Annotated in this window: 84 protein-coding genes, 6 tRNA genes and 2 pseudogenes (2 of these 92 running past the window's edge); 48 read left to right on the top strand and 44 right to left on the bottom strand. The window is 68.8% G+C overall.

From position 1 onward, the window contains the following. The 3 genes in view from A6745_RS02535 to A6745_RS02525 are tightly spaced (at most 10 nt apart) and all read right to left on the bottom strand, a layout consistent with a single transcriptional unit that may run on beyond the window. On the bottom strand, positions 1 to 650 hold the 5' portion of the coding sequence (locus A6745_RS02535; RefSeq protein WP_066123108.1) for a siderophore-interacting protein. Its footprint begins 469 nt before the window's first position; 650 of the gene's 1119 nt are visible here — the first part of the coding sequence; its start codon is at positions 648 to 650; its stop codon lies off the left edge, out of view. A 3-nt stretch (positions 651 to 653) separates the two neighbouring features. Next, a complete protein-coding gene (locus tag A6745_RS02530; RefSeq protein ID WP_231885888.1) occupies positions 654 to 1790 on the bottom strand; it encodes an ABC transporter substrate-binding protein in 1137 nt (378 codons plus the stop codon). 10 nt (positions 1791 to 1800) lie between these two features. After that, the gene (locus tag A6745_RS02525; protein WP_231885887.1) at positions 1801 to 3930 is read right to left on the bottom strand and encodes a TonB-dependent siderophore receptor; all 2130 of its coding nucleotides are present in this window, start codon (positions 3928 to 3930) and stop codon (positions 1801 to 1803) included. A 321-nt stretch (positions 3931 to 4251) separates the two neighbouring features. Here A6745_RS02525 and A6745_RS02520 point away from each other — a divergent pair, with 321 nt between their 5' ends. Beyond that, the gene (locus A6745_RS02520) at positions 4252 to 4845 is read left to right on the top strand and encodes a TetR/AcrR family transcriptional regulator (RefSeq protein ID WP_156513254.1); all 594 of its coding nucleotides are present in this window, start codon (positions 4252 to 4254) and stop codon (positions 4843 to 4845) included. Here A6745_RS02520 and A6745_RS29185 read toward each other — a convergent pair. The 5 genes and pseudogenes from A6745_RS29185 to uvrA all read right to left on the bottom strand — a co-directional run. Next, positions 4838 to 5251: pseudogene (locus A6745_RS29185) on the bottom strand (zinc-binding dehydrogenase); the annotation flags it as partial. The gene A6745_RS02520 and the pseudogene A6745_RS29185 sit on opposite strands and share 8 nt — an antisense overlap. After that, positions 5224 to 5349, bottom strand: a complete 126-nt coding sequence (locus A6745_RS29505; RefSeq protein WP_269148881.1) for a hypothetical protein — start codon at positions 5347 to 5349, stop codon at positions 5224 to 5226. The pseudogene A6745_RS29185 and the gene A6745_RS29505, both read right to left, overlap by 28 nt. Positions 5350 to 5407: 58 nt before the next feature. Beyond that, a complete protein-coding gene (locus tag A6745_RS02510; protein WP_066123100.1) occupies positions 5408 to 6055 on the bottom strand; it encodes an aminotransferase class IV family protein in 648 nt (215 codons plus the stop codon). Between the two features lie 139 nt (positions 6056 to 6194). After that, positions 6195 to 7406 carry an aminodeoxychorismate synthase component I gene (locus A6745_RS02505; RefSeq protein WP_066123094.1) on the bottom strand — a complete coding sequence of 404 codons (1212 nt, stop codon included), beginning with the start codon at positions 7404 to 7406 and terminating at the stop codon, positions 6195 to 6197. Between the two features lie 128 nt (positions 7407 to 7534). After that, positions 7535 to 13339, bottom strand: a complete 5805-nt coding sequence (gene uvrA, locus A6745_RS02500) for an excinuclease ABC subunit UvrA (protein ID WP_066123090.1) — start codon at positions 13337 to 13339, stop codon at positions 7535 to 7537. A gap of 223 nt (positions 13340 to 13562) precedes the next feature. On the opposite strand from uvrA, the gene A6745_RS02495 reads away from it, so the two are divergent. From A6745_RS02495 to A6745_RS02465, 8 genes are all read left to right on the top strand, one after another. Continuing rightward, entirely contained in the window at positions 13563 to 14207 is a 645-nt protein-coding gene (locus A6745_RS02495; RefSeq protein WP_066123086.1) for a bifunctional 4-hydroxy-2-oxoglutarate aldolase/2-dehydro-3-deoxy-phosphogluconate aldolase, read from the top strand. Then, positions 14200 to 15126, top strand: a complete 927-nt coding sequence (locus tag A6745_RS02490) for a sugar kinase (protein WP_066123083.1) — start codon at positions 14200 to 14202, stop codon at positions 15124 to 15126. The genes A6745_RS02495 and A6745_RS02490 overlap by 8 nt, the downstream gene beginning before the upstream one ends. Positions 15127 to 15317: 191 nt before the next feature. Next, entirely contained in the window at positions 15318 to 15446 is a 129-nt protein-coding gene (locus tag A6745_RS29500) for a hypothetical protein (protein WP_019936597.1), read from the top strand. Between the two features lie 257 nt (positions 15447 to 15703). Further along, entirely contained in the window at positions 15704 to 16702 is a 999-nt protein-coding gene (locus tag A6745_RS02485; RefSeq protein ID WP_066123082.1) for a GlxA family transcriptional regulator, read from the top strand. Between the two features lie 221 nt (positions 16703 to 16923). Beyond that, positions 16924 to 17682 carry an SDR family oxidoreductase gene (locus tag A6745_RS02480; RefSeq protein WP_066123079.1) on the top strand — a complete coding sequence of 253 codons (759 nt, stop codon included), beginning with the start codon at positions 16924 to 16926 and terminating at the stop codon, positions 17680 to 17682. Positions 17683 to 17904: 222 nt separating this feature from the next. Beyond that, complete coding sequence (locus tag A6745_RS02475) at positions 17905 to 18444, top strand: carboxymuconolactone decarboxylase family protein (protein WP_066123077.1); 540 nt, start codon at positions 17905 to 17907, stop codon at positions 18442 to 18444. A 121-nt stretch (positions 18445 to 18565) separates the two neighbouring features. Beyond that, on the top strand, positions 18566 to 19219 hold the full coding sequence (locus tag A6745_RS02470; RefSeq protein WP_066123076.1) for a DUF2239 family protein: 654 nt from the start codon (positions 18566 to 18568) through the stop codon (positions 19217 to 19219). An 18-nt stretch (positions 19220 to 19237) separates the two neighbouring features. Then, positions 19238 to 19669, top strand: coding sequence for a DUF1330 domain-containing protein (locus A6745_RS02465; protein ID WP_197488077.1), 432 nt, complete (start codon positions 19238 to 19240; stop codon positions 19667 to 19669). Between the two features lie 12 nt (positions 19670 to 19681). Here A6745_RS02465 and A6745_RS02460 read toward each other — a convergent pair whose 3' ends face one another. Further along, positions 19682 to 20647 (bottom strand): LysR family transcriptional regulator, encoded by a 966-nt coding sequence (locus A6745_RS02460; RefSeq protein WP_066123072.1) that lies wholly within the window; start codon positions 20645 to 20647, stop codon positions 19682 to 19684. A 104-nt stretch (positions 20648 to 20751) separates the two neighbouring features. On the opposite strand from A6745_RS02460, the gene A6745_RS02455 reads away from it, so the two are divergent. Continuing rightward, positions 20752 to 21678 carry a glycosyltransferase family 2 protein gene (locus A6745_RS02455; protein ID WP_066123070.1) on the top strand — a complete coding sequence of 309 codons (927 nt, stop codon included), beginning with the start codon at positions 20752 to 20754 and terminating at the stop codon, positions 21676 to 21678. A 98-nt stretch (positions 21679 to 21776) separates the two neighbouring features. Here the strand turns inward: A6745_RS02455 and A6745_RS02450 are convergent, their stop codons facing one another. Both A6745_RS02450 and A6745_RS02445 read right to left on the bottom strand, forming a co-directional pair. Then, positions 21777 to 22370 (bottom strand): M23 family metallopeptidase, encoded by a 594-nt coding sequence (locus A6745_RS02450; RefSeq protein WP_082852857.1) that lies wholly within the window; start codon positions 22368 to 22370, stop codon positions 21777 to 21779. A gap of 67 nt (positions 22371 to 22437) precedes the next feature. After that, entirely contained in the window at positions 22438 to 22941 is a 504-nt protein-coding gene (locus A6745_RS02445; RefSeq protein WP_066123069.1) for a hypothetical protein, read from the bottom strand. 160 nt (positions 22942 to 23101) lie between these two features. On the opposite strand from A6745_RS02445, the gene ettA reads away from it, so the two are divergent. The 3 genes from ettA to A6745_RS02430 all read left to right on the top strand — a co-directional run bounded on the left by ettA (position 23102) and on the right by A6745_RS02430 (position 25810). Then, entirely contained in the window at positions 23102 to 24775 is a 1674-nt protein-coding gene (ettA, locus tag A6745_RS02440; protein ID WP_066123067.1) for an energy-dependent translational throttle protein EttA, read from the top strand. A gap of 101 nt (positions 24776 to 24876) precedes the next feature. Then, positions 24877 to 25410 (top strand): isochorismatase family protein, encoded by a 534-nt coding sequence (locus A6745_RS02435; RefSeq protein WP_407922716.1) that lies wholly within the window; start codon positions 24877 to 24879, stop codon positions 25408 to 25410. 178 nt (positions 25411 to 25588) lie between these two features. Further along, a complete protein-coding gene (locus A6745_RS02430) occupies positions 25589 to 25810 on the top strand; it encodes a glycine zipper 2TM domain-containing protein (protein WP_066123063.1) in 222 nt (73 codons plus the stop codon). Between the two features lie 179 nt (positions 25811 to 25989). Here A6745_RS02430 and minE read toward each other — a convergent pair whose 3' ends face one another. The 4 genes from minE to A6745_RS02410 all read right to left on the bottom strand — a co-directional run bounded on the left by minE (position 25990) and on the right by A6745_RS02410 (position 29794). Next, positions 25990 to 26250 carry a cell division topological specificity factor MinE gene (gene minE, locus A6745_RS02425; RefSeq protein WP_066123062.1) on the bottom strand — a complete coding sequence of 87 codons (261 nt, stop codon included), beginning with the start codon at positions 26248 to 26250 and terminating at the stop codon, positions 25990 to 25992. Positions 26251 to 26253: 3 nt separating this feature from the next. Then, positions 26254 to 27069 (bottom strand): septum site-determining protein MinD, encoded by an 816-nt coding sequence (minD, locus tag A6745_RS02420; protein ID WP_066123060.1) that lies wholly within the window; start codon positions 27067 to 27069, stop codon positions 26254 to 26256. A gap of 107 nt (positions 27070 to 27176) precedes the next feature. Beyond that, positions 27177 to 28025 carry a septum site-determining protein MinC gene (gene minC, locus A6745_RS02415; RefSeq protein ID WP_066123059.1) on the bottom strand — a complete coding sequence of 283 codons (849 nt, stop codon included), beginning with the start codon at positions 28023 to 28025 and terminating at the stop codon, positions 27177 to 27179. A gap of 8 nt (positions 28026 to 28033) precedes the next feature. Beyond that, positions 28034 to 29794, bottom strand: coding sequence for a glutamine--tRNA ligase/YqeY domain fusion protein (locus A6745_RS02410; RefSeq protein ID WP_066123057.1), 1761 nt, complete (start codon positions 29792 to 29794; stop codon positions 28034 to 28036). A 143-nt stretch (positions 29795 to 29937) separates the two neighbouring features. On the opposite strand from A6745_RS02410, the gene A6745_RS02405 reads away from it, so the two are divergent. Both A6745_RS02405 and A6745_RS02400 read left to right on the top strand, forming a co-directional pair. Further along, on the top strand, positions 29938 to 31278 hold the full coding sequence (locus A6745_RS02405; protein ID WP_066123055.1) for a cytochrome ubiquinol oxidase subunit I: 1341 nt from the start codon (positions 29938 to 29940) through the stop codon (positions 31276 to 31278). Next, on the top strand, positions 31275 to 32330 hold the full coding sequence (locus tag A6745_RS02400; protein ID WP_066123053.1) for a cytochrome d ubiquinol oxidase subunit II: 1056 nt from the start codon (positions 31275 to 31277) through the stop codon (positions 32328 to 32330). Before A6745_RS02405 ends, A6745_RS02400 begins: the two co-directional genes overlap by 4 nt. Before the next feature lie 78 nt (positions 32331 to 32408). On the opposite strand, the gene risK is transcribed toward A6745_RS02400, so the two are convergent. Together risK and A6745_RS02390 are read right to left on the bottom strand one after the other, a co-directional pair. Next, positions 32409 to 33794, bottom strand: coding sequence for a sensor histidine kinase RisK (gene risK, locus A6745_RS02395; protein WP_066123051.1), 1386 nt, complete (start codon positions 33792 to 33794; stop codon positions 32409 to 32411). 12 nt (positions 33795 to 33806) lie between these two features. Further along, entirely contained in the window at positions 33807 to 34508 is a 702-nt protein-coding gene (locus A6745_RS02390) for a response regulator (RefSeq protein ID WP_066123754.1), read from the bottom strand. Positions 34509 to 34750: 242 nt separating this feature from the next. Here A6745_RS02390 and A6745_RS02385 point away from each other — a divergent pair, with 242 nt between their 5' ends. Then, positions 34751 to 36028: a fimbrial protein gene (locus A6745_RS02385; protein ID WP_231885886.1), complete on the top strand. Its 1278-nt coding sequence runs from the start codon at positions 34751 to 34753 to the stop codon at positions 36026 to 36028. An 81-nt stretch (positions 36029 to 36109) separates the two neighbouring features. After that, positions 36110 to 37924 (top strand): DNA helicase RecQ, encoded by a 1815-nt coding sequence (recQ, locus tag A6745_RS02380; RefSeq protein WP_066123047.1) that lies wholly within the window; start codon positions 36110 to 36112, stop codon positions 37922 to 37924. Between the two features lie 126 nt (positions 37925 to 38050). On the opposite strand, the gene A6745_RS02375 is transcribed toward recQ, so the two are convergent. The 3 genes from A6745_RS02375 to A6745_RS02365 form a co-directional block, all read right to left on the bottom strand. Continuing rightward, a complete protein-coding gene (locus A6745_RS02375) occupies positions 38051 to 38914 on the bottom strand; it encodes a DMT family transporter (RefSeq protein ID WP_066123045.1) in 864 nt (287 codons plus the stop codon). Then, positions 38911 to 39930, bottom strand: a complete 1020-nt coding sequence (bioB, locus tag A6745_RS02370) for a biotin synthase BioB (protein ID WP_066123043.1) — start codon at positions 39928 to 39930, stop codon at positions 38911 to 38913. The genes A6745_RS02375 and bioB overlap by 4 nt, the downstream gene beginning before the upstream one ends. Positions 39931 to 40382: 452 nt before the next feature. Then, on the bottom strand, positions 40383 to 42362 hold the full coding sequence (locus A6745_RS02365) for a bifunctional metallophosphatase/5'-nucleotidase (RefSeq protein WP_066123041.1): 1980 nt from the start codon (positions 42360 to 42362) through the stop codon (positions 40383 to 40385). A gap of 253 nt (positions 42363 to 42615) precedes the next feature. Between A6745_RS02365 and A6745_RS02360 the strand changes: the two genes are divergently transcribed. Further along, positions 42616 to 42885, top strand: a complete 270-nt coding sequence (locus A6745_RS02360) for a hypothetical protein (protein ID WP_066123037.1) — start codon at positions 42616 to 42618, stop codon at positions 42883 to 42885. A 77-nt stretch (positions 42886 to 42962) separates the two neighbouring features. Here A6745_RS02360 and A6745_RS02355 read toward each other — a convergent pair. The 4 genes from A6745_RS02355 to A6745_RS02340 form a co-directional block, all read right to left on the bottom strand. Beyond that, a tRNA-Asp gene (locus A6745_RS02355) sits at positions 42963 to 43039 on the bottom strand. Between the two features lie 45 nt (positions 43040 to 43084). Next, a tRNA-Glu gene (locus A6745_RS02350) sits at positions 43085 to 43160 on the bottom strand. A gap of 29 nt (positions 43161 to 43189) precedes the next feature. Next, positions 43190 to 43265 (bottom strand) — tRNA-Ala (locus tag A6745_RS02345). 189 nt (positions 43266 to 43454) lie between these two features. Further along, a complete protein-coding gene (locus A6745_RS02340) occupies positions 43455 to 44465 on the bottom strand; it encodes an aldo/keto reductase (RefSeq protein ID WP_082852856.1) in 1011 nt (336 codons plus the stop codon). A 322-nt stretch (positions 44466 to 44787) separates the two neighbouring features. Here A6745_RS02340 and A6745_RS02335 point away from each other — a divergent pair. The 3 genes from A6745_RS02335 (at position 44788) to A6745_RS02325 (ending at position 45088) form a co-directional block, all read left to right on the top strand. After that, positions 44788 to 44863: transfer RNA gene (locus A6745_RS02335), tRNA-Ala, on the top strand. A gap of 27 nt (positions 44864 to 44890) precedes the next feature. Next, positions 44891 to 44966 (top strand) — tRNA-Glu (locus A6745_RS02330). 45 nt (positions 44967 to 45011) lie between these two features. Continuing rightward, positions 45012 to 45088, top strand: a tRNA-Asp gene (locus A6745_RS02325). A 131-nt stretch (positions 45089 to 45219) separates the two neighbouring features. Here the strand turns inward: A6745_RS02325 and lnt are convergent. The 5 genes from lnt to miaB all read right to left on the bottom strand — a co-directional run bounded on the left by lnt (position 45220) and on the right by miaB (position 50835). Further along, positions 45220 to 46827, bottom strand: coding sequence for an apolipoprotein N-acyltransferase (gene lnt, locus A6745_RS02320; RefSeq protein WP_066123032.1), 1608 nt, complete (start codon positions 46825 to 46827; stop codon positions 45220 to 45222). 75 nt (positions 46828 to 46902) lie between these two features. Further along, positions 46903 to 47793 (bottom strand): HlyC/CorC family transporter, encoded by an 891-nt coding sequence (locus tag A6745_RS02315; RefSeq protein WP_066123030.1) that lies wholly within the window; start codon positions 47791 to 47793, stop codon positions 46903 to 46905. 66 nt (positions 47794 to 47859) lie between these two features. Further along, complete coding sequence (ybeY, locus tag A6745_RS02310; protein ID WP_066123029.1) at positions 47860 to 48342, bottom strand: rRNA maturation RNase YbeY; 483 nt, start codon at positions 48340 to 48342, stop codon at positions 47860 to 47862. Further along, entirely contained in the window at positions 48329 to 49366 is a 1038-nt protein-coding gene (locus tag A6745_RS02305) for a PhoH family protein (protein ID WP_066123027.1), read from the bottom strand. The genes ybeY and A6745_RS02305 overlap by 14 nt, the downstream gene beginning before the upstream one ends. Further along, positions 49363 to 50835 carry a tRNA (N6-isopentenyl adenosine(37)-C2)-methylthiotransferase MiaB gene (gene miaB / locus A6745_RS02300; protein ID WP_066123026.1) on the bottom strand — a complete coding sequence of 491 codons (1473 nt, stop codon included), beginning with the start codon at positions 50833 to 50835 and terminating at the stop codon, positions 49363 to 49365. The genes A6745_RS02305 and miaB overlap by 4 nt, the downstream gene beginning before the upstream one ends. A 224-nt stretch (positions 50836 to 51059) precedes the next feature. Between miaB and A6745_RS02295 the strand changes: the two genes are divergently transcribed. From A6745_RS02295 to A6745_RS02275, 5 genes are all read left to right on the top strand, one after another. Then, positions 51060 to 51773 (top strand): secretin and TonB N-terminal domain-containing protein, encoded by a 714-nt coding sequence (locus tag A6745_RS02295; protein WP_066123023.1) that lies wholly within the window; start codon positions 51060 to 51062, stop codon positions 51771 to 51773. A gap of 46 nt (positions 51774 to 51819) precedes the next feature. Then, positions 51820 to 52323 (top strand): RNA polymerase sigma factor, encoded by a 504-nt coding sequence (locus tag A6745_RS02290; RefSeq protein ID WP_066123021.1) that lies wholly within the window; start codon positions 51820 to 51822, stop codon positions 52321 to 52323. 49 nt (positions 52324 to 52372) lie between these two features. Then, complete coding sequence (locus A6745_RS02285; protein WP_066123020.1) at positions 52373 to 53380, top strand: FecR family protein; 1008 nt, start codon at positions 52373 to 52375, stop codon at positions 53378 to 53380. 238 nt (positions 53381 to 53618) lie between these two features. After that, on the top strand, positions 53619 to 66989 hold the full coding sequence (locus A6745_RS02280; protein ID WP_066123016.1) for a filamentous haemagglutinin family protein: 13371 nt from the start codon (positions 53619 to 53621) through the stop codon (positions 66987 to 66989). Positions 66990 to 67123: 134 nt separating this feature from the next. After that, complete coding sequence (locus A6745_RS02275; RefSeq protein ID WP_066123014.1) at positions 67124 to 67693, top strand: RNA polymerase sigma factor; 570 nt, start codon at positions 67124 to 67126, stop codon at positions 67691 to 67693. Positions 67694 to 67742: 49 nt separating this feature from the next. On the opposite strand, the gene secF is transcribed toward A6745_RS02275, so the two are convergent. The 5 genes from secF to queA all read right to left on the bottom strand — a co-directional run bounded on the left by secF (position 67743) and on the right by queA (position 73570). Continuing rightward, on the bottom strand, positions 67743 to 68675 hold the full coding sequence (gene secF, locus A6745_RS02270; protein ID WP_066123012.1) for a protein translocase subunit SecF: 933 nt from the start codon (positions 68673 to 68675) through the stop codon (positions 67743 to 67745). Positions 68676 to 68689: 14 nt separating this feature from the next. Beyond that, positions 68690 to 70606 carry a protein translocase subunit SecD gene (gene secD, locus A6745_RS02265; protein ID WP_066123010.1) on the bottom strand — a complete coding sequence of 639 codons (1917 nt, stop codon included), beginning with the start codon at positions 70604 to 70606 and terminating at the stop codon, positions 68690 to 68692. A gap of 60 nt (positions 70607 to 70666) precedes the next feature. Continuing rightward, a complete protein-coding gene (yajC, locus tag A6745_RS02260; RefSeq protein ID WP_066123008.1) occupies positions 70667 to 71011 on the bottom strand; it encodes a preprotein translocase subunit YajC in 345 nt (114 codons plus the stop codon). A gap of 304 nt (positions 71012 to 71315) precedes the next feature. Next, positions 71316 to 72452 (bottom strand): tRNA guanosine(34) transglycosylase Tgt, encoded by a 1137-nt coding sequence (gene tgt, locus A6745_RS02255; RefSeq protein WP_066123006.1) that lies wholly within the window; start codon positions 72450 to 72452, stop codon positions 71316 to 71318. Then, positions 72449 to 73570: a tRNA preQ1(34) S-adenosylmethionine ribosyltransferase-isomerase QueA gene (gene queA / locus A6745_RS02250; RefSeq protein ID WP_066123005.1), complete on the bottom strand. Its 1122-nt coding sequence runs from the start codon at positions 73568 to 73570 to the stop codon at positions 72449 to 72451. Before queA ends, tgt begins: the two co-directional genes overlap by 4 nt. 184 nt (positions 73571 to 73754) lie before the next feature. Here queA and dacB point away from each other — a divergent pair, with 184 nt between their 5' ends. The 4 genes from dacB (at position 73755) to A6745_RS02230 (ending at position 78919) form a co-directional block, all read left to right on the top strand. Continuing rightward, complete coding sequence (gene dacB, locus A6745_RS02245; RefSeq protein WP_066123003.1) at positions 73755 to 75191, top strand: D-alanyl-D-alanine carboxypeptidase/D-alanyl-D-alanine endopeptidase; 1437 nt, start codon at positions 73755 to 73757, stop codon at positions 75189 to 75191. Between the two features lie 513 nt (positions 75192 to 75704). After that, entirely contained in the window at positions 75705 to 76343 is a 639-nt protein-coding gene (gene upp, locus A6745_RS02240; RefSeq protein ID WP_066123002.1) for a uracil phosphoribosyltransferase, read from the top strand. A 293-nt stretch (positions 76344 to 76636) separates the two neighbouring features. Further along, positions 76637 to 77842, top strand: a complete 1206-nt coding sequence (locus A6745_RS02235; RefSeq protein ID WP_066123000.1) for an ABC transporter substrate-binding protein — start codon at positions 76637 to 76639, stop codon at positions 77840 to 77842. A gap of 15 nt (positions 77843 to 77857) precedes the next feature. After that, positions 77858 to 78919 carry an alcohol dehydrogenase gene (locus A6745_RS02230; protein WP_066122999.1) on the top strand — a complete coding sequence of 354 codons (1062 nt, stop codon included), beginning with the start codon at positions 77858 to 77860 and terminating at the stop codon, positions 78917 to 78919. 29 nt (positions 78920 to 78948) lie between these two features. Here A6745_RS02230 and cysG read toward each other — a convergent pair whose 3' ends face one another. Then, positions 78949 to 80352 (bottom strand): siroheme synthase CysG, encoded by a 1404-nt coding sequence (gene cysG, locus A6745_RS02225; protein ID WP_066123747.1) that lies wholly within the window; start codon positions 80350 to 80352, stop codon positions 78949 to 78951. A 523-nt stretch (positions 80353 to 80875) separates the two neighbouring features. Here cysG and A6745_RS02220 point away from each other — a divergent pair. The 5 genes and pseudogenes from A6745_RS02220 (at position 80876) to A6745_RS02200 (ending at position 87797) form a co-directional block, all read left to right on the top strand. Next, positions 80876 to 82162 carry a CmpA/NrtA family ABC transporter substrate-binding protein gene (locus A6745_RS02220; protein ID WP_066122998.1) on the top strand — a complete coding sequence of 429 codons (1287 nt, stop codon included), beginning with the start codon at positions 80876 to 80878 and terminating at the stop codon, positions 82160 to 82162. A gap of 1 nt (position 82163) precedes the next feature. Further along, positions 82164 to 83018 carry a nitrate ABC transporter permease gene (ntrB, locus tag A6745_RS02215; RefSeq protein ID WP_156513253.1) on the top strand — a complete coding sequence of 285 codons (855 nt, stop codon included), beginning with the start codon at positions 82164 to 82166 and terminating at the stop codon, positions 83016 to 83018. A 4-nt stretch (positions 83019 to 83022) separates the two neighbouring features. Beyond that, a complete protein-coding gene (locus A6745_RS02210) occupies positions 83023 to 83817 on the top strand; it encodes an ABC transporter ATP-binding protein (RefSeq protein WP_066122997.1) in 795 nt (264 codons plus the stop codon). Between the two features lie 21 nt (positions 83818 to 83838). Beyond that, positions 83839 to 85035, top strand: a pseudogene (locus tag A6745_RS02205) (NAD(P)/FAD-dependent oxidoreductase); the annotation flags it as partial. Positions 85036 to 85061: 26 nt separating this feature from the next. After that, complete coding sequence (locus tag A6745_RS02200; protein ID WP_066122995.1) at positions 85062 to 87797, top strand: nitrate reductase; 2736 nt, start codon at positions 85062 to 85064, stop codon at positions 87795 to 87797. Here the strand turns inward: A6745_RS02200 and A6745_RS02195 are convergent. From A6745_RS02195 to A6745_RS02185, 3 genes are all read right to left on the bottom strand, one after another. Then, complete coding sequence (locus A6745_RS02195) at positions 87790 to 89457, bottom strand: TRAP transporter large permease (protein ID WP_066122994.1); 1668 nt, start codon at positions 89455 to 89457, stop codon at positions 87790 to 87792. The genes A6745_RS02200 and A6745_RS02195 overlap by 8 nt on opposite strands. Positions 89458 to 89459: 2 nt before the next feature. After that, positions 89460 to 90089: a TRAP transporter small permease subunit gene (locus A6745_RS02190; protein ID WP_066122992.1), complete on the bottom strand. Its 630-nt coding sequence runs from the start codon at positions 90087 to 90089 to the stop codon at positions 89460 to 89462. Positions 90090 to 90185: 96 nt separating this feature from the next. Next, positions 90186 to 91280 (bottom strand): TRAP transporter substrate-binding protein, encoded by a 1095-nt coding sequence (locus A6745_RS02185; RefSeq protein ID WP_066122990.1) that lies wholly within the window; start codon positions 91278 to 91280, stop codon positions 90186 to 90188. A 265-nt stretch (positions 91281 to 91545) separates the two neighbouring features. On the opposite strand from A6745_RS02185, the gene A6745_RS02180 reads away from it, so the two are divergent. The 4 genes from A6745_RS02180 to A6745_RS02165 all read left to right on the top strand — a co-directional run bounded on the left by A6745_RS02180 (position 91546) and on the right by A6745_RS02165 (position 93599). Continuing rightward, entirely contained in the window at positions 91546 to 92277 is a 732-nt protein-coding gene (locus A6745_RS02180) for a hypothetical protein (protein ID WP_066122988.1), read from the top strand. 90 nt (positions 92278 to 92367) lie between these two features. Further along, a complete protein-coding gene (locus A6745_RS02175; protein ID WP_066122986.1) occupies positions 92368 to 92691 on the top strand; it encodes a DUF883 family protein in 324 nt (107 codons plus the stop codon). 56 nt (positions 92692 to 92747) lie between these two features. After that, on the top strand, positions 92748 to 93167 hold the full coding sequence (locus A6745_RS02170) for a phage holin family protein (protein WP_066122984.1): 420 nt from the start codon (positions 92748 to 92750) through the stop codon (positions 93165 to 93167). 3 nt (positions 93168 to 93170) lie between these two features. Continuing rightward, on the top strand, positions 93171 to 93599 hold the full coding sequence (locus A6745_RS02165; protein ID WP_066122982.1) for a hypothetical protein: 429 nt from the start codon (positions 93171 to 93173) through the stop codon (positions 93597 to 93599). Positions 93600 to 93701: 102 nt separating this feature from the next. Here A6745_RS02165 and A6745_RS02160 read toward each other — a convergent pair whose 3' ends face one another. Next, the gene (locus tag A6745_RS02160; RefSeq protein WP_066122980.1) at positions 93702 to 95246 is read right to left on the bottom strand and encodes a UbiD family decarboxylase; all 1545 of its coding nucleotides are present in this window, start codon (positions 95244 to 95246) and stop codon (positions 93702 to 93704) included. Positions 95247 to 95333: 87 nt separating this feature from the next. On the opposite strand from A6745_RS02160, the gene A6745_RS02155 reads away from it, so the two are divergent. Continuing rightward, a complete protein-coding gene (locus A6745_RS02155) occupies positions 95334 to 96185 on the top strand; it encodes a lytic transglycosylase domain-containing protein (RefSeq protein ID WP_066122977.1) in 852 nt (283 codons plus the stop codon). 53 nt (positions 96186 to 96238) lie between these two features. Here A6745_RS02155 and A6745_RS02150 read toward each other — a convergent pair whose 3' ends face one another. After that, positions 96239 to 97393 carry a pyridoxal phosphate-dependent aminotransferase gene (locus A6745_RS02150; protein ID WP_066122974.1) on the bottom strand — a complete coding sequence of 385 codons (1155 nt, stop codon included), beginning with the start codon at positions 97391 to 97393 and terminating at the stop codon, positions 96239 to 96241. A 33-nt stretch (positions 97394 to 97426) separates the two neighbouring features. On the opposite strand from A6745_RS02150, the gene A6745_RS02145 reads away from it, so the two are divergent. The 4 genes from A6745_RS02145 to A6745_RS02130 all read left to right on the top strand — a co-directional run bounded on the left by A6745_RS02145 (position 97427) and on the right by A6745_RS02130 (position 102618). Then, positions 97427 to 98350, top strand: coding sequence for a hypothetical protein (locus A6745_RS02145; protein WP_066122972.1), 924 nt, complete (start codon positions 97427 to 97429; stop codon positions 98348 to 98350). 299 nt (positions 98351 to 98649) lie between these two features. Continuing rightward, positions 98650 to 100938 carry an NADP-dependent malic enzyme gene (locus tag A6745_RS02140; RefSeq protein ID WP_066122969.1) on the top strand — a complete coding sequence of 763 codons (2289 nt, stop codon included), beginning with the start codon at positions 98650 to 98652 and terminating at the stop codon, positions 100936 to 100938. A 61-nt stretch (positions 100939 to 100999) separates the two neighbouring features. After that, positions 101000 to 102157 (top strand): patatin-like phospholipase family protein, encoded by a 1158-nt coding sequence (locus tag A6745_RS02135; RefSeq protein ID WP_156513275.1) that lies wholly within the window; start codon positions 101000 to 101002, stop codon positions 102155 to 102157. Beyond that, the gene (locus A6745_RS02130) at positions 102154 to 102618 is read left to right on the top strand and encodes a barstar family protein (protein WP_066122965.1); all 465 of its coding nucleotides are present in this window, start codon (positions 102154 to 102156) and stop codon (positions 102616 to 102618) included. The genes A6745_RS02135 and A6745_RS02130 overlap by 4 nt, the downstream gene beginning before the upstream one ends. A gap of 146 nt (positions 102619 to 102764) precedes the next feature. Here A6745_RS02130 and A6745_RS02125 read toward each other — a convergent pair whose 3' ends face one another. Continuing rightward, positions 102765 to 103496: a 16S rRNA (uracil(1498)-N(3))-methyltransferase gene (locus A6745_RS02125; RefSeq protein WP_066122964.1), complete on the bottom strand. Its 732-nt coding sequence runs from the start codon at positions 103494 to 103496 to the stop codon at positions 102765 to 102767. 288 nt (positions 103497 to 103784) lie between these two features. On the opposite strand from A6745_RS02125, the gene tkt reads away from it, so the two are divergent. The 3 genes from tkt (at position 103785) to A6745_RS02110 (ending at position 108729) form a co-directional block, all read left to right on the top strand. Next, positions 103785 to 105818 carry a transketolase gene (tkt, locus tag A6745_RS02120; RefSeq protein WP_066122962.1) on the top strand — a complete coding sequence of 678 codons (2034 nt, stop codon included), beginning with the start codon at positions 103785 to 103787 and terminating at the stop codon, positions 105816 to 105818. Between the two features lie 19 nt (positions 105819 to 105837). Continuing rightward, positions 105838 to 106848 (top strand): type I glyceraldehyde-3-phosphate dehydrogenase, encoded by a 1011-nt coding sequence (gene gap, locus A6745_RS02115; RefSeq protein WP_066122960.1) that lies wholly within the window; start codon positions 105838 to 105840, stop codon positions 106846 to 106848. A gap of 687 nt (positions 106849 to 107535) precedes the next feature. Further along, positions 107536 to 108729, top strand: a complete 1194-nt coding sequence (locus A6745_RS02110; RefSeq protein WP_066122958.1) for a phosphoglycerate kinase — start codon at positions 107536 to 107538, stop codon at positions 108727 to 108729. Positions 108730 to 108843: 114 nt separating this feature from the next. Here the strand turns inward: A6745_RS02110 and A6745_RS02105 are convergent, their stop codons facing one another. The 3 genes from A6745_RS02105 to A6745_RS02095 form a co-directional block, all read right to left on the bottom strand. Beyond that, positions 108844 to 109971, bottom strand: a complete 1128-nt coding sequence (locus A6745_RS02105; RefSeq protein ID WP_066122957.1) for a glycosyltransferase family 9 protein — start codon at positions 109969 to 109971, stop codon at positions 108844 to 108846. Between the two features lie 343 nt (positions 109972 to 110314). Beyond that, positions 110315 to 110686 (bottom strand): DUF4148 domain-containing protein, encoded by a 372-nt coding sequence (locus A6745_RS02100; RefSeq protein WP_082852852.1) that lies wholly within the window; start codon positions 110684 to 110686, stop codon positions 110315 to 110317. A gap of 265 nt (positions 110687 to 110951) precedes the next feature. Further along, the gene (locus A6745_RS02095; RefSeq protein ID WP_066122955.1) at positions 110952 to 113567 is read right to left on the bottom strand and encodes a DUF3141 domain-containing protein; all 2616 of its coding nucleotides are present in this window, start codon (positions 113565 to 113567) and stop codon (positions 110952 to 110954) included. A gap of 347 nt (positions 113568 to 113914) precedes the next feature. Here A6745_RS02095 and A6745_RS02090 point away from each other — a divergent pair, with 347 nt between their 5' ends. Beyond that, positions 113915 to 115343, top strand: the 5' portion of a protein-coding gene (locus A6745_RS02090; protein WP_082852851.1) for an MHYT domain-containing protein. It continues 1547 nt past the right edge of the window; the window shows 1429 of its 2976 coding nt (coding positions 1-1429); the start codon lies at positions 113915 to 113917; its stop codon lies beyond the right edge, outside the window.

The raw sequence follows: 115343 nt of genomic DNA, 5'->3' as shown, positions 1-115343 counted from the left end.
GGCCCGGCGGCCAGCGCCCAGCGCGTGGCGGGGCCGGCGGCGGCGTGCAACGCGAAGTCGATGGTCAGTACGCCGCGTTGCGCATCGATGGCCCGGATGGTGTAGACGCGCGTCGGCATCTTCCGGCCGGGCCACACCACGTGGCCCCGGTCGTCCAGCATCGGCCAGAGGGGATTGGCCTCGTCCCGGGGGCCGAAGATCAGCCGGCAATGCATCTGGTCCGCGCGGTCCAGGTGCGCCAGGTTCTCGCCCTGGAATTCGATCCGTCTCATGCCTGGCGTCAATGAATGGACCCGCGCCACGCGCACCACGCGGAAATCGTCCAGCGGCACCAGCCCGGCCTGGTCACCGGTCCAGGCGATGTCCAGGCGTTCGCGCGCCGCGATGAATCCGATGGGGCCCGCCAGCGCGTGCTTCATGCGGTTCAGGGCATGCCGGTGTGCCGTGACGATGGCGATATGCAACTGGCCGGGCAAGATTTCCAGCATGGCCTGCCCGAAGACGGACCGTACCTGGTAGCCGCCGTTGACTTGCGTCACGGTCATGTCGTGCGTGGCGATGGCATCGAGAATGGCCGGCAGGTAGTCGGCCAGCCTGGGAAAGTCGATCAGGGCCTGCGCCCTACAGGACGCGGATGGCGTGTCGGACAATGTTCACTCCTGGATCGAGGCCCATAGCGGCCCATCGATCGGCGTGCCGAGAAAGCGGCGGTTGATGTCGGCCAGGGTCTGCGCGGGATCGAGGTCGCGGCAGCGCTCCGGATGCAGCCACTTGGCCGCGACCTCGACGAAAAGCAGGTTCAGCGGTACGACGGCGATCAGGCCGGTCCAGATGCCGTGCACGCGGTGATGCCGGGTGCTGGCCAGGCCCGCGAAGCCCTGGCGGGCCACCAGGCGCTGCAATCCCGCGCGGCCTTCGGCGGGGTCCAGGCCGGGTCCGATGGCCGGCCGTCCCCCCGACGCCCAGCCGCCGCCCGAGGCGATGTAGACGTCGTGCGGCGTGCTCAGCAGGTACTCCAACTGCAGCTTCTGGAACCAGGGCGCGGTCACCCCCGGCAGGGTTCGGCCGCCGGCCAGGGCCAGCAGTTCGCCCCAGACCTGCGTGCCCGCGGCCCAGCAGCAGTCGTTCAGGGTGGATTGCACTTCCAGATAGGTGGTCACGCGCGGCGCGTCCGCCAGCCGTTGCGCCACGCCAGCCAGGCGCTCATCGACGTAGGCGGCGTAGGCCGCCGCGCGGCCGGGAGCGCCGAGAATCCCGCCCCACATGCGCATCTGGCGATGCAGGGTTTCCCCAGGGCCGGCCCGTGAGGCCTCGGCGGCATTGCTGGACACGTCGCTGAACACGACGGGGATGCCCAGCCCCTGCAGCCGTTGGACCACGCCGCCGCCATCGGCCTGCGAGGCCATGAAGGAACTGGCCACCACGAGGTCGGGCTTCAGTTGCAGGATGCCTTCCAGCGACACCGTGCCCGGCGCCTGCTTGCCGACCTCGGCGATGGGGCGCCCGTCTGGACGGCGCCTGCCTGCAAAGCGGGCCTGCAAGGCCGCGCTGTCGATGCGGTCGGCTGCGGCCCAGCCCACCACCAGCGAGGCCGGATCGGGGTGCAGGAAGGACATGGTGACGATGTCGCGCGCCTCCAGCAGCACGATGCGGCGCGGCACGCCGTTCAGCGTGACGGCACGGCCCGCCATGTCGGTCACGGTGCGAGCCTGCGCGCGGGCGGGTGCGCCGGGCAGCATGCCCGCCATCGCGCCCGACAGCGCGGCCGCGCAGAAACGGCGTCTGTTCATCGTCCCGGCCTCACCAGCGGTATCGGACGCCCGCGATGATCTGGCGGCCGTTGCCGTACTGGCAGTAGAAGTTCGAACTGCAACTGCTGTAGTACGTCTTGTCGAACAGGTTGTTGACGTTCAAGCGGCCTTCCAGGCCCTTCAGGCTGGGGATGCTGGCGCCGAAGTCGTAGCGCAAGGCGGCGTCGATCAGCGTGTAGCCGTCCGCCTTCACCTGGTTGGCGTTGTCGGCGTAGCTCGACCCCACCACGCGCACGCCCGCACCCAGTTTCACGCCGGGCAACACGTCAGGCGCGAAACTATAGTTCGCCCATAGCGAACCATAGTAATCGGGCACGGCCTGGGGATGCTTGCCGCTGTTGCCGGGCACGGCGGCCTGGGTCACCTTCGTGTCCAGCAGCGTCAGGGCCGCCACCAGTTCCAGGGCGGACGTCACCTGTCCGCGCGCCTCGAATTCCAGGCCACGCGAGCGGATGCGGCCTTCCTGGGTGTTGAAGCCCAGCGTATCGGGCACCAGCGCGTCGCGCTGGCGGATGTCGAAGGCCGACACGGTGAACAGCGCGTCCAGGCCGTTCGGCTGGAACTTCAGGCCCACTTCATACTGGCTGGCCTTGCTCGGCACGAAGGGCTTGCCGGTGGCGTCGACGCCCACGTTCGGTTCGAACGAGGTCGAGTAGCTGGCGTAGGGCGCCAGGCCGTTGTCGAACTGGTAGAGCAGGCCCGCGCGGTAGCTGGTGGCCTCGCTGTTCTGTTCGGTCGAGGCGCCGGCCAGCCGGTTCTCGGTGTCCTGCGAGGTCCAGTCGTGGCGCACGCCCAGCATGCCGCGCCAGCCGCCGAATTTCAGCTGGTCCTGCACGTAGGCGCCCGTCTGCCGCAGGGTCTGTCCGCTGTCGATGAGGGTGGTCAGCGCGCCGATGGACTGGCCGTACTGCGGGTCCAGTACGTTCAGCGCCGGCGCGGGGCCCCAGTCGTAGGCCCAGTCGCTGCGGGCGTGCTGGTAATCCAGCCCCGTCAGCAAGGTGTGCCGCACGCTGCCCGTGGCGAAATCGAACTGGGCCTGGTTGTCCATCGAGACGCCTTTCACGCTTTCGATGGAACGCAGGGCCTGCCGTGCGATGGTGCCGTCGGCGGCCAGCGGCGCGGCCATCTGCAGCGAGCGGAAGTCGCTGTCCACGTCGGAATAGCGCAGGCGCGAGCGCAGTGTCAGCAGCGCATTGGCCCGGTGCTCGAACTGGTAGCCGATGCCGTGCTGTTCGCGCTCGAACGAATCGAAGTCCGGATCGCCGATGTTGAGCTTGCGGCCCAGCGCGTGCTTGTACTCGGCGGGAGCCAGGAAGCGCGGGTACAACGAATTGAAGTAGCCGCCGTACGGGTCCTTCTGATAGTAGGCCGACAGCGTCAACGAAGTATCGGCGTCCGGTTGCCAGGTGATGGACGGCGCCACGGCGTAGCGGCCTTCCTTCACGCCGTCGTAGCGGGTGTCGGCGCGGCGGCCGATGGCGTTCAGGCTGTATTGCAGCGTGCCGCTTTCATTGAGCGCGCCGCGCGTGCCGAAGCCGGCCTGCGCACGGCCGTCCGTGCCCGTTTCCAGCAGGATCTCGCGGGCGGGTTGCGCGGAGGGCGCGCGGCTGACCTGGTTGACCAGGCCGCCCGGGCTGACCTGGCCATAGAGCAGGGCGGACGGCCCCTTCAGCACGTCGATGCGGTCCAGCAGATACGGATCGATGGACGCCTGCGCGAAAGCCTGGCCGCGCGGCAGCTTGAGTCCGTCCAGGAAGTTGACGTAGCTGGTCGCGGTGCCGAACGCGCCGAAGCCGCGCAGGAAGATGGAGTCGTAGCGGGTATTGGAATCGCGGTCGGACAGCACGCCGGAGGTGTACCGCAGCGCTTCGCCAACGGTCTGCGCGGCCTGGTCGTCCATCTGCTTGCGGGTAATGGTGCTGACGGATTGCGCGGTCTCGGCCACCGGCGTGCCGCTCTTGGTGGCCGATGCCGCGGCGGGGACGAACAGCCGGTCGCTGGTGTCCGTGGGGTCGGGGGCCTCGCCCTTCACGATCACCGGACTGAGCTGGACCGTGTTCTGTTGCTGGGCCTGGGCCGTACCCGCCAGCGCCAGGCAGCCGGAAACCGTCCCGAGCATGACGGCTTCCCGCACATCAATCGCCATTTCCACACCTCATTGCAAATGATAAAAAATCTCAGTTGCAGTTATCTTCCCATAAACGGGACGGGAGCGTCCAGTTATTTTGAGAAGAGGCAAACCCGCATTCATTGGGTGACAACGGGATGTTTGCGTATGGTTGTTTGCCGTGCAGGGGGGCATGCGGGACAATACGGCGCTTGATCACCCACGAGATACCAGGATCGGATGCTCACCAGACCTCCCCGGACGGCCTCGGCTGACGCTCATTCCCCTTCGCCTTCGCGCGGTGGACGGCCGACTCGCGAGGCGGCCGCGCAGATGGAACGCCGCATCCTCGATGCCGCCGCCGGGCTGTTCGCGTCGCAAGGGTACGCGGCCACGTCGATGGAACAGGTGGCCGAGGCCTGCCAGGCCGGCAAGGACACCATCTATCGGCGCTACGCCTCAAAGGGGGCGCTGTTCACGGCCATGATGGATCGGTTCCGCATCCAGGTGCAGGACGAACTGGCCGCCTGTACGCCGGATGGCGGCGAACCGCTGCAGCGCCTGCAACGCTATGCGCGCACCCTGCTGGACATCAATCTGCGGGTGCAGATGGTGGCGCTGAACCGGGTGGCGCTGGCCGAGGCGGTGCCGTCGAAAGGGGTGCGGCTCGCGCCGTCCGAGCAGGATCCGCTGATGCGCCGCATGGCCGAACTGGTCGGGCAGGCGCAGGCGGCGGGCAGCCTGGGCGAGGGGGATGCCTTCTTCATGGCCGAGCAATTGCTGTACGCCACGTCGATCAGGCCGCTGGTCGCCGCCATGCTGGGCGATGCCCGGTTTTCGGGGCAGGCGGCGCAACAGGATTATTTCGACCAGGCCTGGGCCTTGTTCTTGCAAGGCGCGGCCTGCAAAGGCGCGGGACGGCGCTAACCTCGTCGGCGCGCCGTTGCACGGTGGCGGCATCGGCCATATGGTCGGCCAGGCGTGGCCGGGTCAGGAACAATGAACCCGCCTCGCCGAGTTCGTAGGGGTCGAGGTCCTTCACGGACCCCGACACGTTGCCGTAGTTGACGATCAGCCCACGAGTGCGGGCGGCGCGCAGGCTGTCGCGCAAGGTCGCCTTGCCCAGCGAATCGAACACCACGTCCACGCCTTGCCCGTCCGTCAGGGTGCGTATCCGGTCGGCGAATCCGCCGTTGTCGTACAGCAGGGCCGACGCCGCGCCCAGGCGGCGCGCGACGCTGCATTTCTCCTCGGTGCTGGCCGTGGCGTAGACCGTGACGCCCAGCGTGCGCGCCATCTGGATGATCAATTGGCCGATGCTGCCGGCGCCGGCACGGGCGCGTCGTCGCGGCGTTGCACGACGTCAGGCCCGCCGTACCGGTCGATGGCCAGGGCGCGCATGGAATTGGGAAGATATGCATCGACAGGCATGGCAGGGGCTCGCGGTCAGGGTTGAACTGCGGTGAAGGCCGTGCCGGGCGCGGGAAGCTCAGTTGACGTCGGCCGGTGCCGCCAGGACCACGTCGAACCATCCGCGCAAGGCGTTCGACAATCTTATTCCTTCCGCCTGCCGCAGCAGGCCCGCGGTCAGCACCCGCTCTTGCACGGCGCCCTGTTCCAGCAGTTCGGCGCGCTGCACCCCGGGCAGGCAGCCCGAGGTCACCGAGGGCGTGAACCACTGCCCGCCCAGCTTCAGGTAGACGTTGCTGCGGGTGCCTTCGCACAGCTCGCCGCGGGTATTCAGGTAAAGCAGGTCGAACACCTTCTCGGGATGCTCGGCCAGCCATGCCGTCGACGCCTGGTACCAGGGACGGTGGGTGGTCTTGTGGCGCAGCAGCGGCTCGGCCGCGTCCAGCGGTTCGGTGGCCAGCATGACCCGTTGCACCGGGCCCAGCGCGGGCAGCTGCGAGGCCTGCACCGTGCGGTCGCCGGCGCCGTTTAGCAGCAGGCGCAGGCGGTGCGGCCCCTGCGCCAGCGCCATGCCGGCGGCGGCGCGCACGTCGGCCTCGATGGCGGGCAGGTCGCACGGGTAGCCCAGCGCCCGCGCCGACGCGCTCAGCCGCGCGAGATGGCGCTGCAGCAAGGGAATGCGCCGGCCCGACGTGACCAGCATGGTTTCAATCAGTTCGGGCCGCATGCACGCTCCTCTGTGCGGTTCAGTGGGATCGCGTGCGGTCTTGCGCGCGCCTTGTCTTGCAGGCCGCGGCCGCCAGGGGCGGTGTCGCGGCGGGAAAACAAAAGGGCGGCCGAAAATTGCCGGGCCGCCGCGGTGGGCATCAGCCCAGGATCCGGGCCTTCCAGTGACACTCCTGCCATTCCCGTTCGGGATCGGAGTCGTGCACGATACCGCCGCCCACATGGTACACGCCGCGCCGGGCCGTGGCGCCGTCCGACGGCAACACCAGGGTGCGGATCGCCACGTTCAGCGAGAAGTCGCCGTTGGGCGCCAGCCAGCCGATGCTGCCGCAGTACAGGCCGCGCGGCGCGGCTTCCATGCGGCGGATGCGGCGCATGGCGGTGATCTTGGGGGCGCCGGTGATGGAGCCGCACGGGAACAGCGCGGCCAGCACCTGCGCCAGGGGGGCATCGGGCGCGTCGGCCGAGATGGTCGAGGTCAGCGTCCAGACGCTGGGATACTGCTCCAGCGAGAACAGCGCGTCCACCCGCACCGAGCCAGGCCGGGCCAGCCGGCCAAGGTCGTTGCGCAGCAGGTCGACGATCATCAGGTTCTCGGCGCGGTCCTTCGGGCTGGTCCGCAGCGCCTGGCCGAGCCGCCGGTCTTCATCCGGGTCGGCATGGCGCGGGGCAGTGCCCTTCATGGGGCGCGTCACCAGCCGGGGGCCCTGCCGCGCCACGAAAAGCTCGGGCGAGAAGGACAGCACGGTGCGCGCGCCGTCTTCCACATAGGCCGCGTGGCCGACCGGATGGCGCGCGGCGATCCGGCGGTACAGCGCCTGGGGATCGCCCCCGACGTCCACGTCCAGGGGCATGGTGTAGTTGACCTGGTACAGCTCGCCCCGCGCGATCAGTTCGCGGATCTGGGCGATGCGCCGCACGTAGTCGCCGTGGGCCATGCGCGGCGTGACGCCAAGAATGCTGGCCGGGCCGGCGCCGGATTCCCGCGGCACGGGGCGGCCGGCCGCCGCCGCGCCGTGGCCGTCGAGGGCATCGGGCGCCGGCCACGGCGTTTCCTGCCGTGCGCGGTCGAACACCAGCGCGGTCAGGCGGGGGCTGCCATCGTCGGGGCGCTGGCCGGATACGGGCCCGGGGCCTGTCTCGTCGGGTGGGGGCCGCGTTGCCTCGGGCAGCAGCCATTCGCCCAGTTCATAGTCCAGCAGCAGGCCCACCCAGCGGCCCGCCGCGCGCGCGGCCTCGATGGCCCGCAGTGCCGCGGGGACTTCGCCGCGGTGGCATGCGACGATGCGCTCGCGGAAATCGAGCAATTCCAGCGCCTGGCCCGCCAGGCGATCTTCGAAACGGCACTTCATATCAGTCTTGCCGGGCTGTCCCAGGGAAAATCGGCGCAGCGATCCGGGACAGGAAAGGGATGGCGCCGCACGCGTGCCGCATGCCCCGGCGAGCCGAGACATGCGGCGGGCGTGAGCGTAGCGCCATTTCAGGCCTGCTGCCGCGCCTGGTCCATGAATTCGCGCAGGATGCGCCCGGTATGCGAGGCATCCTGCGCGGCCATCACGTCCTCGGGCGAGCCCTGGGCCACCAGTTGGCCACCGCCCGTGCCGCCTTCGGGGCCCAGGTCCAGCAGCCAGTCGGCTTCGGCGATCACGTCCAGATTGTGCTCGATCACGACCACCGTGTTGCCGGCCTCGACCAGGCGGTGCAGCACGTGCACCAGCTTCTCGACGTCGGCCATGGACAGGCCCACCGTGGGCTCGTCCAGCACGTACAGCGTGTGCGGCGCGCGCGAGGCGCGGCCGGTCTTGAACACGCCTTCGGTCATGCGCGCCTTGGACAATTCGGTGACCAGCTTGATGCGCTGCGCCTCGCCGCCGGACAGGGTCGGCGAGGGCTGGCCCAGCGTCAGGTAGCCCAGGCCCACGTCCTGCATCAGTTGCAGGGGCCGCAGGATCTTGGGATGCGAGGCGAAGTAGCCGATGGCGTCGTCCACTTCCATGGACAGCACCTCGCCGGCATTCTTGTCGCGCATCTTCACGCTGAGCGTGTCGCTGTTGAAGCGCGCGCCGTTGCACGCATCGCACGGCACCTTCACGTCGGGCAGGAAGCTCATCTCGATGGTGCGCATGCCCTGGCCCTCGCAGACCGGGCAGCGGCCGTCGCCGGTATTGAACGAGAAGCGCGCGGCGGTCCAGCCGCGCACGCGCGATTCGCGCATCTCGGCGAACAGCTTGCGCACGTCGTCCCAGAAACCCACGTAGGTGGCCGGGCACGAACGCGGCGTCTTGCCAATGGGGGTCTGGTCCACTTCCAGCACGCGGTCCAGCACCTCCCAGCCGCTGATGCGCTCGCAGCCGCCCCACCCCGGCGCCTTGCGCTGCGACACGGCCTGGGTCAGGTTGTCCAGCAGCACCTCACGCGCCAGCGTGGACTTGCCCGAGCCGGACACGCCGGTGACCACCGTGAGGCGGCCCACCGGAATGCGCGCGTCGACGCTGCGCAGGTTGTGCAGGCGCGCGCCCTTGATCTCGATCATGGGCGTGTCGGCCTCGATGGGCCGGCGGCCGTTCAGCGGGTGCGCCAGCGGTGCCGCCAGGTAGCGTCCCGTGACGGATTCGGGCGAGGCCACCAGGTCTTCGGCCGTGCCCTGCGCCACCACGCGGCCGCCGCGGATGCCCGCGCCCGGTCCGATGTCGATGATGTGCGAGGCGCGGCGGATGGTGTCGTCGTCGTGCTCGACCACCACCAGCGTGTTGCCGTTGCCTTCCAGGCGCGCCAGCGCGTCCAGCAGAATGCGGTTGTCGCGCGGATGCAGGCCGATGGTGGGCTCGTCCAGCACGTAGCACACGCCCTGCAGGTTGGAGCCCAGTTGCGCCGCCAGGCGGATGCGCTGCGCCTCGCCGCCCGACAGCGTGGGCGCGGCGCGATCAAGCGCCAGGTAGCCCAGGCCGACCTCTTGCATGAAGGTCAGGCGGCCGCGGATCTCGGCCAGGATGTCGCGCGCGATCTCGCCTTCGCGCCCGCGCGCCACCAGGCCGGTGAAGAAGGTGTGCGCGTCGCTGACCGGCAGCGAGGCCAGTTCGGCGATGGAACGGCCGCGCCATTGCACGGCCAGCGCCACGCGGTTCAGGCGTTGGCCGTGGCATACGCCGCAAGGCTTGGCCTCGCCTTCGTACCAGGCGTTCCAGGCGGTTTCCTCGCCGGTCTGTTCGGCATCGAAGCCCTGCAATTGCAGGCCCGTGCCGAAGCAGCCCGTGCACCAGCCGTGCTTGGAGTTGTACGAGAACAGGCGCGGATCGGGTTCGGGGAAGCTGGTGCCGCACGAGGGGCAGGCGCGTTTCACCGAGAAATGCTGGTGCTGCAGATCGCTGTCCAGCGCCTCGTGCAGCTTGTCCACCGGCCATACGACGTTGAGGATGCCCTGGCCGTGTTCCAGCGCGCTCTTGACCGCGGCGCGCAGTTCATCCTCGCGCGCCGGATCGACCACCACGTCGGCCACCGGCAGTTCGATGGTGTGTTCCTTGTAGCGGTCCAGGCGCGGCCACGGCGACACCGGGATGAAGGCGCCGTCCACGCGCAGGTGCGTGTGACCCTTGCCCGCGGCCCACTTGGCCAGGTCGGTGTAGTAGCCTTTGCGCGCGGTGACCAGCGGCGCCAGGATGCCGATGTGCTGGCCCTTGTGTTCGCGCAGCAGGCGGGCCACGATCTGGTCGGTGTTCTGCGGCTCGACGGCCACGTGGCAGTCGGGGCAGAACTGCGTGCCCAGCTTCATGTACAGCAGGCGCAGGAAGTGGTGGATCTCGGTCATCGTGGCCACGGTCGACTTGCGGCCGCCGCGGCTGGTGCGCTGCTCGATGGCCACCGTGGGCGGGATGCCGAAGATGGCGTCCACGTCCGGCTTGCCGGCCGGCTGCACGATGGCGCGCGCGTAGGCGTTCAGCGATTCCAGGTAGCGGCGCTGGCCCTCGTTGAACAGGATGTCGAAGGCCAGGGTCGATTTGCCCGAGCCCGACACGCCGGTGATCACCGTGAACTTGTCGCGCGGGATCTCGACGCTGACGTTCTTCAGGTTGTGCTCGCGCGCGTTCAGGATCTCGATGGCCTGGCTGGCCTTGCGCCGGCGCCGCATCAGCGATTGCAGCGGCGTGCCGGCCACCGTCGTCGCGGCTTCGGCGTCCGGGCCATAGGCCGCGCCCGGTTCGGCCAGCGCCGGCACCAGTCCGGCCTGCTCGGCCTCCTGCGCTTCCATGTCGGAGGACACCACCACGTCGGCGGGCACGGGCGAGGCCGGCAGCACCGAGCCTTCGTATTCGCGCAGCGCGTGGCCGGTGTACGAACGCGGGTTGTCCATCAGGTCTTGCGGCGTGCCCACGCCGACCAGTTCGCCGCCGGCGTCGCCGCCATCGGGGCCCAGGTCGATCAGCCAGTCGGCCGCGCGGATCACGTCCAGGTTGTGCTCGATGACCAGCAGCGTGTGGCCAGCGGCCAGCAGCTTGCGGAACGCGCGCATCAGCCGCGCCACGTCGTCGAAGTGCAGGCCGGTGGTGGGTTCGTCGAACAGGAACAGGCTGCCCTTCTTGGCGACCTTGGCGGTGGAGATGCCGCTGCGCGCCGCCTCGGCCAGGTGGCCGGCCAGCTTCAGGCGCTGGGCCTCGCCGCCCGACAGCGTGGGCACGGGCTGGCCCAGGCGCACGTATTCCAGGCCCACGTCGGCCAGCGGCGCCAGCCCGGTCTGCACGTCGCGCAGGCCCTTGAAGAATTCGAGCGCCTCGTTGACGGTCATGTCCAGGACTTCGTCGATGGACGCACTCTTGCCCAGGTGCTCGACGCGGACTTCCAGCACCTCGGGGCGGAACCGCTTGCCGTCGCAATCGGGGCAGCGCAGGTACACGTCGGACAGGAACTGCATCTCGACGTGCTCGAAGCCGGTGCCGCCGCAGGTGGGGCAGCGGCCATCGCCGCTGTTGAAGCTGAAGGTGCCGGCGGTGTAGCCGCGCTCGCGCGACAGCGGCGCCTGCGCGTACAGCTTGCGGATGGCGTCGAACGCGCCGACGTAGCTGGCCGGGTTGGACCGCGCGGTCTTGCCGATGGGCGTCTGGTCCACCATGACGACCTCGGCGATCTGCTCGGCGCCCAGCAGGCGGCCGAACTCGCCCGGGGACTCGGTGGGCTTGCCCTGGTGCTTCAGCAGCGCGGGATACAGCACGTCCTGCACCAGCGTGGACTTGCCCGAGCCGGACACGCCGGTGACGCACACCAGGCGGCCCAGCGGCAGTTCGATCGAGACGTCGCGCAGGTTGTGGGCGCGCGCGCCTTCCAGGATGAGTTTGGGCGTGTTGGCCGCCACCGGCATGGGCCGCGGCGCCTCGACGCGCTGGCGCCCGCCCAGGTAGTCGCCCGTCAGCGTCGCGGACGCGCGCAACTGTTCGGGCGTGCCGTCGAACACGATGCGGCCGCCGCGTTCGCCGGGGCCGGGACCGATGTCGATGATGCGGTCGGCCGCCACCATGACCTGCGGATCGTGCTCGACCACCACCAGCGTGTTGCCGGCATCGCGCAGGCGATGCATGACCTCGACCACGCGGTGCATGTCGCGCGGATGCAGGCCGATCGAGGGCTCGTCCAGCACGAACAGCGTATTGACCAGCGAGGTGCCCAGGGCGGTGGTCAGGTTGATGCGCTGGACCTCGCCGCCGGACAGCGTGCGGCTCTGGCGGTCCAGCGTCAGGTAGCCCAGGCCCACGTCGCACAGGAAGCGCAGCCGCGCGCGGGCCTCGGTCAGCAGCAGGTCGGAGGCCGCGTCCATCGCGCCTTCCAGGCGCAGGCCGTCGAAGAACCTGCGCACGCGTTCGATGGGCAGCAGCATCATGTCGTGCACCGACAGGCCGTCCAGCGAATTCAGTTGCTCGCGGCTCCAACTGACGCCGACGGGCAGGAAGCGCTGGTAGCGCTCGTCGTCAGGGGGAAGAACGGCATCGGCGTCCGCCTTCGATCCCAGGCGCCACAGCAGCGCATCCGATTTCAACCGCGCGCCCCGGCAGGTGGGGCAGGGCGTGTAGCTGCGGTACTTCGACAGCAGCACGCGCACGTGCATCTTGTAGGCCTTGCTTTCCAGCCATTCGAAGAAGCGGTGCACGCCGTACCATTGCGTCTTCCAGGCTTGGCTGCCACCCTTGAAGTCGGGGTCGCCGTTCAGCACCCAGTCGCGCTGCGCCTGCGTCATGTTCTTCCATGGCACCCCCAGCGGGATGCCGGCGCGCGGCGCGTACTTCGCCAGCTCGACCTGGCATTCCTTGAACGACGGGGTCTGCCAGGGCTTGATGGCGCCTTCGAGCAGGGTCTTGCCCTCGTCAGGGATGACCAGGCCCAGGTCGATGCCGATGACGCGGCCGAAGCCCCGGCAGCTTTCGCACGCGCCCAGGGGCGAGTTGAACGAGAAGCTGCTGGGCAGCGGGTCGTTGTATTCGATGTCGCAATCGGCGCAGTGCAGCCGGTCGCTGTATTTCCAGACGGCGCTGTCCTGGCCGTCGTCGTCGACGACGTGCACGGCCAGGTGGCCGGCACCCATGCGCAGCGCGGTGTCCAGCGCTTCCATCACGCGCTCGCGCTCGGCCCCCGCGAAACGGAAGCGGTCCTGCACCACGTGCAGGATGCGGCGCGCCGTGACGGGCTCGGCCGTCTTGCCCTTGCCCTTGCCGCGCGACACCTGCTTGACCGCGCCCTCTTTGGGCTCGGACTCGGCATGCACGCGGGTATAGCCCTGTTGCTCGAGAAAGCCTCGCACTTCGTCTTCGGTGAAGTTGGCGGGCACGGGCAGCGGAAAGGTGATGACCAGGCGGGGGTCGCCCGCGGCCTGCGCCTGCTCGGCCACCGCGCGGTGGATGGAGTCGGGCGAGTCGCGCCGCACCCGCTTGCCGCAGCAGCGGCAGAACAGCGTGGCGCCGCGCGCGTAAAGCAGCTTCAGGTGGTCGTTCAGCTCGGTCATCGTGCCGACCGTGCTGCGCGAACTGCGCACGGGATTGGTCTGGTCGATGGCGATGGCGGGCAGGATGCCCTCGATGCGGTCGACCTGCGGCTTGTCCATGCGGTCCAGGAACTGGCGCGCATAGGGCGAGAAGGTTTCCACGTAGCGGCGCTGGCCTTCGGCGTACAGCGTGTCGAAGGCCAGCGAACTCTTGCCCGACCCCGAGACGCCGGTGACGACGACCAGTTCGCCGGTGGCGATGGTCACGTCCAGGTTCTTCAGGTTGTTCTGGCGGGCGCCAACAATGCGGATTTCGGAGCTCATGGGGTGATCGTAGCCTGTGTCCGGCGGGGCGCCGGCGATGAGGGGCGGGCAGGGGAGGGGCACTTGGATATCTGTATATATGAACAGTATCTCAGATTCACATGGTCTTACGCCATAGCTGGGGACGGACGCGCATAATCAAAGCAGAAACGAGGCCGGCACGCCGTGTTAGGGCGTGCCGGGCGCTGCGTCCACCGGGACGCTCCCCCGAGAAAGAGGTGCCATGACCGATCCTGATTCCCTGCGTGCCCGCCTGCTGGCCGCGCGCGTCGTGCCGGTGCTGCGCTATACCGATCCCGCACTGGCCGCCTACGCCGTCGAGGTGGCCGTCGCCGCCGGTTGCGATGCCCTGGAACTGACCTGCACCATCCCCGGCGTGGCGGACCTGGTGCGGGTACTGCGCGAGAAACATGGCAACGCATTGTTGCTGGGGGTGGGCACGGTGCTGCACGAAGACCAGGCGCGCGACGCCCTAGTGGCCGGCGCCGACTTCCTGGTGTCGCCGGGCCTTGCGCCCGGCCTGGTCGAGTCGGCCCATGCCGCCGGCGCCTTGTGCCTGCTGGGCGCCTTCACGCCGACCGAAGTGCTGGCCGCGCGCGACGCGGGCGCCGATCTGGTGAAGATATTTCCCGCCGAGACGGGCGGCCCCGGCCACGTGGCGGCGCTGGCATCCGTGTTTCCCGGCATCGCCTTCTGCCCCACGGGCGGCATCACGCGGCAGAACATGGGCGCGTATTTCGCGGCGGGCGCGGCGCTGGTGGGCATGGGCGGCAACCTGTACGACAAGGCCGCGTTCGCGGCGCGCGACACCGCCGCGCTGGTCAGGCAGGTCGGGCAGATCCGGGAAGAGGCGATGCATCATGGCTGAGTTCGACGTCGTGGGATTGGGGGAGGCCCTGGTCGAGTTCAACCAGACGCGGCCCGGGCAGCCCGAGTATCGGCAGGGTTTCGGCGGCGATACCTCCAATGCGGTGATCGCCGCGGCCCGCCAGGGCGCGCGCTGCGCCTACCTGACCCGCGTGGGCGACGACGCCTTCGGACAGCAATTGCTGGACCTGTGGAAGGCCGAAGGGGTGGACACCTGCGGCGTGCAGCGCGATGCCGATGCCCATACCGGCGTGTACTTCGTGCAGCATGGCCCCGACGGGCATGCCTTCAGCTATCTGCGGCGCGACTCCGCCGCCGCGCGCATGCGGCCCGGACACCTCGCCGCAGGCTTGGTCGAGCGTGCCCGTTTTTTGCACGTTTCCGGCATCAGCCTGGGCATCAGCGACAGCGCCTGCGACACCGTGTTCGCCGCCATCGCGCGGGCGCGCGCGGCAGGCGTGCAGGTCAGCCTGGATTCCAATCTGCGCCTGGGCCTGTGGCCGCTGGACCGGGCGCGGGCCATCCTGCGCGAGGCGCTGCGGCATGCCGACCTGTTCCTGCCCAGCATGGGCGACCTGCGGCATTTCACGGGGCATGAAGATCCGGGCCGCACGCTGGACTGGATCCGCGAGGCCGGCGCGCCCGGCGCCGTGGTGCTGAAGCTGGGCAAGGATGGGGCGATGCTGGACGAGGGTGGCCAGCGCACGGCCGTCGCCAGCCAGCGCGTGCAGGCCGTCGATGCAACGGGCGCGGGGGATTGCTTTGCGGGCAACCTCCTGGCGCGGCGCTGCGATGGCGATGCCTGGATCGATGCGGTGCGCTATGCGAATGCGGCGGCGGCGTTGTCGACGCTGGGCTATGGCGCGGTCGATCCCCTGCCGCACCCCGGGCAGGTGCGGCAACTTCTGCAGCAGGGTTGATCCCGTCTTCGCTGGGCCGCCAGGGCGTTGCGCCGTTTTAACGTCCCCGTTTTCCATGGAGAGGGCTATTTGCCAGATCGCCGACTCCAAGGCTAGAATCCCGAGTTATCCTTGATTTCGCCGTCCGCCTTTTCGGCCTGATCCGAGCAGACCCGAAACAAACCGAATAGAACCTCTACCGGAGAATAGTCATGGCCGAACGTAAACGCGTCCGTCGTAACACCCTGGAACGCCGCTGCCTGGGCAAGGCCTTCAAGCGCCTGTTCGTCAAGTCGCCCAAGGGCGTGTTCAAGATGCTGGAGAAGGTCAAGCGCGTGTAATACACGTGTACTGCGGGCGCCGTGCACGGCAGCAACGCCCTCTGACCTTTATCGTCCCCCGGGACGAGTCGCAAAACCCCTCGTCAGAGGGGTTTTTTGTTTCTGGGCGACGCAAAGGGCGGCTCGATCCCGGACCCGGGCATGCGGTCAGGCCCGACCGGTGCCCGTCGTCGTTGCGCGGCGCGGCCGGCGCGCTACACAGTCATGCACTTTGATGGCAGGATGACGCTGATCCGGCATTTCAGGAAGGAAGCGTGATGCGACAGGTCGGCCTGATTCTCGAAGATGGTTTTCAACTCATGGGGCTGGCCGCGCTGGCGGCCTTCGAATTCGCCAATGCGGAATTGGGCGCCGATGGCTACCGCCTGACGGTGCTGTCAGAGCGCGGCGGCACCGTGCGGTCTTCGATGAACGCCGGCATCGAAACCCTGCCGCTCGGGGTCATGCCCGACACGCTCATGGTGGCAGGCGAACTGTTGCCCCAGGATGTGTCGCCAGGCCTCGGCGATTACGTCGCCCGCGCGGGCAGCGAAGCACGGCGGGTGGCGGGCGTATGCACAGGCGCATTCGTCCTGGCCCAGGCCGGCCTGCTGGACGGGCGCCTGGCCACCACGCACTGGGCGCACGCCCGCACGCTGCAGATGCGTTTTCCCAGAGTGCGCGTGGACGAGGACCGCATCTTCGTGCGCGACGGCAACATCTGGACCTCGGCCGGGATGTCCTCGGCCATCGACCTGACGCTGGCCCTGTTGGAAGAGGATCATGGCCCGGCGCTGGCCCGCGCGATTGCTCGCAAACTGGTCGTTTACCACCGCCGGCCCGGCGGCCAATCCCAGTTTTCGGCGATGCTGGAAATGGAGCCGCGCTCGGACCGGGTCAGGAGCGCCCTGGCCTACGCGCGCGAGAACCTGCGCAACCCGCTTTCGGTCGAGGAACTGGCCGAGGCCGCCAGCCTGTCGCCGCGTCAATTCAGCCGGTTGTTTCGGCAAGAGACAGGACAGTCCCCAGCCAAGGCCGTGGAGATGCTGCGCCTGGAGGTCGCCCGCTTCATGCTGGAGGACGGCAGCCATCCGCTGGACGTTGTGGCGCGCGATTCCGGATTCGCCGACCGGGATCGCATGCGCAGAGCTTTCTTGCGCAGCTACGGGCAACCACCCGCGAGCCTCAAGCGCCACTTGAAACTGATGGAGGGCAGTGAAGCCGCATCACCCGACAGGGTGCCGGTGCGCCATTCAGACCTTGACGCTCAGGCATGACGGGGGCCATCGCCGCCTCCTGCCCTGCGCGGGTCGGGCCCCCGGCAACTGGACATCTCGGCACCCTTCGCCAGCCCGGCCGCCAGCCGGGCTTTTTGTTGAGTGCCATCCCAGTGCATGTCTGTTATTGCCGTTTATATGTCATTTAAGACTTTCGGTTGTGCGTGCATAGTTCGTCCATCGACAAAGCGCCAGGGTGGCGCAATCAAAGGAAGACAACCATGCAGATGACCGGCAACACCATTTTCATCACGGGCGGCACCTCCGGCATCGGCCGCGCGCTGGCCGAACAGTTCCATGCGCTGGGCAACAAGGTGATCATCGCCGGACGCCGGCAGGCCTTGCTGGACGAGGTCGCGGCCGCCCACCCGGGCATCGAAGGCGTGGCACTGGACATCTCGGATGCGGCCGACATTGACCGCGTCGCCGCACAACTGATTCGCGACTACCCGGCCCTGAACGTGCTGGTCAACAACGCCGGCATCATGCCATTCGACGATCCATCGGGCCGGATCGACGATGCCGTCTCGCGCCGCATCCTCGACACCAACCTGCTCGGCCCCATCCGCTTGACCTCGGCGCTGGTGGAGCACCTCAAGGCGCAGCCGCGCGCGACCATCATTCACAACACCTCCGTGCTGGCTTACGTGCCGATTGCCACCAACGCGGTCTATTCGGCGTCGAAGGCGGCGCTGCACTCTTACGCGCTGTCGCAGCGCTTCATGCTCAAAGGCACGAGCGTATCGGTGCAGGAAATCGCACCGCCCTGGGTCGATACCGATCTCATCAAGAAGAGCGGCGATCCACGTGCCATGCCGCTGGATGCCTTCATCGCCGAGACGATGCAGGGTTTGGCCACCGATGCGCCGGAGGTCTTCGTCGAGGCGATCCGCGTCCTGCGCGACAACCCCGGCCTGGGCGAGCACGCATTGGTCGATGGCTTCAACGCCGAGATCGCCGCTCACCCCATCCCGGTCTGACGCCGCCCGTGCGAGCCCGAGGGTCCGCAGCCGGTCATGGCCCGGGATGTCGCCCTGCCGGTCCCGACAGTGGCTTTGCTGGTCGCCGGCGCAAGCCCCGCGCTGCGAAAACGGGTCCATTCGGATGCGGCGACCGGCCTGGGCGATGGAACCCCTCTGATTTCCAACCCCTTCGCGACGTGCCGGCTGCGCCTGCGAAGACCTTCCGAAGGAGTAGCCGATATGACTTCCCGTATCCAGACCCCCGCCGCGGCTGACGCCCAAGGCAACACCGCCGACGTCTTCGCCGCGATCCGCAAGGCCGTCGGCATGGTCCCGAATGCCTATGCGGCCATCGGTGCCTTGAACACGCCCGCGCTGCAGGCCATGCTTTCCGCCGACACGGTGCTGTCCGGTGGAACGCTGTCCGCGCAGGAGCGCGAAACCGTCAAACTGGTGGCCAGCGCCATCGCCGGGTGCGACTACTGTGTGGCGGCGCATAGTCTGGCCGCCAAGGCGTCCGGAATCCCGGTCGACACCGTGCGCGCGATCAGGGGCCTGGAACCCACCGGTGACGCGCGCCGCGATGCATTGGTCCGGTTCGTCCGTGTGCTGCAGGACAGCCGGGGAACCCTCTCGCCCGAGGCGTTCGAGGCATTCCGGGCAGCGGGATTCGAGGACGCGGCCGTGGTCGATGTTGCATTGGCCATCGCGATCATTACGTTCACGAACGTATTCAATCGTGCCAACGACACGGCGGTGGACTTCCCGGCGCTGAAGTAAGGGCCGCGGCTCGTGGCCCGGGCGGCGGCAGGACGAAAGAGCGGTGGTTTTTTACCAGGGTATATTTGAGTATTTGATTATATATGGGTAAAATTAAGGCTCTACTGTCCAGGAGTCTTCCATGCCCGATCCACTTGCCAAACCCGTCACCGCCTTCGATGGCCACCGCCTGCTGTGCGCCGGCGAACTGGTCGAGGTCGCCCTGGCCGTGAAGACCGCGACGGACGCCCGGCCGGCCAGCCCCGTCCTGGTGTTCGACGATGCCACGGGCCGCGTCATCGACCTGGACCTGCGCGGCACCAAGGCCGACGTGGTGAAGCGGCTGTCGCAACCGGTCGAACTGCCGCGTGGCCGTTACGCCCCCAGGGAAGAGGAGGCCGAAGGCGCGCCGCACGACGGCGCCCAGCCCGCGCCGCGTGGCCGTGGGCGTCCCAGGCTGGGCGTGGTGTCGCGCGAGGTGACCTTGCTGCCGCGCCAATGGGAATGGCTGTCCGCGCAACCCGGCGGGGCGTCGGCCGTCCTGCGCCGCCTGGTCGATGGCGCGCGCCGCAGCGGCACCGCGCAGCAACGCCAGCAGCGCCGCGCCGCGCAGGAGGCGGCGTACCACGTCATGCTGGCCGTCGGCGGCAATCTGCCGGGCTATGAAGAGGCGACGCGTGCGCTGTTCGCGGATGACCGCGAGGGCCTGGAAGCGCGCATCGCGCAGTGGCCCGAGGACGTACGCGCCTACGTACTGCGCCTGGCGTTCGCGCCCGCCGCGCCGGTGTCTGCCTGAATGCGCCAGGAGACCGGCTTGGACACGCTTCGCCATCTCGACCCGACCCAACGCGCCGGCTGGCAATTCATGCAGCGCGGCATCGAGGGGCCGGTCATCATGCTGAATCTGCTGCGCTTGCGGGTGCAGGCCGACTATTCGGCCCATCCGGAACTGGCGCCGGCCCAGCCCGTCAGCGGGGCCGAAGCCTTCGACCGCTACATCCGCCACACCCTGCCGTTCCTGCGCGAAAGCGGCGGCGACCTGACGCTGCTGGCCACCGGCGGCCCCTGGCTGATCGGCCCCGAGGACGAACGCTGGGACCTGGCCATGCTGGTGCGGCAGGCCAGCGTGGCCTCGTTCCTGGCCTTCGCCGGCCACCGCGAATACCTGGCCGGCATCGGCCATCGCACCGCCGCGCTGGAGGATTCGCGCCTGCTGCCGCTGGCGGAACTGCCGCGGCTGCCTTGAGCGCGCGCAGGGTCAGGCCGCGGCCAGGTTCTCTTGCGCCGGCCTGAGCATCGGCATGATGAACTCCATGAACGCGCGCGTCTTGGCCGGCAGCAGGTTCGATGGAAACAGCGCATAGACCGAGATCGGATCGACCGTCCAGTCGGGCAGCACGCGGTGCAGCGAGTTGCGCTGGATCACCGGGTCCAGCGCCGGACAGTAGGGCAGGCGCGTGATGCCCATGCCCAGTCCGGCCAGCGTGCCCATCACGCTGATGTTGTTGCCCGCCACGTGGCCGTCCACGTGCACCCGCATGCTGCTGACGCCGTTGTGCAGGTTCCAGTGCGAATAGGCCTCGTCGATGGCCGTGCGCAGGCACTGGTGCTGCGCCAGGTCGGCGGGCGAGCGCGGTTCGCCGTGGCGTTCCAGGTACTCGGTGGAAGCGTACAGGTAGCTGTCCAGCGTCTGCACTTCCTGCACGACCGCGTTCACGTCCGCGCCGGCATCGACCTGGTCGCGGCCGAAGCGCAGGATCACGTCGTAGGGAGTGCCGTGCGAGTCGGAGCTGGAGCGCATGCTCAGGTCGAACTCGCAGTCCAGGTCGGGATACTGGTCGGTGAAGCCGCGCAGCGCCTCGGGCAGCAGCCAGATGGCCAGGCTGTACGGCATGGAGATGCTAAGCCGCCCCTTGGGCCGGTCGGACAGGGCCAGCAACTGCTCATGCGCCAGCCGGGCTTCGTCGATCAACCCCTGGCAGCGCTGCAGATACACCGAACCCGCGTCGGTCAGTTCCAGGCGGCGCGTATTGCGGTTGATCAGCCGCATGCCGATGGCCTGTTCCAACTGGTTGATGCGCCGTGACAGGGTCGACGTGGGCATGTCCAGCGCACGGGCAGCCAGGCTGAAACTCTTGCGCCGCGCCACTTCGACGAACAGGGCAATGTCGTTCAACTGCACGTTGTGCGCTTCCTGCTCGGGGGCGCTGGCTAGCGGTGTCATATTCGATTGCAAAATCCGGAAGTTCCGATACTTGCGCGGCGCGCGTATCCCATAAACTGAAGTTCTCTACCGCCCGACCGCCTGCTTACCCACATGGCTTGCGCATGACGGATCACCCCTGTTCCATCTCGGTGGTCACTCCCACCTACAACCGCGCGGATACGTTGCCGCGCGTCTTCGCGTCATTGAATCGGCAGACGTACCGCGATTTCGAGTGGGTGATCGTGGACGACGGCTCCACGGACGGCACGCACCCGATCGTGCAGGCCTGGCAGGCCCGGGCGGATTTTCGCATACGGTACGTCTGGCAGCGCAATCAGCACAAGAAGGCCGCCATCAATCGTGGCGTGCGCGAGGCGCACGGGCAGTGGCTGGTGGCGCTGGACAGCGACGATGAAATGCCGCCCGACGCCCTGCAGATATTCCGGGACGAATGGGAGGCCATCCCGCCCGGCCAGCGCGAGCGCTACGTCTCCGTCACGGGCCTGTGCGCCCGCCCGGACGGCGCCATCGTCGGCGACCGATACCCGGACAGCCTGCACGACGGCACCGCGCTGGACATGTACTTCCAGCACAAGGTGCGCGGCGAGAAATTCAGCTGCATGCGCACCGACGTGCTGCGCCGTTTTCCGTACCCCGAGGACGTGGCCGGTTTCGTGCCGGAAAGCCTGGTCTGGTGGGCGGTGGCGCGCGCCGGCTACCGGCAGCGCTTCATCAACCGGGTGGTGCGCATCTATCACGATTCGGCCGAGAGCCTGACGCGCGGCGGCGTGTCCGGCAGCAACGTGCAGGGCCTGTACCTGCTGGCCTGGGACACCTTGCAGCACCACATGGCGATGTTCCGCCGCCGGCCCAAGGTGTTCCTGATGGCGGCGGCGCGGTATACGCGATTCCGCCTGTACCTCGAGCGCTCCGGCTTGCCCAGCGCGGTCAGCAAATACCGCCTGACCAATCCCTCGGCGCTGGCCCTGGTGTGGCTGCTATGGCCGATGGGGTACGCGTTGTACAGACGCGACGTGCGGCGGCAGTAGGCCGGCGGTTACGCGCAAGGCCGGGCGTCGCCGGCGATGGGGCAACCGCGCCATTGCTGCATGCACGGCGCCTGGCGCGGCCGCGGGGCGCTGGCTCGTCACCCTGGCGGGCGCACGTGCGAGGTCAGCAGCGGATACGGATTGATCGCGCCGCCCGTCTGGTAGATGCCGTAATGCAGGTGCGGCGGCGTGCCGCGCGCATTGCCGGTATTGCCCACGTAGCCCACGGTGTCTCCCGCCGCGAGCAGGTCGCCGCGCGCGATGTCGGCATAGTCGTCCAGGTGCGCGTAATAGTGCATCTGCCGCCCCGGCCCCACGACCCACACCACCTTGCCGCCCAGGTTGTTGGTGCCGACCCGCGTGACCACGCCCTCGGTGCTGCTGACGACGGGCGTGCCGCGCTTGGCGAAGATGTCGATGCCCTGGTGCGTGCGGCCGTGGCTGCGCGCGGCGCCCCAGGTGTCGGCCAGTTGGCGCGGCGAGACGCCGGCCACGGGTACGGGCAAGGAAACGGGAATGGGTTTCAGGGCCAGCCGCATCACGTGCCAGGGCGCGCGCCAGGCCGGCGGGATGCGGGGCCAGCTCCACCAGCCAGCGGCGCCGAGCAGGGCCAGCACGACCAGCCAGGTCAGCAGTCCGCGCAGGCGGCTGCCGAAGGTGCGGGGTGGAACGGGAGGGGCGGCATCGGTCATGGTCGGGGTCCTGTCCGTCTGCAAGCAGGTTGGACCCCGGCAGGGCGGGCGGGTTCCCGCCTCGCGGTCAGTCGCGCGGAGCGGGCGGCAGGTGGTCGCGCATGTCCGCGTCGTCGTCACCGTCCTCGTCGTCGTAGTCTTCTTCGTCCTCCAGCGCTGCTTCCTGGAGCGAGAACGGCAGCACGTCGACCAGCTCGTCGGACCAGGCGGCTTCCTCGCCATCCTGGTCGATCTTGACGAAGCGTTCGCCCTCGTTGGTCGAGATCTGGATGGCCCACAGGAACAGGCAGTCGTAGGGTTCGACGCTTTCCGGCAGGCCGCCGCGCTGGCCCAGCAGGCGCGTACCCGCGCCACCCAGCTGCACGTGCAACGGCTGCTCTTTTTCGTCGTCGTCCTCGGCCAGCGTCATGCCGAAGCTGACCCATTCGAGGCCGGCTTCGTCAGTGCCCACTTCGGCCAGCACGGGCTGGCCCAGGTAGGCGCTCATGGCGTCGGCTGTCTTGGACAGCATGTCGATTTCGGGTTGGCTGAAGCGGGCGACGGAGGCGGGCGGCGTGGCGGAGGCGGACATGGCGGCGGCCTGAGGAAGAATCGGAGAGACCGCTATTGTCTCCCGATCCGGATACGGCTGCATGACGCCATCTCCGATACTGCCCGCCCGCGGCGGCGGCGCAACGGCGAAGGGCCTACAATCGGGGCTTCTGCAACCCGCATCCCCCTTTCACGCATCCATGGCCCAATACGTCTACACCATGAATCGCGTCGGCAAGATCGTGCCGCCCAAGCGTCAGATCCTGCGCGACATCTCGCTATCCTTCTTCCCCGGCGCCAAGATCGGCGTGCTGGGCCTGAACGGCTCGGGCAAGTCCACGCTGCTCAAGATCATGGCGGGCGTCGACAAGGAGATCGAGGGCGAAGCCATTCCCATGCCCGGCCTGAACATCGGTTACCTGCCGCAAGAGCCGCAGCTGAACCCCGAGCACACCGTGCGCCAGGCCGTCGAGGAAGGCCTGGGCGCCGCCATGGCCGCCAAGAAGCGCCTGGACGAGGTCTACGCGGCCTATGCCGAGCCGGATGCCGATTTCGACGCGCTGGCCGCCGAACAGGCCGAGCTCGAAGCCATCATCGCCGCCGCCGCCTCCAGCGGCGCCGACGACATCGAACACCAGATGGAAATCGCCGCCGACGCGTTGCGCCTGCCGCCCTGGGACGCCAACGTGGGCAAGCTGTCCGGCGGCGAAAAGCGCCGCGTGGCGCTGTGCCGCCTGCTGCTGTCCAAGCCCGACATGCTGCTGCTGGACGAACCCACCAACCACCTGGACGCCGAGTCGGTCGAGTGGCTGGAGCAGTTCCTGCACAAGTTCCCGGGCACCGTGGTCGGCGTCACCCATGATCGCTACTTCCTGGACAACGCCGCCGAATGGATCCTCGAACTGGACCGCGGCCACGGCATCCCCTGGAAGGGCAACTACAGCACCTGGCTCGAACAGAAGGATGCCCGCCTGAAGCAGGAAGAGGCTTCCGAGTCCGCCCGCCAGAAGACCATCAAGAAAGAACTCGAATGGGTGCGCCAGAACCCGAAGGGCCGCCAGGCCAAGGCCAAGGCCCGCCTGGCCCGCTTCGAGGAACTGTCGTCCTACGAATACCAGAAGCGCAACGAAACCCAGGAAATCTTCATTCCGGTGGGCGAGCGCCTGGGCAACGAGGTCATCGAGTTCAACAACGTCAGCAAGGCCTACGGCGACCGCCTGCTGATCGACAACCTCAGCTTCAAGGTCCCGCCGGGCGCCATCGTCGGCATCATCGGCCCCAACGGCGCCGGCAAGTCCACCCTGTTCCGCATGATCGCCGGCCGCGAGCAGCCCGATTCGGGCGAAGTGGTCATCGGCCAGACCGTCAAGCTGGCCTACGTCGACCAGTCGCGCGACGCGCTGGAAGACAAGAAGACCGTGTTCGACGCCGTGTCCGACGGCGCCGACATGCTCACCATCGGCAAGTTCGAGATGTCGTCGCGCGCCTACCTGGGCCGCTTCAACTTCAAGGGCGGCGACCAGAACAAGGTGGTCGGCCAGTTGTCCGGCGGTGAACGCGGCCGCCTGCACATGGCCAAGACCCTGATCGCCGGCGGCAACGTGCTGCTGCTGGACGAACCGTCCAACGACCTCGACGTGGAAACCCTGCGCGCGCTGGAAGATGCGCTGCTGGAGTACCCCGGCAGCGTCATGGTCATCAGCCACGATCGCTGGTTCCTGGACCGTATCGCCACGCACATCCTGGCCTTCGAGGGCGATTCGCAGGTGGTGTTCTTCGACGGCAACTATCAAGAGTACGAAGCCGACAAGAAGGCGCGCCTGGGCGAAGAGGGCGCCAAGCCCCGCCGCCTGCGCTACAAGGCGCTGAAATAAGCCTGCTTGCACTGCGCGGATCGCGTCTGGCGGTCCGTTTCACGATGGTCACGGGCCGCTCACGCGGCCCGTGCCACACTGGAAGCCTCGCCATGCCCGCCATTTCGCTGAAAGCCTCCGATTGCACCCTGCTGGTCATCGACATGCAGGCCAGGCTGCTGCCCGCCATCCACGATGGCGAGGCCGTGCTGGCGGCCACGCTGAAGCTGGCCCGCGCCGCGCGCCTGCTCGACATTCCCGTGGTGGGCACCGAGCAGCAGCCCGGCAAGCTGGGCGCCACCGTGCCCGAATTGGCGGGAGCGTTGCAGGCGGTCCTGGCCAAGACGCATTTTTCGGCGGCGCGCGAGCCAGGCTTCGAAGCCTGGTTGCCGCCGGGGCGGCGCACGGTGCTGGTGGCCGGCGTCGAGGCCCACGTGTGCGTGCTGCAAACCCTGCTGGACCTGCGCCAGCGCGGCTGGCAGGTCGCGTTGGTGTCCGATGCCGTGGGCTCGCGCAGGCCGTCCGACCACCATGCTGCTTCGCGGCGAGCCCGCGCGGGCGGCGCCGACATCGTCAGCGCCGAGATGGCCATTTTCGAGTGGATGGAGACCTGCGAGCACCCCCGCTTCCGCGAGGTGTTACGACTGGTCAAATAAGATGCACCCTCGGGGGAAGCGGCAGGCAGATGTCAAACGATTGACACAAATCCTGGGCAACCCTCACACCTGCCGGGCGTCCATTCTGCGAACCTGAAGGCTCCGGAAAAGAGCGCGCACCGTTCCGGTTGTCCCGGTTGCGTTGCGGGCTCACCGTACGAGAATCAGGAGTCTCGCCATGAAAATCCAGACACTAACCAAGGTTTGTGCCGCTGCCGCGCTCATCGCCACGATGGCCGGCTGCTCCACCTGGGACGGCATGAGCCACCGCCAGAAGGGCGCGGTGGGCGGTGCGGCCCTGGGCGGCGTAGCGGGCGCGGTCATCACCAATGGCGGCGTGCTGGGCACGGTGGGCGGCGCGGCCCTGGGCGGCATCATCGGCGACCAGGTCAGCAAGTAACTCCCGCGTGCCCGCGCACCTTGCGCTATCCGAAAGGCCCGGCGGGGGATCGCCGGGCCTTCGTCATTCCGGCAGGCCCGAAACGGGCGGGGAAGGCGTGGTCGGGCCATTGCCGCGGACCACGATATGAAGAGCGCCCGGACGTGCCGGGCGCATTTTTCAACGGAACCGGGCGGCCCTCAGGCGTCCGGCTGCGGAATCTCGATCTTCACCTCCAGCACTTCCAGGGTGTCCTGGCGTTCGAGGTTGACCTTGATGTCTTCGGGATTGATCCGCACGTACTTGGAGATGACGGCGACCAGCTCCTGCTGCAACTGCGGCAGGTAGTCGGGCGAGTCGCCACGCCCCGAGCGTTCATGCGCGAGGATGATTTGCAGGCGCTCTTTGGCCACCGCGGCCGTCTTCTTCTTTTCGCCGAGCAGGAACGACAAGAACGACATCGTTTACTTCCCTCCGAAAAGCCGCTTGAGGAAACCGGGCTTGGTGTAGTCGACGAAGCGCAGGGAGCGTTCTTCGCCCAGGTAGCGGGCGACCACGTCCTTGTAGGCCTCGGACACGTCCGTGTCCTTCAGGTGGATGGCGGGCAGGCCCTGGTTGGAGGCTTGCAGCACCGCTTCGGATTCGGGGACGACGCCGATCAGCTTGATGCGCAGGATGTCCTCGATGTCGGTCAGCGACAGCATTTCGCCGTCGTTGACGCGCTTGGGGTTGTAGCGCGTCAGCAGCAGGTATTCCTTGACCGGATCCTCGCCCTCGATGGCGCGGCGCGACTTGGCGGCCAGGATGCCCAGGATGCGGTCGGAGTCGCGCACGGATGAGACTTCGGGATTGGTGACCACCAGCGCATCGTCGGCGTAGTAGGCCGCCAGCAGCGCGCCCGTTTCGATACCGGCCGGCGAATCGCAGATGATGTAGTCGAAGCCCATGGCCTTGAGCTCTTCGATCACCTTGCCCACGCCTTCCTGCGTCAGGGCGTCCTTGTCGCGCGTTTGCGAGGCGGGCAGCACGAACAGGTTCTCGAGCTGCTTGTCCTTGATCAGCGCCTGCTTCAGGGTGGCTTCACCCTGGATGACGTTGACGAAGTCGTATACGACGCGCCGTTCGCAACCCATGATCAGGTCGAGATTGCGCAGGCCGACGTCGAAGTCGATGACTGCCGTCTTGTGCCCCCGCATCGCCAATCCGGACGAGAAGCTCGCGCTGGTGGTCGTCTTGCCCACGCCGCCCTTGCCGGAAGTCACCACAACGATACGTGTCATGACTGTGAAACCCTTATCAAATAAACCGCGTTATCGTAAAGCAAAAAGCCCGTGTAAGGCTTATTGCAAGATGTATGGCGAACGCCTGTCCGCCAGTGTGTTTGCACTCAGCTTTTCAGTGCCTCGACCCGCAGCGCTTCGCCGTCCAGCCAGACCAGCGCGGGCTGATTGTGCAGCTTTGCATCGAGCTTGGCTTCCACCACCCGATACACGCCCGCCACGGCCAGCAGTTCGGCATCGAGCTGCGTGGTGAAGATGCGTGCATTGGTGTCGCCGCGCGCGCCGGCCATGGCCTTGCCGCGCAGCGGACCGTAGACGTGCACGTTGCCGTCGGCAATGACTTCCGCGCCCTGGCTGACCATGCCGATCACCACCAGGTCGGTCTGGCGCGCATACACGCGCTGGCCCGAACGCAGCGGCCGGTTGATCACCATGGCCGAGGACGACGGGGGCGGCGTGGGCGCGGCAGCGGCGGCGGGATCGGGTTGGGGTTCCGGTCTGGGGTCGGGCCTGGCCGCGGCGGGCACAGGCGCGGCGGGGGCCGGCGCGGCAGAGGGGGCCGATGGCGCGGCCGGCACGGGCACTTCGGCGAATTCGGCGGCGCGCACGGCGGCGGCCGCATCGGCCGGCATCGTCGGGCGCGCGTTGGCCGTGGACAGGTCCACCGGCGTCAGGCCGGCTTCGCGCGCGGCGGCCAGGTTGGCGCCCTCGGCGACCACGCCGATGGGCGGCAGGTTGTGCTCGCGCAGGGCCTGCAGCAGGCGTGGCCAGTCGATGGTTTCCTCCACACGGCTGGCGTCGATGACGACCGGCTCGTGTTCGAAGAAGCTGCCCGCGTCGGCCATGCGCTGCGCGAGCGCATCGGCCAGCCGGCCGGTGTCCGCGCTTTGCAGCACCACCCGCACGGCATACAGCGTGGCGCTCTTGAAATCCAGGGCGAGCGATTCGGTGTTCATGGCGATGCTCAGGCGGCCCAGGAGTCGCGCAGCGTGACCACGCGGTTCAGCACGGGGGCCTCGGCGGTGGACTCGACGCGGTCGGCGGTGAAGTAACCCAGGCGTTCGAACTGCCAGGTGGCGCCGGGTTCGGCGATGGTGCCCGGCTCGAGCCAGGCCCGCACCGTCTGCTTCGAGTTCGGGTTCAGGCAGGTCAGGAAGTCTTTCTCGCCGGCGTCGGGATGCGGATCGGCGAACAGGCGGTCGTACAGATGCACCTGCGCCGGCACGGCATGCGCCGCGCTGATCCAGGTGATGGTGCCCTTGACCTTGACGCTGTCGGCGCCCGGCGTGCCGCTGCGGGTCTCGGGCAGGTATTCGGCGTGCACCTCGATGACGTTGCCGGCCTCGTCCTTGCGCAAGCCCGTGCATTGGACGACGTAGCCGTACTTCAGGCGCACCTGGTTGCCCGGGAACAGGCGGAAGTACTTCTTGGGCGGCTCTTCGCGGAAGTCGTCGCGCTCGATCCACAGTTCGCGCGAAAACGGGAATTCGCGGTGGCCGGCCGCGGGGTCGTGCGGGTTGCGGGGGGCGGTGCAGATGTCCGCCTGCCCCTCGGGGTAGTTGGTGATGATCAGCTTGAGCGGATCCAGCACCGCGACGGCGCGCGGCGCGATCGGATCGAGGTCGTCGCGCGCGGCCTGCTCCAGCAGGCTGTAGTCGATGCGCGAATCGGACTTGGACACGGCGGTGCGGTCGCAGAACAGGCGGATGGCGGCCGGCGTGTAGCCCCGGCGGCGCAGGCCGAACAGCGTGGGCAGGCGCGGGTCGTCCCAGCCCGCCACGTGGCCTTCGCGCACCAGTTGCAGCAGCTTGCGCTTGCTGGTGACGATGTAAGTGAGGTTCAGGCGCGCGAATTCGTACTGGTGCGGCAGCGGCGCGGCCAGCTTGCCCAGCTCGGCCAGACGGGCCAGGATCCAGTCGTAGAACGGGCGCTGGTCTTCGAACTCCAGCGTGCAGATGCTGTGCGTGATGCCTTCCAGCGCGTCCTCGACCGGGTGGGCCCAGCTGTACATCGGATAGATGCACCAGGCGTCGCCCGTGCGGTGGTGCGTGGCGTGACGCACGCGGTACATGACCGGATCGCGCAGGTTGATGTTGGGCGAGGCCATGTCGATGCGGGCGCGCAGCACCAGGCTGCCGTCGGGATGCTTGCCGTCGCGCATCTCGCGCAACAGCGTCAGCGACTCGGCCGCGGGTCGGTCGCGCCAGGGCGAATCGGTGCCGGGTTCGGTCAGCGTGCCGCGGTTGGCGCGGATCTGATCGGCGTTCTGTTCGTCGACGTAGGCGTGGCCGGCCTCGATCAGCGCCTCGGCGAACTCGTACATGTAGCCGAAGTAGTCGCTGGCGAAGTACTTGTTGTCGTTGCCGTCGGCGCGCCAGTCGAAGCCCAGCCATTGCACGGCCTCGGCGATGGCATCGACGTACTCCTGCTCTTCCTTCTCGGGATTGGTGTCGTCGAAGCGCAGGTGGCAGACGCCGCCGTACTCGCGCGCCATGCCGAAGTTGACGCAGATGCTCTTGGCGTGGCCGATGTGCAGGTAGCCGTTGGGCTCCGGCGGGAACCGGGTGCGGATGCGCGCCGGATCGGGATCGCCCTGCCGCTGCACGGCCGCCGGCCCGGGCCGGCCGGCCCAGCGCTTGCCCTGGAAGCGGCCCGACTCCAGGTCGTCTTCGATGATGTTGCGCAGGTAATTGCTGGCGGCAGGCGGCGTCGGTGCGGTGGTCATTCTGGACAGAATCGAAATGGCAGCGGTAAAGCGTCAATTTTGCCACGTTCGCGGCGGTGGCCCACGCAGTACGCCACGCTGGTCCGGTTTTTCACCGCCGGCACGTCAGACACGGCTCCCAACCGACTACACTACCGGCCATCATGGAAATCCCCTCGCTTTTGCTGGCCCGCGCGCAGTTCCTGGTCAGCTTCAGTTTCCTTGCGCTGTTCATGGCCGTGGCGCTCGCGCTGGCCTGGTTGCTGCTTTTCTTCAAGATCCGCGCGCGCGTCACCGGGCAGGCCGGCTGGACGGCCGCCTACCGCTTCTGGGTCCGCATCTTTGCCCTCAGTTTCGTGCTGGCCCTGGGAGCGGCGCTGCCGGTGCTGGTGCAGATGGGCAGCCTGTGGGGCGGCGTGATGGACCGGATCGGCAACGTGGCCGGTCCGCTGGTGGGCTACGGCGTGCTGTCCGTCTTCGTGCTCAAGTCCTGTTTCCTGGGCGTCATGCTGTTCGGGCAGCGCCGCGTGTCCGACGCGGCCCACACCCTGGCGGTATTCATGGTGGCCATCGGCCAACTGGTGGCCGTGGGCTGGCTGGTGGCCCTGCATTCCTGGATGCAGACGCCCGATGGCGCCGCGCTCATCGAGGGGCGCTATCAGGTCTACGACTGGCCTGCCGTCGTGTTCAACCCCTCGTTCGGCTGGAGCATGGCCCTGACCGTGCTGGGCGCCCTGCTCGCCGCCGCATTTCTCATCATGGGCGTGATCGCGCTGCAGACGCTGCGCCGTCCGCCCGGTGACGGCGAACGCAACGCGTTCAAGGCCGCGGCGGTGGTCGCCGCCTTCGCCGCCCTGCTGCAGGCGCCGGCCGCGCTGGGCCTGGCCGAACTGGTCGCGGTGCACCAGCCCGCCAAGGCGGCGGCGGTGGCGGGCTATTGGCATACCGGCGCTCAACCCGAGCTGGCCCTGGTCGGCTGGCCCGACGCCGAGACCCAGACCAACCTGTATTCCTGGACGGTCCATTCCGGCTCGCGCCTGCTCGGGCGCACCGCGCAGGGCGAGTTCGTGGGGTTGGACCGCTTCGCGGGCATGCAGCCACCCGTGGCGCTGGTGTTCTGGTCGGCGCGCGTGGCCGTGCTGCTGGGCCTGGCCATGCTGGGCGCGGCCTGCCTGACGCTGCTGCTGGGCTGGCGCCGCCATCTCGATCCCTCCGCGCTGCCCGCCTGGTGGCTGCGCACGCTGATCGGCATGACCTTCGCCGGCGGCATTGCCGCGGTGGCCGGATGGTGGGTGTCCCTGGTCGGCCTGTTGCCTTACACCGTCAACCGCACGGTCACGCAATCCGAGGTGCTGAGCAGCGCCTCGCATACTTCGCTCGGCTACGGCCTGCTGGCCTACGTGCTGCTTTACCTGGCGCTGGGACTGGCGTTCGTCGGCATGCTGCTGCATGCCGCGCGCTATGGCGTGGTGCCGGTACGCAAGGCCATCGGAGGCGCCGCATGATCGATACCCTTGCCGCCTCGCTGGGACTGACGCCGGGCGATCCCGCCTTCTGGATGCCGCTGGTGTTCATGGGCCTGCTGTTGCTGTTGATCGTGGCCGGCATCGTGCTGGACGGTTTCGACATCGGCGTGGGCGTGCTGCTGCAGCTCGCGCCGTCCGAGATGCGCGGCCGCATGATGGGCCTGCTCAGCCCCTGGCGCGACGCCAACGAATTCTGGCCCTTGCTGGGCATCGGGCTGTTCTGCGCGGCGTTTCCCTTTGCCTGGGGCTCGGTGTTCAGCAAGCTCTACGGGCCGTTGGCCTGCATGGGGTTCGGCATGCTGCTGCGCAGCGTGTCGTTCGAGTTCCGCATCCGCGCCCGCAACGAGCACAAGCCGCGCTGGATCGTGGGCTTCTGGCTGGGCTCGGTGCTGACCGCGGTCGGGCAGGGCGCCGTGCTGGGCCGGGTGGCCACGGGCTACCAGAGCGACGCCGGCTACGGCTGGTTCTCGATCTTCACCGGCGTGTGCGCCATCGCTGCCTACGCCTTGCTGGGCGCCTGCTGGCTGGTCATGCGCGTCGATGGCGACCTGCAGCGCCGCGCGGTGGCCTGGGCGCGCCATGCCACGCGCTGGACCTCGGTCGGCATGGTGGCGGTGGCCGTGGCGCTGGGCCTGGCCAACTCGGGCGTGTTCTACCGCTGGAGCGACGATTCCCACCTGGGCCTGGCCGTGGCCGTATGGGTGGCGATGCTGCTGTGCTTCGTGGGCATCGAGATGCTGCTGGCCCGCCTGCCGGGCCGCGCGGACCGCTTCGACTGGCTGCCTTTCCTGCTGTGCGTGCTGCTGTATGTGCTGATGCTGGCGGGGCTGACCTACAGCTTCTTCCCCTACCTGATCCTGGACGACCTCACCATCTGGGACGGTTCCGGCGCGGTGGCGTCGATGCGCCTGGTGCTGGCCGGGGCGGTGATCGGGGGGCCGGTGGTGCTGATCTTCAACGTGCTGGCGTACCGAACGGTGTTTGGCCGCGAGCGCCGCGCGGCGGCGCAGCCGGTATTGCCGCAGCCCTGATTTTCCAAGGCTTCGCGGGCAGGGCCGGCGGGACGGCGCCGGATCGATGCCGTCGGCCGTGGCCCATGTGTGGCGGGGCTACGCCGCCAGCGGCAGCGAGATCCGCACCAGCAATCCGCCTTCCGGCGCATCCAGCAGTTCCAGCGTCCCGCCGTGCACGCGCGCGATCGAATCGGCCAGGGCCAGCCCCAGGCCGACATTGCCGGTGCGGGTGCGCGCGTCGTCCAGACGGGCGAACGGACGCAGGGCTTCCTGGCGCCGTTCGCAGGCGATGCCCGGGCCGTGGTCGGCCACGTCCAGGATGGCCAGATCGCCTTCGCGGCGCAGGGCGATGTCCAGGGGCAGGGCGCCGTGGTGCAGGGCATTGCCGATCAGGTTGTCCAGCAGCCGGCCCAGCGCGACCGCGTCGCCGTTGACCACCAGGTCGGGATCGTCCGGCGATTGCAGCCTGACGTCGGTGCCCGCGCCTTGCCAGGCGCCCACGCGGTCCTCGATCCATTCGGTCAGGGACAGCGGGGTGCGATGATAGGCCGCCGGGTCGGTGCCGCGCACGAAGCCGATGAACTGGTCGACCATGTGCTGCATGTCCTGCAGGTCTTTGCGCAGGCCGTCCTTCAGCGCCGAATCATCGGCCATCTCGATGCGCAGCCACATGCGCGACAACGGACCTTTCAGGTCGTGGGGCAGGCCGGACAGCAGGGTGCGCCGCACCGAGTCGGATTCGGCCAGCGCGTCCAGCATGGCGTTGAAGCGTTCGCCCAGCACGCGCGTCTCGTGCGGGCCGGAGGGCTCGACGCGCTGCGGCTGGCCCGCGGCCAGCCGGTCGGCGGCGTCGGCCAGCCGGGTGATGGGCCGGGTGATGTGCCACGAAAAGCCCGCGGCCAGCAGCAGCACGACCCCCAGTCCGCCCAGCCAGATGGCCAGCAGCGGCGTGGACACGGGGGGATCCAGCCGTTCCAGCGGGATGACCAGCCATTCGCGCAGCAGCGGCGCGTCTTCCGTCGCCGGATTGGGCGCCAGCGAGATGTACAGCTCGGGATCGGGGCCGCGCGACAGGGCCACCCGGGTGCCGTCGTTCAGCCGGTCGTTCAGCTCGCGCACGAGGCCGCGCAGGTTGCGCCGCACGTCGTCGGTGTCGGGCGGGTCGCGGCGCGGCGGCAGGTGCTCGCGGCGTTGCAGCCGGGCCTCGGCGGGCAGCACCCGCGACCACAGCCGCCACTGGTTCTGCGAGGCCACCCGCACGAAATCGGGGCGGTCCTCGGCGGGCACCTGGGACAGCGCCGCGCGCAGCGTGCGGATGGTGGTGGTGAGATAGTCGATGCCGACGTTCTCGATGAACTTGTCGCGGAAGTACGCCGCGCTGGTCAGCGTGGCGGCCTGCGCCAGCAGCACGGCGCCCAATACCAGCAGGATCAGGCGGGCGCGCAGCGAACGCGGCAGCAACAGGCGGGGATGCAGGCGCATGACAGCGCCGCCTCAGGGGGAGAACCGGTAGCCGATGCCCCAGACCGTCTGGATCCAGCGCGGCTGCTTGGGGTCTTCCTCGATGGCGCGGCGCAGCCGCAGGACGGCGATGTCGATGGCCCGGTCGTTGCGCTCGCCGCTGTCGTCGTCGCGGGCCAGCGACAGCAGGCGTTCGCGCGACAGCGGCTTGCCGGCGTTGCGCACCAGGGCTTCGAGCAGGTTGATCTCGCCGCCGGTGAGCTTGACGGCCGTGCCGTCGCGCAGCAACTGGCGCGTGGCCGGGTCGAAGACGAACGGGCCGAACGTGACGGGCGAATCCTTGGTGAGCGCCGACGGGCCGCGCTTGCGGCGCAGCACCGCCTCGATGCGGGCCAGCAATTCGCGGGGATCGAAGGGCTTGCCCAGGTAGTCGTCGGCGCCGGCTTCCAGGCCGATGATGCGGTCGACGGCCTCGTCGCGCGCGGTCAGCAGGATGACGGGCAGGTCTTCGCCCTGTTCGCGCAGCTTGCGGCAGGCATCGGCGCCATCGCCGCCGGGCAGCATGCGGTCCAGCACCAGCAGGTCGGGCGCGTAGCGGGTGATGCGCGCGGCCAGATCGTTGGCGTCGGGCGCCAGCAGGGTGTCGTAGCCGTGCCGGTTGAGATAGTCGGCCAACAATTGCCGCAGCGCGGGATCGTCGTCGACGACCAACAGCTTGGTGTGGGGCTGATCCATGGGCGGCATAGTGACTCGGCGCAGGGCGCGCGGCAAGGGGTGGAAATCAATTGAAATATGCAGCGGCACTATTTTGCTATGTCCCCGCTTTGAAGGGAACCTGCGGCTGGCCTTAAAATCGAATCTGTCCGTCGCGCCTGGACGCGGCAGTACTCAGGACGCCCTTCCCTATGCCGTGCCCCCGTTTCCTCTTCTGGATGCCTGCGTTCGTCCGCGCGCGTCAGCGGATGGCGGCGCGCGCCATGCTCCTGGGCCTGGCCAGCACCTGCACGCTGGGCGCCTGCGCCACGCTGGACGATAGCCACGTCCCGACGGCCGAGGCGACGCCCGCCGCCAGGCCGCAGCCGGTCAAAGTGGCGCAGGCCAGTCCGCGCCGCGCGCCCTCGTCCATCGATGGCTGGGCTTCCGATGGCGACGTCGCCCGCTACGGCATCGGGGTGCTCGCGCCGGCCTTGCCGATGCGGGTGGCGCCCGCGGCCGAACTCGAGGCGCACGAACTGCCCACCGATCCGTGTCCGGATGACGACGACGTCGGCCTCTTGTGCGCGACCGCGCTGGCCGATCCGAATGCCGGGCCGCCCGAACCCGATCCCGCCTATGCCCTGGGACTGGAGGCCGTCGATCTCGGCCCCGGCACCAAGGTGCAAGTGGTCTACGGCATCGCCAAGCCCCGCAAGCGATGGTTCGCGTCGGTCGGGTCGCAGACCGGCATGGTCTATGGCGACCGCAGCTGGACCTACCGCGAGGTCGACGGCCCCTCCGTGGCGGTGGGCAACCTGAGCACGACGGCGCTGACCTGGGGGAGTTCCGCCTTCGCCATCGGCGGCCTGCAATTGTCGAGCCCGGCGCCCTCCACGACGCCGGCCGGCACCTTGCAGCCAGGCCAGTTCGGCTACTCCTCTTCGATCGGTCGCCTGAACCACACCGACATGACGGCCACCTCCGGCGCGGTGGCCTACGGTCCGTCGGTGGGCACCGGCAGTTTCCGTTACGGCCTGACCTCCGACGTGACCCTCGAAGGGCAGGTGCAGAGCGCGCCATCGCTGGCCGCGCACGGCCTGGGCACCACTTATTCGGCGGGCGAGTATGGCAGCATGCAGGCCGGCATCACGCAGAGCTCCTACGATGCCGTGGGAGCCCGCCGTTACCGGCTGGGCTACAGCGTCGACGTCATCGAGGACCTGAAGGTCGGACTGATCACCGAGCGCACGCAGAACGGCTTCAGCGACCTGGCCACCTATCAATCGGGGGGCGCGCAGCCCTACAGCCGCAACATCTACAGCGCCGGCGTACCGGTGTCGGGCATCGGCACGCTCAGCGGCACCTATACGCTGGGCAATGGCCTGACCCCGGCGGACGACGAGCGGCGCATCGGCCTGGTGCAAAGCGTGCAACTGGCGCCGACCGTGCAGTTCGCGCTGGGCGCCGACCGCGACATCGTCACCGGCGACTACGACGTGCGCGCCAACCTGAGCATGCCGGTCGATACCTTCATGCGCGGGCGCTGGTGGCGCCGCTAGCGCGCCGATTCGTCACGCCGCAGCGGCCGGTCCGCAAAATGCGGCTTAAAATCCCCCGCATGATGCTTTCGGCTGCTCTCCATGTCTGACCCGCGCGCCCTGTCCGTACTGCAGCGCGTATTCGGCTACGAATCCTTCCGCGGTGACCAGCAGGACATCGTCCAGCACGTCATCGACGGCGGCGATGCCCTGGTGCTGATGCCCACCGGCGGCGGCAAATCCCTCTGCTACCAGGTGCCCGCGCTGGTGCGCGAAGGCACCGGCGTGGTCGTGTCGCCGCTCATCGCGCTGATGCAGGACCAGGTCGACGCGCTGACCGAACTGGGCGTGCGCGCGGCCTTCCTGAATTCCACGCAGGAGTGGCGCGTGGCCCGCGAGGTCGAGCAGGCCTTCCTGGCCGGCGAGCTCGACCTGCTGTACGTGGCGCCCGAGCGCCTGATGACCGACCGCTGCCTCGAACTGCTGGAACGCGGCCGCGTGGCGCTGTTCGCCATCGACGAGGCGCACTGCGTGTCGCAGTGGGGCCATGATTTCCGGCCGGAATACCTCGCGCTGTCGATGCTGCACGAGCGCTGGCCCGACGTGCCGCGCATCGCGCTGACGGCCACGGCCACCGCCGCCACGCGCGACGAGATCGCGCAGCGCCTGGCGCTGGATACGGCCCGCCATTTCGTGGCCAGTTTCGACCGGCCGAACATCCGCTATCGCATCGTCGAGAAAAACGAGGTGCGGCGCCAGTTGCTGGACCTGATCCGCACCGAGCACGCGGGCGATTCGGGCGTCGTCTACTGCCTGTCGCGCGCCCGGGTGGAAGAAACCGCCGAATTCCTGTGCAACAACGGCATCAATGCCTTGCCTTATCACGCGGGGCTGGGGGCGCAGGTGCGCGCGGGCAACCAGTCGCGCTTCCTGCGCGAGGACGGCATCGTCATGGTGGCCACCATCGCGTTCGGCATGGGCATCGACAAGCCCGACGTGCGTTTCGTGGCGCACATCGACCTGCCCAAATCGGTCGAGGGCTACTACCAGGAAACCGGCCGTGCCGGCCGCGACGGCCTGCCGGCCTCGGCCTGGCTGGCCTATGGCCTGCAGGACGTGGTGCAGCAGCGCCGCATGATCGACGAATCGCCGGGCGACGAGGCCTACCGCCGCCGCCTGGGGCAGCAACTGGACGCCATGCTGGGCCTGTGCGAGACGGTCGAGTGCCGCCGCGTGCGCCTGCTGGCCTATTTCGGCCAGACCATCACCGCCTGCGGCAACTGCGACGTCTGCCTGGATCCGCCCCAGGCCTGGGACGGCACGGTGGCCGCGCAGAAGGTGCTGTCCGCGGTCTATCGCCTGCAGCAGCGCGGCCAGCGCTATGGCGCGGGCCACATCATCGACATCCTGCGCGGCAAGAGCACCGAGCGCACGCGCCAGCACGATCACGAATCGCTGACCGTGTTCGGCATCGGGGCCGACCTGTCCGACCAGGCGTGGCGCGGCGTGCTGCGCCAGTTGCTGGCGCAGGGGCTGCTGATGGTGGACCACGAAGGCTACGGCACCCTGGCGTTGACGCAGGACAGCCGCGCGGTGCTCAAGGGCGAGCGCCAGCTGATGCTGCGCCGCGAGTCCGAGAAGAAGGAACGTTCCCGGGGCACGCAGCGCACGCGCGCCGAGGCGGTGGATCTGCCGCCCGAGGCCAAGCCGCTGTTCGATGCCTTGCGCGCCTGGCGCGGCGAAGTCGCCAAGAACCACGGCGTGCCGGCCTATGTGATCTTCCACGACGCCACGCTGCGCGAGATCGCCACCGCGAAGCCCGAGACGCTGGAAGACCTGGGACACATCAGCGGGGTGGGCGCGCGCAAGCTGGATGCCTACGGCGAGGACATCCTGCGGCACGTGGCGCAGGGCTGACCTGGCGCCAGGTTCACATGGCGCGGGACCGGCCTGTTCGGTGCGGACGGCATTCGCCGGCGACTTTGGCCAGCCCTGGCGCGTCGGCGTCCTTCCGGCGTGGCGCCCGCCATCGCGCCGACCGCGTCAACGCGGCATCATCACCACGATGGCGCCGATCGCCAGTACCAGGCCCGCCAGGTTCAGCGGGCTCAGGCGCTCGCGGAACACCAACGCGCCCACCAGGGCGCCGACCGTGATCACACCCATGTTCATCGAGGCGAACACCAGCGCCGGATTGCCCGGCAGGCTCTGGTGCGCCTTGATGTAGGTGATGATGTTGCCGAAGTTGAACAGGCCCAGGATGACGCCCGCGCCCAGGCTGCGCCATTGCCACCGCACGCGGCGCGCCACCAGGTACAGCGTGGTCACCAGGCCGGCCAGGATGAACACCACCAGCATCGTGCCCGGAAAGGCCGAGCCGGCGCGCGCCATCTGCTTGTACAGCACGTCGATCACGCCATAGCCCACCATGACCGCCACCGGCCACAGCCAGGCGCCGCGCGTGGCGTCGGGATCGGTGGCCTCGTTGCGCGGCCGGCGCAGCAGGCAGGCCAGGGCGCCGAAGGCCAGGGCGATGCCCATCAGCTTGTGGCCCGTCAGTGGTTCGCCGAACAGGGCGAAGGCCGCCAACAGGGGGATGAACAGGGCCAGGCGCTGCGCGGCGTCGCTGCGCACGATGCCTGCGTGGCGCACCGACTGCGCCATCGCCATGAAGACCGAGGGCATCAGCACCGCCAGCGGCGCCAGCAGCATCCAGGCGCCGGGCGTGGACAGTGCCTGCACCGGCTGGGGCGACAGCGTGAGCCAGCACAGGATGGCCGCGATGGCGTAGTTGGCCGCGAAGGACTGGCGCACGTCGATGTCGTGGCGGCGGGCCAGTTTCAGCAGCACGGAAACCGTGACGCTGCACGTCACGCTGATGGCCAGCAACAGAAGGCCGGGGGTCATAGGCATACAGCCTCCATGGGGGGAAGGGCATCGCCGGCGCGCATGCCCAGGCGCGCCAGAAGGCGGCGGTCGGCTTCTGCCTGCGGGTTGGCGGCGGTCAGCAGCGTGTCGCCGTAGAAAATCGAGTTCGCGCCGGCCAGGAAGCATAGCGCCTGTTCGGCGTCCGCCAGCGACTCGCGGCCCGCGGACAGGCGCACCATGGCGCCCGGCATGGCGATGCGGGCCACCGCGATGGTGCGCACCAGTTCGAAGGGGTCCAGCGGTTCGGCGTCGGCCAAAGGGGTACCGGGCACGGCGATCAGGTTGTTGATCGGCACCGATTCGGGATACGGGCGCAGGTCGGCCAATTGTGCGATCAGCGCGGCGCGCTCGCGCCGCGATTCGCCCATGCCGATGATGCCGCCGCAGCACACCGACAGTCCGGCGCCGCGTACGCGCTGCAGCGTGTCCAGGCGGTCCTGGTAGGTGCGCGTCGAGATGACGCCGCCATAGAAGGCCGGCGAGGTGTCCAGGTTGTGGTTGTAGTAGTCCAGCCCGGCGTCTTTCAACTGTTCGGCCTGGCCCGCGCGCAGCATGCCCAGCGTCACGCAGGTCTCCAGGCCCAGCGCCTTCACCGCGGCCACCATCTCGGCCACGGCCTCCAGCTGATGCGGCTTGGGGCTGCGCCAGGCCGCGCCCATGCAGAAGCGGCGGGCGCCGCTGTCGCGGGCCGCGCGGGCGGCCCGCAGCACGTCTTCCAGCGGCAGCAGGGCCTGCGAGGCCACGCCGGTGTCGTAGCGGGCCGATTGCGGGCAGTACCCGCAGTCCTCCGGACAGCCGCCGGTCTTGATCGACAGCAGCGTGGAGAGCTGCACCGTGTCGGCGGCGAAATGCTTGCGATGCACCGATTGCGCGCGGTGCAGCAGGTCGGGCAGCGGCAGGTCGTACAGCGTCATCAAGTCGTCGACTTGCCAGGCGGCGTCCGCCGAGAGGGCGGATGGCTGGCGCGCGGGGGCAGCCACGGGCTGGGTGTGCATGGGGGCTCCTTCTTCACGGCCGAGGCGGGGGCCAGCGGCTGGCGCATCGTAAGAAGGGTGGGGCGAGAAAGGCAATTCCGTCAAAAATCGCGAAATTGGCGTTATTTTGGCTGATGTTAAAAGAGGTAGCCTGAAAATTGCGTGCTGGTTGCTGGTAACGCGCAGGCATCTTGCGGACCGACCAGGCGTCTTAATTGTTGTATCTGAAAGTAAATTTAAGATGCGCCTTGTGCCCGAGGCCTGGAAGAGCGGCGTTTCGCCAAGCGGGCCTTGTCTTTCAGAGATCCGGCCTGGCGCGAATGCAAGCCGGTCACGGTCGCCGTGCCGCGGGGGCCGCCAGACCGTCCGTCCAAAAGTTCGCCCGCCACGCCTGGCGGCCATTTCTGGCCACCCGGCAGGCGGGCGTATCGGACACCGAGGCTCAGCCTTTTACAGGCCGAGCGGCGTGCCTATCAGGGGTTGAACGACTTCGTGCTGTACAGCGCGTCGTCCACGCGCTCGATCACCGGCAGGTTCGTCGACGAATCGACGGTCTGGCGATCGATGTAGGTCTGGAAGGCGTCAGCGTCGAGCACGCCGATGTCTTCGCGGCGCTCGGCCGGGATCGTGGCCAGGACCTTGTAGCCGTCGCCACCCTGGGCCGCGAAGCTCAGCGTGAACAGCTTGTAGGTCTTGGCAGGGTCGATGGCTTCCCACACGCCGGTGTCGCGGTTGCGCACTTCCAGGTTGCTGGCGCGGCTGCCGTAGGCTTGGGCGTAGTTCACGTCGAAGCGCAGGCCGCCCGTGTAGGGGTAGGGGCCGGTCGAGCCGCCCGTGCCGAACACGGCGTTCAGGCCATCTTCCACCATGGTCTTGACCTCGGCGCCGGTCAGCTCCAGGCGCCACAGCATGTTGCTGAAGGGCAGGACGGTCAGCACATCGGCAGCCGTCACGCGGCCCGTGACGGTGTCGATGGGCAGGGCCACGCGCACGCCGCCGCCGTTCTGCAGCGAGATGTCGGCGCCACCGTAGTCGCTGTTGGCGATTTCCAGGAAGGCCTGAGCGACATACTGCTGGATGTCGCCGCCGCGCAGGGCGACGTTGCCTTCGGTGTTGCAAGTGTCGCTGCTGTTGCTGACGTCGGCGATGGCGGGGTTGGGCGGCGTGCCGGGAACGCGGCGACGGCACAGTTCCTGCATCGTGATGGCGACTTCCTTGGCGCGGAACTCATCCACGAAGGCCTTGAAGGGCTTCAGCAGTTCGGCGGCGGCGGTGTCGGGGTGCGTGATGCGCAGGAAGCCGCTGGCGGCGATGTCGTCACGCATGGCGCGCAGATCGGCCGCGCTGGGCGTGGCGCCGCTGACGCTGATGTTCTCGTCGATCAGCACGTGAGGCGTACCGCCGCAGTTGGTGACCTTGCCGTCCTTGTCGAACGAGACGTTCAGCTCGCCCACGACCTGCGAGTATTCCCAGGCGTGCACCAGGCACACGGGGCTGCCGTCCTTGTCGGCCAACTGCTCGGCATACTTGCCGGCGGGGGTGCCCACGCCGTAGTCGGTCAGCCAGTCCGGGCCCAGCAGGGTGTGCGAGTCGCCACCGACCACGACGTCCACGCCGCTCAGGTTGGCCAGCACCTGCTTGTCGTACTCGTAGCCGATGTGGCTCATGACGACGATCTTGTTGATGCCCTGTGCCTTCAGTTCGTCGATCGAACGCTGCGCGGCAACGGTTTCGTCTTCGAACGTGGTGTCGGCGTCGGGGCTGGACGAGTTCTTGGTCTTGGTGGCGATCGTCAGGCCGACGATACCGATCTTCTGGTCGCTGCGCTCGACGATGGTGTACGGGTTGACGTAGCCCGGGGCGCGCGACGGGTTCAGTTGGGAGTTCTCGCCGAAGTGCACGTTGGCGCTGATAACCGGGGTCTGGCAATCGTCGGCGTGCAGGCGGTCGATGAAGCCCTTGAGTTCGGTGTCGCCCTTGTCGAATTCGTGGTTGCCCAGCGTGAAGGCGTCGAAGCACACGGTGTTCATCATCGTGGCATCGGCTTCGCCCAGCGCGCCGGCGCGGTTGTAATACAGCGTGCCGGTCAGGGCGTCGCCAGCGTGCAGCTTCAGCACGTTGGTCTTGCCAACGGACAGCTCTTTCATGGCCGCGGTGACGCGCGGGAAGCCGGCGGCCTCGACGCTGACCGCCGTGCGGGTGCCGGCGGCATTCTTCAGGTTCAGCGTACGGTTCTTGGCATCCAGGTTCGAATGGTGATCGTCGATGTGCAGGATGGTCAGGTCCATCGGCTCGCCAGCGACCGGCGGCGTGGTGGCCTGGTCGTCGTCGTGGTCGCTGCCGCCGCAAGCGGCGACCAGACCTGCGGCGGCCAGGGCCGCGGCGATGACTTTCAGGCGATGGTTCCAACGGGACTCGGACCCGTTGCGGCCAAAGGACGGCTCAGCGTGCATGACTCTCTCCTCGATACAAAAGAGGCGTCATGGTTGCCTGAGGTAATGACGTAGCTGTTACGTAGCTGAATGAAGAAGGGTTTCTGTCGTTTCCCTGAAACGGTGTGTATTAATGTGTCGATCAGTCATGCTGACGTAATTTGAATATGAGGGACGCATGTTCCTTCTGCTCACATCGGTCATGGATCGTGACCGCGCGCCGCCGGCAACAGGCCTACCATTGGATCACCACGTTAAAAAACCGGAGACCACGATGGCCCAGAAAGAAGAACGTACCGCCGATGAGATCCGCCTGTATGTCCAGCAGGCGGTGGATGGGCTGACCTCGCCGGCGGGCGACGTGAAGATCGTCATCCCGCCGCCGCAACTGCTGCGGGACGACCAGGGCGCCGGCAACTGGAACATGCCGCCCTATGCCGGCGACAAGACGTATGCCGAGGTGGTCGCGCGCGTCGTGAGCGAGGCGCAGGCCAAGTACCGGTTGAGGGTGGTGGTGGCGGAGGATGACGACGACGAGGACTGACGTCGCCGCGCCGGCTGCGCGCAGGCGGAAATGAAAAAGGGTTGGCTCGATCTGCATCGAGCCAACCCTTCGAATTTTGGCGGAGCGGACGGGGCTCGAACCCGCGACCCCCGGCGTGACAGGCCGGTATTCTAACCAACTGAACTACCGCTCCGCAGCGGTTTGCGTCACCGTACTACCTGTGCAGATGCCAGCAAGCTGGCGTCCCCTAGGGGATTCGAACCCCTGTACTCACCGTGAAAGGGTGATGTCCTAGGCCTCTAGACGAAGGGGACTTGGACCCGCACATTCTGTTCGCGTGGACTGGTGGAGGTAAGCGGGATCGAACCGCTGACCTCTTGCATGCCATGCAAGCGCTCTCCCAGCTGAGCTATACCCCCGATGTGCTTCACTGCGCTTGGCGATGGCCTGGGAAGGTATCGCTTTGCCTTTGCCGTAAAGCCGTTTCGGCGAACAGGGCGCGAATTATGCACTATTTTTTTACCGCTGTCAGATGCCCAGGCAAATTCGCCGAAATTTTTTCGGACCGCCACGCAACGTCGCCAGGGCAGGGGGAGCGATGTGCCGTGTCAGCGGCGCAGGCGCTCGGTCAACGGCACGTCGTCGGCGTGCGGCCAGGCCGGCCCCGCGCCCGCGCCGCTGCGCTCGATGGCCCGGGCGATATCGTCCAGGTCGTCCCCATCCAGTTCCAGCGTGGCGGCCGCCAGCCAGCCGTCGACCTGCGCGGCGCTGCGCGCGCCGACGATGGCGCCGGTGACGCCCGGCCACGCCAGCGTCCAGGCGATCGCGACCGCGCCTGCCGTGGTGCCGTGGCGGTCCGCGATCGGTTCCAGGGCATCGGCCAGCGCCAGATTGCGCGCCAGCAGTGGCGCGGTGAATTCGGCGTGCCGCGAACGCCAGTCGTTGTTTGGCAGGGCGCGAGCGCGGGCTTCGGAGAACTTGCCCGACAGCAGGCCCGATTGCATGGGGCTGTAGACGATCACGCCGACGTCGTGTTCGGCGCACCAGGGCAGCAGGTCCGCCGCCGCTTCGCGCCGTACCGCGGAGAAAGGCGGCTGCAGCGTATCGACGCGGCCCAGCGCGTGGGCGGCCTGCAACTGGGCCAGGTTGTGGTTGGACAGGCCGATGGCGCGCAGCTTGCCGGCCTGCTTCAGTTCCAGCAGCGTGCCCCAGTATTCGGAAAGCGGCGTGCCGTCGCCCGCCGGCCAGTGCATCTGGTAGAGGTCGATGCATTCGACGCCCAGGCGCCGCAGCGAGGCGTCGACTTCGCGCCGCAGGCTGTCGGGCGAACCGTTGCGGCGGGGCATGGCGCGCGGATCGTCGTCCTGCGTCCAGGTCAGTCCGCCCTTGGTGAATACATAGGGGCGCTGCGAGGACGGCATGCCGGACAGCGCCCGGCGCACGATGTCCTCCGAATGACCCAGGCCATAGACGGCCGCCGTGTCGATCCAGTTGATGCCGCGATCGACCGCATGGCGGATCGCGGCGATGGACTCGCCGTCATCCTGCGACCCCCAGCCCACCGCCCAGTCGCCGCCGCCAGCGGCCCATGCGCCGAAGCCGACGCGGGTGATGTGCATGTCGGTGCGCCCCAGGCGCCGGGTAGGGAAGGAGGTTCGGGTCATGATGTGTCGTCGTTCTGGATGCGGCGTCCGTGATCGTCATTGCACCGACGATGCACCTAAAGCGCCTGCCGCGCAAGTCGTTGATTTGATTCGAGCTATGTCCCTGGATCTGCGATGGCCACACGGCGGGCGCCGGGTTCGTGGCAGAAGGATGACAAAAAAAGCGGATTTTTTCCGCAGTCGACTTGCACGAAGCCAAAAACTTCTGCATAATCTCGTTTCTTCGCCGACACAACGAAGCAAGCAGCAAAAAAGCAAGGCGCTGTTTGAATCTCGGGGGGGTATAGCTCAGCTGGGAGAGCGCTTGCATGGCATGCAAGAGGTCAGCGGTTCGATCCCGCTTACCTCCACCAGTCAAAGCGAAGAAATGTGCAGTCCAGGTCCCCTTCGTCTAGAGGCCTAGGACATCACCCTTTCACGGTGAGTACAGGGGTTCGAATCCCCTAGGGGACGCCAGCTTGCTGGCATCTGCACAGGTAGTACGGTGACACAAACCGCTGCGGAGCGGTAGTTCAGTTGGTTAGAATACCGGCCTGTCACGCCGGGGGTCGCGGGTTCGAGCCCCGTCCGCTCCGCCACTAGATTCAAGCTGAAGGGTTGGCACGCAACGTGTCGACCCTTTTTGCTTTATGCGGTCGGTTCGCGACCGCGAAGGGGCGGCCTCGCAAGCCGCCGCCACCACCACCACCATCGGCGGTGCGTCCTTTCATCAACGTGTCTTGCGCCCGCGCCGAGCGGCCGCGACGATCAGCAATACGCCCGACAGCAGCAGCAACGGGGCATCGCCATAGCGTGTATACGGCGTCAGGCCCGTCATGCCTTGCACCGTCACGGGCAGGATGCCCGCCGTGTGCGGCGGCAGTATCGCGTCGACGCGGCCATGCGCGTCGATCGACGCGGTGATGCCGGTATTGGTCACCGTCACCATGGGCCGGGCGGTTTCCACGCTGCGCAGGCGGCCGATCTGCAAATGCTGGCGCAGCGCCCAGCTGTTGCCGAACCACCCCAGATTGCTCAGGTTGACCAGGATGGTCGCGCCCGGCTCGCCATTGGGGCCGGGCAATATCGCCGGCAGCAGCTCGGGCCCGAACAGGTCTTCATAGCAGATGTTGAACGCCAGGTGCCGGCCACGGATGTCGAATGGCTGCTGGCGCACCGGGCCGCGGTCGAATTCGCCCAGCGGGATGTTCAGCATCTGCACGAACCAGCCGAAGCCCGGCGGCACGTATTCGCCCCAGGGCACCAGATGGCGCTTGTCGTAGCGCTGCGGCATGGTGCCGGCGGCGATCTGCTCGAAAGGCGTATTGGCGTCGAAGCCGATGGCGCTGTTGGTGTAGCGCTGCGAGCCGTCGGCCTCGATGGTGTGCAGCGGCACGCCCATGGCGATGGCGCTGTTCTGGCGTTCCGCCAGCTTGCGCCAGGTTTCCCACACCTGCGGATCGAGTTGGTCCTGGAACAGCGGCAGCACGGTCTCGGGCAGGATGATCAGGTCGGGCGCGGGCTCGCCGGCGGCGGGCGCCTGCACGGCCAGCCGCATGTGGCTGATGATGCCCTCTTCCAGCAGGGCCGGATCGAACTTCTGCGACTGGCCGATATTGCCTTGCACCAGCCGCATGTTCATGGGCCTGCCCTCGGGGGTGGACCATTCGACGCGGGCCAGGGGCCAGCCCGCCGCGACCAGCGCCAATGCGGTTCCCAGCACGGGCAGCGAGGGCCGCAGGCGTCCGGCCGAGGACAGGGGAATGGAAGCCAGTGCGGCGGCGGCCAGCGCGGCCAGCAGGGCCATGCCGTGCACGCCCAGCAGGGGCGCCCAGCCGGCCAGGGGGCCGTCCACGTGCGCGTAGCCGATGTTCAGCCACGGGAAGCCGGAGAACAGCACGCTGCGCAGCCATTCCAGGGCGGCCCAGGCGGCGGCCCAGGTCAGGGCATGGGCCAGCGGCGATACGGGTCTGCCGGTGGGGCGCAGCCACACGGACAGCATGCCGGCGAACCCCGCGAACAGGGCCAGGAAAGCGGATAGCGCCACCACGCCGGCCACGGCCAGCGGGGCCGACAGGCCGCCGAAGTGGTTCATGCTGATGAACAGCCAATACAGCCCGATGCCGAAGCTGACCAGGCCGAACCACCAGCCGCGCGCGAAGGCGTGCCAGCCGCGCCGGGCGTCCCGGGTGCTGCGGGCCAGTACGGCCAGCGCCAGCACCTGTACGATGGACAGGGACCACGCCGGCAGGGGGCCGGGAGCGAAGGCCAGGGCATGCACGCCGCCGGCCAGGGCTAGCGTGGCGGCGGTGCGCCACCGCGGGGGTGTGGTGTTCACGGGCTTACCCTTCTTGTTGCTGCGTGGCCGAGGCCCGGATGTGACGTCCGCCCGGCCAAGGCCGGGCGGCAATGCTTACGCTTCGGCGGGCGTGGCGGATTCGGCGGCCGGACGCTGCGGCAGGCGGCGCACCCGCAGCCACAGCGCGCGGCGCGCGTCGGCCCGGATGACTTCGATGCGCAGATCGCCCCGCACGGCGATGTCGCCACGCTTGGGGATACGGCCGAGTTCACCGCCCATCCAGCCGCCGACGCTGTCGTAGTCGTCGTCGGGCAGGTCGGTCTGGAACGTGTCGTTGAAGTGGCTGATCTCGGTGGCGGCCAGCAGGCGCCACTGGTTCTCGGCCTCGGGAATGATCGAGGCGGTGTCGTCCTCGTCGTACTCGTCCTCGATGTCGCCGACGATTTCCTCCAGCACGTCTTCCATCGTGACCAGGCCCGAGATGCCGCCGTGCTCGTCGATGACGATGGCCTGGTGGTTGCGGCTGGCGCGGAAGTCGCGCAGCAGCACGTTCAGGCGCTTGGCTTCGGGAATGAACACGGCGGGACGGACCAGCGCGCGCAGTTCGATGCCGGGCTCCAGCATGCAGCGCAGCAGGTCCTTGGCCAGCAGGATGCCGATGATGTTGTCGCGATCGTCTTCATAGACCGGGAAGCGCGAATGGGCCGTCTCGATGACGATGGCCAGCAGCTGCGGCAGCGGCTGGGAGATGTCCAGCAAGTCCATGCGCGCCCGCGGCACCATGATGTCGGCCACGGTGAGCTCGGACACGGCCAGCGCGCCCTTGATCATGGAATAGGATTCGGCGTCGATCAGCTGGCGTTCGTGCGCGGCGTCGAGTACGGCCTTGATGCCTTCGCGGTCTTCGGGCTCACGGCGTACGAGGCCCAGGACACGGTCGAGGAGGGACTTGGAGGATTTTGCGTTGCGCGCGGGCGCATCGGTGGCAGGATAAGGGTCGGACATCGTCCAAGCGGACAAGTTGGGGAGAGGCCAGCATAACCGAATCCTGGCTGCAGGTTTGTTACGCGGTTACCCGGCTGGCGCGATATAAGGGTCATCGATACCCATGCGGGCGAGCACGGCCGTTTCCAGGCTTTCCATCCGCTTGGCGTCGCGCGCGCGGATGTGGTCGTAGCCCAGCGCGTGCAGCACGCCATGGATGGTGAGGTGGGCGGCGTGGTGCAGCAGGGTCTTGCCCTGCTCGCGGGCCTCGCGCGCCAGCACCGGCACGCAGATGATGACGTCGCCGCGCGCCACGCCGTCCGGGCCGATGCCGTACTCGAAGGTCAGCACGTTGGTGGCGTAGTCGCGCTCGCGGAATTCGCGGTTCAGGCGCCGTCCCTCGGCCTGCCCGACCAGGCGCAGGCTGAGTTCGGCGGCGTCGAAGCCGGCCATGCCGTCCTGCGCGGCGCCCGCCAGGGCGTACTGCGCCCAGCGGCGCAGGCGCCAGCGCGGCAGGCGCGGCTCGGCCACGGCGTATTGCACCGCCAGGGACAGGTCAGGACTCTTCATTCTGGGCGGCCAGGTCGTAGGCGTCGACGATGCGGGCCACCAGGGGGTGGCGCACCACGTCGCGGCTGGTGAAGCGCGTGGTGGCGATGCCCTGCACGTCTTCCAGCACCTGCACGGCATGCGCCAGGCCGCTGCGCTGGCCGCGCGGCAGGTCGACCTGCGAGGGGTCGCCGGTGATGACCGCCTTGCTGCCGAACCCGATGCGGGTCAGGAACATCTTCATCTGCTCGGGCGTCGTGTTCTGCGCCTCGTCCAGGATGACGAAGGCGTGGTTCAGCGTGCGGCCGCGCATGTAGGCCAGCGGCGCGATCTCGATGGTCTGCTTCTCGAACAGGCGCTGCACGCGGTCGAAACCCATCAGGTCGTACAGGGCGTCGTACAGCGGGCGCAGATAGGGGTCGACCTTCTGGGCCAGGTCGCCGGGCAGGAAGCCCAGGCGCTCGCCGGCCTCGACGGCCGGACGCGTCAGCACCAGGCGCTGCACCGTCTCGCGCTCCATGGCGTCGATGGCGCAGGCCACCGCCAGCCAGGTCTTGCCCGTGCCGGCCGGGCCCACGCCGAAGGTGATGTCGTGCTTGAGGATGTTTTCCAGGTAGTCGCGCTGGCGCGGCGTGCGGGGGCGCAGGTCGGAGCGGCGGGTGCGCAGGATCGGCGTGCCGTCCTCGCTTTCCAGGCCGGGCAGGCCGTTGGCGCCCTGTTCGCGCGGGTCGATCTCCTGGGATTCTTCCTCGGCCTGGCGGCCGACGCCGATCTCGACCAGGCCCAACTGGATGTCGTCGATCGACAGTTCGCGGTGCGTGGCCTGGTCATGGAAACGGCGCAGGGCGCGGCCGGCCAGTTCTGCCTGCTCGCCCTCGATGGTGACGCGCGAGCCGCGCCGCGACAGGCGCACGCCCATGCCGTCGGCCAGTTGGCGCAGGTTCTCGTCCAGGGGGCCGCACAGGTTGGCCAGGTGGGTGTTGTCGCCGTCCAGCGTGATGATGACGGGCATCAGCCGCTTGCGGCCGCGGGGGGCTGTACTCATTCGGTGTCCTGGCCCGCAGTGATGCGGGCGCTTGCCTGCTGCGTGGCGCAGTGGCTGCCGGAGCCATCCGGCGAGCCGGTGGCCACCCGGCCGCGCAGCGTGTTGGTGTTCGCGTGCGTGATTTCGACGTCGACCATCTGGCCGATCAGGCGGGCCGGCGCGGCGAAGTTGACGATGCGGTTGTTCTCGGTGCGGCCCATCAGTTCGCGGGCGTCGCGGCGCGACTCGCCCTCGACCAGCACGCGCTGGCGCGTGCCTACCATGCCGTTGGCGATGGCGGCGGCCTGTTCGTTGATCAGGGCCTGCAGGCGTTGCAGCCGGCGCAGCTTGACGTCCTGCGGCGTGTCGTCGTGCAGGTCGGCGGCGGGCGTGCCGGGGCGGCGCGAGTAGACGAAGGAGAACGAGGTGTCGAAGCCGACGTCCGCGATCAGTTTCATGGTCTTCTCGAAGTCTTCCTCGGTTTCGCCAGGGAAGCCCACGATGAAGTCGGACGACAGCGTCAGCCCGGGGCGCGCGGCGCGCAGCTTGCGCACCACGGATTTGAATTCCAGCGCCGTGTAGCCGCGCTTCATGGCGGCCAGCACGCGGTCGCTGCCTGCCTGCACCGGCAGGTGCAGGAAGGACACCAGCTTGGGCAGGTGCGCATAGGCGTCGACCATGCGCTGGGTCATTTCCTTGGGATGCGAGGTGGTGTAGCGGATGCGCTCGATGCCGGGGATCTCGTGCACGTATTCCAGCAGCGTGGCGAAGTCGGCGATCTCGCCGGAATCGCCCATCGCGCCGCGGTAGGCGTTGACGTTCTGGCCCAGCAGCGTGACTTCCTTCACCCCCTGGTCGGCCAGGTCGGCCACCTCGACCAGCACGTCGTCGAACGGACGCGAGACTTCGTCGCCGCGCGTGTAGGGCACGACGCAGAAGCTGCAGTATTTGCTACAGCCTTCCATGATGGACACGAAGGCGGTGGCGCCATCCACGCGCGGCGGCGGCATGGCGTCGAATTTCTCGATCTCGGGGAAGCTGATGTCGACCTGCGAACGGCCCTGCGCGCGGCGGCGCGCGATGAGCTCGGGCAGGCGGTGCAGGGTCTGCGGGCCGAACACCACGTCGACATAGGGCGCGCGCTTGACGATGGCCTCGCCTTCCTGGCTGGCCACGCAGCCGCCCACGCCGATGACCAGGCGCGGATTGAGCTTTTTCAGGTGCTGCACGCGGCCCAGGTCGGAGAAGACCTTCTCCTGGGCCTTCTCGCGTACCGAACAGGTATTGAAGAGAATGACGTCGGCCTCTTCGGGCGAGTCGGTCAGTTCCAGGCCCTGGTCGTCGCGCAGCACGTCGGCCATCTTGTCCGAGTCGTACTCGTTCATCTGGCAGCCGAAGGTGCGGATATACAGTTTGCGGGGAGCGCCGTCCGGTGAGGCGGCGCGCGCGCCGGCCGGGGCCGGCGCACGCTTGAGGGTGGTTTCTTGCATCGAAGTTCGCCGTGACGGGTGTAGATCCCGGGGGCGCCTTGGCTGGGGAAACCGGTATTCTAGCCCGTCCCCCCGCCGCAGCCCGGCGCCATGATCGCCGCTGCGTAACGGAGTAGTCATATATGGTTGGCATCATCGCCCGGTTCACAGGGGGCCGATCTTGCCGGACTGTTCACTTGCCTGCGCGCCTGCCCGCGCGGCCGGACGCGGAGCACGCGGCTTCGATGCATCCGCATGACCCCGGCCTGACCCGCTCGATGCTGCGCGTGTTGTGCGGACTGGCGGTGGCCGCCGCGCCGCCGCCGGCCGCGCCGGCCCCCGATGCCTCGGCGGACGCAGCCGTCATGGCGGATACCCTCGTCGATTTCGACATCCCGGCCCAGCCGCTGGAGGACGCGTTGTACCAGTACGGCGACATTTCCCGACAGCCCGCGCTGTTCTCCAGCAGCCTGCTGGCCGGACTGACTTCGTCGCCCGTGCGGGGCCGCCTGACCGCGGACGCCGCCTTGCGCCAGTTGCTGGCCGGCACCGGACTGGTGGCCGAACCGGTCGTCACCCCGCATGGCCGGACGTTCATGCTGCGCCGGCCATCCGGCCGCGCCGCGCCCGATCCTGTGCCGTCCGCCGCACTGGATGGCTACCCGGGCCTGGTCCAGGCCCGCATCTGGCAAGCCCTGTGCGACGACCCGCGTACGGCGCCCGGCGCGTACCAGGCACTGTTCCGCGTCCGGGTGGACGGCGGCGGCCGCGTGCGCGATGCGCGCCTGCTGCAGTCTTCCGGAGACGCCTATCGCGACGTGGCGCTGCTGGCCACGCTGGGCCGCGTCAGCATCGGGGCGCCGCCGCCGCGGCCCGAGCTGCGCCGGCCGTTCGTGATGAGCCTGCAGCCCGCCGCGGCCGGCGTCTCCCCCTGCCGGCCCGCCGGAGCGAGCCGATGACGGGCCGGCTCCGCCGCGCCGCCGCCAAGCGCACCGGGACGCCGCGATGAGCGAGACCCTGCTCGACTATCTGAACAAGCGCTATGCCAACCTGAAGGGGCGGCTGACGCATCTGCTGGGCAACGCCGACCTGGCGGGCGATGCGCTGCACGACACCTGGGTGCGCCTGAAGGCGCGCCGCGACGAGCGATCCATGGACAGCCCGGGCGCCTACCTGGTGCGGATGGCGGTCAACATCGCCGTGGACATCCAGCGCCGCCAGCGCCGCTCGGTGTCCGGCGAGCAGGCCGACGCCTGGCTGGACGACGCCGCCGACCCGCGGCCCGGCCCCGAGCAGACCGCCGCCGCGCGTTCCGACCTCGACGCGCTGAGCCGCATCATGGAAGGCATGCCCGAGCGGCGCCGGATGATCGTGGTGCTGGTGCACTGGGACGGCCTCACCCAGAAGGAAGTGGCCAGCCGCCTGGGCGTGTCGCTGCGTACCGTCGAATACGAGCTGAAGCGCGCCCACGATGCGCTGGACGCCCACTTCGACCCCCAGGACCGATGAATGCGACGATTGCGGGTTGCGCGCCCGCCATTCGTTTATAGAACAGACCATGACCTCACCGACCGCCGACGAATCTCCCGTTGCCCGCGACCCGCTCACACAGCAGGCCTGGGAATGGCTGCGCCTGCTGAATTCCGGCCACGCCACCGAACGGGACGAGCAGCGGTTCCGCCAGTGGCTGGCGGCCAGTCCGGCGCACCGGGCCGTGCATGAAGAAGTCGTGCGCCGCTGGGCGGTGCTGCGGCCCGCGGCCGGGCAACTGCTGCGCGGCAATGCCGAGTTGCGCGCCGCCCATGCCCGCCTGAAGCGGTCCGGCAAGCCCGACCGGCGCGGCCGGCGCGCGTTCCTCGGGGCGGCGGCCGGGGCGGTCGCCGCGGCCGGGGTGGCCGTGGCCTATCCGCCCCTGGGGCTGTGGCCGGCGCCGTCCGAGTGGGGCGCCGATTACCGCACCGCGCGCGGCGAGCAGCGCACGCTGGCGCTGGCCGAGCATGTCAGCGTCGTCTTGAATACCGCCACGAGCGCGCGCCGGCAAGTCAGCGCGGGCGCGCTGGTGGGGCTGGAGCTGTTGAGCGGCGAGGCGGCCGTCGACCTGGCCGGCGGCGCACGGTCGTTCGCCGTCACCGCCGGCGCGGGCAGCGCGCACGCGCAGTCCGGCAGCTTCGACGTGCGGCGGCTCGAGGGCGGCAAAGTCTGCGTCACCTGCGTCGAGGGCGCCGTGCGCCTGGAGCATGCCGCGGGAGGACTCATCCTGCAGGCGCGGCAGCAGGTGGTCTACGACCCGGCCACCGTCGGCGCGGCCACCCGCGTCGACCTGGACGAGGTGTCTGCCTGGCGCGACGGCATCCTGGTGTTCCGCCATACCCGGCTGCCCCAGGTGCTGGACGAGATCAACCGCTATCGGCCCGGCCGCGTGGTGCTGATGAACGACGCGGCGCGCCGCGAGATGGTCACCGGCCACTTCCGCATCGCCTCGCTCGATCTGGCGCTGACGCAGCTTCAGCACGTCTTCGGTCTCGACGCCCGGGCGTTGCCGGGCGGCGTGCTCATTCTTACCTGACACCGGTTTCTCCGGCCGTCGCGCTCGTTCCTGTCCGAGGCCATGCCCGGGCGCGTCACGTTGGCGTCGTGAACTGCAAGAAATAATTCAAATAGAAAGTTTGCGGGATCTTCGCAAGCCGTTCGTTTTAGCCATATCCGGCCCTGGCCGCGGCATGGGCCGCGCCAGGCCGGCAGCAATTCCGACCGCGCCGTGCGGCCGGTACCGCATCGACTTTGGCTTATCGGAAGGGACGGGCATGAACAACATCGGGCGCAACAGCAACAATCGTGGTCGCGGACGCGCGGCGCATGCCGGTTTCGGCATGGCTCCCCTGGCGCGCGCGCTGGCCATGGCGCTGACCGCCGGCGCAGCGGCCATGCCGGCGGCCTCGCATGCGGGCGGCGCCTGGTTCGCGCAGGACGGCGCCAAGGCGCAGATCCGCGCCAACGCCGGCGCCCGCACCGGCGCCATGCCCTCGTCGGCGCGCCAGCGCCAGCAGGCGCAGCAGAAGCTGCAGCAATCGGTGGACAACCTGGGCCGCACGGCCTCGGCCATCGCCGCGCAGGTGGCGGCGCAGAATGCCGCGCGCGCGGCCGCGCTGGGCCAGCCCGGCACGGTGCCCGACGGCCTGGCCGAAGGCGGGCTGAAGCTGGCCGCCGGCGCGGCCGACGATGCGCTGGCCCCGACCCGCGTGCTCGACCCGGCGCTGTGGCGCAATGCGGCGCTGCCCACCCAGCGCACCGAGAACGGCCGCACGGTCGTCACGGTGAAGCAGACCGCCGACCGGGCGATTCTCAACTGGGACACCTTCAACGTCGGCCGCGATACCACGCTGGCGTTCGACCAGAGCGGCGGCAGTCCGGACCAGGACCCGTCCAAGGCCAGCGGCTGGGCCGTGCTGAACCGCGTGAAGCCGGGCGTGGCGCCCAGCCGCGTCGAGGGTGCCCTGACGGCGCAGGGCACGGTGATGGTGGTCAACCAGAACGGCGTGGTGTTCGGCGGGGGCAGCCAGGTCAACGTGCGCAACCTGGTGGCGGCCGCGGCGAAGATCACCGATACGCAGTTCATCGATAATGGCCTGTACGGCGCCAGCGTCACCACGCCGACCTTCACCGAGGCCGTGGCGGGCGCCGTGTCGGTCGAGGCGGGCGCGCGCATCGTCACGCACGAGCCGGTGTCGGTGACGGACGGCGGCGGCTACGTGCTGCTGCTGGGCCGCGAGGCCAGCAACGCGGGCACCCTGGTCACGCGCAGGGGCCAGGCGCAGCTGGCGGCGGGCAACAGTTTCATCATCCGCAAGGGCTACGGCACCACGGGCAACCAGTTCTCGACCACGCGCGGCAACGAGATCGCGCCGCAGTTCAATGCCGATGGCGTGGATGGCGGCGGCAATCCGGTGCCCAATCCCGCGGGGCTGGTGCGCAACAGCGGCCTGATCCTGGCGCGCGAAGGGGACATCACGCTGGCCGGCCGCATGGTCGAGCAGGCTGGCGTGGCGGTCAGCACCACCTCGGTGAACACGCGCGGCACCATCCACCTTTTGAATTCCGCCAACGACGCGCGCGGCAAGGTGGCGTTGGGCGCGGGCGCCGTCACGGCCATCGTGGCGGGCGACGTGGCCATCGGCAACGATGGGGCGATCACGCTGGGCGACGACGGGCAGACGGCGCTGGACAGCCAGCGCGATGCGCTCATCCAGGAGTCCGCGGCGCTGGACACGCAGCGCGTCACGGCGTCCAAGAGCGCTGGCCGCAACTTCGACAATTATTCGACGCTGGCCGACCGGCGCGACCAGTCGCGCGTCGAGATCGTCGGGGGCGGCGCGGTGACTTTCGCCGAAGGCTCGCTGACGCTGGCCACGGGCGGCCAACTGGCCGTGTCGGCCGGCAACAGTACGGCCGGCACCAAGGAGGCCGGGCCCGGCGCCATCGCCACCACCTATGGGGTCATCCAGCTCGATGGCGGCGCGCGCCTGGACGTGGCGGGCAGCGTCGGCGTGCGGGTGGCGATGGAGCGCAACAATCTGCGCATCAATGTCCAGGGCAACGAGCTGCGCGACGCGCCGATCAATCGCGACAGCGGCAGGCTGATGAACGACGACCTGTGGGTCGATCGCCGCACGTTGACCTACGTGAAAGCCGGCACGGGCGGCTACGAAGGCGATCGCTGGTACACGGCGGGCGGCCTGCTGGAGGTGGGCGGCTACGTGGGCAACCAGGGCCACACCATCGGCGAATGGACCGCGCAGGGCGGCACCGTCAACCTGGCCACCGACAACGTGATCACGCAGGCCGGCTCGCGCGTCAACCTGTCCGGGGGCACGCTCGACGTGCAAAGCGGCTGGATCAATCTCTCGTGGCTGCGCGGCAGCGACGGCCGGCTGTACACGGCCGATACGGCGCCGGGCGACCTGACGTACCAGGGCCTGTACCAGGGCTATGAAGACGCGCATGCGCGCTGGGGCGGCAATGCTACGCGCTATTTCCGCAACCCGCTGCTGGGGCCGTCACGGCGCTACGAGCAGGGCTACACGGTGGGCCGCGATGCCGGCCGCCTGATCGTGCAGTCGTCCAGCGCCCGGCTCGAGGGCGAGCTGGATGCGTCGGCCTACAACGGCCCGCGCCAGACCGAGGCACGGCCCTTGGCGATGGACGACGCCTACAAACTGGGCCAGACGCAGGCCGCGCTGGGTGGCGTGCTTGCCCTGGACAGCTACGATGCCTCGTTGAGCTCGGAGGGGGTCTCGGCGCGCCTGAACCAGAATGCCCCGATCCGGATCGACAATGCGCCGCCCGTCGAAGGCGCGCAGCAGGGCAGCCTGGTATGGATCAGCCTGGACCGGGTCAACGCGTCCGGCCTGGCCGGGCTGCGCGCCGCCACCCTGGGCGACCTGACGATCGGAGGCGATCTCACGATGTCGCCGGGCGGCTTCATCGACCTCTCGATGGGCGCGCTCTCGGTGTATGGCGACCTGACCGCCCGCGCCGGCTCGGTCAGCATCCGCGCCTTGACCAGCCCGTACGGCGATGCGCGCGACCTCACGCTCCCGAGCGGCGTGACCATCGATACGCGCGGCCTGTGGACCAATGCGTCGCTGGATCCCGCCCAGGCGTGGGGGATGGCGTTCCGCGACGGCGGCTCGGTCACGCTGGGCGCCGCGGGGGCGCTGTCGCTCGAAGTGGGTTCGCGCATCGACGCCTCGGCGGGCGGCGCGGTGCGGGCCGACGGCTCCACGGCCGGCGGCGCCGGCGGCAACGTCTCGCTCAATGCCGGCGGGCTGGTCATCGACGGGGGCGGCACGATCGCGTCCTACGGTTTCGCGCGCGGCGGCAAACTCAGCATCGTCACGCCAGCGGCGGTGTCCATCGGGGGCACGCTGCTGCAGACGCGCGGCCAACTGACGCCGGGCGAGACCGCGCCGTTCGACCTCACGGTAGGAGAAGACTTCGTGGTGCCGGCCGGCACCCGGCTGGCTTTCGAGCTGAAGGTGTCCTCGGGCAGATTCATCAAGCCGGGCGCCATCGTGCCCGCCGGCGTCTCGGTGAACGTCGGCGCGGCTCCGGCGACCGTCGGCCCCAACGGCTGGGCCCCGCCCATGAGCGGGGTGTTCGCCCGCCCGCCCGGCAGCGCCAACGGCGGCCGCAGCTATGCGGTGGGCGAGCAGATTCCGGCAGGTTATCTCGTCTATGCCGTCAACAGCCAGTTTCCGGAGGGCTACCGCCTGCCGGCCGACGCATTCACGGCGCCGCTGCCGATTTATCCGAAGCTCTATACCTATGCGGCCGGCTCGGTGCTGGCCGGCGACCTCATCGTGACGGCCGGCTCGGCCCTGCCGCGCGGCGCGGTGCTGCCCGTGGCCGCTCCGGTGCTTCCCGTGTTCGAGATAGTCGACGCTTCCGCGTTCTTCCAGCAGGGCTTCGCGTCGTACACCCTGTCCGGCGCCGCCGGCGCCATCGTCCAGCCGGGCGCCCGGGTGGACGTGGCCATGCCGGTGTACCGCTTCCTCGACACCGACCGGGCCACCGGCGTGCCGCGCCGCCTGCTGGCGGGCGACGCCCTGGCCGGGGCGGTCGAACTGGCGCTGCCGCCGCTGTTCGACACGAACGTACGGCAAGGCACGATGACCCAGCGCGCGGGAGCGGACTTGTCCCTGACGGGCGGCATCCCGCTGCCGCCCGCGGCGGGGGCGCCCGCGTCCCAGTTGGTCACGGGCGCCGTCATCATCGGCGAAGGCGCCGTGGTCAACGTCGATCCGGACCACCGCATCGATCTGTCCAGCAAGGGCCAGGTCACCATCGACGGCAGCCTGGTGGCGCCCGGCGGGACCATCACGGCCGTCAATACGCGCCTGCTGAAAGACCTGCGCTCCGTGGTCGTCAACAACCCGTACTTCGAAGACGTCGACCCCACGGACGCGCTGTCGGTGTGGGTGGGCGAGCACGGCCTGCTCGATGTGTCCGGCCGCGCCTACACCGCGCTTGACAGGCAGGGCGATCCGTTCGGCGTCGTGCTGGACGGCGGATCCGTCGTACTGGGCAGCACCGGCGGCAAGGACCCCGATTCCCTCGGCACGCTCTCCAGCGGCGCCTATGTGGTCATCCGCCCCGGCGCGCGCATCGACGCGTCCGGCGCCCAGGCGCTCATCGGCCCGGGCGGCCGCGACAATCGCGCCGTGCGCGACGTGGCCAGCGATGGCGGCTCGATCACCCTGAGTTCGTACCAGGGATTCTTCGTCGACGACCTGCTGCGCGACGACGGCAGCCGTGCGCCGGCCCTGCGCGCGCAGTCGGGCGGCGCGGGCGCCAGCGGCGGCACGCTGTCGCTGGTGCTGGAGTCGCCGCTGTATGGCGGCCCGTTCGGCGTGGATCCCTCCAGCCGGCCCGGCCGTGCGCTGACCGTCGTCCAGCGCTACGCGCCCAGCGCGTTGCCGGGCGACCTGGCGCCGGGCGCCATGGACGCCGCCTTCGTGCCCGCCCAGGCGCGCATCAGCGCCGAGCAGATCGCCGCGGGCGGCTTCGACGGCCTGTCGCTGTGGGGCCGCAGCGCCATCGTGTTCGACGGCGACGTCGATCTCAGCCTGGGCCGCAGCCTGACGCTGAACAAGGGATTCCTCTACCAGACTACGCCGGGCGCCAACGTCACGCTGCGCGCGCCCTACGTGCTGTACGACGGCGGCACGCTCCTGAAGGGGGCCAGCAACTTCGGCCCGGACATGGTGGGCGGGACCCGGCTGCCGGCGTACGGCATCGGCGGCACCTTCCGTGTCGAGGCCGGCCTGATCGACCTGCGCCACACCATGAGGGTCGATTTCGACCAGACCACGCTGCAAAGCAGCGGCGACCTGCGTTTCCTGGCGGCCACGGCGCCGCCGTCCGATGCTCCCTTGAATGACGGCACGACGCGCCGCACCGAACTGCGCGCGTTCGGCGACATCGAGCTGGCGGCCGCCCAGGTCTATCCGGCCAGCGGCGTGACGGCCACGGTCCGCGCCGGACTGGGCAATACCCCGGCCAGCGACCCCTCGGTGCTGCAGATCCGTTCCACGGGCGCGGTGCCCGCGCAGCCCTATTCCGTGCTGGGCAACCTGACCTTGACCGCCGACGTCATCCGCCAGGGGGGCGTGCTGCGCGCGCCGTTCGGCCTGCTGACGCTGAATGCGACGCAGGGGGTCGAGCTGCAGGAGGGCAGCATCACGTCGGTCAGCACCCGTGGGCTGGTCATCCCGTTCGGCGGCACGGTCGACGGCGTGAAGTACCTGTACAACGGCTTCGACGCGGCCAAGCCCGAACTGCTGGTGGGCCAGTATTCCGCCAGCATGTTCCCGGACGACAGCGGCACCATCAGCCGCGGCACCATCGGCGTCAGCATCAACGCCGCCTCGCTGACCAGCGCGCCGGGGTCGCTGCTGGACCTGTCGGGGGGCGGCCAACTGGTCGGCGGCGCCTTCATCACGGGCCGGGGCGGCTCGGTGGACACGCTGCTCAATCCGCTCGACCCGGGCGGCAAGGTGTACGCCATCGTCCCCGGCGCCACCACCGCGCCGGTCGCGGGCGGCTACTACAAGGCCTGGACGGGCGACGTGCCCGGGATCGGCCAGCAGATCACGCTGGCCGACGGCGTGCCCGGCCTGCCGGCCGGCACCTATACGCTGCTGCCGGCCAACTATGCGCTGCTGCCCGGCGCCTGGCGCATCGAACTGGGCGGCCATGCCGAACGTCCCGCCAAGGTGCCGGTGGTTCCCCTGCGCAACGGCTCGTATGTGCTGACCGGCACGCAGAGCGTGGCCGGCACGGGCATCCGCGACGCCTACGGCACGCGCGTCACGCTCACCTCCGGCCAGACGCTGCGCACCTACTCCGCCTACAACGACCAGGGCTACACCGCGTTCCAACTGGCGCAGACGCGCACCTTCGGCGCGCTGCGGCCGATGATCGAGGCGGACGGCCAGCGGCTGTGGTTCAATGCCCGCGCCGCCGCGGCGGCGCCCGCCAACAGCGCACTGGTCTTCAACGGCCGCGCCGACTTCTCGGCCGGCGACGCGGCCGGCTATGACGGCAGCTTCTCGCTGACCGCGCCCACCAACGCCACGCTGGTCCTCACCGGCCCCGGCAGCACCCGGCAGAACAACGCCACCACGGTCACGGCCTCGGCCGCGGAGATCGGCAAGGTGCAGGCGCCCAACCTGTACCTGGGCGGGCGGGTCGGGGCCTCGTATTCCGATCCCAACGTCGCCTTCGAAACGAACGGGATGGCGCAGAACGTGGTCCTGGAACGCGGCGCGTCGCTGTCGGCCAGCCAGGTGGTGCTGGCGGCCAAGCAGAAAGTCACCCTCGAAGAGGGCGCCGCCATCAGCACGCTGGGCCGAGGCAAGCGCTGGCTGGACACCAACAGCAGCGGGCTGCTGTTCGGCAACAAGCCTTCGCCGTACGAAGGCATGGCGCTGCTGCTGGTCTCCAACGGGCAGTTCACGATGGACGCGCCGTCCGGCCTGTTCGGCACCTCCATCGAACTGAAGGATGGCGCCTCGCTATATTCGGAAGGCACCATCGGCTTCTATTCCGACGTGGGCGTGACGCTGGCCGGCACGCCGCGCATCGGCACGCGCAACCTGTCGCTGGCCGTGCCCTCGTTCAACATCGGCTCGGACGCGTCGCTGGCGGCCGTGGGCGCGCTGCCGCCGGGCATGAACCTCAACCAGCGCTTCCTGGATACCCTGTTCGCCGGCGTGCCCGAGGTGGGCGCGCCTGCCCTGGAGAACCTGGTCCTGACCGCCAACAAGTCGGTCAATTTCTTCGGCAGCGTGGACCTGGACACCATCGACCCGGCCACGGGCCGCTCGCGCCTGGCGCAACTGGTGTTCAACACGCCGGCCATCTACGGCTATGGCGGGGCGGACGACACGGTGCGCCTGAGCACGGGCACGCTGGTCTGGAACAACGCACTGACCAGGGTGACATTCTCCGACTACACGCAGACGCAGTACGGCAGCGTACTGCCCGGGGCCCTGTTGCCCACCGGGCCCGGGCAGGGCCGCTTCGTGGTCGACGCCGATGCGGTGGTGTTCGGCAACCCCACGCTGGCGCAGCCCAATACCACGGTCGAGTTCCACCGGCTGATGCTGGGCTTCTCCGACGTCACCTTCAATGCGAAGGAGCGGATCACCGGCAATGCGCGCGGCACGGTGTCGTTCTACCAGCGCGGCGCGGATCCCAGCACCCGTTTCGATCCGGACACCTATGCCGGCACGGGCGGCAACCTGCATCTGAACACGCCCCTGCTCACCGGCGACTCGGGCTCGGTCATCGGCTACCGCGCGGGCGGCGCCATCGAGGTGAAGGCACCGGCGGGCGCCGCCCCGGCGCTGCCCTCGGCGGCCGGCAGCCTCGGCGCGCAGCTGGACCTGCACGGCGGCGCGATCGACCTCGCCTCGTCCGTCGTGCTGCCCAGCGGGCGGCTGACGCTGGCGGCCGACGGGGACATCGTGCTGGCCGACGGCAGCCTGCTCGACGTTTCGGGCCGCCGGCTGCGCTTCTTCGACGTGACGCGCGACACCTGGGCGGGCGACGTCGTCATCGAGAGCGAGCACGGCGACATCGTGCAGCGGGCCGGTTCGGTCATCGACGTGTCGGCGGCCAACCAGGATGCCGGCACGCTGCGGCTGTCGGCCATCGATGCTGGCCACGGCGCCGTACTGCTGGGCGGCACGCTGCGCGGCAGCGGCGGCCAGGGCCGGGCCAGCGGCACGTTCGACGTGCGCGCGCAGCGCATCGGCGCCGGGCCGGCCAGCCTGAACGCCGACTTCGCCGCGCTCAACGCGCAACTGGGCGAAGCCGGTTTCTTCGGCGCGCGCGCCTTCAACCTGCGGCAGGGCGACCTGACCATCGGCGACGGCGTGAAGGCGCGCGCCGTGACCGTCTCGGTCGATGGCGGCAGCCTGACCGTCACGGGACGCATCGACGCGTCGGGTACGCAGCCCGGCGCCATCCGCCTGGCCGCGCGCGACGACCTGCGCCTGGCGGGCAACGCCGTGCTGGACGCGCATGGCACCGTGCTGCAGGTCGACAGCTATGGCCAGCCCATCGAGGCGAAGAACCGCGGCACGGTGGAGCTGACCGCGTCGCAAGGCTGGCTGCGGCTGGACGACGGGGCGATGCTGGACGTCTCCGCGCCCGGCGTGGCCTACGGCCGCGTGGCGCTGAACGCGCGCCGCGTCACCGAGACGGGGGGCGACGTGCGCGTGGATGCGTCCGGCCGGGTCGACGTGCGCGGCGCGTCCAGCATCGCCCTCAATGCCTTCTGGACGTACCAGCCGGGCGATGCCGACGGCACGATCATGCAGGACAACGGCCTGGGCGCCGGCGGCGCGGTGCTCGACGCCCAGGGCCGCCTGGGCCTGGACCAGGTCGACGCGCGCAGCCGCGCCTTCCATGACAACGCGCTGGCCAATACCGACCTGCAGCGCCGCCTGGCGGGGCTGCGCGCCTATGGCGATGCCTATCACCTGCGGCCGGGCGTGGAGATCGTCAGCGGCGATGCCTCGAACGGCAAGCTGACGATCAAGGGCGACGTGGACCTGTCGCGCTACCGCTATGGCCCGAATGCCGACCTCAATCCGAACTCGGCGCGCTACGGCGCGGGCGAGCCGCTGGCGCTGGCGGTGCGCGCCGCCGGCGACCTGGACATCAAGGGCAGCATCAGCGACGGTTTCGGGCGTCCCAACGCCACGCCGGACGACAGCGCGATCCTGCTGGCGGCGGGCGCCACGTTGACGGCCGACTACACCTTGCCCGAGAACGTGACGCTGGCGTCCGGCACCAAGCTGGCCAGCGGGGCCGTCATCCCGATAGACGTGAACCTGCCGGGCGGCCAGTCGCTGTCGGCGGGCCAGGCGGCGGCGCGGCAGTATGTGCTCGACCTGCCGCTCAATCCGACTTTTGGCGAATACATCTACGTGTTCGATGGCGTGGACGCCTGGTCGGGCTGGGATCCGGACCCCGTCTACGTCGAGTCCGGCAGCATCACCGACTACTACTGGTGCGGCTGCACCTACTACCCTGGCGACCCCATCGTCTATGGCGTGCTGGGCCAGGGCGCGGTGATCGAGGCCGGCACCGTGATCTCGCATCCCAGCAATCCGGCCAAGGCCCGTATCGTGTTGTCGGGCGGGCCGAAGATCGCCGCCGGCAAGATCCTGCCGCAGCAGGTCACGCTGGCCACGGACTATCGGCTGCCCACGGCGGTCGTCGCCACGGGCAGGATCGTCACCCCGGGGCGGACGTGGGAGGCCGGCGAGACCCTTCCCGCCAGCACCGAGCTGCCGCAGGGCACGGTCGTAGGGCAGGGGGCGTCGCTGCCTTTCGACTTCGAGATCCAGGGCACCACGTGGCACGCGGGCAGCCCGCTGGTGCTGTCCGGCGGCTACACGCTGTCGTCCGACCTCGCCCTGGCCCAGGGCACGGTGCTGCCGCAGGGCACCGTCATCTCTGCTTCCGGCAACGTCACGTCGCAGGCGACGCGGCCGGTATGGGCGGTGGCGCCCATGCTGGCGGCGGGCAGCCAGTCGGCGTCCATCCGGCTGGTTGGCGGCGCCGACCTGGCCGCCGCCGACATGCGCGGCCTGCAATCGGCCGGCGCGCTGGGCGGCGCGGGCGACGTCACGCTGAACGACCCGCGCACCAGCAACTCGACCAGGATGCCGATCTTCAGCGTGCTGCGCACCGGCACCGGCGACCTCGACATCCTGGCCGGCGGCGATTTCAGCCAGGCCACGCCGTTCGGCGTCTATACCGCGGGCACGCAGCGGGACCTGCCCGAGGGCAACGAGGCGTTCACCCTGCAGCGCGCCAGGCTGACGGGCGTCGCCGCCTACGATGCCGCGCTGGAAGACCGCACGACCTGGTATCCCGACCACGGTGGGGACCTGTACGTGTCGGTACGCGCAGACCTGACCGGCCAGACCTGGTTCAGTCCGAGCAATCCCTCCTACAACAGCTACAACATCACCTCCTGGCTGTGGCGCCAGGGGGGCGAGGGCATGGGCCAGCAGACGGCCTGGTCGATCAACTTCGGCACCTACGCCAACGTGGGCGTGCGCTACAACCCGGCTTTGGGAGGCAATGAGCAATTGGTCGGCGTGGTGGGCTTCTCCGGCCTGGGCGCGCTGGGCGGCGGCAACGTCACGCTGCTGGCCGAGGGCGATGCCGGCGCGCTGGCGCCGTTCAGCGTGAACATCGGCGTCCCGGAGGGCACGCCGAAGCAGGCCACCGGCTTGAACGTCGCGGTCGGCGCGACCGGCCGCGTGACCGGCGTGAATACCACCGACGATGGCCGGGTGACGGGCGGGACATTGGTGCAGACCGGCGGGGGCGACCTCGTGCTCCGGATTGGCCGGGGGCTCAATCCGGCCCAGCCCAGCATCTCGAACGTCGACGCGATGCAGGGCACGCTGACCAACCTGCGCGGCGACATCGACGTGCTGGCGGGCTCCGTCGGCCACCTGAAACTGACGTACGGCACCAAGAGCACGCAAGACCCGCGCGGCGTGGACCTGTATGACGCGCAACGGGTGAGCGCCGCCGTGGCGGGCCCGGTCATCGTGCCGGGCGACGGCCAGACCTCCGTGCGCAGCCGCGGCGACCTGGTGCTGTCCTCCTACGTCGATCCGACCATGGCGGCGCCGCCCTCGGTCGGCGACATCGGCGTGGCCGGATACAGTTTCGTCGGCACGCTGGCGGGCAATCCGCAACAGACCGGGGCGGGCCGCAACTGGTTCTCGCTGTGGACGCCGGACACGGCGGTCTCGCTGTTCTCGGCGGGAGGCGGCGTGCTGCCGTTCCACACCGGGGCCGGGCGCAGTTATCTGCCCTCGACGTTCGACGCGGTGGCCGGGGACGGCAGCATCTACTATGGTTCGCAGTATTCGACCAACGTGGCCGTCTACGCGCTGCTGCCTTCGCCCGCCGGCCAGCTCGAACTGCTGGCAAGGGATTCGATCCAGGCGGGCGCGATGGGCGCGACGGCCAAGCTGGGCCTGTCGGGCGCGCGGGCCGGCGTCAACGACCTGCCCAATCCGTTCAAGCCGGCCTGGGTGCTGACCCCGCGCAACTATACCGGCGGCGTCGAACAGCTGGATATCACCTCCTCCTGCGGCTGCGACACCAACACGCTGGTGATCGTGACGCCGCCGGCCTGGGAGGGCGCGTTGCCGACCCTGCGTCCGCGCAGCGGCTATTTCGCCTTCCAGGGGATGGATACCCCCGTGGATGCGCTGCATGCGGGCGATGCCAATCCGATCCGCCTCTATGCGGTGAATGGCGACATCGTCGACGCCGCGCTGGGCGCATCCACCCTGGCCTCGCCCACCGTGCCGGGCTCCTACCTGGCGGCCAAGGCCGCGCAGGTGCGCGCCGGACGCGACATCGTCGCCTTCGGCATGGGCCCGACGAATAGTCCGCTGAGCGATCCCAGCGTCATCATGAACGTGGACGCCAACGACGTGTCCGTCCTGCAGGCCGGCCGGGACATCTTCTACGCCAATGTGCGGATCGGCGGTCCGGGCGTGCTGGAAGCGACCGCCGGGCGCAACGTCTACCAGGGCAACATGGGCAGCCTAGTCAGCATCGGCGGGATCATCCCGGGCGATACCCGGCCGGGCGCGGACATCGCCGTCCATGTCGGCTTCGGCCCGGCCGGGCCGCAGGGCGCGGACTGGGCGGCGCTGATCGCGCGCTACCTGGATCCGGCCAACCAAGCCGACGTCGCGTCGGGCCTGCCGCTGGCGGACCAGGCGGGCAAGGTGGCGCAGTCCTATGGTGGCGAGTTGACGCTGGCCGGCTGGCTGCGGCAGGAATTCGGCTACCAGGGCGACGAAGCCGGCGCCCCGCAGTGGCTGCGGGACAAGCAGGCCGAGCTGAACGCCGTGCGGGCCGCCGACGACAAGACGCCGCGCGACCTGAGCCGCGAATACGCGGACACCAGCCAGGCGTACCTGGTCAACTGGCTGCGCGCGCGCTACGGCTTCGAGGCGGACGGCGGCACCGACCGCGCCGCCGCCGCGCGGGCGTATTTCGATGCGCTGCCGGCCGAGCAGCAGCGCGTCTTCCTGCGCGCGCTGTACTACACCGAGCTGCGCGAGGGTGGGCGCGAATACAACGACTCGGACGGCCCGCGCTTCGGCAGCTACCTGCGCGGGCGCCAGATGATCGCCACGCTGTTCCCGCGGCAGGACGCCTATGCGGGGGACATGACCCAGTTCGGCGCGTCGGGCATCCAGACGTGGGCGGGCGGGGATATCCAGGTGCTGGCGCCGGGCGGGCAGATCGTGGTGGGCGTGCAGGGAGAACCCCCGCCGGGCACGGCCGGCCTGATCACGCTGGGCCGGGGCGACGTGCAGTTGTACTCGCAGGGCAGCATCCTGCTGGGGCTGTCGCGCATCATGACGACCTTCGGCGGCAGCATCCTGGCCTGGTCGGCGCAGGGCGACATCAACGCCGGCCGAGGATCCAAGACCACGCTGGTCTACACGCCGCCCCGGCGCGCGTACGACACGTGGGGCAACGTGCAGCTCTCGCCGCAGGCCCCGTCCACCGGGGCGGGCATCGCCACGCTGAACCCGATCCCCGAGGTGCCGCCCGGCGACGTGGATCTGCTGGCGCCCCTGGGCACCATCGACGCGGGCGAGGCGGGTATCCGGGTGTCGGGCAACCTGAACATCGCGGCCCTGCAGGTGGTGAACGCGGCCAACATCCAGGTGCAGGGCGAAGCCGTGGGCGTGCCGGTGGTGGCGGCGGTCAACGTCGGGGCGCTGACCAGCGCCAGCACGGCGGCCACCAGCGCGGTCAACGCGGCGCAGGATGCGGTGGCCCGCTCGCGCGCCGCGGCGCAGAAGGCGCTGCCGTCCATCATCAGCGTGCAGATCCTGGGATTCGGCGACGCCGGTGCGACGTCCGTGCCGGCGCCCGCCCGCGGCGCCGGCGCGCAGGGCAGGGCCGCGCCGGCGGCCAGCGCCGGCCAGGCCTACGACCGCACGAGCCTGCTGCAGATCGTCGGCATGGGCGGCCGCACGGACCCGGCCCAGGTGTCGCGCCTGACGGACGCGCAACGGCGCAGCCTGGAGAACGACCGCTGAGGGGACCCGTCCGCCCGCCATGTGCGCTGGCGGCCTGCCTGCACGGCAGGCCGCGGCGGGGATGGCGGCCTGCGCCCGGATCGCGGCGCGTGGCGGCGCGCAGGCGCGGCGGACGGACCACGGAATCGACCATCATGGACATGACCTTCGTCGATTGCCTGGACGGGGCCGGCGCCACGGGCGGCCCCGCTTCGGACGATGGCGGGCGCGCGGCGGGCCTGCGCGCCTGCCTGGTGGAGAACTATGCGCGGCTGCATCGCCGCCTGCGGCTTCAATTGGGCTGTGCCGACGCGGCCAGCGATTGCCTGCACGAGGCCTGGCTGCGGCTGGGCGACATGGCGCTGCCGCATTCGGTGCGCTGCGCCGAGGCGTATGTGTATCGGGTGGCCAGCAACCTCGCCATGGATCGCCTGCGTGGCGACCGGATGTGGCGCCATGCGGACGATGCGGACGACGCCCTGCATGCGCTTGCCGATCCCGCGCCCGGGCCCGAGGCGGTGGCCGAGGGGCGCTCGGAGGTGCGGGCGCTGCTGGCCGCGTTGCAGCGTCTGCCGTACCGCTATCAGGCGGTGCTGGCGGCGCTGCGGATCGAGGACATGACGCGTGGCGAGGTGGCTCGCCGGCATGGCATGTCGCCGCGCCGCGTGGACACCCTGGTCAGGCAGGCGATGGCGCACTGCGCCGCGCAGGGCGCCCGCCCATGAAAAAATCCCCGGGCGGGGATTCTTTCATGCCTGACGCACGCGCCGTGGATCAGACGATTTCGGCCTCGCCTTCCTTCTTGACCGGCTTGATCAGATCCTCGCGCTTGACCCCCATCCACATGGCCAGCGCGGCGGCCACGAAGACCGACGAGTAGATGCCGAACCAGATGCCGATGGTCAGCGCCAGCGCGAAGTAGTGCAGGGACGGGCCGCCGAAGAACAGCATGGCCAGCACCATCATCTGGGTCGACCCGTGGGTGATGATGGTGCGCGAGATGGTCTGGGTGATGGCGCCGTCGATGACTTCGACCACGCTGGCCTTGCGGTACTTGCGGAAGTTCTCGCGGATCCGGTCCATGATGACCACGGATTCGTTCACCGAGTAGCCCAGCACCGCCAGCACGCCGGCCAGCACGGCCAGCGAGAACTCCCATTGGAAGAACGCGAAGAAGCCCAGGATGATGACCACGTCGTGCAGGTTGGCGATGACCCCCGCCACGGCGAACTTCCATTCGAAGCGCAGGCCGAGGTAGAGCATGATGCCCGCCACCACCACCAGCAGCGCCATCAGTCCGTTGTGCAGCAGTTCCTGGCCCACCTGCGGGCCGACGAACTCGACGCGGCGCAGTTCGACCGACGGGTCGGCCGCCTTGAGGCTTTGCATCACCGATTCGCTTTGCGTGGCCGAGGTTTGCCCCTCGGCCAGCGGCAGGCGGATCAGCACGTCGCGCGAGGTGCCGAAGTTGGCCACCTGGAAGTCGCTGTAGCCCAGCTTGCCGACGGCGCCGCGCACGCTGTCCAGTTGCACGGTCTGCGCATAGCTGACTTCCATGACCGTGCCGCCGGTGAACTCGATGGACAGGTGAAAGCCGCGCGTGATGATGAAGAACACCGCCGCCACGAACGTGACCAGGCTGATGATGTTCAGCACCAGCGCATTGCGCATGAATGGAATGGTGCGATGGATGCGGAAGAATTCCATGATCGGCCTCTACTTCACTTGATGGCCGGGGCGTTGCCGCCGGCATTCTTCTTGTCCGGGTTCGGACGCCATACGGTGCCGATCGAAATGCGCGTCAGCTTGCGCTGGCGGCCATACCACAGGTTGGCCAGCGCACGCACGCCGATCACCGAGGAGAACATCGAGGTGACGATGCCCAGGCAATGCACCACCGCGAAGCCGCGGATGGGGCCGGAGCCGAAGGCCAGCAGCGCCAGGCCCACGATCAGTGTGGTCAGGTTCGAGTCGAGGATGGTGCCCCAGGCGCGCTCGAAGCCGTGGTGGATGGCCTGCTGCGGCGTGGCGCCGTTGCGCAGTTCCTCGCGGATGCGCTCGTTGATGAGCACGTTCGAGTCGATGGCCATGCCCAGCGTCAGCGCGATGGCCGCGATGCCGGGCAGGGTCAGCGTGGCCTGCAGCATGGACAGCAGCGCCAGCAGCAGCAGCACGTTCATCGTCAGGCCGACGGTGGAGAAGACGCCGAACAGGTGGTAATACAGGATGATGAACACGGCGATGGCCAGGAAGCCATACAGCGTGGAGTGGAAGCCCTTCGAGATGTTGTCGGCGCCCAGGCTGGGGCCGATGGTGCGTTCCTCGATGATGGACATCGGCGCGGCCAGCGAGCCGGCGCGCAGCAGCAGCGACGTGTCGGCGGCTTCCTCGGCGGTCATGCTGCCGGTGATCTGCACCTGGCCGCCGCCGATCTCGCCACGGATGACCGGCGCGGTGACCACTTCGCCCTTGCCGTTCTCGAACAGCAGGATGGCCATGCGCTTGCCGATGTTGTCGCGGGTGACGTCGCGGAAGATGCGCGCGCCCTTGCTGTCCAGCGTGAGGTGCACGGCGGCCTGCTGCGTCTGCTGGTCGCGGCCCGGCTGGGCGTCCTGCAGGTTTTCGCCGGTCAGGATGACCTGGCGGCGCACCAGCACGGGCGAGCCGTCGCGGTCGGTGTAGCGTTCCAGGCCGAACGGCACGGTGCCGTTGGCCAGCGCGCTCATCGCGGCCGGCGAATCGTCGACCATGCGGATTTCGAGGGTGGCGGTGCGGCCCAGCAGTTCCTTGGCCTTGGCCACGTCCTGCACGCCGGGCAACTGGACGATGATGCGGTCGGCGCCCTGCTGCTGGATGACGGGTTCGGCCACGCCCAGCTCGTTGATACGGTTGTGCAGGGTGTTGATGTTCTGCTTGAGCGCGTTGTCCTGCACGCGGGTGACCGCGGCGGGGCTCAATTGGCCGACCAGTTGGGGACGGCCGCCATCGTTGTTCTCGGTGTAGGCCAGTTCGGTCAGGCGGCTGCGCAGCGCGTCATGGGCGCGCGAACGGTCGTCGTCGTTGGCGAAGGTGGCCACGACCGACATGCCCGAGCGTTCGACGCCGGACACGTTGATCTTCTGGTCGCGCAGCACGCTGCGCACGTCGGCCGACAGGGAGTCGTAGCGGGCGGTCAGGGCGCCCTGCATGTCGACCTGCAGCAGGAAGTGCACGCCGCCGCGCAGGTCCAGGCCCAGATACATGGGGCGCGGCTCGAAGAAGCCGAGCCAGCGCATCCACGTGGGCGAGGCGGGCAGCAGGTTCAGCGCGACGGTATAGCGGGGATCGCTGGCATCGGGATTGAGCGCGTGGTCGATCGCATCGCGGGCCTGCAGCTGCACGTCGGTGGACGGGAAGCGGGCGCGCACGGTGCCCAGCGTGCCGTTCAGCTCGTAGTAGACGCTGGTGGGCTCGAGCTTGGCGTTGGCCAGGATCTGCTGGATCTGTTCCAGCATGGCGGGCTCGACCTTGATGGTGGCCTTGGCGCTGGAGACCTGCACGGCGGGGGATTCGCCGTAGAAGTTGGGCAGCGTGTAGAGCAGGCCGATCACGACCGCGACCAGGACCGTGATGTATTTCCAGAGAGGATAGCGGTTCATTGCCGGCGATTGATGCGTAAAGAAGACGAAAGGCCCCGCGTGCGGGGCCTGATCAGAGGCTTACAGGGCCTTGATGGTTCCCTTGGGCAGCACGGTCGTGACCGAGGTCTTCTGCATGATCACCTCGACGGGCTTCTCGGCCAGGTCGGCGATCTCGACCGTGACGTAGCTGTCGGTCACCTTGGAGACCTTGCCCAGCATGCCGCCGGCGGTGACGACTTCGTCGCCCTTGGCCAGCGCGGCCACCATGTTGCGATGCTCTTTCTGGCGCTTCATCTGCGGACGGATCATCAGGAAATAGAGGATCACGAACATCAGCACGATGGGCAGCATGCCCATCAGCGCATTGCCTTCCGGAGCGGCGGCCTGGGCCAGGACGAGGCCGGCGGTGTCGATTGCGGACATGGTTGAACTCCCTGCAAATATCAGTGTTTTTGGGTTGGCGGTGACGGGCCCAGGCCGGCTTCGAGGCCGGCTCTGGCCGGCACGGCGCGTGGCCGTGCCTGGTTCCGGGATTTTTCCGGTGTACCGTCCCTACATCTAATCGCGCCCTGTCCCCGCGCGAGCCATTGAACAGGGCAAGCCGACTATTGTAGCGGGGTTGCCTGGCAGTCGCGCGACACGAGTTCGGGGGACGGCAACCGCCCCTCCGGCAGGGGGAATTGGCTTTGGCCCGCCGGGTCCGGGCCAAATCGGCGCGGACCCGTCTCTAATCGATGCCGCGCGCCCGGTCCGCCGCGAATTGCGCGCGCCAGGCGTCGAAACGGCCTTCGGCGACGGCCTCGCGCATCTGGCGCATCAGGTCCAGGTAGAAGTGCAGGTTGTGCAGCGTGTTCAGGCGCGCGCCGGTGATCTCGTTGGCGCGCTGCAGGTGGTGCAGGTAGGCGCGCGAGAAGTGCTGGCAGGTGTGGCAGCCGCAGGTGGGGTCGAGCGGGCGGGTGTCGTCGCGGTAGCGCGCGTTGCGGATCTTCAGGTCGCCGAAGCGCGTGAACAGCCAGCCGTTGCGCGCGTTGCGGGTCGGCATCACGCAGTCGAACATGTCCACGCCGCTGGCCACGCCTTCGACCAGGTCTTCCGGCGTGCCCACGCCCATCAGGTAGCGCGGGGCGTCGGCCGGCAGGCGCGGCGCCACGTGCGCCAGGATGCGCAGCATGTCTTCCTTGGGTTCGCCCACCGACAGGCCGCCGATGGCGTAGCCGTGGAAACCGATGTCGCGCAGGCCGGCCAGCGACTCGTCGCGCAGCGATTCGTACATGCCGCCTTGCACGATGCCGAACAGGGCGTTGGGATTTTCCAGCCTGTCGAACTCGTCGCGCGAGCGGCGCGCCCAGCGCAGCGACATGCGCATCGAGCGGGCGGCTTCCTCGGCGGTGGCGGGACGGCCGTCGATTTCATAGGGCGTGCACTCGTCGAACACCATGACGATGTCGGAGTTCAGCCCGCGCTGGATGCGCATCGATTCCTCGGGCGTCAGGAACAGGCGCGCGCCGTCGATGGGCGAGGCGAACTTCACGCCTTCCTCGGTGATCTTGCGCATGCCTTGCAGGCTGAACACCTGGAAGCCGCCCGAGTCGGTCAGGATGGGCTTGTCCCACTGCATGAAGCCGTGCAGGCCGCCGTGCTTCTGCATGACCCCGGTGCCGGGGCGCAGCCACAGGTGGAAGGTGTTGCCCAGCACGATCTGCGAGCCGATTTCCTTCAGTTCGTGCGGCAGCATGGCCTTGACGCTGCCATAGGTGCCCACGGGCATGAAGATCGGGGTTTCGACCGTGCCGTGGTTGAGGGTGATGCGGCCGCGGCGCGCGGCGCCGTCGGTGGCCAGCAGTTCGTAGCGCAGTCCGGTCATGGGCGGGGAGTTTCGATGAACATGGCGTCGCCGTAGCTGAAGAAGCGGTAGCGCTGGGCCACCGCATGCGCGTAGGCACGGCGGATGGGGTCCATGCCGGCCAGGGCCGATATCAGCATCAGCAGGGTCGACTGGGGCAGGTGGAAGTTGGTCAGCAGGGCGTCGACCGCGCGGTAGCGGTAGCCCGGCGTGATGAACAGCCGGGTATCGCCCTGGGAGGCTTCGAGCGGACGGTCGCGGCCCGGACGCGCCGCCCCGGGCGCCGCGCCAGCCGCCGCATCCGTCCGGGCGGCGGCGGATTCGAGCGCGCGCACGCTGGTGGTGCCCACGGCCACGACGCGGCCGCCGCGGGCGCGGGTGGCCGCTACGGCATCGGCCGTGGCCTGCGGCACGGTGTACCACTCGGCGTGCATGACGTGCTCGGCCAGATTCTCGACGCGCACCGGCTGGAAGGTGCCTGCGCCCACGTGCAGGGTGACGAAGGCGCGCTCGATGCCCAGGCCGGCCAGTTTCTGCAGCATGGGCTCGTCGAAGTGCAGGCCGGCGGTGGGAGCGGCCACCGCGCCCGGCTCGCGGGCGTAGACGGTCTGGTAGCGGCTGTCGTCGGTTTCCTCGGCGGCGTGCGTGATGTAGGGCGGCAGCGGCGTGGCGCCGTGCGCGTCCAGCAGGTCCAGCACCGGCGCCGGAAAGCGCAGGTCGAACAGTTCGCCCTCGCGGCCCAGCACCTCGGCGTCGAACGCGTCGGCCAGGCGCAGCACGGTGCCGGGACCGGGCGACTTGCTGGCGCGCACGTGGGCCAGGGCACGGGTGGGTTCGACCAGGCGTTCGACCAGCACTTCGACCTTGCCGCCGCTGCCGGCCTTGTGGCCGGCCAGGCGCGCCTTGATGACGCGGGTGTCGTTGAAGACCAGCAGGTCGCCCGCGCGCAGCAAGTGGGCCAGGTCGGGAAACTGCCGGTCGTGCAGCTGGCTGGCGGCATCCAGGTGCAGCAGGCGGCTGCCGCCGCGCTGGGCGGCGGGATGCTGCGCGATCAGCTCGGGCGGCAGTTCGTAGTCGAAATCGGAGAGGGTGAGCGGGGCGGACACGCGGGGGACAGCCGAAAAAGAGTGACGCGGCATCGGGCCGCGGGACAACCCGCTATTGTATGACGGCGCGGCAACACCGCCCGCCGCCCGGATGAAGCCCGGCGCGTGGCGAGCCGGGTCGCCGGTGAACCCGGCGCCTTCGACGGCCGGCTTTGGGCTGGCCGCAAGCTTGATTCGGTATGCTCACGGTTTTCTGGAACACGGCGGCGTGGCGCGTATGGCGGTCAAGCGAGCGGGAATACTGAAACGATGGCTGGCGGCGGCCGGGCTGGTGCTGGCGGCGGCACAGGGGCATGCCCAGGCGCTGCCGCCCGAGTTGGCGGCCATCTGGAAGAAGAGCGGCCTGCCCGACGATTCGCTGTCGCTGGTCGTGCAGGAGATCGGCGGCCCGCGCCTGGCGAGCATCAACGCCACCACGCCGCGCAACCCGGCTTCGGTGATGAAGCTGGTCACCACCTGGGCGGCGCTGTCGGAACTGGGCCCCAATTACATCTGGCGCACCGAACTGCTGGCCGATCCGGGCATGCGCCCCGATGCCAAGGGTGTGTTGCCCGGCCCGCTGTACCTGCGCGCCGGCGGCGATCCGCAACTGATGCTGCAGGACGTGTGGAACCTGCTGCGCGACCTGCGGTTGCGCGGGGTGAGGCAGATCGGCGACCTGGTCATCGACCGCAGCATCTTCGGCCAGGTGTCCATCGATCCCGGCGCCTTCGACGGCGCGCCAGACCGCGCCTACAACGCCAGCCCCGACGCCCTGATGGTGGGCTTCGGCGCGATGCGCCTGCTGTTCGTGCCCGATGCGGCCACGCGCCGCTGGGTGCCCTACATCGATCCGCCGCTGCCCGGCGTGCGCATCGAGGGCAAGGTGCAATGGAGCGACGCGCGCTGCCCTGGCCCGCCGGTGGTGACGACCGATCCCGTGATGACCCAGCAGGGTGTCTCGCTGCGCGTGGGGGGCACGGTCGCGGGTTCCTGCGGTGAATTCAGCCTGTACCGTCTGGCGCTGTCGCAGCCCGAATATGCCCAGGCGGTGTTCCGCCAGTTGTGGACGGACCTGGGCGGCAAGTTCACGGGCCAGGTGCGCGCCGGCCGCGTACCCGCCGACGCGGTGCTGTTGACGGCCAACGAATCGAAACCGCTGGGCGAGATCATCCGCACGATCAACAAGCGCAGCAACAACGTGATGGCGCGCACGCTGCTGCTGACGCTGGGCGCCGAGCGCGGTGCGCGTCCGGCCACGGTGGCCAGCAGCGACATGGTGGCGCGTGCGCTGCTGACGGCGCAGGGCCTGAAGATGCCCGAGCTGGTGATCGACAACGGCGCCGGCCTGGCCCGCGAGGCCCGGGTGTCGGCGGAAAGCCTGGCCTCGCTGCTGACGCTGGCGTGGTCCTCGCCGTACATGCCCGAGTACATGTCGTCGCTGGCGATCTCGGGGGTGGACGGCACGGTGCGCCGTCGCCTGCGCGGCAAGGATGCCGAGGGCATGGCGCATCTGAAGACCGGTTCCCTGCGCGACGTCCGAGCCATCGCCGGCTACGTGTTGGGGAGCAACGGCAAGCGGTACGTCATCGTCAGCATCGTCAATCATGAGCAGGCGGGGGCGGTGCGGGCGTTCGATGATGCGTTGATTGCGTGGCTGGTGGATCGGAACTGATCTTTTGGCGCGGTCCTGGGTGGTTGTTGGATCGGGAGTATTTCGAGTTCTGACGTCGCCTCTGGAGGGCGGTCCGGGCCATGCGGCGGATGCCGCTATCCACCACCGGCCGTGCCTCGAAGATTTTCCGAGTCCACGGCAGTCCGCAATACAAACCCCTTTCACCTATTGCGTCAGCCGTTGCTCTGCCAGCCGCCGTGCCCGTCGACGATCCCGCCTGTTTCGTGGTGGTGAGCCAGGGGGAGAGGGGCTTGCCGTGGGCGCAAGGGAATCGGAAAACATGCGCAGGGGCGCCACCCTCCGCATGCCGCTGTATGGCGGCCGTTGCATGACGCCGCAAGAACCCATCAAACGCCAATACACACAGGCCAAGGCCAGGGAACCAAGACGGGTTAACATCCCGCCCGCCCCGCGCCCACACCTGCGGCCATCCTGCCCGGAAACCAAGCTACGATATTCCGGCTGCACGCTGGCCGGCGCATGCCGTATTCGTATTCCCTGGAGATCCCTGTCATGCCCGTGCATGAAATTCGTCATCCGCTGATTCGCCACAAGCTGGGGATCATGCGGCGCGCCGACCTGAGCACCAAGAGCTTTCGCGAACTGTCGCAGGAAGTCGGCGCGCTGCTGACCTACGAGGCGTCCAAGGACATGCCGCTGATCGAAGCCGAGGTCGAAGGCTGGTGCGGCACCGTCAAGGTCGAGAAGATCGCCGGCAAGAAGGTCACCGTCGTCCCCATTCTGCGCGCCGGCATCGGCATGCTGGATGGCGTGCTCAGCCTGATTCCCGGGGCCAAGGTCAGCGTCGTGGGCGTGGCCCGCAACGAAGAGACCCTCGAAGCGCACACCTACGTCGAGCGCCTGGTGGGCGAGCTCGACCAGCGCCTGGCGCTGATCGTCGATCCCATGCTGGCCACCGGCGGCTCCATGCTGGCCACCATCGACATGCTCAAGCGCGCCGGCTGCCGCGAGATCCGCGCGCTGGTGCTGGTGGCGGCGCCGGTCGGCATCGACGCGGTGCTGGCCAGGCATCCCGACGTCAACATCTACACGGCGTCCATCGACGAACGCCTGAACGACGACGGCTACATCATCCCTGGCCTGGGCGACGCGGGCGACCGCATCTTCGGCACCAAGCAGAAGAACCATTGAGCCGCGCGGCCGTGGCGGCCGCCCGCGCTCGTACGCACCGACTACGCACCGACATACGCACCGAGGCCGCGCCGCGATGCGGACTTCAGGCGCCCCCGTCTTTCCGCGCACGCGCTCAACGGCCCGAGGCGATTCCGCCTCGGGCCGTTGACTTTGTCCCCGCCCGCTCCTACAGTCAATGCAGGAATTTTCCGTACCGGAAATTTCTTTCAGGCGGCTGCACGCCGCTGCCCGATGCTTCGCATTTGTGCCTATCAAAATAAGCGGCCTCAGGCCGCGCCGGAGACAAGCAGATGCGCATTTCCGCTGTAGTGGCGGCCGTGGCCGCGGCATTCGCCGTGGGCGCCGCCCAGGCCCAGGACGTCGTCCGCCTGGGCGTATCCAACGATCGATCCGGCATCTATGCCGACCTGGGCGGACTCGGGTCCGAGATGGCCGTGCGCATGGCCGTCGAGGACTTCAACGGCCAGGTCGCGGGCAAGACGGTCGAGGTCATCGGCGCCGACAACCAGAACAAGGCCGACGTGGCCTCGTCGCTGGTGCGGCGCTGGTTCGACACGCAGGGCGTGGTGGCCGTGGTGGATGGCGGGGCCAGTTCCGCCGGGCTGGCGGCGCAGGGCGTGGCGCGCGAGAAGGGTGGGGCCGCGCTGATCAGCGGCGGCTTCGCAGGCGACTTCAGCGGCAAGCAATGCAGCGAACTGAGCACCCAATGGGCGCCCGATACCTACGCATTGGCCAATGCCGTGGTGCGCAGCGTGGTCGACCAGGGCGGCAAGAACTGGTACTTCATCACCACCGATTACGTGTTCGGCAAGTCGATGGAAGCCAACGCGACCCGCTTCGTGCAGTCGGCCGGGGGCAAGGTGCTGGGCAGCACGCGGCATCCGCTGGGCGCGCTGGACTTTGCCTCGTTCCTGCTGCAGGCCCAGTCGTCCGGCGCGGACGTGGTGGGCCTGGCCAGCGCGGGCGGCGACCTGGTCAACCTGATCAAGCAGGCGCAGGAGTTCGGGCTGGCGGGCGGCAGGCAGCGCCTGATGACCTTCCTGACCTTCATCAACGACGTGCAGGCCATGGGCCCGCACGTGGCGCAGGGTTTGACGTTTCCCACAGGCTTCTACTGGGACGCCGACGAGGACACGCGCGCCTGGACCCGCCGCTGGCAGCAGAAGGTGGGCACGACGCGTGCGCCGTCCATCGTGCAGGCGCTGAGCTACGTGGCCACGGTGCACTATCTGCAGGCCGCGCAGGCCGCGGGCACCTTCGATGGCGCGGCGGTCAACCGCAAGATGCGCGAGCTGCCCATCACGACCCGGCTGGTCAGGAACGCCCGCGTGCGCCCGGAGGATGGCCGCGTCATCATGGATATGTACCTGGTGGAGGTGAAGAAGCCGGCCGAATCGAAGTACGCCAATGACTTCTACAGGATCCTGTCCACCGTGCCGGGCGAGAAAGTGTTCGTGTCGCTGGCGGAAAGCGAGTGCCCGTCGGTCAAGAAGTAGAACCAGGAGGCTTTGATGAAGTGCTATTGCGTTGTCAATTTCCGCGAACCGCTGCAGGCGCTCGATCAGCCCACGCCCCAGCCGCAGGGAACCCAGGTCCTGCTGAAGGTGCGCGCCGCGGGCGTGTGCCATAGCGACATCCACTTGTGGGAAGGCGGCTACGACCTGGGACAGGGACGCACGCTGTCGCTGAAGGAGCGGGGCGTCACGCTGCCGCTGACGCTGGGCCACGAGACCGTGGGCGAGGTGGTGTCGGTCGGCGCCCAGGTCCAGGGCCTGGACGAGGGACGTCGATATCTCGTGTATCCGTGGATCGGTTGCGGCAAGTGCCCGGCCTGCGCCTCGGGCCTGGAGAACCATTGTTCGGCGCCGGCCTGCCTGGGCGTGCACCGGCCGGGCGGCTACGCCGAATACATCATGGTGCCGCATCCCCGCTACCTGATCGACATCGGCGACCTGGATCCCGCGTTGATCGCGCCCTACGCCTGCTCGGGCCTGACCACGTATTCCGCGCTGAAGAAGATCGGCGCCGAGGTGTATACGCAGCGTCCCATCGTCATCTTCGGCGCGGGCGGCCTGGGCCTGATGTGCCTGACGCTGATCGAGGCGCTGGGCGGCGCGGGCGCGATCGTGGTCGACATCGATCCGGCCAAGCGCCAGGCTGCGCGGGATGCCGGGGCCTTGGCGGCCATCGATGGCGCGGCGCCGGATGCGGCGCGGCAGATCATCGCGGCGGCGGGCGGGCAACCGTTGTCCGGCGCCATCGACCTGGTCGGCGCGCCTTCCACCACGGGGTTGGCGTTCGACTTCCTGACCAAGGGCGGCAAGCTGATCGTGGTGGGCCTGTTCGGCGGCGGCTCGTCATGGCCCATCGCGCTGATTCCGATGAAGGCGCTGTCGATCATCGGCAGCTACGTGGGCAACCTGGCGGAACTGCGCGAGTTGATGGACCTGGTGCGCGGCGGCAAGGTGGCGCCCGTGCCCGTCACCCGGCATCCGATGGCCGAGGCCGACAGCGTGTTGACCTCGCTGCGCCAGGGCAAGGTGGTAGGGCGAGCGGTGTTGACGGCGGCGTAGCCGTCCATCACTGCGCCGCGATCAACGTGTCATTCGCCGTGCGCCTCCAGCGACTGGCCGAACCAGTGCAGCTTCGGTCCCAGCGCGGCCACCTCGCCCACGATCAGCAACGCGGGCGCATGGATGCCGTGGGCGCGCGCGCGCGCGGCCAGGTCGGCCAGCGTGCCGGTCACCACCCGCTGCTCGGGCCGGCTGCCGTTTTCCACCAGTGCGAAGGGCGTTTCGGCTGCGCGGCCGTGCGTGATCAGGCGCTCGGACAGGTATTCGAGCTGGCCCACGCCCATGTAGAACGCCAGTGTCTGGCTGCCGCGCGCCAGGCCGTCCCAGTCCAGCGTGTCCTCGTCCTGGCGGCAGTGCGCCGTGACGAAGCGCACCGACTGCGCGTGATCGCGGTGCGTCAGGGGGATGCCCGCATAGGCCGCGCAGGCCAGCGCGGCGGTGACGCCGGGCACCACTTCGTAGCGCACGCCGTGTTCGCGCAGATGTTCGAGTTCCTCGCCGCCGCGGCCGAAGATGAAGGCGTCCCCGCCCTTCAGGCGCACCACGCGGCGGCCGGCCCGCGCATGTTCCACCATCAGCGCGTGGATGCGGGCCTGCGTGGCGTCGTGGTTCTCGCCGGGCAGCTTGCCCACGGAGACGCGATCGGCATCGCGCCGAGCCAGCGCCAGCACGTCGGCGCTGGTCAGGCGGTCGTAAAGGATGACGTCGGCTTCGTTCAGCGCGCGCAGCGCCTTGAGCGTCAGCAGGCCGGGATCGCCGGGACCGGCGCCCACCAGCACCACGCTGCCGGCCTCCTGCGGCCAGCCGCGGTCCAGCATCCCGGTCAGTTCGGCCTCGGCCTGCGCGGGCTGTTGCTGGCGCAGCCAGCCAGCCACCGGGCCATCCAGCAGCCAGTCGTAGAAGCGGCGGCGCCGGCCCAGGTCGGGCAGGGCCGCGCGAATACGCGGACGATGGCGCGCGGCCAGTTCGGCCAGCGGGCCCAGCGTGTGGTCCAGCAGCGATTCCAGGCGCTCGCGCAGGCGGCGCGCCAGCACGGGCGCCACGCCGGAGGACGAGATGGCCAGCACCAGCGGCGAGCGGTCGACGATGGCGGGCACCTGGAACGATGACAGCTCGGCCACGTCGACCACATTACAGAAGATGCGGCGCGCATTGGCGGCCGCTTCGACGGCGGCGTTGACCTCGCGGTCGTCGGTGGCGGCCACCACCAGCCAGACGTCGTCCAGCCAGGCAGGTTCGAAATGGCCGGCCACGTGATCGATGCCGCCCTCGGCGGCCTGCCGCGCCAGCGCCGGTTCGAGCCCGGGCGCGCCCACGCGCACGGCCGCGCCGGCCTCTTGCAGCGCCAGCACCTTGCGGGCCGCCACGCTGCCACCGCCTACCACCAGCACACGCCGGCCTTTGAGGTCGGCAAATATCGGAAAGAGCTTCATCGGGAATAACCAGGCGCGGACCACAATGGCCCGCAGGATACCCGGGATCATAGGAAGCCCGGCTACATCCCTACAACGTCTGATTTATTGGATTGATATTCCCTAGGGTTATTAGTCCTTATGGCCGCGCCAGGTGCTGGCACCAGCATTGTTGCGATGCGGCACGAAAACAGTGCGATGGCATCGGGCTGCGCACCGCTTCTGTGCGCCCAACCCCGGGCCTGGCGCCAGCGGGTAAGTGGGCCATCCTGGCAAGTCCATGAATACAAAAAGGAAAATCCAGGAGATCAAAGCTGGCACAGCGATTGCTTGAAGGAGGTTGGACGGCCACCAAAGCCCTCCGCTCTTGCAATGCAGTCAGGAACAACGGCGTTCCGCAACATCCCGGGCAACTGGTCCCGGGATATGCGGGGCGCTTTTTTTTTGCCAAGGCGCAGCGTCCAGGCAAAGCCCCCTATCGGGAGGGCGGGCCGAAGGCGCGGCGCGGGGCACTTTCCACGGCATTATTTCCGGAGTCTCGACGATGTCTGTTTCTCGCCTCACCGCCAAGCCGTCCCCCGCCGGTTCGCCGGCCGCCAATCCGCAACGCCGCCGGTGGCTGGCCGGCGCGGCGGGCGCAAGTGTGCTGACCCTGGTCGATCCGTTGGTGCGCGCCGGCGCCTGGGCCGCGGGCAGCGACGCGCCCGAGCAGCCCGAAGTGCGCATCGGCTTCATTCCGCTGACCGATTGCGCCTCGGTGGTGATGGCCTCGGTGATGGGCTTCGACAAGAAACACGGCGTGAAGATCGTGCCGAGCAAGGAGGCGTCCTGGGCCTCCGTGCGCGACAAGCTGGCCAACGGCGAGCTGGACATGGCGCACGTCCTGTACGGCCTGGTCTACGGGCTGCACCTGGGCGTGGGCGGCCCCAAGAAAGACATGGCGGTGCTGATGAGCCTGAACCAGAACGGCCAGGGCATCACGTTGTCCAGCAAGCTGCTTGCGGCCGGCGCGCGCGACGGCGAGTCGCTGGCGAAGGTCATGGCGAAGGAAAAGCGCGACTACACCTTCGCGCAGACCTTTCCCACCGGCACGCACGCGATGTGGCTGTACTACTGGCTGGCCTCCTACGGCATCGATCCGTTCCGCGACGCGCGCGCCATCACCGTGCCGCCGCCGCAGATGGTGGCCAACATGCGCGTGGGCAACATGGACGGCTTCTGCGTGGGCGAACCCTGGGGCGCGCGCGCCATCATGGACAAGATCGGCTTCACGGCCTGCACCACGCAGCAGGTCTGGACCGATCACCCCGAGAAGGTGTTGGGCACGACGTCCGATTTCGTTCAGCGCAATCCCAACACCGCGCGCGCCGTCACCGCGGCCATTCTCGAAGCGGGCAAATGGATCGACGCCTCGCCCGAGAACCGCCGCAAGACGGCCGAGACCATCGCCGCGCGCGCCTACGTGAACACCGAGGCGCAGGGCATCGTCGACCGCATGCTGGGCCGCTACGAGGACGGCGCGGGCAAGAAGTGGGACGACGCGCACGCCATGCGTTTCTACGGCGACGGCGAGGCCAGCTTCCCCTACCTGAGCGACGGCATGTGGTTCCTGACGCAGCACAAGCGCTGGGGACTGATGAAGGAGCATCCCGACTACCTGGCCGTGGCGCGCCAGGTGAACCGCATCGACCTCTACAAGCAGGCCGCCGCGGCGGCGGGCGCGGCGCTGCCGTCGTCCGAGACCCGCAAGTCCACGCTGATCGACGGCGTGGTGTGGGACGGCAGCAACCCCGTCGCGTACGCGGACGGTTTCAAGATCAAGGCGGCCTGACATGTCCACTTCCGTCATGACGTCTTCCCCCTCCCCGTCGCTGCCCTCGGCGGCGGCCGCCGCGCGCACGCCGTTCCTGCGCGAAGTCTACGAACCCGCCGCCCGCCGGGCGATCGGCGCCTTGGCCGGATTCGCGGTGTTCGTGCTGATGTGGCAGTGCATCTCGCTGCTGGTGCCCGAGATTCCCACCCCGGGCAAGACGTGGCATGCGGCGGCGCAGCTGTTCGCCGATCCCTTCTACGACAACGGCCCCAATGACAAGGGCGTGGGCTGGAACGTGCTGGCCTCGCTGCGGCGCGTGGGCCTGGGTTTCGGCCTGGCCGCGCTGGTGGGCATTCCCGCGGGCTTCATCATGGGCCGCTATGCGATGGCCGGCGCCATGGCTTCTCCCATCGTCAGCCTGCTGCGGCCGGTGTCGCCGCTGGCCTGGCTGCCGCTGGGGCTGCTGTTGTTCAAGGCGGCCGATCCCGCGGCGATCTGGGCCATCTTCATCTGTTCGATCTGGCCCATGGTGATCAACACCGCGGCCGGCGTGTCGCGCGTGCCGCAGGACTACCTGAACGTGGCGCGGGTGCTGAACCTGTCCGAATGGAAGGTGGTGACGCGCGTGCTGCTGCCCGCGGTCCTGCCCTACATCCTGACCGGCGTGCGGCTGTCCATCGGCACGGCCTGGCTGGTGATCGTGGCCGCCGAGATGCTGACGGGCGGCACCGGCATCGGCTTCTGGCTGTGGGACGAATGGAACAACCTGAAGGTGGAGCACATCGTGGTCGCCATCTTCGTGATCGGCATCGTCGGGCTCCTGCTGGAGCTTGCGCTGCTGCGGATCGCGCGCCGCTTCGCCTACGAGGAGTGACATCATGCACAAATCCCTGCGCATCGAGAACGTCGGCCAGGTCTTCACCGCGCGCGGCAAGCCCTTCGTGGCGCTGCGCGACATCGACCTGACCGTCGACACCGGCGAGTTCGTCACGCTGATCGGCCATTCGGGCTGCGGCAAATCGACGCTGCTGAACCTGATCGCCGGCCTGGCGCGGCCCACCTCGGGCGTGCTGCTGTGCGCCGAGCGCGAGATCGCCGGGCCCGGCCCGGACCGCGCGATGGTGTTCCAGAACCATTCGCTGCTGCCGTGGCTGACCTGCTTCCAGAACATCCACCTGGCCGTGGAAAGCGTGTTCGGCGGCCGCGAAAGCCGGGCGCGGCAGAACGAGCGCGCGCAGGCCGCGCTGGATCTGGTGGGGCTGACGGCGGCGCGCGACAAGCTGCCGCGCGAGATCTCCGGCGGCATGAAACAGCGCGTGGGCATTGCGCGCGCGCTGGCCATCGAGCCGCGTGTGCTGCTGATGGACGAACCGTTCGGCGCCCTGGATGCGCTGACCCGCGCCCACCTGCAGGACGAACTGCTGCGCATCGTGGCCAAGACGCGCAGCACGGTCGTCATGGTGACGCATGACGTGGACGAGGCCGTGCTGCTTTCCGACCGCATCGTCATGCTGACCAACGGACCCGCGGCCACCATCGGCGACATCCTGCCGGTGGACCTGCCGCGTCCGCGCGACCGCGTGGCGCTGGCGGGCGATCCGGCCTACCAGGCGTGCCGCGCGGGCGTGGTGGATTTCCTGTACCGGCGCTACGCGCATCCCGCGCATGCCTGAACACAGCACCTGGGGAATGCGATGAAGCAACGGCTGGTGGTGATCGGCAACGGCATGGCCGGCGTGCGCACGCTGGAGGAACTGCTGAAGCAGGCGCCCGATCTGTACGACATCACGGTGTTCGGCGCCGAGCCGCATCCCAACTACAACCGCATCCTGCTGTCGCCGGTGCTGGCCGGCGAGCAGGCCTTCCAGGACATCGTGCTGAACGATCTGGACTGGTACCGCGAGCATGGCATCGACCTGAAACTGGACTGTCCCGCGGTGCGCATCGACCGCGCGCGCCGCGTGGTGCATGGCGCCGATGGCTCGCAGGCGCCGTACGACAAGCTGCTGCTGGCCACGGGTTCGCATCCGTTCGTGCTGCCCGTGCCCGGCCGCGACCTGCGCGGCGTGATCGGCTTTCGCGGCATCGGCGATGTGCAGCGCATGATCGCGGCGGCGGCGCGGGGTGGCGACGCCGTGGTGATCGGCGGCGGCCTGCTGGGCCTGGAGGCCGCCAACGGCCTGGCGATGCGCGGCATGCGGGTCTCGGTGGCGCACCTGGGCAGCGCGTTGCTGGACCGCCAGCTGGATGGCCATGCGGCCGCGCTGCTGCAGCAAAGCCTGCAGGCTCGCGGCCTGACCTTCCTGCTGGCGAAGCAGACCGAGGCGTTGCTGGACGATGGCGGCGGCCACGTCCGTGGCGTGCGTTTCGCCGATGGGCAGGAGATTCCCGCGGACCTGGTCGTGATGGCGGCGGGCGTGCGGCCCAACACCGAGCTGGCCGAGCACTGCGGCCTGCGGGTCCACCGGGGCGTGGTCGTCAGCGACACGCTGCAGACCTACGATCCGCGCATCTATGCCGTCGGCGAATGCGCCAGCCATCGCGGCGCCTGCTATGGCCTGGTGGCGCCGCTGTTCGAGCAGGCGCGCGTGGCCGCCAATCATCTGGCGCTGCACGGCATCGGCCACTATCCGGGCAGCGTGACGTCGACCAAGCTCAAGGTCACCGGCATCGACCTGTTTTCGGCGGGAGATTTCTCGGGCGGGGACGGTGCGGAACTGATCACCCTGTACGACAACACCACGGGCATCTACAAAAAGCTGGTGGTGAAGGACGGCAAGCTGGCGGGCGCCTGCCTGTATGGCGATACCGCGGACGGCGCGTGGTACTTCCGGCTGATCCGCGAGGGCCACTCCATCGAGGCCCTGCGGGACGCGCTGATGTTCGGCGAGGACGAGGCCAGGGAGGCCTGCACGGCATGATCGCGGCGATTCCCATCAAGCATGCCGATGCCCGGGCGCATACGGTCTCGTCCGTCTGCTGTTATTGCGGCACTGGCTGCGGCGTGCGCGTGCAGGCCAGCGGCGACCAGGTCCTGTCCGTCACCGGCGACCCGGATCATCCGTCGAACCAGGGCAGGCTGTGCAGCAAGGGCCGCACGCTGGCCGACACCGTGCGGCGCGATGCCGCGCGGGTGCGCGAGGCCGAGTGGCGGCCGAGGCGCGACGCGGCGCGCGCGCCCCTGGCGCTGGACGACGCGCTGGAGCTGGCGGCCGAGCGCCTGGCCGGGACCATCCGGCGGCACGGGCCGCACGCCGTGGGCTTCTACCTGTCCGGCCAGTTGCTGACCGAGGACTACGCCGTCTTCAACAAGCTGGCGCGCGCGCTGGTCGGCACCAACAACATCGACACGAACTCCCGGCTGTGCATGTCCAGCGCGGTGTCGGGCTACAAGAGGACGCTGGGCGCGGACGCGCCGCCAGCCTGTTACGACGATCTGGACAGCGCCGACCTGGTGCTGATCGCGGGCTCGAACATGGCGTACGCGCACCCGGTGCTGTTCCGCCGGCTGGAGGCCGCGAAAGCCGCGCGGCCGGACATGAAGGTCGTGGTGGTCGATCCGCGCCGCACCGATACCGCCGGCATCGCCGATCTGCATCTGGCCATCGCGCCGGGCAGCGACGTGGCCCTGTTCCTCGCCATGCTGAACGTGATGGAGCGCGAGGACCTGATCGACCGCGGCTACATCGCGCGGCACACGCAAGGGTTCGATGCGTTGCGGGCGCGCATCGGCGCCTACCCCCCGCAGGTGGCGCAGGCCTTGTGCGGCGTGCCGGCCAGCGATATCGAGCAGGCCGCGCGCTGGTTCGGCCAGGCCGGCGCCGCGCTGTCGATGTACACCATGGGCCTGAACCAATCCGCGAACGGCACGGCCAAGAACGCGGCGCTGATCCATCTGCACCTGGCCACCGGCCAGATCGGGCGGCCGGGCGCCGGGCCATTCTCGCTGACCGGCCAGCCCAACGCCATGGGCGGCCGCGAGGCGGGCGGCATGGCGACTATCCTGCCGGGCCATCGCGATCCGGCCGATGCGGCGCACCGGGCGGAAGTGGCCGCCGCCTGGGGCGTGCCGGCCTTGCCGGATACGCCGGGCCTGCCGGCCTTGCACATGTTCGACGCCGTGCTGGAAGGCCGCGTGAAGGTGCTGTGGATCGCGGCCACCAACCCGGCGCAGTCGCTGCCCGACCAGGCGCGCGTGCGGCAGGCCCTGCGGGCGGCCGAGTTCGTCATCGTGCAGGAGGCCTTCGCCAACACCGAGACGCTGGCCTATGCCGATCTGGTGCTGCCCGCGGCCACCTGGCCGGAGAAGAACGGCAGCGTGACGAATTCCGAGCGCCGCATCAGCCGCGTGCGCGCGGCCATCGCGCCGCCGGGTAGCGCGCAACCCGATTGGCGGCTGGCATGCGGCGTGGCGCGCCGTCTGGCCGCGCGGATCGCGCCCCACAAGGCGGCATTGTTCGACTACGCCGATGAAGCCGCCGTGTTCGCCGAGCACGCCGGCCTGACCGCCGGGCGCGACCTGGACTACAGCGCGGTGGACTACGCGGCGCTGGAGCAGGGGCCGCGCCAATGGCCGGTGCGCGGCGGCCACGACACGGCGCGCCTGTACGCCGACGGCCGCTTTCCGACGCCGGACGGACGCGCGCGCTTCATCGACGTGGACCATGTGCCGGTGGCCGACCCCGTCGACGGCGATTTCCCCCTGTGGCTGACCACGGGCCGCCTGCGCGACCACTGGCACACCATGGCGCGCACCGGCCTGTCCGCGACGCTGGTGCGGCACGTCGAGGAACCCTGGATTTCGCTGCATCCCCAGGAGATGGCGGGCCTGGGGCTGGCCGAGGATGCGCTGGTGCGCGTGCGCTCGCGGCGTGGCGCCGTCGTGCTGCCGGCCCGCGCGGACGAGGGCCTGGAGCCCGGCCGCGCGTTCCTGCCCATGCACTGGGGTAGCGGCTTCATGGCGGGCGATGGCGTGAACGCGCTGACCCCTCCCGCGTGCGATCCCGTGTCGCACCAGCCCGAGTTGAAGCACAGCGCGGTGGATGTGGCGGCGGCCCCGTTGCCCTGGCAGGCGATGGCCTGGCTACGGGGTGACGCGGCCGCGCTGCGGCAGGCGTTGGCGCCCTGGCTGGCGCGCTTTCCCTATGCGGTGCTGTTGCCGTCCGCGCTGGGCGGAGGCGGCCTGAGGCTGCGCCTGGCCGCCGAGGCGGCGCCGGCTGCCGACGTGCTGGATGCCCTGGCACGGGCGCTGCGCCTGGACCGGCCCGCGGCGGCTTTCGACGATCCCGCGCGTGGCGTGCTGCGCCGCGCCGGCCTGGACGATGCGCGCCGGCCCGATGCATTCCTGCTGGCGGGCGATACCCGCGCCCAGGCCGGCATGCTGGCCTGGGCAGATGGCGGCGAGGCGCCCGCCGGCCTGGCGCGTCTGCTGATGGGCCGTGGCGGCGCGGCGAAGCGGGCGCGCACGGTCTGTGCCTGCATGGGCGTGACCGATGCCGCGATCGAGTCCGGCATCGCCGCCGGACTCGACCTGGCCGGGCTGAAGACGCAACTGGGCTGCGGCACGGGTTGCGGCTCTTGCGTGCCCGAGATCCGGGACATGCTGCGGCGCCGCCGCCCGGTACTCGCGCAGGCGTCGGGCCTCGCTACTTGAAGTCCGCGGCCGGATCGTTGCCGCCGTAGATGCCGCCGCCTCCGTAGTCGCTCGTGGGCACCTCGATCTTGATCTTGGTGGCGTCGACTTCCGGCGCGTCTCCCTTGTAGTGCATCACGATGCCGGGGAAGGCCAGGACCGCGGCCACCATGGTCAGCTGGATGGCGATGAACGGCACCGAACCCCAATAGATCTGGCCGGTGGTCACGGGCTCGATGGTCTGGCCCGTGACCCGGTCGCGATAGCGATTCTTGGGCGCGACCGAACGCAGGTAGAACAGCGCGAAGCCGAAGGGAGGGTGCATGAACGAGGTCTGCATGTTCACGGCCAGCAGCACTCCGAACCAGATCAGGTCGATGCCCAGCTTGTCCGCCACCGGCCCCAGCAGCGGGACGATGATGAAGGCCAGTTCGAAGAAATCCAGGAAGAAGGCCAGGACGAAGGTGAGTATGCTGACGGCGATCAGGAAGCCCATCTCGCCGCCCGGCAGGCCCACCAGCAGGTGTTCCACCCACAGGTCGCCGTTCACGCCGCGGAAGGTCAGGCCGAACACCGTGGAGCCCACCAGGATGAACACCACGAAGGTGGACAGCTTGGTCGTGGTGTCCATGGCCTGCTTGAGCAGGGACAGGCTCAGCCGGCCGCGCGTCAGCGCCATGATGATCGCTCCCACCGCGCCCATGGCGCCGCCTTCCGTCGGGGTGGCCACGCCGATGAAGATCGTGCCCAGCACGAGAAAGATCAGGAACAGCGGAGGAATCATCACGAAGGTGACGCGCTCGGCCAGCTTCGAAAGCAGCCCCAGCTTCAGCAGTCGATTCGTGCCGGCGATGATGAACGCGGTCAGGCCCCAGATCAGCAGGGACAGGACGATTTTCTCGTCGACGGGGGCGGCCTCCGATTCGATGAACTCGGTGAGCAGATAGGCCGACAGCGCGGAGATCCCCATCAGCACGCCCAGCGAGCGGTCGCCGCGGCGGCCGTTGGGTTCCTTGAAGGCGCGCGCCGACTCGGGCAGCGCCGGGGCCGAACCCGGCTTCAGGTACGACATCACCACGACGTAGACCACATAGGAGCCCGCCAGCAGGAAACCGGGCAGGATGGCGCCGCGGTACATGTCGCCGATGGAGCGGCCCAACTGGTCGGCCAGGATGATCAGCACCAGCGAGGGCGGGATGATCTGCGACAGCGTGCCCGAGGCCGCGATGATGCCCGTGGCCAGGCGCCGGTCGTAGCCATAGCGCAGCATGATCGGCAGCGAGATCAACCCCATGGAGATGACCGAGGCCGAGACCACGCCCGTGGTGGCCGCGAGCATCGCGCCCACGAACACGACCGCGATGGCCAGCCCGCCGCGGACGGTGCCGAAGAGCTGGCCGATCGTCTCCAGCAGGTCTTCGGCCATGCCGGAGCGTTCGAGGATCAGCCCCATGAAGGTGAAGAAGGGAATGGCCAGCAGGGTATCGTTGGCGATGATCCCGAAGACCCGTTGCGGCAGCGCCTGGAACAGCGCGGCGTTCAGCAGCCCGAGTTCCATGCCGATCAGGCCGAACAGGATACCGTTGGCGGCCAGCGCGAACGCGACGGGGAAGCCCAGCAGCAGGAACACCACCAGGGTGGCGAACATGATGGGCGCCATGTTTGCGATGAAGAATTCCATGGTCAGCGTCCTTTCCCTGCGCTTTCTGCGGTGGCGGCCTGGGCTTCGCGCGCGCGGGCCTCCTCGGCGATTTCCTGTGCCAGCGCCTCTTCGGCGGAGACGCCTTCGTCACGCGCGCCCGGATCGGCGCAGCGCCCCATCAGGAAGCCCACGCACTTGATCAGGTGCGACAGGCCGGCAAGCACCAGCAGGGCGAAGCCCACGGGGATCATCAGCTTGACGGGCCAGCGCACCAGCCCGCCGGGATTGGAGGACTGCTCGTTGGTGAGATACGAGTCCATGAACATCGGCCACGATAGCCAGAGGATCAGCAGGCATGCCGGCATCAGGAAGAAGACGACGCCGAAGATCTCGATGTAGAGCTGGGTGCGGCGTGGCAGGCGCGAGGCCAGCACGTCCACGCGGACGTGTTCGTTGCGCAGCAGCGTATAGCCGGCCGCCAGCAGGAACAGCGCGCCGAACAGATACCACTGCAGTTCCAGCCACGCGTTGGAACTGGTGTTGAAGACTTTTCTTACGACGGCATTGCCGGCGCTGACGAGCACGACGATCAAGGTCAGCCACGTCACCGCGCGGCCCACCGCCGTGTTGATCGCGTCGATCAAACGGGAGAGGGCGAGCAGGGCATTCATGATGCGATCCAGTCCGTGACACGGACGAGGGGGTGGGGAAGGAGCCAGGAAGGCGCGTGCCGCCACGGGGTGGCGGCACGCTGCGGCGATGCTTTCTTACTTGCCGCGGCCGATCGTGCCCATGTAGCTGTCGTAGCTGCCTTCGGCGACACGGAACCACGGCAGTTCGTTGTCGCGGAAGGCGCGCATGCTTTCGTAGACCTTCTTGAACATCGGGCTCTTGCCGCTCAGTTCGTCATAGAGCTTGACCGACTCGGCATAGCAGGCGTCCAGCACCGGCTTGGGGAAGGACTTGAGCTGCGCGCCGCCGGCGATCAGCCTGCGCAGCGCCGCCGGGTTTTCGGCGTCGTACTTGGCGATCATGTCGTTGGTGGCGGCGGCGCAGGCCTGCGCCAGCACGGCCTGGTAGTGCTTGGGAAGCTTGTTGTAGGCTTCCTGGTTGACGTAGAGCGACACCTGGAGCGTGCCCTCCCACCAGCCGGGGTAGTAGTAGTGGGGCGCCACTTTGTTGAAGCCCAGCTTCTCGTCGTCGTACGGGCCGATCCATTCGGCCGCATCGATCGTGCCCTTTTCCAGGGCGGGGTAGATGTCGCCGCCGGCGATCTGCTGCGGCACCACGCCCAGGCGCGACAGGACGGCGCCGGCGAAGGCGCTGACGCGGAACTTCAGCCCCTTGAGGTCGTCGGCCGACTTGATCTCCTTGCGGAACCAGCCACCCATCTGCGTGCCGGTGTAGCCGCAGGGGAAGTTGACGATGTTGTAGCTCTTGAACACCTCGCGCATCAGCGACAGCCCTTCGCCGTGCCGCATCCAGGCGTTCATCTGGCGCGTGTTCAGGCCGAAGGGCACCGCGGCGTCGAAGCTCAGGACGGGGTCTTTGCCGTAGTAATAGTAGGACGCGCTGTGGCCGGCCTCGACCGTGCCGTTCTGCACGCCATCGAGGACCTGCAGCGCGGGGACGATCTCACCGGCGGGAAAGGTGCGGATGGTGAACTTGCCGTTGGTCGCCTCGGAGACGTACTTGCCCACGCTTTCCCCGCCCGAGTAGATGGCGTCGGCGCTGCGCGGGAAGCTGGACGCCAGTCGCCACGCGATGGCCGGCGTATCCTGGGCAATGGCCGGCGCGGCGAGGGTGGCGCCGCCCGCTGCGGCTCCGAGGGTGGCTTTCTTGAGGAACGAACGGCGCTGCATGATGGCAAGTCTCCTGGGTTGGCTCGGGTAAGCCCGTTTGAGTATCGACGTGTTTGGTGGACACTGCGCCGGCATTCAGGGTGGCGAAGGACGGCTATTTTGTTGTGGCCTGGAATATATAGAGAAACGCGCTCGCAGCGAACCGAGTAAAAACCCTTGTTTCCGGTCAATACGGGAATGCCCCGCACGATTCTTGCGGTGTAGTATCGGAACAGCCGTCCACCACATGGGTGCGTCTATATATTGCAGGAGCGGTTTTGTGGCGATGAAAAAGGGTTTGCATTCTTTCCTGCCGGTGGCCGCCGCGCTGGCCGCGGTATCCGGCGCCGCGCAGGCTGGCGTGTGCGATGCGCCGTTCATGCGCGACGGCGGGCAGGTGCAACTGACCGGCAAGGGCAATATCGCGCTGGGCGCCGACCTGGCCTTTGCCGAGGTCGCCAGGCAAAGCGGCAACCAGTGCCGCGCGCGCATCACCGGCACGGCATCGTTCGGCTACGCGGGCCTGCCGCCCGGCAAGTCCAAGCTGGATTACCTGATGACGGTCAGGAACGGCCAGGCCACGTTCGTGCGCTACGACAAGGCCGGCGGACAGCCGCAGGAAGAGGGCCAGTTCGACCTGCGCATGCTCGGCCTGTTCGCCTACGCTAGCGTCACGGGCGAGGGCCAGCGCCTGCCGGGCGCCAATTACCGGCTGAACATCGGCCGCGACGCTCCGGTGGGGGGGCGTCCCAGCACCACCGTGCGCATCGGCGAGAAGCGCGTGGGCAAGCGCCAGAACCTGGATACCCCGGTGGGCCGCTATTCGTGCTGGCCCATCACCTATACGCGCGACACCGATCCGACCATGGCCACCTTCAAGGGCCTGACCCTGCCGATTCCGGGCTTGAACACCACCGTCACCGACTGGTTCTGCCCGAAGGTCGACATGGTGATGCGCCAGGATATCGAGCAGCCGGGCAACGTGAAATCCACGGTCGAGATTACGCAAATGAAGTAGCGGTTGCATGCCGTAGCAAGACTGTCCCTGCTTTTGCGCGGGTCGCTGGTATGATCGACCTGCCCTTTGACTCTTACCGAGGAGCCCAGCATGAATTCGAGAAGATCCGACGAAGTCGCTAAAGAGAAAGAAAAGCTGATCGACAGCGTGAAGACCAGCCTGAACGACGCCGAGAATCTGCTGCGCGAAGCCGCCGGCACCACCGGCGACAAGGCCGCCGAACTGCGCGACCGCGCCATGGTTTCGCTCAAGCGCACCCGTGAAGCGCTGTACGACGCGCAAGACGCCGTGCTGGAACGGGGCCGCCGCGCGGCGCGCGCCACCGATGACTACGTGCACGACAATCCCTGGCAAGCCATTTCCATCGCGGGCGTGACCGGCCTGCTGATTGGCTTGCTGATCAGCCGCCGCTGAGCCGGCCTGGATGCACGGCCGGTTGCGCCGGCCGCGTGTCCGCCCCGGGTCCCTACATGAATCTGCGTAGATCCGTCATCGGCGTGGCGTCCAGTCTGGTCGGACTGCTGCGCACGCGCCTCGAATTGTTCGGCCTCGAAGCGGCCGAGGAAAAGTCGCGCCTGGTCAAGCTTCTGGTCATGGCCTTCGGCGCCTTGCTGTTCCTGACGCTCGCGGTGCTGGTGGTCACCATCGCCATCGCCGTGGCCGTATGGCCCACCGAGCAGCGCTACATGGCGCTGGGTTGCCTGGCCGGCGTCTACGCCCTGATCGGCGTGGGGCTGCTGATGACCGTGCGCCGCCTGCTGGTGCATGACCCTTCGCCTTTCGCGGCCACGCTCGATGCGTTGCAGCAGGACGTGGCGATGCTCGAGCGCGTGCGGGTCGACGACGATGATTACGACGCGCCCGGCCACGGCCGCGCGCAGGAGCGCTGAGCCATGGCCCGCATCACTCCCGCCGTCGAACGCCAGGTGCGCATCGAGATGCTGCGCGCCCGTGCGGCCCTCGAACGAGAAACCCTGGCCCAGCGCCTCATTGAAACCGGCCATGACCTGGCGCCGTCCAATCTCATCCGCGGCCTGCTGCCTTCCAGCCTGGCGGGCCTGGTGAGCGGCGGCGGCGCCAAGACCGGCGCGTCCATGCTCTGGCAGGCCGTGTCGCTGGCCCGGCGCTATCCCATCGTCAGTTCCACGCTGTCGTCGGTCCTGCTGGGCGGCGGCAAGCGCCGTGGCCTGCTGAAGGTGGCCGGCGCCGGCCTGGCCGGCTGGCAGCTGTTCAAGGCTTGGCGCGCCTCGAAGCAGGATGACGAGGCCGGCCAGGCCCACGCTCCCGCCGCCGCGCGGCACCCCGCGCGGCACGCCAAGTAAAAAAGCCGCTCGATCCGAACCGCCCCCCCCCGAGCACCGGCCTTCGGGGGCGGTGCCGAGAAAGGGCTTCTTTACCCGCGCCGTGACGGCTGCCGGTGTTGCCTACAGCCCCAGGTCGCCCCACATCGCGTCCACGCGTTTCTTCACGTCGTCGTCCATGCGGATCGGCGTACCCCATTCGCGGTCGGTTTCACCGGGCCACTTGTTGGTGGCGTCCAGGCCCATCTTGCCGCCCAACCCCGACACGGGCGAAGCGAAATCGAGGTAGTCGATGGGCGTGCGGTCCACCAGCACCGTGTCGCGCACCGGGTCCATGCGGGTGGTCATGGCCCAGACCACTTCCTTCCAGTCGCGTGGATCGATGTCCTCGTCCACCACCACGATGAACTTGGTGTACATGAACTGGCGCAGGATGCTCCACAGTCCGAACATCACGCGCTTGGCATGGCCCGCGTACTGCTTGCGGATCGACACCACCGCCAGGCGGTAGCTGCAGCCTTCGGGCGGCAGGTAGAAGTCGACGATCTCGGGCAACTGGCGGCGCAGCAGCGGCACGAACACTTCGTTCAGCGCCACGCCCAGCACGGCGGGCTCGTCCGGCGGCTTGCCGGTGTAGGTGGAGTGGTAGACGGGGTTGCGCCGCATGGTGATGCGCTCCACCGTGAACACCGGGAACCAGTCCTGCTCGTTGTAGTAGCCGGTGTGGTCGCCGTAGGGACCTTCCAGCGCCATCTCGTAGCCGGTGTCGGGCGGCGGATTCACGCCGTCGGGCACGGTGGGCGCCCCCGCGCGCGGATCGCCGGCGGGCAGCAGATGGCCTTCCAGCACGATCTCGGCCCAGGCCGGCACCGACAGTTCGCTGCCCAGCGCCTGGGCCACCTCTGTGCGCGAACCGCGCAGCAGGCCGGCGAACTGGTATTCGGACAGCGTGTCGGGCACGGGCGTGACGGCGCCCAGGATGGTGGCCGGATCGGCGCCCAGCGCCACCGCCACCGGGAAGGGCGTGCCGGGATGCGCCTGCGCGTGGTCGCGGAAGTCGAGCGCGCCGCCGCGATGCGAGAGCCAGCGCATGATCAGCTTGTTGCGCGCGATGGGCTGTTGGCGATAGATGCCCAGGTTCTGGCGGCGCGCATTGGGGCCGCGCGTGATCACCAGTCCCCAGGCCAGCAGCGGGGCCACGTCGCCGGGCCAGCAGGTCTGGATGGGCAGGCGCGACAGGTCGACGTCGTTGCCTTCCCAGACGATTTCCTGCGAGGCCGGGCTGCGCACGCGCTTGGGCGCCATGTCCCACAGCGCGGCTTTCAGCATGGATACCTTGGCGAAGGCGTCGCGCAGGCCGCGCGGCGGTTCGGGCTCGCGCAGCGAAGCCAGCAGTTCACCGGTCTCGCGCAGCGCGCCGACGTCCTCGGCGCCCATGCCCCAGGCCACGCGGCGCGGCGTGCCGAACAGGTTGGCCAGCACCGGCATGCCGGCCGGCGCCTCGCCGTGCCGTGCGTTCTCGAACAGCAGCGCGGGGCCGCCGGCGCGCAGCACGCGGTCGGCGATCTCGGTCATTTCGAGCTTCGTGGAAACGGGCGCGGCGATGCGCTTGAGTTCGCCACGGCGGTCGAGCTGGTCGATGAAATCTCGGAGGTCTCGGTACTTCACTGCGGGGGCCCCGGTAATTTGGTTACATATGTGTCTATGATGAGAGGTTAACATCCACCTCTTCACTTCTTTACGCAGGAGGTCGTCATGCCCGATGCGTCAGTGGCCGCCGTCCGCCGGCTGGCCCAAGGAGTGCACCGCCAACTGGCCGAATGGCTGCGCATCTGCTCTGTATATCTGGGCATCGCGGTCATCGTCACGGTCAGCATGGGATTCGCGTTGCCCGGTCTTCGAGACCAGGCATTGCAGGTGCACAAAGCCTTGCTGACCGCCCTGGCTCCTACATCCGCGCAGATCGCTCTGGAGTCTGACCTGAACCCCGAAACGGGGCTCGAAGCCGCAACCGCCGTCGCCATGGCGGTACCCGCCGCGCCCGCCAGCAACGCCACCGGCCTGCTGGGCCCGCTGGGCAGCGACAAAACCGCCGCGGGCAAGTCCGCGGCCGCCAAGCGCAACGCCCCGGCCGGCACGTCCGGCGCCCAGGTGGAAGCGTTGCGCAACTATATCTCGCGCAAGTACAAGGTGGCGTACGACGCGACCGGTGTGCTGGTGAATACGGCGTATCGCGTCGGCCGCGAGCAGCGCATCGATCCGCTGCTGCTGCTGGCCGTGATCGCCATCGAATCGCGCTACAACCCCTTCGCCGAAAGCGCGGTGGGCGCGCAGGGCCTGATGCAGGTCATGACGCGCGTGCACCAGGACAAGTTCGACGCCCTGGCCGATGCCGGCCGCAAGGGCACCGCGCTGGATCCGGTGGCCAACATCCATGTCGGCACCACGATCCTGCGCGACTGTATCGATCGCCGCGGCTCGGTGTCCGCCGGCCTGGCGTGCTATGTCGGCGCGTCCGGCCTGGATGACAACGGCTACGGCGCCAAGGTGCAGGCCGAGCGCCGCCGCCTGGCGCTGGCCTCGGGCATCGCGCTGGCGCGCGATTGATACAGGGCCGCTTGCCGTCCTCTGCCTGAATCGTTGCCCATCGGGCGTGTGCCCTACAGCACGCGCCCGATGCGCGCGACCGCCTCCCGCAGGCGATCGAGCCCGGTGGCGTACGAGAACCGCATCGTGTGCGCGCCGTGCGCCGGGCCGAAGTCCACCCCGGGCACCGCGGCCACGCCGGCCTCGTGCAACAGGCGCTTCGAGAACGCGGTGCTGTCCACGCCCAGCGTGCTCAGGTCGGCGTAGATATAGAACGCGCCGTCCGGGCGCACGGGCACCGGCAGGCCCATCCGCTCGAATTCGGGCAGCAGGTAGTCGCGCCGCTGGCGGAAGGCCTCGCGGCGCTGTTCGTAGATCTTCAGCGTGGCCGGCGCGAAGCAGGCCAGGGCGGCATGCTGCGCCAGCGTGGGTGCGCAGATCGCCAGGCTGGCCGCCATTTTCTCGACCGTGTCGGCGATGGCCTGCGGCACGATCATCCAGCCCAGGCGCCAGCCGGTCATGTGGAAGTACTTCGAGAAGCTGTTGATGACGATGACGTCGTCGTCGAGGGTCAGCGCGGAGCGCGGCTGGCCCTCGTAGGACAGGCCCAGGTAGATTTCGTCGACGATGGCGTAGCCGTTGCGCTCGCGCACCGCGGCCAGCAGCTCGGCCAGTTCCGCCGGCGCGATGGAGGTGCCGGTGGGGTTGCTGGGCGAGGCCACCAGCACGCCCTGCGTGGCCGGGCCCCAATGCGCGCGCACGTCCGCGGCCGACAACTGGAAGCGCCCGGCCGCGCTGCTGGGAATCAGCCGTGGACGGCCGCCCGCGGACAGCACGAAATTGCTGTTGGCGGGATACGAGGGATCGGGCATCAGCACTTCGGCGCCCGGGTTGACCAGCGCGGCGCAGGCCAGGGCCAGCGCGCCCGAGGCGCCCGCCGTGACGATGACGCGCGAGGGATGTACCGCCGCGCCGAACTCGCTTGCGTAGAATGCGGCGATGGCCTCGCGCAGCGGCATCAATCCGGCCGGCGCGGTGTAGCCGCTGTGTCCCGACGCCGCGGCGCGCTGCAGGGCTTCCACCACTTGGGGCGGGGCGGTGAAATCCGGCTCGCCGATGCCCAGGCTGACGATGTCGCGTCCGGCGGCCATCAGGGCCTGGGCTTCTTTGAACAACTCGACGACGTGGAACGTCAGGAAGTCTTGGGTGCGTGAGGCGAGGCGTGGCATGGAAGGGTTCTCGGCGAAAAAAGGATTGTAGTCATGCAGTCATCGCGGCGCGCGTTCCTGCTTGGACGACGGCCGGTCCGCACGGCCTGGGACGAACTGCGCGCGCGGCTGTCGCGCGTGGCGCGGGGCGCGTTGCAGGACACCGGCCCGCGCCGGGCGCACCTGACGGCGCGCGATGCGGCCGACGTGCGCCAGGCCCGCGCGCTGTGCGCCGAATACGGGGCGGTGCTCGCGCTGGCGGGCACGCCACCGGCCCTGCGCGCCGAACACGAGGCCGATCCGCCGTTGCTGGTGGTGGATCCTTCCGGACTGAATGTCCTGGCTCAGGCTGGACCGGGCTGGCGTGCCGGCCCCGGCTGCCTGGCGGGGGATCTGGCGCAGGCCGGCCTGACCCAATTCGCCGGCGCACCGCCGGACCAGACGCTGGCGCTGTGGCTGGCCCGGCAGGGCGCCTGGCCCATCGGCCAGACCGCCGCCAGCGGCGTGCGCGAGCTGGACGTGCTGCTGGCCGACGGCAGCGCCGAAACCCTGGGGCCGTTCGGCCAGGACGACCTGCGGCCGTTGCGCACGGCCACGGCGCAACGGCTGATTCCGGCGCTGTTCCATTTGGCGGGCCAGGCGGATGCGGCGACCTGCCTGGCGGCGGCGCAGTGGCCTGGCCGCTACAGGCTGGATGCCTTGAGGCCCAGGGATCCCCATGGCGTCAATCTGGCGCATCTGCTGCTGGGCCATGGAGGCACGCTGGGATGGGTCGAGGGGGCCATGCTCGTGCCCGCGGTCGGGATGGCCTTGTCACGGGCTGCGGCGTCGGCCTCTGAATCGGCCGGGATGGGGGCCTCGGCCGAAGGGGGCGCCGTGGCGGGCGAGGAGGCCTCTCTGCGGTCATCGGCCGCGCGGCGGCTCGATATCCGCATCGGCCAATGCTTCGATCCCGCGGGCCTGTATGGCGGGTCCTGAGGGGCGCCGCCCGCGAGGTCCCGCCTGGATGGGGCAGCGTGAGTGGCGCAAGACGCGCTGGGCGAGGGCGGTTGCGCCGCGGTGCATTGCAACATCGCAAGCCTCGTCAAAGGCGAGAGTAAGATAGCGCGAGATTCCCGCGCGCCCACATCCAGGGCGCGCCTCTTCCCGTGCCGGCCTGGCGGATCCTGGCGCCGGCCTTGCGGATCCCCGCGGCTGCCGGCCCTCGCCGCGCGCGGACACGAGGCAAGAGTCGCCGCATTGCTCCCTTCAACCTTGTCGGACATCGCCAGCCCCACATGGATGCCAACTTTCGCAAGGCCGCTCTCGAATACCACGAGCACGGCCGCCCGGGAAAGATCTCGGTCACACCCACCAAGCAACTCTCCAACCAGCGCGACCTGGCGCTGGCCTACTCGCCCGGCGTGGCGGCGGCCTGTGAAGAGATCGTCGACGATGCGGCCAACGTATTCCGCTACACCGGCCGGGGCAACCTGGTGGGCGTGATCACCAATGGCACGGCGGTGCTGGGCCTGGGCAACATCGGGGCGCTGGCGTCCAAGCCGGTGATGGAAGGCAAGGCGGTGCTGTTCAAGAAGTTCGCCGGCATCGACGTGTTCGACATCGAGATCAACGAGACGGATCCGGACAAGCTGGTCGACATCATCGCGGGCCTGGAGCCCACGTTCGGCGGCATCAACCTGGAAGACATCAAGGCGCCGGAGTGCTTCACGGTCGAGCGCAAGCTGCGCGAGCGCATGAGGATCCCGGTCTTTCACGACGACCAGCACGGCACGGCCATCACGGTCAGTGCGGCGTTCATCAACGGCCTGAAGGTCGTGGGCAAGGACATCGGGCAGGTCAAGGTGGTCACCTCGGGCGCGGGCGCGGCGGCGCTGGCCTGCCTGGACCTGATGGTGGACCTGGGCCTGCCGCTGGAGAACATCTGGGTGACGGACATCGAGGGCGTGGTCTACGAAGGCCGCACGACGCTGATGGACCCGGACAAGGCGCGCTACGCCAAGCCCACCGGGGCGCGCAAGCTGGCGGAAGTGATTGCCGGCGCGGACGTGTTCCTGGGCCTGTCGGCGGGCGGGGTGCTCAAGCCGGAAATGGTGGCCACGATGGCCGCCAACCCCCTGATCCTGGCGCTGGCCAACCCGACGCCGGAGATCCTGCCGGAAGTGGCGCACGCGGTGCGCGACGACGTGGTGATGGCCACGGGCCGTTCGGACTATCCGAACCAGGTCAACAACGTGCTGTGCTTTCCGTACATCTTCCGTGGCGCGCTGGACGTGGGCGCGACCACCATCACGCGCGAGATGGAGATGGCGGCGGTGCTCGCCATCGCCAAGCTGGCGCAGGAAGAGCAGAACGAAGTGGTGGCGGCCGCCTACGGCACCTACGACATCTCGTTCGGCCGCGATTACCTGATTCCCAAGCCGTTCGACCCGCGCCTGATCGTGCGCATCGCGCCGGCGGTGGCCAAGGCGGCCATGGACGGCGGCGTGGCCACGCGCCCGCTGGCCGACCTGGATGCCTACGTCGAACAGCTGCAGCAGTTCGTGTATCACTCCGGCGCGTTCATGAAGCCGCTGTTCGGCGCGGCCAAGCGCATGGTGCGCGAGGGCGCCAAGTCGCGCATCGTGTTCACCGAGGGCGAGGACGAGCGCGTGCTGCGCGCCGTGCAGGCCGTGGTGGACGAAGGCCTGGCCCGGCCCATCCTGGTGGGCCGGCCCGCCGTGCTCTCCGCGCGCATCGAGAAGTACGGCCTGCGCCTGCAGTTGGGCAAGGACGTGGAAGTCACCAACCCCGAGTACGACGAGCGCTTCCACCAGTACTGGACGACGTACTGGGAGCTGATGTGCCGCCGCGGCATCACCAAGGAAATGGCGCGCGTGGAAATGCGCCGCCGCCTGACGCTGATCGGCGCGATGATGGTGCGCGTGGGCGACGCCGACGGCATGATCTGCGGCGCGGTGGGCGCATACCATGATCACCTGCGCTTCATCGACGAAGTGATCGGCAAGCGTCCGGGCGCCAAGACCTACGCCGCCATGAACATCCTGCTGCTGGACGAGCGCACGGTGGCGCTGGTGGACACGCACGTCAACGACGACCCGACCGCCGAACAGATCGCGGAATTCACCGTGGCCGCCGCCGAGGAAATGCGCCGCCTGAACCTGGCGCCCAAGGTGGCGCTGCTGTCGCGCTCGAATTTCGGCACCGGCAACTGGGCGTCCGGCGCCAAGATGCGCGAAGTGCTCGAACGCGTGCGCGATACCGCGCCCGAACTGGAGATCGACGGCGAGATGCACGGCGACTGCGCGCTGGACGAGGCGCTGCGCATGCGCCTGCTGCCGTCGTCCACGCTCAAGGGCGAGGCCAATCTGCTGGTCTGCCCGAACGTGGACTCGGGCAACATCGCGTACAACCTGCTGAAGACCGCCGCGGGCGGCAACGTGGCCGTGGGCCCGTTCCTGCTGGGCGCCAACGCGCCGGTCAGCATCCTGACATCCAGCGCCACGGTGCGCCGCATCATCAACATGACCGCGTTGTCGGTGGTGGATGCGAATACCCCGCGTTGAGTCCACGGGGCCCGGGCAGCCGGCCCTGAACCGGCCGCGGGTCCGGCCAACCGGACTGGTGCTGACGGGCGGCGGCGCGCGTGCCGCCTACCAGGTCGGCGTGCTGGCCGCAGTGCTCGAGATCCTCGATCCCGATGGCCGCGCCGGCTTCGTCAACCCTTTCCCCATCATCTGCGGCACCTCGGCCGGCGCCATCAACGCCGCGGCGCTGGCCTGCCGCGCCCATACCCCGCATCGGGCGGTGGCCCGCATGCGCAAGCTGTGGGAATCGCTGCAGACCTCGATGGTCTACCGTGCCGATGCGTCCAGCCTGGCGCGCACCGGCGTGCGCTGGCTGGGGCTGCTGTCGCTGGGCTGGATGCTGGCGGGCAGGAACGACAAGCGTCCGCGTTCGCTGCTGGACAACTCGCCGCTGGCCGAATTGCTGGCGCGCACGGTCAATTTCCACCGCTTGCAGGCCAACCTGTCGCATGGCTTCGTGTCGGCGCTGGCCGTCACGGCCTCCGGCTATACCAGCGGCGAGCACCTGACCTTCTACCAGGCGGGCCGGCCCATCGATCCCTGGCACCGCTTCCTGCGCCGCGCGGTGCCCACGCCGATCACGGTCGATCATCTGCTGGCCTCGTCGGCCATTCCGTTCGTGTTCCCGGCGCGCGCCGTGCGGGTGCAGGGCCAGGTGGAGTGGTGCGGCGACGGCTCGATGCGGCAACTGGCGCCCATCAGCCCGGCCATCCACCTGGGCGCCGACCGGGTGCTGGTCGTCGGCACCGGCTACCGCGACGACACCCATCCCGAGGAACGCCATCAAGACCCGCCCTATCCCTCGCTGGCGCAGGTGGCGGGCCATGCCATGTCCAGCATCTTCCTGGACAGCCTGGCGGTGGACGTCGAGCGCCTGGAGCGCACCAACGCGCTGCTCGAGCATGCCGACCTGCCCGAGGGCGCGGCCACCCGGCGCGTGGACGTCCTGACGCTGACGCCCAGCCGCTCGCTGGACCAACTGGCGTTGGAGCACCTGCAGGACCTTCCGTCCGAGGCCCGTACCCTTTTTCGCGTACTCGGTGTATCGTCCGACCCGGACCGCCCGGGGGGCGGTGCTCTCATGTCGTATCTGCTGTTCGAAGCCGGATACACACGGCGATTGATCGAACTGGGTTATGCCGATACGATGCGGCGTATTGATGAAGTCACCAGGTTTTTCCAGGAGGCCCGGGCATGACGCGTAACGGCCAAGCAACGCTGCAGCGCCAGTTGAAACGTGGCGGCGCCATCGACCATGATGGCGGCGAGAAGCAGGCCATGGTCGATGCAACGCAAGAACTCGGCATGACCTTGATGGTGGCTGACTGCGACCGTGCCCGCAGCCGCTCCGCCGTGTTGCGCGCCGTGGCCAAGGCCGTGGATTTCCCTGAGTATTTCGGCGGCAATCTCGATGCCCTGTATGACTGCCTGTGCGACACCGTGCTCGACCACAAGGAAGGCGTGGTGCTGTGGCTGTACCGGCTGCATTCGGGCGATCCCGCGTTGATGGAAGACGCCGCCAGCATCGAGGGCGTATGCGCCGACGCCGCGCAGTTCGCCACCGAGAACGGTCGCGTGTTCTGCTACGTGGTCGAACATGCCGGCCGCCATCCCGACCCCGAACCGGGGATTGCCGCCGCGCCTTACGGCGAGGCTTGAACCGGCGGGCGCCGCGCGTCTATCGGCCGCGCGCCTTTCTCTTGTTTCCAGTCATTGCGGACGCCCTGTAAGGGACGCCCTGTAAGGGACGGCGTGCGGGAACGGCGCCGTCCGCCAGGGACGCTCCGCCTGCGCCGAACCGCGGCTCACCAGTCGAGCAAGGCGCTGGCAGCGGCCATCAAGGCCAGGCCGGCGGTTTCCGTGCGCAGCACGCGCGGGCCGAATCGCACCGCCGTCGTGCCGGCCTGCCGGGCGGCCTGCAACTCCGTATCCGACCAGCCGCCTTCCGGGCCCACCAGCAAGCTGATGCGCCGGGGCGCGGGGTCCTGCGCCAGCACCTGCGCCAGCGACAGTTCGGCTTCGGGATGGCACAGCAGGCGCGGGCCCTGAGGCGCTTCACGCAGCCACTGCGCCAGCGTGCAGGGCGCGTCGACCTGCATCAGCCGGTTTCGGCCGCATTGTTCGGCGGCCGACTGGGCAATGCGGCGCCAGTGCGCCAGGCGCTTGTCGGCGCGGGCGCCGGACAACTGCACCACGCTGCGCTGCGCGCTGATCGGCGCCACGCGCACGGCGCCCAGCTCCACGGCCTTTTCGACCACCCAATCCATCTTGTCGCCGCTGGGCAGGCCCTGCACCAGCGTGATCGCGCCGGCCAGTTCGGCCTCGTGCGCGCGGTGTTCTCCCAATTGGGCGTGCACCGCGCGGCCTTGCACCTTCAGCACGGCGGGGTATTCGCCGCCCTGGCCGTCGAACAGCACGATGTCCTGGCCGTCGCGCACCCGCAGCACGCGCACGGCGTGGTGGGCCAGCGCCTCGGGCAGGGGCAGCAGGGCGCCGGAAACCAGCGGCAGTTCGCAATAGAAGCGGGGCAGGGACATCGGGCAAAGGGGTGGGGGTGGGCCAGTGGCGGCTAGCCTACCATTTTGCCGCGGGGCGGTTGTGCCCGAGGGCGAGCGCGGGCTCGCCCAACAGGCCCCGCCAGGGGCGGTCTGCGGCCTGTCCGCGGCCCGGCGGGGCCGGCCCCGGCCGGGTGTTAAAATCTTGAGTTTTCCAGGCCCGCGCCTGGCGCAATCCAGGGCCGCAATGCCGTGCGTCCCGCGGCCGCGCCGGCCGTGGCGCCGGCGCCCGCCGCGGCGTCCAACCGCTTCGATCCAAGAGCCCGCCGAATGAGCCTCTCCGCTGCCCCCAACCCCTTGGCCAACGCCCTGCGCGTGCTTGCAATGGATGCCGTGCAGCAAGCCAACTCCGGGCACCCCGGGGCCCCCATGGGCATGGCCGAGATCGCCCAGGCGCTGTGGACGCGCAACCTGCGCCACAATCCGGCCGATCCCGCCTGGGCCAACCGCGACCGCTTCGTGCTGTCCAACGGCCACGGATCGATGCTGATCTACGCGCTGCTGCACCTGACCGGCTACGACCTGCCGATCGAAGAGATCAAGCAGTTCCGCCAACTGCATTCCAAGACGCCGGGCCATCCCGAAGTGGGCATCACCCCGGGGGTCGAAACCACCACTGGCCCATTGGGCCAGGGCCTGTCCAACGCCGTCGGCATGGCATTGGCCGAAGCCCTGCTGGCCGCCGAATTCAACAAGCCCGGCCACACCATCGTCGACCACCACACCTACGCGTTCGTGGGCGACGGCTGCCTGATGGAAGGCGTCTCGCACGAGGCCTGCTCGCTGGCCGGCACGCTGAAGCTGTCCAAGCTGGTCGTGCTGTACGACGACAACGGCATCTCCATCGACGGCCACGTCGAGCACTGGTTCGCCGACGACACCGCCAAGCGTTTCGAAAGCTATGGCTGGAACGTCGTGCGCGGCGTGGACGGCCATGACGTCGACGCGGTCGACGCCGCCATCAAGCAGGCGCGCGCGCAATCGGCCAAGCCCACGCTGGTGGTCTGCCGCACCGTCATCGGCAAGGGTTCGCCCAACAAGGCCGGCACGCACGACGTGCACGGCGCTCCGCTGGGCAAGGACGAAATCGCCGCCACGCGCGCCGCGCTGGGCTGGACCGGCGAGCCCTTCGCCATCCCGCAGGACGTCTACGACGGCTGGAACGCCCGCGAATACGGCGCCCAGTCGCAGGCCGACTGGAACGCGGCCTTCGCCGCCTACGCGGCCGCATTCCCCGCCGAGGCCGCCGAGTTCACGCGCCGCATGAAGGGCGACCTGCCCGAGGGCTTCGCCGACAAGCTGCAGGCCTACGTGGCCAGCACCGTCGAGAAGGCCGAGACCGTCGCCTCCCGCAAGGCCTCGCAGTTCGCCATCACCGCGCTGGTCGACACGCTGCCCGAAATGCTGGGCGGCTCGGCCGACCTGACCGGCTCCAACTTCACCGACTGGAAGGGCGTGGCCGCGGTGCGCGCCGGCGAAGGCGGCATCAAGTTCGGCCGTCACATCAACTACGGCGTGCGCGAATTCGGCATGGCCGCCGTCATGAACGGCGTGGCCCTGCACGGCGGCTACCTGCCCTTCGGCGGCACGTTCCTCACGTTCTCCGACTACTCGCGCAATGCCATCCGCATGGCGGCGCTGATGAAGCAGCGCGTGGTGCACGTGTTCACCCACGACTCCATCGGCCTGGGCGAAGACGGTCCCACGCACCAATCGATCGAGCACGCGTCCAGCCTGCGCCTGATTCCCAACCTGTCGCTCTGGCGTCCTTGCGACACCACCGAAACCGCCGTGGCCTGGGGCCACGCCGTCAGCCGCCCCGCCAGCATCGGCATGGACGTCCGCGAAGGCGGCCCGTCGGCGCTGCTGCTGTCGCGCCAGAACCTGCCGTTCGTGCCGCGCGATGCCGACACCGTCCGCGCCATCGCCCGCGGCGGCTACGTGCTGCGCGATGCAGAGGGTGCGCGCGCCGTCATCATCGCCACCGGTTCCGAAGTCGGCCTGGCGCTGGACGCCCAGGCGCAATTGGCCAAGGAAGGCATCGCCGTGCGCGTGGTCTCCATGCCCAGCACCGACGTCTTCGACCAGCAGGATGCCGCCTGGAAGGCTTCCGTGCTGCCCAAGGGCCTGCCGCGCGTCGCGGTCGAGGCCGGCGTCACCGCCTTCTGGCACAAGTACGTGGGCCTGGAGGGCGCCGTGGTCGGCATCGACCGCTACGGCGAGTCGGCGCCGGCCGGTGCGCTGTTCAAATTCTTCGGGCTGACCGCCGACAAGGTGGCCGAGACCGTCAAGCAGGTTTTGTGATAAACGAGGAGCATCAGCCATGACCATTCGCGTAGCCATCAACGGATACGGCCGCATCGGCCGCAACGTCCTGCGTGCCCACTATGAAGGCGGCAAGAAGCACGACATCGAGATCGTCGCCATCAACGACCTGGGCGATCCCAAGACCAACGCGCACCTGACGCGTTTCGACACCGCCCACGGCAAGTTCCCGGGCACCGTCGAAGTCGACGGCGACTACATGGTCGTCAACGGCGACCGCATCCGCGTGCTGGCCAACCGCAACCCGGCCGAGCTGCCCTGGGGCGAGCTGAAGGTCGACGTGGTGCTCGAGTGCACCGGCTTCTTCACCACCAAGGAAAAGGCCGGCGCCCACCTGAAGGGTGGCGCCAGGAAGGTCGTGATCTCGGCCCCGGGCGGCAAGGACGTCGACGCCACCGTCGTGTACGGCGTCAACCACAATGTGCTGAAGTCGACGGACACCGTCATCTCCAACGCCTCGTGCACCACCAACTGCCTGGCCCCGCTGGTCAAGCCGCTGAACGACAAGCTGGGCGTCGAGTCCGGCCTGATGACCACCGTTCACGCCTACACCAACGACCAGGTGCTGACCGACGTCTACCACGAAGACCTGCGCCGCGCCCGTTCGGCCACGCAAAGCATGATCCCCACCAAGACCGGCGCCGCCGCCGCGGTGGGCCTGGTGCTGCCCGAACTGAACGGCAAGCTGGACGGGTTCGCCATCCGCGTTCCGACCATCAACGTCTCGATCGTCGACCTGTCGTTCATCGCCAGCCGCGACACCACCGTCGAAGAAGTCAACGCGATCCTGAAGGCCGCCTCGGAAGGCGAACTGAAGGGCATTCTCGACTACAACACCGACCCCCTGGTCTCGGTGGACTTCAACCACAACCCGGCTTCCAGCACCTTCGACTCGACCCTGACCAAGGTGTCCGGCCGCCTGGTGAAGGTCTCGTCGTGGTACGACAACGAGTGGGGCTTCTCGAACCGCATGCTCGACACCACCGTTGCACTGATGTCGGCCAAGTAATCTTTTGCCGCCGGGCCGCCCCAAGGTAAAAAAGCCCCCTCGGGGGCAGCAAGCCGAAGGCGCGGCGTGGGGGCTTATTTACTTGGATTCGATTTAGGGCAGGTCCGTTCTCCGCTTCATGCGGGAGGGGGGCTGCCCTTTCGTTTAAGTGTTTTTTGCGCATGTCTGGCGGTGTCGTTCTTGCCGCTGTCGGTCGCGATGGCACGGCATTCTCTGTTCTTGAGGCGTCCCCGGGCCTTGCCGGTGGGCCGCACCGGCCAAGCCGGTCGGCTCGGGCGCGCCACCAGGTGCCCTCGGCCGCTGCGCGGCTTCCCTCCCTCCAATTGGCCGGTGCGGCCCACTGGCAAGGCCCGGGGACTCACGACAGCGGCATGCCGTGACCGCGGAGCATGCCGGGATCGTCGGTATGGCGATGGCCTGTGGCTGTAGTGGGGCCGGTGTATTTAGGCAATTGCAGTCTGTGTCTGTCCTCAGGGCTCGTGACGACTTGGCCGGCGCGAGCCCTGAGGACGGACACAGACGTCTCAAGAACTCAAATCATCGATACCCCCCGCAAGCGCACGTTAAGAACCCAAACACTCGATCACAAGAACAGACCCTCATCCCCCGGCAACTGCGGAAGAATGTGGGTCAGCAAGAAAAGCGCGGAAGCGCGCCCGGATTTCAAATAACTAGAGAGAATCGTCTATGTCCAAAGTCAATACGCTGTCCGCGCTGGCGAAGGCCGGCCAACTGTCCGGCAAGCGCGTGTTCATCCGCGCCGATCTGAACGTGCCGTTCGATGACGCCGGCAACATCACCGAAGACACGCGTATCCGCGCGTCCGTGCCCGGCATTCGCCTGGCGCTGGATGCCGGCGCGGCCGTCATGGTCACCTCGCACCTGGGCCGTCCCACCGAGGGCACCCTGGGCAAGGAGGATTCGCTGGCCTCCGTGGCCGAGCGCCTGGCGCAAGTGCTGGGCTCGCCCGTGAAGCTGGTGCAGGACTGGGTCGACGGCGTCGAGGTTGCGCCCGGCCAGGTCGTGCTGCTGGAAAACTGCCGCGTCAACGTCGGCGAGAAGAAGAACGACGAAGCCCTGTCGCGCAAGATGGCCGCCCTGTGCGACGTCTATGTCAATGATGCGTTCGGCACCGCGCACCGCGCCGAAGCCACCACCCACGGCATTGCGCGCTTCGCGCCCGTGGCGTGCGCCGGCCCGCTGCTGGAAGCCGAGCTGGATGCGCTGGGCCGCGCCCTGAACGAACCCAAGCGTCCGCTGGTGGCCATCGTCGGCGGCTCCAAGGTGTCGACCAAGCTGTCGATCCTGCAATCGCTGGCCGGCAAGGTCGACCAATTGGTGGTGGGCGGCGGCATTGCCAACACCTTCATGCTGGCCGCCGGCCTGCCCATCGGCAAGTCGCTGGCCGAACCCGACCAGATCGAACAGGCCCGCGCGGTGATCGACCTGATGGCCAAGCGCGGCGCGGCCGTGCCGATTCCGGTGGACGTCGTGTGCGCCAAGGCCTTCGGCGCCGATGCCGAAGCCACCACCAAGGCGGCTGCCGACGTGGCCGGCGACGACATGATTCTGGATATCGGTCCGAAGACCGCCGCCCAACTGGCCGAGGTGCTGAAGCAGGCCGGCACCATCGTGTGGAACGGCCCGGTGGGCGTGTTCGAATTCGACCAGTTCGCCAACGGCACGGAAATCGTGGCGCGCGCCATCGCCGACGCGCCGGGCTTCTCGATCGCCGGCGGTGGCGACACCCTGGCCGCCATCGCCAAATATGGCATCGGCGAGCAGGTCGGCTACATCTCGACCGGCGGCGGTGCTTTCCTTGAGTTCCTGGAGGGCAAGACCCTGCCCGCCGTGCAGGTGCTGCAGGAGCGCGCGGCGTAGCGCGCTGGCGCTGCGGGTAGCGCCAGGCCGCAAGGAGCGGCCTTCGGCAACTGGCCCGTGCGCGCGGGGGCGGGGGCTGCGGTCGGGGAGCGGCGCTCCCTTGCCGCCGGGGGATCAGGCCTGGGCCTGGGAGGGCATCAGCTCCTGTACGGCTTGCAGCGCGCTGTGCACCTCCAGGTTCCAGACGATGCGCGTGTCGTCGTAGGCGGGGATGAAGGCCTTGGAGCGCTGCGAACGCGCCATGGCGACGATGGGCACCTGCATGGCGGCCGCGATGTGCATCGGGCCCGAATCGGGCGTGATGATCGAGCTGGCCTGGCCCAGCATCGCCGCGAATTCACGCAGCGGACGGGGCGGGCAGAGCCGGCCGTGCGAGAGGGTGGCCACCGTCTGTTCCAGAGCGGGCACGATGGCGGATTCTTCCGGCCCCACGAACACGACGAAAGGGTGGCGCAGGTGATTCAGGCCGCGGCACAGCTCGGTCCAGAAATCGGCGGGGCAGACCTTGTCGGCATGTCCGCCGACGAACAGCGCCACGAACGGAGCGAGGTGGCCCTGGCGTGAAGGGACGCCCAGCGATTCGAGCGTGGCGATGGCGCGGGCCTCTTCTTCCGGACTGAATACCAGTTGCGGCCGTGGCAGGCAGGCGACGCCCAGCGCCTTCGAGAACACGGAAGCCGTGTCATAGGCGTGGTTCACGTCCTCGCGGATGTTGACGTCGTACCAACACGCCGAGCCGCGGGGCTTGCCGATGACATAACGGGCGCCGACCAGCCTGGAGATGACCAGTCCCGTCAGCGAACCGTCTTCCAGCTGCACCGCCAGGTCGTAGCGGCTGGCGCGCAGCGTGCGCGCCAGGCTGACCAGTCGCCAGGGACGGGAGATGGCCGAGCGCGACAGCGTGGACACCTTGCCCACGGGCAGGTTGCGGAACAGCCCCGCCGTCTTGTCGGTGGCCAGGAAATCGATCGTCGCGCCCGGATACTTCCGTTGCAGCGGATCGATGATGGCGGTGCTGAGCACTGCGTTGCCGATCCGGTAGTTGGGGCGGATGACGATGATCCGCCTGATGTCGCCCAATGCCGCGACCGTCTGTTCATCCGGGCCAGGCTTGCCCTTGGAAAGGATGCTCAGCAGCTTGTTCTTGGCGGTGCGTTCGGCGTGCCGGGCGGCACGCTTGAGGGCACCCTTGGCGGCCAGCGCGCGACTGCGCAGCCCGTTCGAGGCGCTGTGGATGACCATAGGCGAGCCTGAGTCTTCGACGAAAATGAAAACAGGGGAGGGTCGCCCTGGGACGGCAATCCTGCAGTTTGCCGCGGCGCGAGGCCGCAGGCTGGATTCCGCAATCGCGGAAACCTGGAGTTTCCCCAATTTCTATTACAGAAAATCGAAAACTTCAAGGCTCTTACACTTTACTTTCAGTGCTGAAAATAGCGGCGCTGCCGGGGGGCAGGCAAAAAAATGCCTGGCCCTCATGGAAAGGGCCAGGCATCGCAAGTCCGTACCCGCCGCGGCGTCGTGTCCGGCGGGTACGTCGGGGGTCCAGCGGTGAAACGGTCCCGGCGAAGGGAAGGGATCGCCGGTCTTATTCGGCGGCCAGCATGTCGTTGCGGGCGGCGGTGGACTGCGCCACGAACGGCGTGTCATTCGGTTCGACATTCGACGTCATGCCGACGACCGGTGCCCGGGCGTCGGCGCGGCTCAACTGGGTCGAGGCGGCGTCCGAATAGGCGGCCTGGAAAGGCAGGTCGTTGGGTTCGACGTTGGCGACCAGGCCATTGGTCCTGGCTTGGGCCAGGTCTGCCTCGACTTGGGCACGGCTGAGGCTGCCGGCGTCGTGCTGGGCGCCGTAGACGCCTTGGAAGGGCGTGTCGTTGGGTTCGACGTTCGAACCCGCAAAAGCGCTGGCGCTCATCAGGCCGGCGGACATCATCAGGGCAGCGGCAAGGGTCTTCATGATTACATCTCCTGGTATTCGGTCGAGGGAGCGAAACCGGCGGAGGATTCCGTCGTGGTTGGTTTTGTTTCGCGGTGAAGACATAGTGCGCCTCTGCGAACCTAGGATAAACCCTTGAATGGGAAAATATCTTTCCACCAGTGGTGGAGTGGGTGGGAAATTTTCCAGATTGCGTATTTATTTGTGGATAATGTAGCCAGTAGTAAAGCAAACGCCCCGCACCGGACCGGGCCGATGCGGGGCGTTTGGCGGGAGTGCCCGGAAATCAGGCCTTGGCGCGGGATGCGCCGCGAGCGCGAGGCGTCCTCGTGGCGGTCTTGGCAGCGGTCTTGGCGGCGGGCGGGCGGGCCGTGGCGCGAGTCCTGGCGCTCGCCGTCTTCCCGGGCGCCGCCTTTGCCGCGGTCTTCCTGCTGGCGGTCGCCGTCTTCGCCGCGGGTGCCTGGGGGGCGGCGGGCGCGGCCGCCGCACGCTTGGCGGCCGCCTTGCGAGGCGCGCTGGCACGTTTGCGCGGCGCGGCGGGCGCCGTTTCCTCGTCGATGCCTTGCAACGGCAGGGTGGCGGACGCCTGGGCCACGGCCTTGGATTCCGCGGCGGGCGCCGTCCTGGCCGGCAGCATTTCGGCCGCCTGGGCGTCGTCGTCGTGGGCCTTGGCGGCCGCGCCATTGCCGCGTTTGCGGTCGTCTCCGGCGCGGCGGGCCGCGTCCTCGAACAACTGCTCCATCTCGCGCAGGCTTTCCTGCGCACGCGCATTGAGCGGCTGCGCGGCCTCGAGCACTTCCTTCATGTCGGCCAGGGCGTTGCGGATTTCCTCGGCGCTGGAGCCTTGCAGCAGCGTCGGCATGGCGTGCAGCGCCGCCTTGGCGTCCAGGCGCATCACCATGGCTTGGTCGCGCACCACGTCCTTGAACTGCTGCAGCGACAGGATGTGGTCTTTCTCGGCGCGCATGCGGCGGATGCCGGCGAAGCTGCGCTCGTCGATGCCGCCCTCGGCACTGGTCACGTACAGCAGCATGCGGATGGCCGCTTCGCGCAGCCCGCCGACAGGCACCAGCGAACGCAGCTCCGCGTTCCGGTTGGCCATGAAGTCACGGTGCTCGGGCGATACGCCCGGATGGCGGCGCGGCGACTCGCGGCGCTCCTTGGCGCCCAGGCCCGCCCAGTCCTGCACCAGCGGCGAGCCGTAGATGTTCATGAACAGCGCTTCCTGGGCCCAGTCGCGTATTTCCTGGTACATGTCCAGGCTGGTCTCGATGGCCTTGGACACCATCTGCTGGGCCATCAGGAAGGGATTGTCGGGCGCGACCTGCTGGCGGTTCTCGCGCACCTGCTCGGCGATCTGCGCCACGGGCGCCACCAGCGGGTTGCGGTCGGAAATCATCTCGTACGGCAGGCGCAGGGGATGCATGCGCTGCATCCATTCGGCGGATTGGGGCGTGACCGTGGCATGCACCCAGGGCTGCACGAAGGTGCGGTACAGGCCCAGGTTGATGTCGGAGATGCGCGCCACCGCGGCGAAGCGGCGGTCGTCTTCCGGTTGCGGTTTCACGATGGCCAGCACGTCGTCCATGCGGCGGCCCTCGAACGACAGCACGTAGTCGCCCTGCACGAGATCCGCGTTGATGGTTTCGGGCGTCTTGTCGACGATCTCGGCTTCGTAGAGGCCCGGGGGCAGCACGTCGATCATGTCGATGTTGCTGGTGAATTCCTGGTGTTCCTTGCGGGCCACGCTGCCCGATACGAAGATGCCCAGGTGGCCGATGCTTTCATGCACGGCGTACACGATGGTCTGGCCGTGCGCGCGCACTTCCTGGTCGTTCTGGTACAGGTCGGGGATCCAGCCCAGCGCCTGTGGCGGCGGGGTGATGTTGTCGCCTCGCGAGCAGAACACGATGATCGGCGAGCGGATGTTGCGCAGGTCGATGCGGATGCCGTCGGACGTGACCAGGCCGCCGGTGGCCAGGCGGTTGCCCACGAACAGGTTGTCGACGATGTACTGGATTTCAGGGCCGTTCAGGTAGACGTGGCCGCCCCACCATTTCTCGAAGCCCAGGTAGCGGGAGGCCTCGGTATCGACCTTTTCGTACAGGTTGTACTGCTTGCTCCACAGCGTGTTGGCGGGATGCAGGTTCTCGAAGTTCTGCACCAGCCAGGCGCCGTCGAACTTGCCCGCGCCCAGGTCGCTGGTCATCGCGGTGAGCCAACTGCCGCCCAGCAGCCCGCCGGCGTAGCGCATGGGATTCATGCCGCGCCAGCCCGCCCAGTACGACAGCGGGGCGCCGGCGATGACGATGGGGCCGAACAGTTCGGGCCGCATGGCGGCGGTCATCATGATCTGCCAGCCGGCCTGGCAGTTGCCCACGGCGACCGGCTTGCCTTCGGCTTCGGGATGGCGCGCGATGATCTCTTCCATGAAGCGGGCCTCGGCGCGCATCACGTCCTCGACCGTTTGCGTGGGCATGGGGTGCGGCAGGAAGCTGGCGAAATAGCAGGGGTGGCCCGCGCGCACGGCCACGCCGATCTCGCTTTCGGGCTTGAAGCCGCCGATGCCGGGGCCGTGGCCGGCCCGCGGGTCGACCACCAGGAAGGGACGCTTGCGCGGATCGGCCTCGGTGCCCTCGGGCGGCACGATGCGCAGCAGGCCATAGTTGACCGGGCGTTCGAGTTCCCGGCCGTCCATGATCAGTTCGGACTTCATGCTCAGCACGTTGGGCGCGCGCTTGGCAATGTGCCGGTGGTACTGGTTGCCGCGCTGGCGCATGACGTCGGTGTACAGCACGCCGCGTTGCCAGGCGTCCACCGAGTATTCGTACGCGGCGGTCCAGGGGTTGTTGGGCAGGTTGTGGAACAGCTTGTTGAACTGATCGGCGGCGGATGCTGCCATGGCCATCTCCTCGGACGGGGTCTTCCGGCCCGCTGGTCGAGCCGGCGCCGCTCGTGGCGAGCGGCCGGTCTATCCTCCATTACACCGCATTGCATGTTGCGGTGCAACAACAGGAATATGACAGGTCTTGTCCAAGGTTTGCGCACTTTGGTGGTCTAGACAAATTTGTCCGCGCCGACCCTAAAGAACCTTGGCAAACGGCCGATAAACCACGTAGCCGGGTAGTCACGACATTGCTGCTATGAATGAGCAAGAAGTGCCGGAAGCACGTCTTCGGCAGCCAGTTCCTGCTCAGGATGTTTTTTGCAACACTGGCGGCCGGACCGGCCAGGCGGGAAAGGCAAGACATGGGGTTCGCCCATCGGTTTTTCATCGAGACATGCAACGGCGGCGTGTTCATAGAAGGCAGCCATAACCCGGGGCTGGTGCTGCTCTCCATCATCGTGGCCATCCTCACCTCCGGCATGGCGCTGCAGACGGCGCACATCGCCCGCATCGCCGACTCCGCGCGCCACCGCAACCTGGCCATCGGCACGGGCGCCGTGGCGCTGGGCGGCGGCATCTGGACCATGCACTTCATCGGCATGCTGGCGTTCCAGTTGCCCACCCTGGTCAAGTACAGCGCCACGATCACGCTGCTGTCCAGCCTGCCGGGCTTTGCCGCGGCGGCCCTGGCGCTGCGCATCCTGTCGTGTCCGGAGGTGTCGCTGCCGCGCCTGATCGGCGCCGGATTGCTGGTGGGCCTGGGTATCGGCGCCATGCACTACAGCGGCATGGCCGCCATGCAGATGCCGGCCGAGCTGCGCTACGAGCCGCGCATGTTCCTGGCGTCCATCGTGGTGTCGGTGGTACTGGCCACGCTGGCGCTCTGGATCCGCTTCGGCCTGCACCGCACCCGCCTGGGACTGGTTCAGCGGCTGACGCTGGGCGGCATCGTGATGGGCGTGTCGATCGCGGGCATGCACTATACGGGCATGGCCGCCGCGCGCTTCATCGGCGAGCCGGGCATGACGCAGGCCGACATCGCGCTGGACCCGGTGTTCGTGTCGCTGGGGCTGTCCACCTTCACGCTGACGGTGGCCGTGCTGGTCACCGCCGCCAACGGCCTGATCCGCTACCGCCAGCTGTTCCGCCAGCTCAGCGAGAACGAATCGCGCCTGCATGCCATCGTCGATACGGTGGTCGACGCCGTGGTCACCATCGACAGCCGAGGCATCATCCGGGCCTTCAACCGGTCGGCCACCCGCATCTTCGGCTGGGAAGCCCACGAGGCCATCGGCCAGAACGTACGCATGCTGATGCCCGAGCCCGACCGCTCGCTGCACAACGACTACATCGACAACTACCGCAGTTCGGGCGAGCCGCGCATCATCGGCTCGGGCCGCGAGGTCACGGGCCAGCGCAAGGACGGTACGCTGGTGCCGATCCGGCTGGCGGTTGGACAGGTCGAATTGAAAGGCGAGCCGCTGTTCGTCGGCATCATGACCGACATCACCTCGCGCCACGCCCTGGAGGCTTCGCTGCGCGACGCCGCCGAGCAGGCGCGCCAGGCGGCCGAGGCGAAGTCGGCCTTCCTGGCCAACATGAGCCACGAGATCCGCACGCCGATGAACGCCATCATCGGCTTCACCGAGCTGCTGCTGAAATCGGACCTGACGGCCCTGCAGCGCAGCCATCTCAGCACGATCAGGCAGTCCTCGCGCTCGCTGCTGGGCCTGCTGAACGACATTCTGGACACCACCAAGCTCGAAAAGAATTCGCTGGAGCTCGAACACA

It is taken from the genome of Bordetella ansorpii, from assembly GCF_900078705.1.
GTDB classification, from domain to species: Bacteria; Pseudomonadota; Gammaproteobacteria; order Burkholderiales; family Burkholderiaceae_B; genus Bordetella; species Bordetella ansorpii_A.
Note: the sequence above shows the minus strand (reverse complement) of the source record. Positions and strands in the feature narration are given on the sequence as shown.

Bases quoted from the DNA above. Each gene is read 5' to 3' on its own strand.
- secD (WP_066123010.1), bottom strand. From the start codon at position 70,606: ATGAACCGCTATCCTCTCTGGAAATACATCACGGTCCTGGTCGCGGTC.
- A6745_RS02150 (WP_066122974.1), bottom strand. From the start codon at position 97,393: ATGCCACGCCTCGCCTCACGCACCCAAGACTTCCTGACGTTCCACGTC.
- A6745_RS02485 (WP_066123082.1), top strand. From the start codon at position 15,704: ATGCGACAGGTCGGCCTGATTCTCGAAGATGGTTTTCAACTCATGGGG.
- A6745_RS02410 (WP_066123057.1), bottom strand. From the start codon at position 29,794: ATGACCACCGCACCGACGCCGCCTGCCGCCAGCAATTACCTGCGCAAC.
- queA (WP_066123005.1), bottom strand. From the start codon at position 73,570: ATGCCGCGTCACTCTTTTTCGGCTGTCCCCCGCGTGTCCGCCCCGCTC.
- minC (WP_066123059.1), bottom strand. From the start codon at position 28,025: ATGAACACCGAATCGCTCGCCCTGGATTTCAAGAGCGCCACGCTGTAT.
- A6745_RS02110 (WP_066122958.1), top strand. From the start codon at position 107,536: ATGTCCAAAGTCAATACGCTGTCCGCGCTGGCGAAGGCCGGCCAACTG.
- A6745_RS02130 (WP_066122965.1), top strand. From the start codon at position 102,154: ATGACGCGTAACGGCCAAGCAACGCTGCAGCGCCAGTTGAAACGTGGC.
- A6745_RS02155 (WP_066122977.1), top strand. From the start codon at position 95,334: ATGCCCGATGCGTCAGTGGCCGCCGTCCGCCGGCTGGCCCAAGGAGTG.
- A6745_RS02400 (WP_066123053.1), top strand. From the start codon at position 31,275: ATGATCGATACCCTTGCCGCCTCGCTGGGACTGACGCCGGGCGATCCC.
- A6745_RS02295 (WP_066123023.1), top strand. From the start codon at position 51,060: ATGCATCCGCATGACCCCGGCCTGACCCGCTCGATGCTGCGCGTGTTG.
- A6745_RS02520 (WP_156513254.1), top strand. From the start codon at position 4,252: ATGGAACGCCGCATCCTCGATGCCGCCGCCGGGCTGTTCGCGTCGCAA.
- A6745_RS02195 (WP_066122994.1), bottom strand. From the start codon at position 89,457: ATGGAATTCTTCATCGCAAACATGGCGCCCATCATGTTCGCCACCCTG.
- A6745_RS29500 (WP_019936597.1), top strand. From the start codon at position 15,318: ATGGCCGAACGTAAACGCGTCCGTCGTAACACCCTGGAACGCCGCTGC.
- A6745_RS02175 (WP_066122986.1), top strand. From the start codon at position 92,368: ATGAATTCGAGAAGATCCGACGAAGTCGCTAAAGAGAAAGAAAAGCTG.
- A6745_RS02530 (WP_231885888.1), bottom strand. From the start codon at position 1,790: ATGAACAGACGCCGTTTCTGCGCGGCCGCGCTGTCGGGCGCGATGGCG.
- secF (WP_066123012.1), bottom strand. From the start codon at position 68,675: ATGGAATTCTTCCGCATCCATCGCACCATTCCATTCATGCGCAATGCG.
- A6745_RS02445 (WP_066123069.1), bottom strand. From the start codon at position 22,941: ATGTCCGCCTCCGCCACGCCGCCCGCCTCCGTCGCCCGCTTCAGCCAA.
- A6745_RS02095 (WP_066122955.1), bottom strand. From the start codon at position 113,567: ATGGCAGCATCCGCCGCCGATCAGTTCAACAAGCTGTTCCACAACCTG.
- ettA (WP_066123067.1), top strand. From the start codon at position 23,102: ATGGCCCAATACGTCTACACCATGAATCGCGTCGGCAAGATCGTGCCG.
- gap (WP_066122960.1), top strand. From the start codon at position 105,838: ATGACCATTCGCGTAGCCATCAACGGATACGGCCGCATCGGCCGCAAC.
- A6745_RS02105 (WP_066122957.1), bottom strand. From the start codon at position 109,971: ATGGTCATCCACAGCGCCTCGAACGGGCTGCGCAGTCGCGCGCTGGCC.
- A6745_RS02475 (WP_066123077.1), top strand. From the start codon at position 17,905: ATGACTTCCCGTATCCAGACCCCCGCCGCGGCTGACGCCCAAGGCAAC.
- A6745_RS02165 (WP_066122982.1), top strand. From the start codon at position 93,171: ATGGCCCGCATCACTCCCGCCGTCGAACGCCAGGTGCGCATCGAGATG.
- A6745_RS02505 (WP_066123094.1), bottom strand. From the start codon at position 7,406: ATGAAGTGCCGTTTCGAAGATCGCCTGGCGGGCCAGGCGCTGGAATTG.
- A6745_RS02495 (WP_066123086.1), top strand. From the start codon at position 13,563: ATGACCGATCCTGATTCCCTGCGTGCCCGCCTGCTGGCCGCGCGCGTC.
- tkt (WP_066122962.1), top strand. From the start codon at position 103,785: ATGAGCCTCTCCGCTGCCCCCAACCCCTTGGCCAACGCCCTGCGCGTG.
- minE (WP_066123062.1), bottom strand. From the start codon at position 26,250: ATGTCGTTCTTGTCGTTCCTGCTCGGCGAAAAGAAGAAGACGGCCGCG.
- cysG (WP_066123747.1), bottom strand. From the start codon at position 80,352: ATGAAGCTCTTTCCGATATTTGCCGACCTCAAAGGCCGGCGTGTGCTG.
- A6745_RS02100 (WP_082852852.1), bottom strand. From the start codon at position 110,686: ATGAAGACCCTTGCCGCTGCCCTGATGATGTCCGCCGGCCTGATGAGC.
- A6745_RS02490 (WP_066123083.1), top strand. From the start codon at position 14,200: ATGGCTGAGTTCGACGTCGTGGGATTGGGGGAGGCCCTGGTCGAGTTC.
- A6745_RS02230 (WP_066122999.1), top strand. From the start codon at position 77,858: ATGAAGTGCTATTGCGTTGTCAATTTCCGCGAACCGCTGCAGGCGCTC.
- A6745_RS02525 (WP_231885887.1), bottom strand. From the start codon at position 3,930: ATGCTCGGGACGGTTTCCGGCTGCCTGGCGCTGGCGGGTACGGCCCAG.
- A6745_RS02460 (WP_066123072.1), bottom strand. From the start codon at position 20,647: ATGACACCGCTAGCCAGCGCCCCCGAGCAGGAAGCGCACAACGTGCAG.
- A6745_RS02360 (WP_066123037.1), top strand. From the start codon at position 42,616: ATGGCCCAGAAAGAAGAACGTACCGCCGATGAGATCCGCCTGTATGTC.
- yajC (WP_066123008.1), bottom strand. From the start codon at position 71,011: ATGTCCGCAATCGACACCGCCGGCCTCGTCCTGGCCCAGGCCGCCGCT.
- ntrB (WP_156513253.1), top strand. From the start codon at position 82,164: ATGTCCACTTCCGTCATGACGTCTTCCCCCTCCCCGTCGCTGCCCTCG.
- A6745_RS02200 (WP_066122995.1), top strand. From the start codon at position 85,062: ATGATCGCGGCGATTCCCATCAAGCATGCCGATGCCCGGGCGCATACG.
- A6745_RS02290 (WP_066123021.1), top strand. From the start codon at position 51,820: ATGAGCGAGACCCTGCTCGACTATCTGAACAAGCGCTATGCCAACCTG.
- A6745_RS02470 (WP_066123076.1), top strand. From the start codon at position 18,566: ATGCCCGATCCACTTGCCAAACCCGTCACCGCCTTCGATGGCCACCGC.
- miaB (WP_066123026.1), bottom strand. From the start codon at position 50,835: ATGCAAGAAACCACCCTCAAGCGTGCGCCGGCCCCGGCCGGCGCGCGC.
- A6745_RS02385 (WP_231885886.1), top strand. From the start codon at position 34,751: ATGCTCCTGGGCCTGGCCAGCACCTGCACGCTGGGCGCCTGCGCCACG.
- A6745_RS02220 (WP_066122998.1), top strand. From the start codon at position 80,876: ATGTCTGTTTCTCGCCTCACCGCCAAGCCGTCCCCCGCCGGTTCGCCG.
- A6745_RS29505 (WP_269148881.1), bottom strand. From the start codon at position 5,349: ATGCCTGTCGATGCATATCTTCCCAATTCCATGCGCGCCCTGGCCATC.
- tgt (WP_066123006.1), bottom strand. From the start codon at position 72,452: ATGACCGGACTGCGCTACGAACTGCTGGCCACCGACGGCGCCGCGCGC.
- bioB (WP_066123043.1), bottom strand. From the start codon at position 39,930: ATGCACACCCAGCCCGTGGCTGCCCCCGCGCGCCAGCCATCCGCCCTC.
- A6745_RS02305 (WP_066123027.1), bottom strand. From the start codon at position 49,366: ATGAGTACAGCCCCCCGCGGCCGCAAGCGGCTGATGCCCGTCATCATC.
- recQ (WP_066123047.1), top strand. From the start codon at position 36,110: ATGTCTGACCCGCGCGCCCTGTCCGTACTGCAGCGCGTATTCGGCTAC.
- A6745_RS02170 (WP_066122984.1), top strand. From the start codon at position 92,748: ATGAATCTGCGTAGATCCGTCATCGGCGTGGCGTCCAGTCTGGTCGGA.
- A6745_RS02235 (WP_066123000.1), top strand. From the start codon at position 76,637: ATGCGCATTTCCGCTGTAGTGGCGGCCGTGGCCGCGGCATTCGCCGTG.
- A6745_RS02145 (WP_066122972.1), top strand. From the start codon at position 97,427: ATGCAGTCATCGCGGCGCGCGTTCCTGCTTGGACGACGGCCGGTCCGC.
- risK (WP_066123051.1), bottom strand. From the start codon at position 33,794: ATGCGCCTGCATCCCCGCCTGTTGCTGCCGCGTTCGCTGCGCGCCCGC.
- A6745_RS02510 (WP_066123100.1), bottom strand. From the start codon at position 6,055: ATGCGGCCCGAACTGATTGAAACCATGCTGGTCACGTCGGGCCGGCGC.
- A6745_RS02365 (WP_066123041.1), bottom strand. From the start codon at position 42,362: ATGCACGCTGAGCCGTCCTTTGGCCGCAACGGGTCCGAGTCCCGTTGG.
- uvrA (WP_066123090.1), bottom strand. From the start codon at position 13,339: ATGAGCTCCGAAATCCGCATTGTTGGCGCCCGCCAGAACAACCTGAAG.
- A6745_RS02340 (WP_082852856.1), bottom strand. From the start codon at position 44,465: ATGCACATCACCCGCGTCGGCTTCGGCGCATGGGCCGCTGGCGGCGGC.
- A6745_RS02405 (WP_066123055.1), top strand. From the start codon at position 29,938: ATGGAAATCCCCTCGCTTTTGCTGGCCCGCGCGCAGTTCCTGGTCAGC.
- A6745_RS02480 (WP_066123079.1), top strand. From the start codon at position 16,924: ATGCAGATGACCGGCAACACCATTTTCATCACGGGCGGCACCTCCGGC.
- A6745_RS02185 (WP_066122990.1), bottom strand. From the start codon at position 91,280: ATGCAGCGCCGTTCGTTCCTCAAGAAAGCCACCCTCGGAGCCGCAGCG.
- A6745_RS02180 (WP_066122988.1), top strand. From the start codon at position 91,546: ATGAAAAAGGGTTTGCATTCTTTCCTGCCGGTGGCCGCCGCGCTGGCC.
- A6745_RS02210 (WP_066122997.1), top strand. From the start codon at position 83,023: ATGCACAAATCCCTGCGCATCGAGAACGTCGGCCAGGTCTTCACCGCG.
- A6745_RS02450 (WP_082852857.1), bottom strand. From the start codon at position 22,370: ATGACCGATGCCGCCCCTCCCGTTCCACCCCGCACCTTCGGCAGCCGC.
- A6745_RS02140 (WP_066122969.1), top strand. From the start codon at position 98,650: ATGGATGCCAACTTTCGCAAGGCCGCTCTCGAATACCACGAGCACGGC.
- minD (WP_066123060.1), bottom strand. From the start codon at position 27,069: ATGACACGTATCGTTGTGGTGACTTCCGGCAAGGGCGGCGTGGGCAAG.
- A6745_RS02280 (WP_066123016.1), top strand. From the start codon at position 53,619: ATGAACAACATCGGGCGCAACAGCAACAATCGTGGTCGCGGACGCGCG.
- A6745_RS02285 (WP_066123020.1), top strand. From the start codon at position 52,373: ATGACCTCACCGACCGCCGACGAATCTCCCGTTGCCCGCGACCCGCTC.
- upp (WP_066123002.1), top strand. From the start codon at position 75,705: ATGCCCGTGCATGAAATTCGTCATCCGCTGATTCGCCACAAGCTGGGG.
- A6745_RS02455 (WP_066123070.1), top strand. From the start codon at position 20,752: ATGACGGATCACCCCTGTTCCATCTCGGTGGTCACTCCCACCTACAAC.
- ybeY (WP_066123029.1), bottom strand. From the start codon at position 48,342: ATGAAGAGTCCTGACCTGTCCCTGGCGGTGCAATACGCCGTGGCCGAG.
- dacB (WP_066123003.1), top strand. From the start codon at position 73,755: ATGGCGGTCAAGCGAGCGGGAATACTGAAACGATGGCTGGCGGCGGCC.
- A6745_RS02430 (WP_066123063.1), top strand. From the start codon at position 25,589: ATGAAAATCCAGACACTAACCAAGGTTTGTGCCGCTGCCGCGCTCATC.
- A6745_RS02275 (WP_066123014.1), top strand. From the start codon at position 67,124: ATGGACATGACCTTCGTCGATTGCCTGGACGGGGCCGGCGCCACGGGC.
- A6745_RS02190 (WP_066122992.1), bottom strand. From the start codon at position 90,089: ATGAATGCCCTGCTCGCCCTCTCCCGTTTGATCGACGCGATCAACACG.
- A6745_RS02315 (WP_066123030.1), bottom strand. From the start codon at position 47,793: ATGTCCGACCCTTATCCTGCCACCGATGCGCCCGCGCGCAACGCAAAA.
- A6745_RS02375 (WP_066123045.1), bottom strand. From the start codon at position 38,914: ATGACCCCCGGCCTTCTGTTGCTGGCCATCAGCGTGACGTGCAGCGTC.
- A6745_RS02390 (WP_066123754.1), bottom strand. From the start codon at position 34,508: ATGGATCAGCCCCACACCAAGCTGTTGGTCGTCGACGACGATCCCGCG.
- A6745_RS02125 (WP_066122964.1), bottom strand. From the start codon at position 103,496: ATGTCCCTGCCCCGCTTCTATTGCGAACTGCCGCTGGTTTCCGGCGCC.